110 protein-coding genes, 1 tRNA gene and 2 pseudogenes (2 of these 113 cut by a window edge) are annotated in these 114532 nt (G+C 59.0%); 69 read left to right on the forward strand and 44 right to left on the reverse strand.

Going from position 1 to position 114532, the window contains the following annotated elements; translation table 11 throughout:
- Positions 1-834, forward strand: partial view of a family 16 glycosylhydrolase gene (locus tag EL257_RS15335; protein WP_126363989.1) — the 3' portion only. Its footprint begins 639 nt before the window's first position; only the last 834 of its 1473 coding nucleotides appear in the window; its start codon lies beyond the left edge, outside the window; its stop codon occupies positions 832-834.
- 58 nt (positions 835-892) lie between these two features.
- Here EL257_RS15335 and EL257_RS15340 read toward each other — a convergent pair whose 3' ends face one another.
- From EL257_RS15340 to EL257_RS15350, 3 genes are all read right to left on the reverse strand, one after another.
- The gene (locus EL257_RS15340; protein WP_126363992.1) at positions 893-4186 is read right to left on the reverse strand and encodes a hypothetical protein; all 3294 of its coding nucleotides are present in this window, start codon (positions 4184-4186) and stop codon (positions 893-895) included.
- A gap of 153 nt (positions 4187-4339) precedes the next feature.
- A complete protein-coding gene (locus tag EL257_RS15345) occupies positions 4340-4753 on the reverse strand; it encodes a cupin domain-containing protein (RefSeq protein ID WP_126363995.1) in 414 nt (137 codons plus the stop codon).
- A gap of 137 nt (positions 4754-4890) precedes the next feature.
- Positions 4891-5817 carry a transcriptional regulator GcvA gene (locus EL257_RS15350; protein WP_126363998.1) on the reverse strand — a complete coding sequence of 309 codons (927 nt, stop codon included), beginning with the start codon at positions 5815-5817 and terminating at the stop codon, positions 4891-4893.
- Between the two features lie 142 nt (positions 5818-5959).
- On the opposite strand from EL257_RS15350, the gene EL257_RS15355 reads away from it, so the two are divergent.
- From EL257_RS15355 to EL257_RS15375, 5 genes are all read left to right on the forward strand, one after another.
- Complete coding sequence (locus tag EL257_RS15355) at positions 5960-7249, forward strand: aminotransferase class I/II-fold pyridoxal phosphate-dependent enzyme (protein WP_197722571.1); 1290 nt, start codon at positions 5960-5962, stop codon at positions 7247-7249.
- Positions 7250-7275: 26 nt separating this feature from the next.
- Positions 7276-8148 carry a TauD/TfdA dioxygenase family protein gene (locus EL257_RS15360; protein WP_172604486.1) on the forward strand — a complete coding sequence of 291 codons (873 nt, stop codon included), beginning with the start codon at positions 7276-7278 and terminating at the stop codon, positions 8146-8148.
- A complete protein-coding gene (locus EL257_RS15365; RefSeq protein WP_126364003.1) occupies positions 8145-9179 on the forward strand; it encodes a hydroxyacid dehydrogenase in 1035 nt (344 codons plus the stop codon). The genes EL257_RS15360 and EL257_RS15365 overlap by 4 nt, the downstream gene beginning before the upstream one ends.
- Positions 9180-9193: 14 nt before the next feature.
- Complete coding sequence (locus EL257_RS15370; protein ID WP_126364005.1) at positions 9194-9616, forward strand: DoxX family protein; 423 nt, start codon at positions 9194-9196, stop codon at positions 9614-9616.
- A gap of 63 nt (positions 9617-9679) precedes the next feature.
- A complete protein-coding gene (locus EL257_RS15375) occupies positions 9680-11182 on the forward strand; it encodes a UbiD family decarboxylase (protein ID WP_126364007.1) in 1503 nt (500 codons plus the stop codon).
- Between the two features lie 181 nt (positions 11183-11363).
- Here the strand turns inward: EL257_RS15375 and EL257_RS15380 are convergent, their stop codons facing one another.
- Positions 11364-12737 (reverse strand): MFS transporter, encoded by a 1374-nt coding sequence (locus EL257_RS15380; protein WP_126364009.1) that lies wholly within the window; start codon positions 12735-12737, stop codon positions 11364-11366.
- 100 nt (positions 12738-12837) lie between these two features.
- On the opposite strand from EL257_RS15380, the gene EL257_RS15385 reads away from it, so the two are divergent.
- The 6 genes from EL257_RS15385 to EL257_RS15410 all read left to right on the forward strand — a co-directional run bounded on the left by EL257_RS15385 (position 12838) and on the right by EL257_RS15410 (position 17980).
- Positions 12838-13764: a LysR family transcriptional regulator gene (locus EL257_RS15385; RefSeq protein ID WP_172604487.1), complete on the forward strand. Its 927-nt coding sequence runs from the start codon at positions 12838-12840 to the stop codon at positions 13762-13764.
- A 157-nt stretch (positions 13765-13921) separates the two neighbouring features.
- Complete coding sequence (gene gstA / locus EL257_RS15390) at positions 13922-14533, forward strand: glutathione transferase GstA (protein ID WP_126364011.1); 612 nt, start codon at positions 13922-13924, stop codon at positions 14531-14533.
- A 63-nt stretch (positions 14534-14596) separates the two neighbouring features.
- On the forward strand, positions 14597-14968 hold the full coding sequence (locus tag EL257_RS15395) for a Rid family hydrolase (protein ID WP_126364013.1): 372 nt from the start codon (positions 14597-14599) through the stop codon (positions 14966-14968).
- The gene (locus EL257_RS15400; protein ID WP_126364015.1) at positions 14958-15353 is read left to right on the forward strand and encodes a nuclear transport factor 2 family protein; all 396 of its coding nucleotides are present in this window, start codon (positions 14958-14960) and stop codon (positions 15351-15353) included. Before EL257_RS15395 ends, EL257_RS15400 begins: the two co-directional genes overlap by 11 nt.
- Before the next feature lie 38 nt (positions 15354-15391).
- Positions 15392-15772 (forward strand): RidA family protein, encoded by a 381-nt coding sequence (locus tag EL257_RS15405; protein ID WP_126364017.1) that lies wholly within the window; start codon positions 15392-15394, stop codon positions 15770-15772.
- 219 nt (positions 15773-15991) lie between these two features.
- Positions 15992-17980 carry a peptidase U32 family protein gene (locus tag EL257_RS15410; RefSeq protein ID WP_126364019.1) on the forward strand — a complete coding sequence of 663 codons (1989 nt, stop codon included), beginning with the start codon at positions 15992-15994 and terminating at the stop codon, positions 17978-17980.
- Between the two features lie 113 nt (positions 17981-18093).
- Here EL257_RS15410 and EL257_RS15415 read toward each other — a convergent pair.
- Positions 18094-18168 (reverse strand) — tRNA-Gln (locus EL257_RS15415).
- A gap of 319 nt (positions 18169-18487) precedes the next feature.
- On the opposite strand from EL257_RS15415, the gene EL257_RS15420 reads away from it, so the two are divergent.
- Positions 18488-19516: an alpha/beta fold hydrolase gene (locus EL257_RS15420; protein ID WP_126364021.1), complete on the forward strand. Its 1029-nt coding sequence runs from the start codon at positions 18488-18490 to the stop codon at positions 19514-19516.
- Positions 19517-19552: 36 nt separating this feature from the next.
- Here EL257_RS15420 and EL257_RS15425 read toward each other — a convergent pair whose 3' ends face one another.
- From EL257_RS15425 to EL257_RS15435, 3 genes are all read right to left on the reverse strand, one after another.
- Positions 19553-20578, reverse strand: coding sequence for a GlxA family transcriptional regulator (locus EL257_RS15425; RefSeq protein WP_126364023.1), 1026 nt, complete (start codon positions 20576-20578; stop codon positions 19553-19555).
- A 76-nt stretch (positions 20579-20654) separates the two neighbouring features.
- Positions 20655-21818: a radical SAM protein gene (locus EL257_RS15430; RefSeq protein WP_232013020.1), complete on the reverse strand. Its 1164-nt coding sequence runs from the start codon at positions 21816-21818 to the stop codon at positions 20655-20657.
- A 100-nt stretch (positions 21819-21918) separates the two neighbouring features.
- Positions 21919-22830 (reverse strand): LysR family transcriptional regulator, encoded by a 912-nt coding sequence (locus EL257_RS15435; RefSeq protein ID WP_126364025.1) that lies wholly within the window; start codon positions 22828-22830, stop codon positions 21919-21921.
- A gap of 115 nt (positions 22831-22945) precedes the next feature.
- Between EL257_RS15435 and EL257_RS15440 the strand changes: the two genes are divergently transcribed.
- The 7 genes from EL257_RS15440 (at position 22946) to EL257_RS15470 (ending at position 29149) form a co-directional block, all read left to right on the forward strand.
- Positions 22946-23344, forward strand: coding sequence for a RidA family protein (locus tag EL257_RS15440; RefSeq protein WP_126364027.1), 399 nt, complete (start codon positions 22946-22948; stop codon positions 23342-23344).
- A gap of 279 nt (positions 23345-23623) precedes the next feature.
- Positions 23624-24487 carry a putative selenate ABC transporter substrate-binding protein gene (locus EL257_RS15445; RefSeq protein WP_126364029.1) on the forward strand — a complete coding sequence of 288 codons (864 nt, stop codon included), beginning with the start codon at positions 23624-23626 and terminating at the stop codon, positions 24485-24487.
- Complete coding sequence (locus EL257_RS15450) at positions 24484-25281, forward strand: phosphonate ABC transporter ATP-binding protein (RefSeq protein ID WP_126364031.1); 798 nt, start codon at positions 24484-24486, stop codon at positions 25279-25281. Before EL257_RS15445 ends, EL257_RS15450 begins: the two co-directional genes overlap by 4 nt.
- Positions 25275-26099 carry a PhnE/PtxC family ABC transporter permease gene (locus EL257_RS15455; RefSeq protein WP_126364033.1) on the forward strand — a complete coding sequence of 275 codons (825 nt, stop codon included), beginning with the start codon at positions 25275-25277 and terminating at the stop codon, positions 26097-26099. The genes EL257_RS15450 and EL257_RS15455 overlap by 7 nt, the downstream gene beginning before the upstream one ends.
- Positions 26096-26863, forward strand: coding sequence for a phosphonate ABC transporter, permease protein PhnE (phnE, locus tag EL257_RS15460; RefSeq protein WP_126364035.1), 768 nt, complete (start codon positions 26096-26098; stop codon positions 26861-26863). Before EL257_RS15455 ends, phnE begins: the two co-directional genes overlap by 4 nt.
- Positions 26864-27042: 179 nt before the next feature.
- A complete protein-coding gene (locus tag EL257_RS15465) occupies positions 27043-28722 on the forward strand; it encodes an MFS transporter (protein ID WP_126364037.1) in 1680 nt (559 codons plus the stop codon).
- Positions 28723-28930: 208 nt separating this feature from the next.
- Entirely contained in the window at positions 28931-29149 is a 219-nt protein-coding gene (locus EL257_RS15470) for a hypothetical protein (protein ID WP_126368150.1), read from the forward strand.
- Positions 29150-29223: 74 nt separating this feature from the next.
- Here the strand turns inward: EL257_RS15470 and EL257_RS15475 are convergent, their stop codons facing one another.
- Both EL257_RS15475 and EL257_RS15485 read right to left on the reverse strand, forming a co-directional pair.
- Entirely contained in the window at positions 29224-29955 is a 732-nt protein-coding gene (locus EL257_RS15475; RefSeq protein ID WP_126364040.1) for a DUF72 domain-containing protein, read from the reverse strand.
- Between the two features lie 129 nt (positions 29956-30084).
- Positions 30085-31872 (reverse strand): thiamine pyrophosphate-requiring protein, encoded by a 1788-nt coding sequence (locus EL257_RS15485; protein WP_126364042.1) that lies wholly within the window; start codon positions 31870-31872, stop codon positions 30085-30087.
- A gap of 241 nt (positions 31873-32113) precedes the next feature.
- Here EL257_RS15485 and EL257_RS15490 point away from each other — a divergent pair, with 241 nt between their 5' ends.
- On the forward strand, positions 32114-32617 hold the full coding sequence (locus tag EL257_RS15490) for a cupin (protein WP_172604488.1): 504 nt from the start codon (positions 32114-32116) through the stop codon (positions 32615-32617).
- Between the two features lie 3 nt (positions 32618-32620).
- On the opposite strand, the gene EL257_RS15495 is transcribed toward EL257_RS15490, so the two are convergent.
- A complete protein-coding gene (locus EL257_RS15495) occupies positions 32621-32893 on the reverse strand; it encodes a DUF2798 domain-containing protein (protein ID WP_126364044.1) in 273 nt (90 codons plus the stop codon).
- Between the two features lie 124 nt (positions 32894-33017).
- Between EL257_RS15495 and EL257_RS15500 the strand changes: the two genes are divergently transcribed.
- From EL257_RS15500 to EL257_RS15515, 4 genes are all read left to right on the forward strand, one after another.
- Positions 33018-33995 carry a LysR family transcriptional regulator gene (locus EL257_RS15500; protein ID WP_126364046.1) on the forward strand — a complete coding sequence of 326 codons (978 nt, stop codon included), beginning with the start codon at positions 33018-33020 and terminating at the stop codon, positions 33993-33995.
- Between the two features lie 71 nt (positions 33996-34066).
- The gene (gene yghU, locus EL257_RS15505; protein WP_126364048.1) at positions 34067-34906 is read left to right on the forward strand and encodes a glutathione-dependent disulfide-bond oxidoreductase; all 840 of its coding nucleotides are present in this window, start codon (positions 34067-34069) and stop codon (positions 34904-34906) included.
- A 292-nt stretch (positions 34907-35198) separates the two neighbouring features.
- Positions 35199-37352, forward strand: coding sequence for a TonB-dependent siderophore receptor (locus EL257_RS15510; protein WP_126364050.1), 2154 nt, complete (start codon positions 35199-35201; stop codon positions 37350-37352).
- 145 nt (positions 37353-37497) lie between these two features.
- Positions 37498-38691, forward strand: coding sequence for a GAF domain-containing sensor histidine kinase (locus tag EL257_RS15515; RefSeq protein ID WP_126364052.1), 1194 nt, complete (start codon positions 37498-37500; stop codon positions 38689-38691).
- 225 nt (positions 38692-38916) lie between these two features.
- Here EL257_RS15515 and EL257_RS15520 read toward each other — a convergent pair whose 3' ends face one another.
- Both EL257_RS15520 and EL257_RS15525 read right to left on the reverse strand, forming a co-directional pair.
- Complete coding sequence (locus tag EL257_RS15520; RefSeq protein WP_126364054.1) at positions 38917-39258, reverse strand: hypothetical protein; 342 nt, start codon at positions 39256-39258, stop codon at positions 38917-38919.
- 83 nt (positions 39259-39341) lie between these two features.
- Positions 39342-39986 (reverse strand): ATPase, encoded by a 645-nt coding sequence (locus EL257_RS15525; protein WP_126364056.1) that lies wholly within the window; start codon positions 39984-39986, stop codon positions 39342-39344.
- 167 nt (positions 39987-40153) lie between these two features.
- On the opposite strand from EL257_RS15525, the gene EL257_RS15530 reads away from it, so the two are divergent.
- The 3 genes from EL257_RS15530 (at position 40154) to EL257_RS15540 (ending at position 42198) form a co-directional block, all read left to right on the forward strand.
- Positions 40154-40402, forward strand: coding sequence for a hypothetical protein (locus EL257_RS15530; protein ID WP_126364058.1), 249 nt, complete (start codon positions 40154-40156; stop codon positions 40400-40402).
- A 135-nt stretch (positions 40403-40537) separates the two neighbouring features.
- Positions 40538-41695: a GGDEF domain-containing protein gene (locus EL257_RS15535; protein ID WP_126368152.1), complete on the forward strand. Its 1158-nt coding sequence runs from the start codon at positions 40538-40540 to the stop codon at positions 41693-41695.
- An 8-nt stretch (positions 41696-41703) separates the two neighbouring features.
- On the forward strand, positions 41704-42198 hold the full coding sequence (locus EL257_RS15540) for a PaaI family thioesterase (RefSeq protein WP_126364060.1): 495 nt from the start codon (positions 41704-41706) through the stop codon (positions 42196-42198).
- Between the two features lie 423 nt (positions 42199-42621).
- Here EL257_RS15540 and EL257_RS15545 read toward each other — a convergent pair whose 3' ends face one another.
- Positions 42622-43080, reverse strand: a complete 459-nt coding sequence (locus EL257_RS15545) for an REP-associated tyrosine transposase (RefSeq protein WP_126364062.1) — start codon at positions 43078-43080, stop codon at positions 42622-42624.
- A 305-nt stretch (positions 43081-43385) separates the two neighbouring features.
- Positions 43386-45590 carry an OsmC domain/YcaO domain-containing protein gene (locus EL257_RS15550; RefSeq protein WP_126364064.1) on the reverse strand — a complete coding sequence of 735 codons (2205 nt, stop codon included), beginning with the start codon at positions 45588-45590 and terminating at the stop codon, positions 43386-43388.
- 223 nt (positions 45591-45813) lie between these two features.
- Here EL257_RS15550 and EL257_RS15555 point away from each other — a divergent pair, with 223 nt between their 5' ends.
- Complete coding sequence (locus EL257_RS15555) at positions 45814-48423, forward strand: EAL domain-containing protein (protein ID WP_126364066.1); 2610 nt, start codon at positions 45814-45816, stop codon at positions 48421-48423.
- Positions 48424-48426: 3 nt separating this feature from the next.
- On the opposite strand, the gene cydB is transcribed toward EL257_RS15555, so the two are convergent.
- From cydB to EL257_RS15575, 4 genes are read right to left on the reverse strand one after another with little or no spacing between them, the layout of a single operon-like run.
- Entirely contained in the window at positions 48427-49428 is a 1002-nt protein-coding gene (cydB, locus tag EL257_RS15560) for a cytochrome d ubiquinol oxidase subunit II (protein ID WP_126364068.1), read from the reverse strand.
- 12 nt (positions 49429-49440) lie between these two features.
- Positions 49441-50814 (reverse strand): cytochrome ubiquinol oxidase subunit I, encoded by a 1374-nt coding sequence (locus EL257_RS15565; protein WP_126364070.1) that lies wholly within the window; start codon positions 50812-50814, stop codon positions 49441-49443.
- Between the two features lie 8 nt (positions 50815-50822).
- The gene (locus tag EL257_RS15570) at positions 50823-51212 is read right to left on the reverse strand and encodes a VOC family protein (protein WP_126364072.1); all 390 of its coding nucleotides are present in this window, start codon (positions 51210-51212) and stop codon (positions 50823-50825) included.
- 23 nt (positions 51213-51235) lie between these two features.
- Positions 51236-51451 (reverse strand): hypothetical protein, encoded by a 216-nt coding sequence (locus tag EL257_RS15575; RefSeq protein WP_126364074.1) that lies wholly within the window; start codon positions 51449-51451, stop codon positions 51236-51238.
- A 289-nt stretch (positions 51452-51740) separates the two neighbouring features.
- On the opposite strand from EL257_RS15575, the gene EL257_RS15580 reads away from it, so the two are divergent.
- From EL257_RS15580 to EL257_RS15620, 9 genes are all read left to right on the forward strand, one after another.
- On the forward strand, positions 51741-53867 hold the full coding sequence (locus EL257_RS15580; RefSeq protein WP_126364076.1) for a TonB-dependent receptor family protein: 2127 nt from the start codon (positions 51741-51743) through the stop codon (positions 53865-53867).
- 388 nt (positions 53868-54255) lie between these two features.
- Positions 54256-54477: a hypothetical protein gene (locus tag EL257_RS15585; RefSeq protein WP_126364078.1), complete on the forward strand. Its 222-nt coding sequence runs from the start codon at positions 54256-54258 to the stop codon at positions 54475-54477.
- A gap of 39 nt (positions 54478-54516) precedes the next feature.
- Positions 54517-54990 (forward strand): hypothetical protein, encoded by a 474-nt coding sequence (locus tag EL257_RS15590; protein WP_126364080.1) that lies wholly within the window; start codon positions 54517-54519, stop codon positions 54988-54990.
- Positions 54991-55224: 234 nt separating this feature from the next.
- Positions 55225-56220, forward strand: coding sequence for a TRAP transporter substrate-binding protein (locus EL257_RS15595; protein WP_126364082.1), 996 nt, complete (start codon positions 55225-55227; stop codon positions 56218-56220).
- A gap of 61 nt (positions 56221-56281) precedes the next feature.
- Positions 56282-56914 (forward strand): TRAP transporter small permease, encoded by a 633-nt coding sequence (locus EL257_RS15600; RefSeq protein WP_126364084.1) that lies wholly within the window; start codon positions 56282-56284, stop codon positions 56912-56914.
- Complete coding sequence (gene dctM, locus EL257_RS15605; RefSeq protein WP_126364086.1) at positions 56911-58194, forward strand: C4-dicarboxylate TRAP transporter large permease protein DctM; 1284 nt, start codon at positions 56911-56913, stop codon at positions 58192-58194. The genes EL257_RS15600 and dctM overlap by 4 nt, the downstream gene beginning before the upstream one ends.
- Positions 58195-58275: 81 nt before the next feature.
- Positions 58276-59226: a TAXI family TRAP transporter solute-binding subunit gene (locus EL257_RS15610; protein WP_126364088.1), complete on the forward strand. Its 951-nt coding sequence runs from the start codon at positions 58276-58278 to the stop codon at positions 59224-59226.
- A gap of 72 nt (positions 59227-59298) precedes the next feature.
- Positions 59299-61326 carry a TRAP transporter permease gene (locus EL257_RS15615; RefSeq protein WP_126364090.1) on the forward strand — a complete coding sequence of 676 codons (2028 nt, stop codon included), beginning with the start codon at positions 59299-59301 and terminating at the stop codon, positions 61324-61326.
- Positions 61323-61733 (forward strand): DUF1850 domain-containing protein, encoded by a 411-nt coding sequence (locus EL257_RS15620; RefSeq protein ID WP_126364092.1) that lies wholly within the window; start codon positions 61323-61325, stop codon positions 61731-61733. The genes EL257_RS15615 and EL257_RS15620 overlap by 4 nt, the downstream gene beginning before the upstream one ends.
- Positions 61734-61747: 14 nt before the next feature.
- Here EL257_RS15620 and EL257_RS15625 read toward each other — a convergent pair whose 3' ends face one another.
- A complete protein-coding gene (locus EL257_RS15625; protein ID WP_126364094.1) occupies positions 61748-62965 on the reverse strand; it encodes an MFS transporter in 1218 nt (405 codons plus the stop codon).
- A gap of 131 nt (positions 62966-63096) precedes the next feature.
- On the opposite strand from EL257_RS15625, the gene EL257_RS15630 reads away from it, so the two are divergent.
- Complete coding sequence (locus tag EL257_RS15630; protein ID WP_126364096.1) at positions 63097-63711, forward strand: TetR/AcrR family transcriptional regulator; 615 nt, start codon at positions 63097-63099, stop codon at positions 63709-63711.
- A 270-nt stretch (positions 63712-63981) separates the two neighbouring features.
- Here EL257_RS15630 and EL257_RS15635 read toward each other — a convergent pair whose 3' ends face one another.
- Positions 63982-64365, reverse strand: a complete 384-nt coding sequence (locus EL257_RS15635; RefSeq protein WP_126368154.1) for a DUF6124 family protein — start codon at positions 64363-64365, stop codon at positions 63982-63984.
- A 778-nt stretch (positions 64366-65143) separates the two neighbouring features.
- On the opposite strand from EL257_RS15635, the gene EL257_RS15640 reads away from it, so the two are divergent.
- The gene (locus EL257_RS15640; RefSeq protein ID WP_126364098.1) at positions 65144-68146 is read left to right on the forward strand and encodes a reverse transcriptase domain-containing protein; all 3003 of its coding nucleotides are present in this window, start codon (positions 65144-65146) and stop codon (positions 68144-68146) included.
- A 103-nt stretch (positions 68147-68249) separates the two neighbouring features.
- Here EL257_RS15640 and EL257_RS15645 read toward each other — a convergent pair whose 3' ends face one another.
- On the reverse strand, positions 68250-69047 hold the full coding sequence (locus tag EL257_RS15645) for a 2OG-Fe(II) oxygenase (protein WP_126364101.1): 798 nt from the start codon (positions 69045-69047) through the stop codon (positions 68250-68252).
- 255 nt (positions 69048-69302) lie between these two features.
- Between EL257_RS15645 and EL257_RS15650 the strand changes: the two genes are divergently transcribed.
- Positions 69303-70274, forward strand: a complete 972-nt coding sequence (locus tag EL257_RS15650; RefSeq protein ID WP_126364103.1) for a helix-turn-helix transcriptional regulator — start codon at positions 69303-69305, stop codon at positions 70272-70274.
- 283 nt (positions 70275-70557) lie between these two features.
- Here the strand turns inward: EL257_RS15650 and EL257_RS15655 are convergent, their stop codons facing one another.
- Together EL257_RS15655 and EL257_RS15660 are read right to left on the reverse strand one after the other, a co-directional pair.
- Positions 70558-72477, reverse strand: coding sequence for a tyrosine-protein phosphatase (locus EL257_RS15655; protein WP_126364106.1), 1920 nt, complete (start codon positions 72475-72477; stop codon positions 70558-70560).
- Between the two features lie 328 nt (positions 72478-72805).
- Entirely contained in the window at positions 72806-73042 is a 237-nt protein-coding gene (locus EL257_RS15660) for a hypothetical protein (RefSeq protein WP_126364108.1), read from the reverse strand.
- Positions 73043-73214: 172 nt separating this feature from the next.
- Here EL257_RS15660 and tspO point away from each other — a divergent pair, with 172 nt between their 5' ends.
- Complete coding sequence (tspO, locus tag EL257_RS15665) at positions 73215-73655, forward strand: tryptophan-rich sensory protein TspO (protein ID WP_126364110.1); 441 nt, start codon at positions 73215-73217, stop codon at positions 73653-73655.
- Positions 73655-74635, forward strand: coding sequence for an alpha/beta hydrolase (locus tag EL257_RS15670; RefSeq protein ID WP_126364112.1), 981 nt, complete (start codon positions 73655-73657; stop codon positions 74633-74635). Before tspO ends, EL257_RS15670 begins: the two co-directional genes overlap by 1 nt.
- 43 nt (positions 74636-74678) lie before the next feature.
- Here the strand turns inward: EL257_RS15670 and EL257_RS15675 are convergent, their stop codons facing one another.
- Both EL257_RS15675 and EL257_RS15680 read right to left on the reverse strand, forming a co-directional pair.
- Positions 74679-75911, reverse strand: coding sequence for an NADH:flavin oxidoreductase/NADH oxidase family protein (locus EL257_RS15675; protein WP_126364114.1), 1233 nt, complete (start codon positions 75909-75911; stop codon positions 74679-74681).
- Between the two features lie 76 nt (positions 75912-75987).
- Positions 75988-76410, reverse strand: a complete 423-nt coding sequence (locus EL257_RS15680; RefSeq protein ID WP_126364116.1) for a MerR family transcriptional regulator — start codon at positions 76408-76410, stop codon at positions 75988-75990.
- Between the two features lie 204 nt (positions 76411-76614).
- Here EL257_RS15680 and EL257_RS15685 point away from each other — a divergent pair, with 204 nt between their 5' ends.
- On the forward strand, positions 76615-76830 hold the full coding sequence (locus EL257_RS15685; RefSeq protein ID WP_126364118.1) for a PLD nuclease N-terminal domain-containing protein: 216 nt from the start codon (positions 76615-76617) through the stop codon (positions 76828-76830).
- Positions 76831-76871: 41 nt separating this feature from the next.
- Here the strand turns inward: EL257_RS15685 and EL257_RS27775 are convergent, their stop codons facing one another.
- Positions 76872-77012 carry a hypothetical protein gene (locus tag EL257_RS27775; protein WP_172604489.1) on the reverse strand — a complete coding sequence of 47 codons (141 nt, stop codon included), beginning with the start codon at positions 77010-77012 and terminating at the stop codon, positions 76872-76874.
- A gap of 174 nt (positions 77013-77186) precedes the next feature.
- Between EL257_RS27775 and EL257_RS15690 the strand changes: the two genes are divergently transcribed.
- Positions 77187-78728, forward strand: a complete 1542-nt coding sequence (locus EL257_RS15690; RefSeq protein WP_126364120.1) for a class I SAM-dependent methyltransferase — start codon at positions 77187-77189, stop codon at positions 78726-78728.
- Positions 78729-78809: 81 nt separating this feature from the next.
- Here the strand turns inward: EL257_RS15690 and EL257_RS15695 are convergent, their stop codons facing one another.
- Positions 78810-79274 (reverse strand): anti-virulence regulator CigR family protein, encoded by a 465-nt coding sequence (locus tag EL257_RS15695; RefSeq protein ID WP_126364122.1) that lies wholly within the window; start codon positions 79272-79274, stop codon positions 78810-78812.
- Positions 79275-79499: 225 nt separating this feature from the next.
- On the opposite strand from EL257_RS15695, the gene EL257_RS15700 reads away from it, so the two are divergent.
- Positions 79500-79664 (forward strand): DUF2986 domain-containing protein, encoded by a 165-nt coding sequence (locus EL257_RS15700; RefSeq protein ID WP_126364124.1) that lies wholly within the window; start codon positions 79500-79502, stop codon positions 79662-79664.
- A 24-nt stretch (positions 79665-79688) separates the two neighbouring features.
- Here EL257_RS15700 and EL257_RS28440 read toward each other — a convergent pair.
- Positions 79689-81712 (reverse strand): annotated as a pseudogene (locus tag EL257_RS28440) (alkyl/aryl-sulfatase).
- Positions 81713-81870: 158 nt separating this feature from the next.
- Here EL257_RS28440 and EL257_RS15710 point away from each other — a divergent pair.
- Positions 81871-82845, forward strand: a complete 975-nt coding sequence (locus tag EL257_RS15710; protein ID WP_126364126.1) for a LysR family transcriptional regulator — start codon at positions 81871-81873, stop codon at positions 82843-82845.
- A gap of 135 nt (positions 82846-82980) precedes the next feature.
- Here EL257_RS15710 and msrA read toward each other — a convergent pair whose 3' ends face one another.
- Positions 82981-83487: a peptide-methionine (S)-S-oxide reductase MsrA gene (gene msrA, locus EL257_RS15715; protein ID WP_126364128.1), complete on the reverse strand. Its 507-nt coding sequence runs from the start codon at positions 83485-83487 to the stop codon at positions 82981-82983.
- Positions 83488-83636: 149 nt separating this feature from the next.
- On the opposite strand from msrA, the gene chrA reads away from it, so the two are divergent.
- Positions 83637-84854, forward strand: a complete 1218-nt coding sequence (gene chrA, locus EL257_RS15720) for a chromate efflux transporter (RefSeq protein WP_126364130.1) — start codon at positions 83637-83639, stop codon at positions 84852-84854.
- On the opposite strand, the gene EL257_RS15725 is transcribed toward chrA, so the two are convergent.
- Both EL257_RS15725 and EL257_RS15730 read right to left on the reverse strand, forming a co-directional pair.
- Entirely contained in the window at positions 84849-85358 is a 510-nt protein-coding gene (locus tag EL257_RS15725) for a nucleoside deaminase (protein ID WP_126364132.1), read from the reverse strand. The two genes, chrA and EL257_RS15725, sit on opposite strands and share 6 nt — an antisense overlap.
- A gap of 33 nt (positions 85359-85391) precedes the next feature.
- On the reverse strand, positions 85392-86732 hold the full coding sequence (locus EL257_RS15730) for a nucleobase:cation symporter-2 family protein (protein WP_126364134.1): 1341 nt from the start codon (positions 86730-86732) through the stop codon (positions 85392-85394).
- A 215-nt stretch (positions 86733-86947) separates the two neighbouring features.
- Between EL257_RS15730 and EL257_RS15735 the strand changes: the two genes are divergently transcribed.
- Together EL257_RS15735 and EL257_RS15740 are read left to right on the forward strand one after the other, a co-directional pair.
- Positions 86948-87862, forward strand: coding sequence for a LysR family transcriptional regulator (locus tag EL257_RS15735; RefSeq protein WP_126364136.1), 915 nt, complete (start codon positions 86948-86950; stop codon positions 87860-87862).
- A 106-nt stretch (positions 87863-87968) separates the two neighbouring features.
- Positions 87969-88277: a hypothetical protein gene (locus EL257_RS15740; protein ID WP_172604555.1), complete on the forward strand. Its 309-nt coding sequence runs from the start codon at positions 87969-87971 to the stop codon at positions 88275-88277.
- A 72-nt stretch (positions 88278-88349) separates the two neighbouring features.
- On the opposite strand, the gene EL257_RS15745 is transcribed toward EL257_RS15740, so the two are convergent.
- Positions 88350-89276, reverse strand: a complete 927-nt coding sequence (locus EL257_RS15745) for a LysR family transcriptional regulator (protein WP_126364140.1) — start codon at positions 89274-89276, stop codon at positions 88350-88352.
- Positions 89277-89385: 109 nt separating this feature from the next.
- Here EL257_RS15745 and EL257_RS15750 point away from each other — a divergent pair, with 109 nt between their 5' ends.
- Genes EL257_RS15750 through EL257_RS15760 form a run of 3 tightly spaced genes read left to right on the forward strand, consistent with a single transcriptional unit; the run spans position 89386 to position 91159 of the window.
- A complete protein-coding gene (locus EL257_RS15750; protein ID WP_126364142.1) occupies positions 89386-90138 on the forward strand; it encodes a 3-oxoacyl-ACP reductase family protein in 753 nt (250 codons plus the stop codon).
- A gap of 10 nt (positions 90139-90148) precedes the next feature.
- Positions 90149-90742, forward strand: coding sequence for an NADPH-dependent F420 reductase (locus EL257_RS15755; protein WP_126364144.1), 594 nt, complete (start codon positions 90149-90151; stop codon positions 90740-90742).
- A gap of 27 nt (positions 90743-90769) precedes the next feature.
- On the forward strand, positions 90770-91159 hold the full coding sequence (locus EL257_RS15760) for a nuclear transport factor 2 family protein (RefSeq protein ID WP_126364145.1): 390 nt from the start codon (positions 90770-90772) through the stop codon (positions 91157-91159).
- A gap of 80 nt (positions 91160-91239) precedes the next feature.
- Here the strand turns inward: EL257_RS15760 and EL257_RS15765 are convergent, their stop codons facing one another.
- Positions 91240-91752, reverse strand: coding sequence for a hypothetical protein (locus EL257_RS15765; protein ID WP_126364147.1), 513 nt, complete (start codon positions 91750-91752; stop codon positions 91240-91242).
- A 782-nt stretch (positions 91753-92534) separates the two neighbouring features.
- Here EL257_RS15765 and EL257_RS15770 point away from each other — a divergent pair.
- The 6 genes from EL257_RS15770 to EL257_RS15795 all read left to right on the forward strand — a co-directional run bounded on the left by EL257_RS15770 (position 92535) and on the right by EL257_RS15795 (position 98121).
- Positions 92535-93359: a hypothetical protein gene (locus EL257_RS15770; RefSeq protein ID WP_126364149.1), complete on the forward strand. Its 825-nt coding sequence runs from the start codon at positions 92535-92537 to the stop codon at positions 93357-93359.
- Positions 93360-93428: 69 nt separating this feature from the next.
- A complete protein-coding gene (locus tag EL257_RS15775) occupies positions 93429-93893 on the forward strand; it encodes a metallophosphoesterase family protein (RefSeq protein ID WP_126364151.1) in 465 nt (154 codons plus the stop codon).
- 75 nt (positions 93894-93968) lie between these two features.
- Positions 93969-94271 carry an ArsR/SmtB family transcription factor gene (locus tag EL257_RS15780; protein ID WP_126368156.1) on the forward strand — a complete coding sequence of 101 codons (303 nt, stop codon included), beginning with the start codon at positions 93969-93971 and terminating at the stop codon, positions 94269-94271.
- A gap of 63 nt (positions 94272-94334) precedes the next feature.
- Positions 94335-95309 carry a zinc-dependent alcohol dehydrogenase family protein gene (locus tag EL257_RS15785; protein ID WP_126364153.1) on the forward strand — a complete coding sequence of 325 codons (975 nt, stop codon included), beginning with the start codon at positions 94335-94337 and terminating at the stop codon, positions 95307-95309.
- 37 nt (positions 95310-95346) lie between these two features.
- Positions 95347-95667: an antibiotic biosynthesis monooxygenase family protein gene (locus EL257_RS15790; RefSeq protein WP_126364155.1), complete on the forward strand. Its 321-nt coding sequence runs from the start codon at positions 95347-95349 to the stop codon at positions 95665-95667.
- A gap of 72 nt (positions 95668-95739) precedes the next feature.
- Positions 95740-98121 (forward strand): DUF3772 domain-containing protein, encoded by a 2382-nt coding sequence (locus tag EL257_RS15795; RefSeq protein ID WP_126364157.1) that lies wholly within the window; start codon positions 95740-95742, stop codon positions 98119-98121.
- 102 nt (positions 98122-98223) lie between these two features.
- Here EL257_RS15795 and EL257_RS15800 read toward each other — a convergent pair whose 3' ends face one another.
- Positions 98224-98442, reverse strand: a complete 219-nt coding sequence (locus EL257_RS15800; protein ID WP_126364159.1) for a hypothetical protein — start codon at positions 98440-98442, stop codon at positions 98224-98226.
- A 116-nt stretch (positions 98443-98558) separates the two neighbouring features.
- Positions 98559-98834, reverse strand: coding sequence for a hypothetical protein (locus EL257_RS15805; RefSeq protein ID WP_126364161.1), 276 nt, complete (start codon positions 98832-98834; stop codon positions 98559-98561).
- A 144-nt stretch (positions 98835-98978) separates the two neighbouring features.
- On the opposite strand from EL257_RS15805, the gene EL257_RS15810 reads away from it, so the two are divergent.
- Both EL257_RS15810 and EL257_RS15815 read left to right on the forward strand, forming a co-directional pair.
- Entirely contained in the window at positions 98979-99815 is an 837-nt protein-coding gene (locus tag EL257_RS15810; protein WP_126364163.1) for an AraC family transcriptional regulator, read from the forward strand.
- A 55-nt stretch (positions 99816-99870) separates the two neighbouring features.
- The gene (locus EL257_RS15815) at positions 99871-100467 is read left to right on the forward strand and encodes a LysE family translocator (RefSeq protein WP_126364165.1); all 597 of its coding nucleotides are present in this window, start codon (positions 99871-99873) and stop codon (positions 100465-100467) included.
- A 652-nt stretch (positions 100468-101119) separates the two neighbouring features.
- Here the strand turns inward: EL257_RS15815 and EL257_RS28040 are convergent.
- A pseudogene (locus EL257_RS28040) lies at positions 101120-101206 on the reverse strand (AraC family transcriptional regulator); the annotation flags it as partial.
- 131 nt (positions 101207-101337) lie between these two features.
- Positions 101338-101550, reverse strand: a complete 213-nt coding sequence (locus EL257_RS15825; RefSeq protein ID WP_126364167.1) for a DUF2945 domain-containing protein — start codon at positions 101548-101550, stop codon at positions 101338-101340.
- A 184-nt stretch (positions 101551-101734) separates the two neighbouring features.
- On the opposite strand from EL257_RS15825, the gene EL257_RS15830 reads away from it, so the two are divergent.
- On the forward strand, positions 101735-101974 hold the full coding sequence (locus EL257_RS15830; RefSeq protein ID WP_126364169.1) for a hypothetical protein: 240 nt from the start codon (positions 101735-101737) through the stop codon (positions 101972-101974).
- Between the two features lie 67 nt (positions 101975-102041).
- On the opposite strand, the gene EL257_RS15835 is transcribed toward EL257_RS15830, so the two are convergent.
- Both EL257_RS15835 and EL257_RS15840 read right to left on the reverse strand, forming a co-directional pair.
- Complete coding sequence (locus EL257_RS15835; protein ID WP_126364171.1) at positions 102042-102242, reverse strand: hypothetical protein; 201 nt, start codon at positions 102240-102242, stop codon at positions 102042-102044.
- 107 nt (positions 102243-102349) lie between these two features.
- Positions 102350-103276: a Gfo/Idh/MocA family protein gene (locus EL257_RS15840; RefSeq protein WP_126364172.1), complete on the reverse strand. Its 927-nt coding sequence runs from the start codon at positions 103274-103276 to the stop codon at positions 102350-102352.
- 97 nt (positions 103277-103373) lie between these two features.
- On the opposite strand from EL257_RS15840, the gene EL257_RS28210 reads away from it, so the two are divergent.
- Positions 103374-103496: a hypothetical protein gene (locus tag EL257_RS28210; protein ID WP_269471997.1), complete on the forward strand. Its 123-nt coding sequence runs from the start codon at positions 103374-103376 to the stop codon at positions 103494-103496.
- 140 nt (positions 103497-103636) lie between these two features.
- On the forward strand, positions 103637-104353 hold the full coding sequence (locus EL257_RS15845; RefSeq protein WP_331852496.1) for a tRNA (adenine(22)-N(1))-methyltransferase: 717 nt from the start codon (positions 103637-103639) through the stop codon (positions 104351-104353).
- Between the two features lie 69 nt (positions 104354-104422).
- Here EL257_RS15845 and ycaC read toward each other — a convergent pair whose 3' ends face one another.
- Together ycaC and EL257_RS15855 are read right to left on the reverse strand one after the other, a co-directional pair.
- Complete coding sequence (gene ycaC, locus EL257_RS15850; protein WP_090284017.1) at positions 104423-105055, reverse strand: isochorismate family cysteine hydrolase YcaC; 633 nt, start codon at positions 105053-105055, stop codon at positions 104423-104425.
- 169 nt (positions 105056-105224) lie between these two features.
- Positions 105225-107351, reverse strand: a complete 2127-nt coding sequence (locus EL257_RS15855) for a TonB-dependent siderophore receptor (RefSeq protein WP_126364174.1) — start codon at positions 107349-107351, stop codon at positions 105225-105227.
- Between the two features lie 267 nt (positions 107352-107618).
- On the opposite strand from EL257_RS15855, the gene paoC reads away from it, so the two are divergent.
- Complete coding sequence (paoC, locus tag EL257_RS15860; RefSeq protein WP_126364176.1) at positions 107619-109829, forward strand: aldehyde oxidoreductase molybdenum-binding subunit PaoC; 2211 nt, start codon at positions 107619-107621, stop codon at positions 109827-109829.
- A gap of 12 nt (positions 109830-109841) precedes the next feature.
- Here the strand turns inward: paoC and EL257_RS15865 are convergent, their stop codons facing one another.
- Positions 109842-110552, reverse strand: a complete 711-nt coding sequence (locus EL257_RS15865) for a carboxymuconolactone decarboxylase family protein (RefSeq protein WP_232013023.1) — start codon at positions 110550-110552, stop codon at positions 109842-109844.
- A 402-nt stretch (positions 110553-110954) separates the two neighbouring features.
- Here EL257_RS15865 and EL257_RS15870 point away from each other — a divergent pair, with 402 nt between their 5' ends.
- Positions 110955-111275: a hypothetical protein gene (locus EL257_RS15870; protein WP_126364181.1), complete on the forward strand. Its 321-nt coding sequence runs from the start codon at positions 110955-110957 to the stop codon at positions 111273-111275.
- 25 nt (positions 111276-111300) lie between these two features.
- Here EL257_RS15870 and EL257_RS15875 read toward each other — a convergent pair whose 3' ends face one another.
- Positions 111301-111885, reverse strand: a complete 585-nt coding sequence (locus EL257_RS15875) for a TetR/AcrR family transcriptional regulator (protein WP_126364183.1) — start codon at positions 111883-111885, stop codon at positions 111301-111303.
- Between the two features lie 226 nt (positions 111886-112111).
- Between EL257_RS15875 and EL257_RS15880 the strand changes: the two genes are divergently transcribed.
- The 3 genes from EL257_RS15880 to EL257_RS15890 form a co-directional block, all read left to right on the forward strand.
- Positions 112112-112789, forward strand: coding sequence for a type 1 glutamine amidotransferase domain-containing protein (locus tag EL257_RS15880; RefSeq protein ID WP_126364185.1), 678 nt, complete (start codon positions 112112-112114; stop codon positions 112787-112789).
- Between the two features lie 106 nt (positions 112790-112895).
- Entirely contained in the window at positions 112896-114020 is a 1125-nt protein-coding gene (locus EL257_RS15885) for an alkene reductase (RefSeq protein ID WP_126364187.1), read from the forward strand.
- Positions 114021-114275: 255 nt separating this feature from the next.
- A protein-coding gene (locus EL257_RS15890; RefSeq protein WP_126364189.1) for a PAS domain-containing protein crosses the window boundary here: on the forward strand, positions 114276-114532 show its 5' end (the start). It continues 2206 nt past the right edge of the window; the window shows 257 of its 2463 coding nt (coding positions 1-257); the start codon lies at positions 114276-114278; its stop codon lies off the right edge, out of view.

Consider the following 114532-nt stretch of genomic DNA (forward strand, 5'->3'; position numbering starts at 1 on the left):
AAGAAATGGGCGGTTGCCATCCCGCCACAGGTCGACGCATGGACGCGCATCGGCCCGCTGGGGCCCACGCCGACGCCGGAAAACGCCGACCTGCCGCTTTCAGATCAAGCCAACGTGGGGCGTTGGCAGCGCGATACGCGGTTGTCCGATGAATTCAACGGCACGGCCCTCGACCCGGTGCGTTGGCACGTCAACAACGCGACCGGCACCGATTCGCTGGGCAGAAAACCGGCGCTGTTTCTGCCGGAAAATGCCCGCGTCGGCAATGGCAATCTCAATATCACCTTCCGCAAACAGACCTTGCCGGAAAAATACGTGAGCCTGGGCTACAAGGACTACAGCTCGGCCATGGTGCGCACCGAAGAGCGCGGGCTCTACGGCTATTACGAAGCCCGCGCCAAACCGATGAACTCCGCAGGCTCCAGCGCGTTCTGGCTGGCGTGGACGGGCCTGCCGGACAATGCCACCGAAATCGATATTTTCGAAATTGGCGGCAAGACCAAAAACGAAGCGTTCGACCGTCTCTACAACATGAACGCCCACGTCTGGGCCACACCGCAAAGCACCCAGCACCTGAGCGCTGGCAGTAGCTGGGTGGCCCCGTGGCGCCTGGCGAACACTTTTCACGTCTACGGTTTCGACTGGCAGCCCGACACCCTGCGCTGGTACGTCGACGGCGTGCTGGTCAGGGAGGCGAGGAACACGAACTGGCATTTCCCGATGCAAATCGTCTTCGACAGCGAAGCCATGTGGGACTGGTTCGGCGTTGTCGACGATGCCGACCTGCCGTCCATATTCCGCATCGATTATGTCCGCGTCTGGCAGCGCCCATGAGCGACGCCCTGAGTGGATCAGACGGATACCCAACCTCTGCGTACCCGCCGCAAAGCGGTCAATCCATGTCCAGTTCCGCATACGCCGGCCGCTCGGCGCGGGCTAGAGTCGAATCGCCCTGCCACAGGACGTAGACGTCGTTAACTTCTTCTTGCCCGACTTCGTAGGCATAAAATTTCATCCTGACGTGCAGCGGATTTCTGCGCCGGTGCGCCCTGATTTCAGCGGCGTCAGCGTCAGCAAGATCGCCGATACTGATCTTCGCCTTATTCATGTATCGCGCAACGATATCGTCTTCAATCGACTTCTGATTCGAGAGCAAATGAGTGCCATTGTGGGACGGGAAAGCAACAGCTACGAGCGAGTTCTGTTCAGCGATTTGAATGGCGACCTCAAAAAACGTCTCGACAATGGATGACGCCGTATGCGCCGCGAGCATGTCATCCATTGGATTGATCGCGCGGACAATCAGGCACAGGCCGGTTGGGTGCAATGCCGGGATCGGTTCCAGGCACACCAGCGCCATTCCGGCCAGACGCCGTTGCGTCGGGTCAAACACCACCAAATGAGCCTGCCTGGATTCCTGCCACATTTGCGTATTGTGTTGAGAGCAGAGCACCGCAGCGTGCTTGGCGAAATAAGCAGCGGGATGTTTTGACAGCGTCGCTTCCAGCGCCGTGGACAGGTTTTCAGTCTTCACCTTGACGAACTTGGCTTGCTCCCTGGCGACCCAGCGCAAGCACGTTTCCAGGACATTTTCCCTGACCTGTCTGAACGCTTCGCGCAGTTGCTCGCGGCCGCCGCCAGGCAACGTCTGCGCAGTGACCAAAAGACGGCTGGCAAAAGTCGCCGCGTCTGTTTCACTGAACCCTGCGAGAAAACGCTCGGCATGTTCATTCAGTGCGTCCGGTAGCGTGCTATTGAACAATTTATTCAACTGCTCGAATCGTTCAAAAGCTTGTGCTCCCTCTCCGGCCATCTGCGCGACATCTTGCAGATCTTTCTTGACCCACTGCGCCACTGCCGTGTCCTCGCGAGCTGCCGCGAGCATCACGCCAAGATGTTCGGCCAGGGACCATGGATCTCGTGCAGCATCTTCCAAACGTTTGGCGCGAAGCCCCTTGCACGTCTGGGCAAGGTCCTGATCTCCCCGTTCATGGAAGCGCATGGCATAAGCGGCTGCTCGGCCCAGCCCATTCAAACTCCTGCGCTCAAGCAAACCGTCAAGACGCCGAAAGGCTTTTTCCCACGTCATCGCATAGCGGGGCTCCAGGGTCAGCGCGGCGAGATCAGCCTCTCGCCCGCGCACCTTGGGCCAGGTTTCGAGCACGGTGCCAACCGACGTCCGGTAGATCATGGAAATGGCATCGACCTGCATTTCATTCAACACTGCATCTGTCGGGCCGGATCCGGTCAACAGTTGGTCGATCAGCGGATTGAGCGCCGCCAATTGATCCTCGATCACGTGAGAAGGCTCCCAGGCATTGCGCAGAATGCTTTTCAGCACGACACCCGCGGTGCGGTCGAGAATCTTTGGCAGCACCGTGATCAGGCTGCAAATTTCCTGGGCAAACAGTGTTGCGTAGCGCTCGTCATAGATGGCTCTGGACTCCTCGTCGCGCGCGACGAATCGCTCCCCCAGCACAGCCAGGCAACGCGAGCGGACAACGTCGTGCACCACGCTCTGGTTGCCTGTGACCACGCTGAAATTGTTCCGCGCGTAAGCATCGTCCAGCAGCAGAAGATAAGCGTCATCCATGCGTCCCCACCAACGGAACCCCTGAATGCCTTTGACCTCGTCGTAGTACCAACCGCGTAGCAGGTCAATGCTGCGCAAGCCCTTGCGCTCGACGAGGAATGTCAGCAATCGCCGTCCGAGCCAGGCGATGGACAGTACCTGTTGCAGGTGCACGAAGTGCGGTAGCTCCATCACGCTCAGCAGGTAATCGTAAGCGTCTGTATCAACGCTTTTACTGGCCTGCTGGACCCAGTCGACCACGTCGACCAACACCGCTTTGCGCTCGCCGAGCAGCTTCAGCAGATACTCCAGAAGATGCGTCGAGGTGTTCTTGTAGCACTTTTGAAACTCCAGCACCGCTACGGCAGAGCCGTATCCGTATCGGGCCAGAATCGCCAGATATTCAGGCAGTTTTTCCGGATTCGACAGGTACCCGTCACACTGCGTCAACTGCTGGATCGTCAGTGAATGCGGCGCACCGGCGAGCACATTGATGCCGATTATGGAACTCGTTGGGCTTTCCTTTTGACTGGCCTGCAGGATCAACGACTGGCATTGAGCCAACTCACTGATGCCGGCACCGATCTTTTTCAGCGCCTCGACGTACTCGCTGGACAGCGGATGGTGACTGTCGATCAAGCGGCGAAATGACTTCACATCCTCCACATTGCGTGCGCCAAGGGTGTCGATGACAAACGACCAACCGGCCGTTGGTGTGTCCCAGAGTTTATCGCCGTACACAGTATAGAGCGCGGTCAGGTCTTCAAACCCGGCGCCCTGCACCACCGCCAGATTCGCCGCGCAACGCCGGGCGTTGAAACGCTCGATGTAAAACTCAAAAACGGTTGCGATGCTCTGGCGCTCAATACCGTGATCGCGCAATACGCGAACCAATTGGCGTGATTTCCACAGCAGGCCGTCGCGGCAATGCTCCTGCAAGACTCGCCATTCGTACTTTGACTTGATCCAGGAAAACTCTTCCTTGCGGGTAATCACGCCCTCTTCGATGAGTATCAGAGCCAGTTCGCCGGCCACCTCATAATGGCCATACCGTGCGTATGGTTCGATCTCGGCCAGGGTACGCACACCCACTCGAAAACAGGCGTGCACCCACTCCGGGCTCAGTGAGCGCAATGTCTGCAATTGCGCGAAAGACGGAAGTGGCAGTCGACGCAACGTCAAATCGACACCGCTATCAAACAGCGGAATATCGGCGCCCAGCATGCGTTTGTACCGGCTGTAGAACAGATACTCACGCCCCTCAAAGGTGCCGACCTGATTCATGCGCCGTTGAACCTCGCGCCATGAAATGAACAGCGGTACAAGGATCTGTCCCAGTTTACGGGCGCAGGACCAGCGCTCGACGAGCAAGGGAATGGACGCCGGGATGGCCAGCGCACGCCGGATCATTTGCTCATGATCGGGGTTCTCGAGCATCAAGGCACGGACGCTGTCTCGCACCTTGCCGCGAAACGCGCGAATCATTCTGCGTAACGTGCGAAACCGCGGAACCACTTCAGTGTCGGGGTGAGACCACCGCGTGGCGCTGTCGTCGCGCCAGGACGGGCAGTCTTTCAGGATCCGCTGACGAAAACGGCGGTACTCAGCGCCCATGCAATCACTTGAATCCTTCACGCGTTCTCCTTGACCAGGGTGCAAGCCCACCCTGGGATTGTGCAGTGTCGAAATAGACTGGCGCGAGCGTCACGCGGGCGCAATAAACAAATTCACTGGTGATGACGGCACCTTGACTGCCCTGGCGAACTATTACTGCTGCAACTGCAGCAATGGTCGCTGCTTTTCGACGATATAGGTCGCCAGTTCCGAACCCTTTTCGCTGCCGACATTCCTCGCGACATGAGCCACGCCGGCCGGGATGAACAGCGAATCCCCGGCTTTCAGCGTCACCGGCGCCCGGCCTTCCAGTTGATATTCGAACGTGCCGCTGATGACATAGGCGATCTCTACGCCTGGGTGAGAGTGTTTTGGCGAGGTCACCCCCGGGGCGAAATCGACACGGGCTTGCAGCACTTCGCGGTCAGCCGCGCCGAGATCCTGATGGACCAGATCCGTGCGGCTGAGCCCTTGTTGCCAGTTCATGGACGGCGGTTGCGCGGCGTGAACCAAGCCGACGAGTGTAAGCAGTCCGGTGGCGGTGGCGATTAAAAGAGTACGTTGCATGATGCAGCCCTCAGAACAGTAGTGATGGGAGTCACTACGTTGAGCGCTGCGTGTAAGCGCAATGTGTCGAGATGCCAGGGTTTATCGAGCCACTGTGTCTCGCGGCCTGCCTGATACAGGCCGATACATGGTGCGCGTCATGGCGCGGTCTGCGGCAGGGACGCGATGTCAGCGTTTTGCACCAGGTCGATCAGCCAGCTTCTGAACGCAACAACCTTCTTCGACTCGGCAATTTCCAGTGGCGTCACCAGATAAAAGCCCAGGTCGGATTTCAGCTTGAGCTTGAACGGCGCCACCAGTTTACCGGCCTTCAAATCATCATCGACATAGGTCGAGCGACCGATACAAACGCCCAGACCGTCGATGGCGGCCTGCACGGCCATCATCGCGAGGTCGAAGGTCAGCCGCGTGCCTTCAGCAAGTTTTTTCGGTTGCCCGGCGGCGCTGAGCCACATGTTCCAGTCGTTGCTGGTCATGCCGCTGACCTGCAGCAACGTGTGGTTTGCAAGATCCACCGGCTTCGTCAAGGCTTTGGGGCCGGTGAGCAATTTGGGACTGCACACCGGAAAAATCTCATCGGACATCAGCCAGTCCGCGCGCAGCCCCTTCCAGTCGCCAAACCCGTAGCGAATCGCGGCGTCGATACCGCCCTTGCGAAAGTCCACCAGGTCAGTGGATGCGGTTACGCGCACGTCGATATTGGGAAACGCATCCTGAAACGAGGCCAAACGCGGCAGCAGCCATTTGGAGGCCAATGACACCAGTGTGCTGATGGTCAACACGCTGTTGTTGGTCGACTCGCGGAGCATTTCCGTGGAGTAACGCAGCTCATGGAAGGCCGAGCGGATGCCGGGCAGATAAGCATGCCCCTCTGTGGTCAACGCCAGACCATCCTTGAGGCGCAGAAACAGGCGGATTCCGAGTTCGTCTTCCAGCCGGCGGATCTGATGGCTGATCGCGGTCTGGGTGACGTTCAGCTCTTCAGCTGCTTTGGTAAAACTCATATGGCGAGCAGCCGATTCAAATGCTCTCAATCCATTGAGGGAAGGAATTCTGGCGACCATAAGACAGGCTAATGCTCATGAGATTTTGTCATAAGGTAGCACCCAAGAAGTCCTTTGCAAAATGTTTCACGGGTCGATGATCCTAGCGACGCTTTCGGGCCATATCGGCTACGAAAACGCCCACTCATAGGATGAGATCGCCGTGAATAACGCAGTTGATTTGAACAAAAGCCAGGACGAAAAAGCTCCCCAACTGAAGGCACGCAATGCCTCGCGCATGGCTGAAATCAGCCGCCCGCATTTCGACGCTGCGTACGAAAAGGGTCTGATGGGGGTGTCTTGCCGAGTCCTCGATAACCGTCGCATCGAAATCGCCAACAGCGGCAAGGAAGTGATCGACTACACCCGTTGCGGCTACCTCAACCTCGACAGCCACCCGAAAGTACTCGCCGCCGCCAAAGCCTCGATGGATGAAATCCCGTCGGTGCACTTCTCGGTCGCACGTACGCGTCTCTCGGCTGAGCCGCTGGTGCGCCTGGAACATACGCTGGCCAAGCTGTTCGACGTCAATGGCGTGGTGGTTTTCCCGACGGTCGCCGCCGCCAACATGGGCGCCCTTCCTCTGCTCGCCGCCGGCCTGTTCACCGATGGCGAGAAACCGCTGATCGCGTTCGACCGCTTCGCCCACGTTACTCTGCAGTACCACATCCCGGTATTGCGTGAAGAAACCGAGGTGATCGTGATTGAACACAACGACCTCGAACACCTTGAGCGTCTTTGCCAGAGCGGCCGCAAAGTGGCCTATGTTGGCGACGGTGCCTATTCGATGGGCGGCGCCGCACCAGTGCGTGAATTGCGCGCCCTGCAAGACAGGTACGGCCTGTTCGTCTACCTCGACGACGCCCATGGCATTTCCGTGGTTGGCCAGCATGGTGAAGGCTTCGTACGTTCGCAACTGGACGGTCTGGACGAGAAAACCATCGTCGCCGCTTCGCTGGGCAAGGGTTATGGCGCGGCCGGCGGCCTGCTGATGCTGGGCAGCAAGCACATCGAGAACTCGATCCGTCGCTACGCCCCGACTTACGGTTTCTCCTGCGCGCCAAACATGGCTGCGGTCGGTGCCGCCCTGGCCTCGGCCGAGATCCATGCCACCCCTGAGTTGCACAAGTTGCAGCGTTCGCTGCGCAACAACATCCAGCTGTTCGACAGCCTGATCCCGACCGAAACCAGCGGCAGCGAACTGCCGATCCGCATCGTACGCATCGGCAACGAAGTGGAAGCGATTGCCAAAGGTGAATACCTGTTGCAACAGGGTCATTACACCTCGGTGGTGTTCTTCCCGACCGTACCGCGCGGTCAAGCCGCGCTGCGCATGGCAATTACCTCGGCGCACAACCCGGCGGACATCCTCGACCTGAGTCTGATGCTCAAGAGCAGTGATCACGCAGGCCTCGTGTCGGCGGATCAAGCCGCTGCCGCGTTGGCCATCTGATCGACGTATCCGGGGAGATATTCAGCGTGAAGCGAACGGATCTAGCAGAAAGCTTCGTCACGGCGGTGACGGACTTCGACATCAATACAGCCTCTCTGGGCGACATCCGTGCCCTTCAGGAGCTGGTTTACGAACGTAAAGTAGTGGCGGTGAAAAACCAGACGTTGACCCGCGAGGGCTATCAACAGTTCGCCGCCTGCTTCGGTGAGCTTGAGCAGTTCAAGCTCAAGAGTTATCACGATCCGGCGTACCCGAACATCCTGGTGATCAACAACCGTAACGGCGACGGTGCCGTGGGCGCACGCAAACTCGGCAACATGTGGCACAGCGACTCCAGTTACCTGGCCGAACCGCTGCCATTGACGATGTTGCATGCCCAGCAGATCCCCGAGGCCGGTGGCGATACCTTGTTCGTCGACATGCAATCGGTGTACGACGATCTGCCCAGGGAACTCTACGAGCGGGTGAAAAATCGCCAGGCCGTCCATGACGTGCGCTGGACCTACAAAGTCAAGGCAGACGATGTCGGCGAATCGATCCAGGAGATTTTCAGTCGCCTGGCGCAGACCTTCCCCGCCAGTACCCACCCAACGGTCGCGATCCACCCGCGCACTCAGCGTCAAAGCCTGTACGTCAATCCCGGCTACACCACGCACATCAACGGATATTCGCAAGAACAAAGCCGGGCCCTGCTCGACGAGATTTTTGCCTTTGCCCTGACTTCCGAACGGATCTTCGACTATCAGTGGGAAGCCAACGACTTGTTGATCTGGGACAACCGTTCGGTACTGCACTGCGCCACGGCGCTGCCACGTGATGCGCAACGGGTGATGTTTCGCATCGGCGTCAACGACGGTGCGTTCTTCGCACCCGACGTGGCACAGGAGCATGTCGCATGAGCAAAAAACGCGTATTGATCGCCCATATTCTCGGGGCCGAAGGGAAACGGATGCTGCATGAGCGCGACGACATCGAAGTGGTCGAGTTCCACAACACCTTGGAGCAGAGCCAGTTCCAGGCGTTGCTCGACAGCTACGATGCGGTGCACGGCGTGGTGCTTGGACTGACCCGTTTCGGCGCCACCGAACTGGCCCTGGCGCGCGGACTGCAAGTGGTGTCGCGTATTGGTGTTGGATTTGACGCTGTCGATATTGCGGCGATGTCAGATGCACACATCCCCGTGATGGTCTGTGCCAATGCCAATCACCTTGCCGTCGCCGAACACACTCTGAGTTTCATGCTTGCCTTGGCCAAACGCACCGAAGCGTTGACCGACCTGGTGCGTGGCGGTGACTGGCATCAGCGCTACGACTACCTGCCCAGTGAACTGGAAGGTCGTGAAGTGCTGTTGATCGGCTGCGGGCGGATCGGCAGTCGGGTGGCCACGCTGTGTCTGGCCTTCGGCATGCGCGTCAAGGTCTACGACCCGTATATCGACGAGCAGGACCTGCCGCTCGGCGTGGAACCCGTGGCACAACTCGAGGCTGGCCTGGTGTCGGCGGACTACATCAGCGTGCATTGCCCGAAAACGCCGCAAACCGTCGGCCTGTTGTCGGCGCAGCGGCTGGCCCTGCTTCAACCTCATGCCTACCTGATCAACACCGCGCGCGGCGGCATTGTCAACGAGCAGGCGCTGTATCAGTTGCTGGTCGAGAAACGCATTGCCGGCGCGGCACTGGACGTGTTCCTGCCCGAACCACCGCCGCACGCCAGCGGTCTGCCGAGCCTCGACAACGTGATCTGCTCGCCGCACCTGGCCGGTGTTTCCCGTGAGGCCGTGACGCGCATGGCCGTGCTGGCAGCCGGCAACCTCCTCGATGTGTTCGATGGTCAGCCGAATCCAGACAACGCGGTGAACCCGCAAGTGTTTGAGCTTGCGGCGCGCAAGCCGGTCACGGCCCCGGCCAGCACCATCCCTTTTCCAATCTGATAGTGAGCAATGGAATGTATCTACGTTATCAACTCTTCGACGACCAACGCGATGTGATGATTCTGCTGGCGCGGATCATGATTCTGATCCTCTATGGCTACTTCGGCTTCACCTACGTGACTGACCACGGCAGCTTCGTCACCTACCTGAAATCGGTGGATGCGCCGATTCCTGAGTTCACCGCAATCGTGGCGACCCTTGTCGAATTCTTTGGTGGCCTGGCGCTGCTGTTCGGTTTCTGGACCCGGCCCATCGCGGCGATTTTCGTGGTCTACACGATTGGCACCGGAATCATCGGGCATGCGTTCTGGAACGCATCCAACGCGGCCGACCATCACACGCTGTTCGTGCACTTTTTCAAGAACGTGAGCATTGCCGGCGGTTTCCTTTTCCTCTGCCTCTTGGGCCCCGGGAAGTACTCGTTCGACAAACGTTGATCCTTGCAGCGGCGCGCGGAGTCATCCGCGCGCCGCTTTTTCCGTTTCCAGTGGATACACACAATGAATGAGCAAATTGAACCCGTTGCCGACCTTCGCGACTGGCTGGCCCGCGCCGAAAAAATCGGCGAATTGCAGACCATCACCCAACCCGTCGACCCAGAAGAGGAAATGAGCGCGATCACCTATCTGGTCGCCCGTCAGCCCGCCTCACCCGCCGTGTTGTTTGAGCAGGCCGACTCGCCGTTGGGCTTGCGACATTTATGGAACATCTTCGGGCCGAGTGTCGCGCGCACCGCGATCACCCTTGAGCAGGCAACGGATACGCCAACCATGGAGTTGATCCGGCGTACCAAGGATAAATTGAAAAACAGCATCGCCCCGCTTGAAGTGCGCGCCGACGAGGCACCGATTTACCAGAACACCCTGACCGGCACCGACATTGACCTGACCCGTTTGCCGATTCCCAAGCACTGGCCACGGGACGGCGGCGCTTATGCCGGCACCGCCGATGCCGTGTTCACCCGCGACCTGGAATCCGGCTACCTCAACGTCGGCACCTACCGCATGATGATTCAGGGCCCGCGCGAAGTCGGCCTGTCGCTGGCGCCAGGCAAGGATGCGCTGCGCCACATTCATCAGGCCTGGGCGCGCGGCGAAGCCTTGCCCGTCGCCGCAGCGTGGGGCGTCGACCCCTTGATGATGGTGGTGGGCTCGCAATCGTTGCCTCCGGGTGTATCGGAGTTCGATTTCGCCGGGGGAATCAAAGGCAAGCCGATTGAAGTTGTGCGCGCCAAACATTCGGACCTGTTGATTCCGGCGGCGGCGGAAATTGTCATTGAAGGCGTGATTCGTCCAGGTTCGACTCGCGAAGAAGGGCCGTTTGGCGAGTTCACGGGCTACTACGGCTATAAGGACATCGATTGCCCGCTGATCGAAGTGACCGCCCTGCACTACCGCACCCGGCCCATCCTGACCAATGCCTTGATGGCGGATTTCCCGTCGAACGAGCAGAGCGCGTTTTTCTCGACAATCCGTTCGGCGAAGATCTGGAATGACCTCGACAAGCTCGGTATTCAAGGTATCAAGGGCGTGTATTGCCCGCCGGCGGCTGCCGGTGCATTCGGCATGATCGTGATCAGTCTGGAACAGAAATACGCCGGCCACGCCGCCCAGGCGTTGGCGCTCGCCGGTCAGGTGCCGGGCGGGGCCTACATCACCAAATGGATTGTCGCGGTGGATGAGGACGTCGATCCGACCGACATGAACCAGGTGCTCTGGGCCATGGCGACCCGCGCAACGCCCAGCGATGACATCGATATTCTGCGCAATACCCGAGGCTCACCGCTGGACCCGGCGCAGAACCCTCCGGAAAAGCGTTTCTTCGGCTCCAAAGCGCTGATCAACGCCTGCAAGGATTACCGCAACATCCGTAATTTCCCGACCCGCACATTGCTGCGCGAATCCGTTTACGAACGTGTGCGTGAGCGCTGGAGCAACCTCGGCTTGTCCGGTGAAGCACCTGCCATTACTGCATTCGACAACGCGCTGGATGCTGGTGAATAACCCGCTGATTCGAGCCTGAACAACGTTCCATGAAACACCTTTGGCAGAGGCGCTTTAGCCCCTGCCCAAACCGCTCTTTCACAATCGAACGCTACATCGCAACGATGGGTTGCCTGCTCGCACACTCGCGACCCGGCAACCCATCGTTGACCCATTCGAACGCTCAGCGGACCCGTACCGCTCAGCATTCACTCACCGTATCGACCTCGACGGTGTACAGCCGCAGCACCGTCAACACGCCGGCAGCGAGAAACGCCAAGGCAATGATCGACAACGCGCCACTGGAACGTCCCGTCCCCTCAAGGGTGGCCCCCAGCAAGGCAATGCCGGTCACGCCGCCACATTGCCGGGCGGCGTTGAGTACGCCCGAGCCGACCCCGACCTTGCCGCTCGGCACGCTGGCCAGACATGCGCCGACAATCACCGGCAACGTCGCACCACCGAGGCCGATCAACAGGCCACCGATCAACAGGCTGAGCCGATCCAGGCCATACAACGCCAACAACGCCGCGCCCAGCGCGCCACACACCATGCCAGCGGCACCGACTGTCCGCGCACCGAACAGATTCGACAGACGCCCCGACAGACTGGCCATCACGCCAGTCGCAATGGTCATCGGGATCATCGCCACGCCGACCTCGACCGGGCTGCGACCCTGCCCTTGCAAGGCAAACGGCAACACGAACAGGCTGCCGTAATACGCCAGGGTTTGCAGGAACCCCGCACCGATCGCGGCGGAAAACGTCCTCGACGCAAACAGGTTCAACGGCAACATGGGCTCGCGCTGTTTTTTCTGCGAATAAATGAACGCCGCACCCAACACCAAAGCCATGAGCAACGTCGCCACCACCCAATGATGTTGCCAGCCCCACACAGGGCCCTCGATCAGGGCAAAGATCAACGACACCAACCCCAGCGCCGACAGCGTTTGCCCTGCCCAATCAATGGATCGCGGTTGCACCGGCAAGGCACTTTTGCGCGATAAACAGCAGGCCAGCGCCAACAGACAAAATGGTACGTTCAGATAAAAAATCGAGCGCCAGTTCAACCATTCCACCAGCGCCCCACCGAGCAAAGGCCCGGCCACCAGCGCCAATGCCGAAATGCCGCCCCACAGCGCCACGGCCCGCGCCCGATGCTGTGCATCCGGGAACGCTTCGACCAGCAATGCCATGGAGCCGGGCAGCATCAATGCCGCACCGATGCCTTGCACTGCGCGGGCGCCGATCAGAGCGATCACGCTGGGCGCCAGTCCACAGGCCACCGATGCCAGGGTGAACACCAACAACGCAAACGCGAACACCTTGCGCGCGCCCAAGCGGTCACTCAACGCGCCCGCTGACAACAGCAAGCTGGCGAACACCAATGTGTAGGCACCGGCAATCCATTGCAGGCGGTCCATCCCGGTCAACAAGTCCTGACCGATGCTGGGCAGCGCCACATTCAACGCCGTGACATCCAGCGCCACCATGAACGAACTCACCGCCACGCTGATGAGAACAGGAACCGCCGAGGCCGCTCTGGCCGTCAGCTCCTTTGACTGGACTTCACTCACTTGGCAACACCTCACTGTGTATTCAGGGGCGATCCTGAGGGCGTGCAGGTGCTTCGTAAAATTAAATATCGATTACCCGAGCATAAGAGGAACTACTGAGATGATGAACCTGATGCACTGGCGACTACTGATCGCCGTCGCCGACGCTGAAAACGTATCCCGCGCCGCCGAGCGTTATGGCATTACCCAGTCCGGCGCGAGCCAGGCCCTGACGCAAATGGAGGAAGCGCTGGGCGTGAAGGTCTTCGTGCGCGATCGCCGCCAGACCACCGCGACCGCCATCGGCCAGCAGATCATCGATCGTGCGCGGCGCATGCTCAGCGAATTCGAATCCATCCAGAACCTCGTCGACGCGTCGCGCGGCTGTCATCTGGGGCGAATCAAACTGGCGAGCTTCCCTTCGGTGTTTGCCTCGTTGTTGCCACCGTTGCTGCAAAGCTTCAGCCGCCTGCATCCGGGGATCGAAATCGTCTCGCTCGAGGGCACTGACGAAGAGGTTGAACAGTGGCTGGACAACAGCAGCGTCGACCTTGGCGTGGTGATGAACCCTTGCCCGTCGCGCGGCGCCGTGTTGCTGGGACGTGATTCATGGGTGGCGGCGGTGCCGGCCAGCCACGAGCTGGCACGCAAGTCTTCCGCCAGCACCATCGCCCTCAAAGACCTGGTGGACGAGCCGTTCATTCTCGCCACCGGCGGCTGTCATTTGCACGGCCAGTCGCTGGTCGAGCGTGAAGGCCTGTCCCTCAGTGACATCAAAATCACCGTGCGTGACTGGACCACCGCATTCGCCCTGATCAGTGAAGGCATGGGCATTTCAATCGTGCCGGCCTCGACGCTGCCGGTGGATCGGCGCGGCATGCGCGTGTTCGAGCTGAGCAAACCGATTTACCGCGAGTTCGGTCTGGTCTGCTCTCAGACCGGCGAACGCACGCCATCAGCCCAGGCCTTTTTGAACGAAATCAGGAAGTCGACGCTGACCACCGAAATTCCGATGACCGTGCGCAGCACCGTGGCCAAAGTCGCCTGAGACACCATAAGACGACCTTATGACGGGCGTATGAAATCGTAATTTTACCGAATGGTTACAGCCCACCAGTATGTCTGGACCAAGGTTTACAGCCGTTTCATCGCCAAAGGAACGGCGCCACATCCGGGTAGTCGCTACCCGTATATAAGGAGAGAACATGAAACTGTATTTCGCCCCGATGACCTGCTCGTTGTCCCCGCACATCGTTCTGCGTGAACTGGGCCTGCCCTTCGAACTGATCCGGGTCAACAACAAGACCAAACGCACCGCCGACGGCGTAGATTTCCGCGACATCAACCCCAAGGGTTATGTCGCAGCGCTGGTACTGGACAATGGTGAGGTGCTGACCGAAGGCCCGGCAATCGTCCAGTATCTGGCTGATCTGGTGCCGGGCAACTCCCTCGCACCTGCCAACGGCACCTGGGAACGTTCACGCCTGCAAGAACTGTTGAACTTCATCACCTCCGAAGTCCACGGTGGCAGCGCGCCGTTGTTCAACGCTGACATTCCCGAGCCGACCAAGGAAATCTTCCGCCAGAAGCTGTTCAAGCGTCTGGACTATCTGAACAAGAAACTGGTGAACAAGGATTACCTGCTGATCACCTTCGGCCTGGCCGACGCCTACCTGTTCACCGTGCTCAAGTGGCTGCCATTCTTCAACATCGACGTCAATGACTGGCCGGAACTGGGCTCGTTCATGACTCGTATCGAAGCGCGCCCGAGCGTACAGGCAGCCATTGCCGCCGAAGAGGCCACCCAGCCGGTTTAACTTCGGACCGTCGGAAGCCAGGCCTCCCTGGCTTCTGCCCCACTTCAACTGGATGAAGATCCCATGCAGAAAATAGATCGCGTCCCAAGCGGCCACGCAGGACGGAGCCGTTCCTGCGCATACGCCGACCTTATCTGGACCGTGGCAACCTCCCCCGACACTTCACTGGACATCGCCGGCCAGACCCATCAGGCCCTGAACAGCCTGAGCGCCAGTCTTGCAGGCCTGGGTTCCGACCACAGCCGCATGTTGTCCGCCCTAATTCTACTGGCCGACATGCGTGACAAGCCTCTAGTGGATGAGATCTGGGCGCAATGGATCGGCGACGACCCGCAGCACTGGCCGCAACGCGCCTGTTACGGCGTCGATCTGGGCGGCAAATTACTGATCGAAATCATCGTCACGGCGGTGCTAGGATCGGCAGATGGCGCATAACGATCAGATCGATCTGGTGATCCGTACCTGCGAAGCCCAACGCAGCGCCGCGATGCTCGGTGGTCATCTGGACATTTTCAGCCACCTGTTTCATCCCGACCTGACCTACATTCATTCGAGCGGCGTAATCGACGACCTGAAAAGCTATCTGGAGAAATGTCGCTCCGGCGAGTTCATCTATCACGCCCTGAATCACCAGATCGACAAAATCACCCGGGTGGGCGAGCTGGCTATCGCGTTCGGTGAACTGATCACCACGGTGACCTCCGGCGGGAGCAAAAAACGCCTGCACAACCGAACGCTGACAGCCTGGCAGAAAACCGGTGAGCAGTGGCAGTTGCTGGTGTATCAGGCGACGGCGTTGAAGCCGCCCGTAGTGATGTAAACTGCGGCGCAATTCACTCGCTCACACAAGGGATCGGCATGGCCAACCAAGACATTACCTTCACCCCGGATCCGGACGCGGACTCGATTTCTTCGGACGTCGCGACCTTCAACGGGATCATCGTTTCCACGCAGATTCCAACCCGCGCCGACGGCAGCCTGGAACTGGGCGATATCACCGCGCAGAGCGAATGCACACTGCAAGCGTTGAAAGTCGCGCTGGAACGCGCCGGCAGTTCGATGGACCGGGTCATGCATCTGACGATCTACCTCACCGACATGGCCGACCGCGCCGCGTTCAACGAGGTTTACCAGCGCTTTTTCGCCAAACCATGGCCGGTTCGCGCGGCAGTGGGCGTGGCGTCGCTGGCGGTTGCCGGCATGCGCGTGGAAGTCACCGCCATGGCCGCCAAGGCCTGATCCAGCGTTGAACCCAGCTGCTTGCAGGAGCTGTCGAGTAAAACGAGGCTGCGATCTTCTGATCTTGAAAATCAACTCGGATCAAAAGATCGCAGCGTGCCGCAGCTCATGCAGGCGTGCTCTGGGTGAACAGTCAGCCATCCGGCAGCACGGGCGTGCCGGGCGCGCGTTTCGGGGGTAGAATGCGCGCCTAACCGTGACCGCCTGACTAAAAAAACTATGTCCTTGCCCAAGCATCATCTGGAATTGCTCAGCCCTGCCCGCGATGTAGCCATCGCCCGTGAGGCGATCCTGCACGGCGCTGACGCCGTGTACATCGGCGGCCCGAGCTTCGGCGCACGCCACAATGCCTGCAACGAAGTCGGCGAAATCGCCGAACTGGTGGAGTTCGCGCGCCGTTACCACGCGCGAATTTTCACCACCATCAACACCATCCTGCACGACAACGAACTGGAGCCGGCGCGCAAGCTGATCCATCAGTTGTACGATGCCGGTGTCGACGCGCTGATCGTTCAGGATCTGGGCGTGATGGAGCTGGACATTCCGCCGATCGAGCTGCACGCCTCGACCCAGACCGACATCCGCACTCTCGAGCGTGCGAAATTTCTCGATCAGGCCGGTTTCTCGCAACTGGTCCTCGCTCGCGAGCTGAACCTGCAGGAAATTCGCGCGATTGCCGATGAAACCGAGGCCGCCATCGAGTTTTTCATTCACGGCGCGTTGTGCGTGGCGTTCTCCGGCCAGTGCAACATTTCCCACGCGCAGACCGGGCGCAGTGCCAACCGCGGCGACTGTTCCCAGGCTTGCCGGCTGCCTTACACCCTCAAGGATGAAAAAGGTGGGGTGATCGCCTACGAAAAGCATCTGCTGTCGATGAAGGACAACAACCAGAGCGCCAACATTCGCGCGCTGGTTGAAGCGGGTGTGCGTTCGTTCAAGATCGAAGGTCGCTACAAGGACATGGGTTATGTGAAGAACATCACTGCCTATTACCGCCAGCGTCTCGACGCGGTATTGGAAGACCGTCCGGACCTGGCCCGTGCTTCCAGCGGTCGCACCGCGCATTTCTTCCTGCCCGACCCGGAAAAGACCTTCCATCGTGGCAGCACCGATTACTTCGTCACCGATCGCAAGATCGATATCGGCGCCTTCGACTCGCCAACCTTCACCGGCCTGCCGGTCGGCATCGTCGAAAAAGTCGCCAAGCGTGACATGCAGGTTGTGACCCACGAACCGCTGTCCAACGGCGACGGCCTCAATGTCTTGGTCAAACGCGAAGTGGTCGGTTTCCGCGCCAACATTGCTGAAGCCAAAGGCGAATTCGAAGAAGACGGCGAGAAGCGCTATCGCTACCGCGTCGAACCTAACGAAATGCCCGAAGGCTTGTTCAAACTGCGCCCGAACCACCCGTTGAATCGCAACCTCGATCACAACTGGCAACAGGCGCTGCAAAAAACCTCGTCCGAGCGCCGTGTCGCGCTGAGCTGGCTGGCGCGTTTGCGCGAAGATCAACTACAAGTGACCGCGACCAGCGAAGAAGGCATCAGCGCCAGCGTCAGCCTGAACGGCCCGTTCGGCGTGGCCAACAAGCCGGAGCAAGCGCTGGAACAGCTGCGCGATTTGCTCGGTCAGCTTGGCACCACGCAATATCACGCCACCGACATCAAGCTCGATGCGCCACAGGCGTTCTTCATCCCCAACTCGCAGCTCAAAGCCCTGCGCCGTGAAGTGATCGAAGCCCTGACGGCCGCCCGTGTCGCCGCACATCCGCGGGGCCAGCGCAAAGCCGAAACCAGCCCGCCGCCGGTTTATCCGGACTCGCACCTGACCTTCCTCGCCAACGTCTACAACCAGAAGGCGCGCGACTTCTACCACCGTCACGGTGTGAAGTTGATCGATGCGGCGTACGAAGCTCACGAAGAGCCAGGCGAAGTGCCGGTGATGATCACCAAGCACTGCCTGCGTTTCTCCTTCAACCTGTGCCCGAAACAGGCCAAAGGCGTGACCGGCGTGCGCACCAAAGTCGCGCCGATGCAGTTGATTCACGGCGATGAAGTGCTGACGCTGAAGTTCGATTGCAAGCCGTGCGAGATGCACATCATCGGCAAGATGAAAGGCCACATCCTCAATCTGCCGCAACCGGGCAGCGTGGTCGGCCACATCAGCCCCGAAGACTTGATGAAAACCATCCCGCGCGCTCCGCACTGAGTGGCCGAGGTGCGCGGTGCTTCGGCGCCGCGCGCTTCGACTTCGCCAGGCCTGGGCAAATCGCAGGCATAAAAAAACGCCAACTTCTTGCGAAGTTGGCGTTTTTCGATATATGGCAGGGGCGGCTGGATTCGAACCAACGCATGGCAGGATCAAAACCTGCTGCCTTACCGCTTGGCGACGCCCCTACTGCTCTGTCCAGCGGCTCCGAGAGGATCGCTGTGAGAACGGGGCGCAATTTACCAAGGTTCTTGGCGTTTGTGAAGCGCGGATTGAAATATTTTTTGTTTTAAAACAGAGACTTATTTTTTTCAGCAGAACCGTGTCCAGCGGCCCGGTTTTTTGAGCGTTGTGTATCACAGTGTGTACATGTCCGATACCGATACATCCCCTTGCAACCACAACGATTTTCGACACAGCCCGGATACGTCCCCACGCTCTAATGCACCCATGGTTTCAAGGCTTCTTCCCTTCCCTTGACCAAAGACTTGCACAGGAGACGTCATCATGAAAAAGGCACTGCACTCGCGTAAAACCGCACTCGGTCTGTCGATTGTGGCGTTGTCGCTGTTCGGCGCTGTGACCAGCGTTCAGGCGCAAACCGCTGAACCCGCCGCCATCAGCTATTCCGCGCCCTCACCCTTCGGCCCGTTGAAACACGTGCAGGCCGGCCTGCTCGACGTCGCTTACGCCGAAACCGGCCCTGCCGAGGGCCCGGTGGTCATCCTGCTGCACGGTTGGCCCTACGACATTCACAGCTACGACGAAGTCGCGCCGCTGCTTGCGGCCCAGGGTCACCGCGTGCTGATGCCGTATGCGCGCGGTTATGGCGATACGCAGTTCCTCTCCAAAGACACATTGCGCAACGGTCAACCGGCGGCGCTGGCCAGTGATGTCATCGATTTCATGGACGCGCTGAAGATCAAACAAGCGGTGCTCGGCGGCTATGACTGGGGCGCACGCTCGGCGGACATCGTTTCGGCGTTGTGGCCCGAACGCGTGAAAGCGCTGGTCTCGGTCAGCGGCTATCTGATCGGCAATCAGGCCGCCGGACAAAACCCGCTGCCGCCCAAGGCTGAATTGCAGTGGTGGTATCAGTTCTACTTCGCGACTGACCGTGGCCGCGCCGGTTACGCGAAAAACACTCACGACTTCGCCAAGCTGATCTGGCAACTGGCCTCGCCGCAATGGAAGTTCGATGACGCCACGTTCGAGCGCAGTGCCAAAGCGCTGGACAACCCCGACCACGTCGACATCACCGTGTTCAATTACCGCTGGCGCCTGGGCCTGGTGCAGGGCGAAGCGAAATACGCGGCGCTGGAACAGAAACTCGCAACCGCGCCGTCAATCAGTGTGCCGACCATCACCCTGGAGGGCGACGCCAACGGTGCGCCACACCCGGCGCCAGAGGATTACGCCAAGCGCTTTACCGGCAAATATCAGTTCCGTTTGATCAACGGCGGCGTCGGCCACAACTTGCCGCAGGAAGATCCGCAGGCGTTTGCCAAGGCTGTGATTGATGCGGATCACCTGTAAGAGCCCCTCGCCCTGGCCTCATCCCAGAGGCTGGGGCTATTTGACCAGCCGTTTTTCTTTGGACGGTCTGTAGCCGAAATACGAGCTGTAACATTTGCTGAAATGGCTCGGCGAAACGAATCCGCACGCCACCAGCACTTCCACTTGCGACAACTCGGTGTGCTGCAACAAGCGCCGAGCTTCGGTGATGCGCAGTTCGAGGTAATAGCGCTGCGGCGTGGTGCCGAGTTGTTCTTTGAACAGGCGCTCCAACTGCCGACGCGAGCGACCGGCGTAGACCGCCAATTGCTCCAGTTCCAACGGCTCTTCCAGATTGGCATCCATCAGTTTCACCACCTCACGCAGTGGCGCACTGACGCAGATGTTTTCGTCCGGTTTGATCCGGCGGTAGCGCGACTCCTCAAAGGCCAGAATGTCTTCGATGCCTTCGACCAACGCCTTGCCGTGCAGGCTTTTGATCCAGTCCAGCGCCATGTGAAACGCCCCGGACGGACTCGATGCCGTCAGTCGGTCGCGGTCAATCACGTAAGGTTCGCTGCTGACGTGGGTGGTTTTGGCGATCTCGGTGAGGGCTGGACGGTGTTCCGGATGGATCGCGCAACGATAACCGTCGAGCAGCCCTGCGCGCCCAAGAAACCAAGCGCCGTTCCACAGCCCGGCGAGACTGATGCCCCGCTCCGCCGCCGCCCTGAGCAAGTGGATGAACTCGTCACTGGCGCGCAACTCGGTGCGATAACCGCCGCACATCACCAGCAAATCCAGTTCCTGCAGCGCCGCCAGATCGAGTCGGACATCGGGCCGGATAACCAGCCCCAGATCGCTGACCACCTCGCCCTCCCCCAGCCCGAACGTGCGGGACGCAAAGAGCCCCGGACGCAGCAGGTTCGTGGTGACAACCGTGTCCAGCGCCTGAGTGAAGGCCGGCAGCGAGAAATGTTCCAGCAGCAGAAAACCGGTGCGGGTCAGGCGTGGGTTGTCGGCGCTTTGCTCATTCAGGTAGCGGAGGTTTTTACCCTTCATGCCCCCGCTGAATTGACGTCGTTCGATCAAGTTCTGTTCCATCGGTCTGTTGTTATGCGCCGATAGTTGGCCTGATCCGGCAAAGAGTCAATCACGCCTGCGATCGATCTCTGGGCGATCAGACAATTGTGCTCGATCCAGCACCCAGTCGACCTTCCAGACGACCATGCAGCACGTAGTGTTGATAGCCGCTGGTAAAGCCACCGGCAGCGACGGCAGCGTTGACATCGGCATTCATGCGCAGATATTGCGCCTCGTCGAAATGTTCGGCGCGGACTTCTCCGGCGCGCCCAAGCTTGTCGCTTTCGATGGGCTGTTCGAGAATCGTGCGTCGCTGGAAGTCGATGATGCGGTTGACCGCATGGCTCTCCAGCGGGCCATGATTGGGCGATGCCGAATAAATGTGCAGACCGTTCTTCGCGCAGCGATTGCACAGGTCGACGCAATTGCTCTGCGTGGATTTACGGCTCATCAGTTCCTGGACCGGCATATCCAGGTACTTGCCGACGCTGTATTCACTTTGCTTGAAAATCGTGCAGCACAGCACCGTATTCCCGTTACAGTCGAGCACCAGCCAGTCGTCTTTGAGGGTGCAGGCCTGCTTCGGGTAGTGCTTGACCAGATTTACCAGATCTTCATAAGGCGGCAGCGCCAGCCTTTTCAGGGTGTCCCGATCAGTGTCGGTCACGGAGGCATCGCCTTCGACAATGGCGAAGGTCTTCTCCAGAGGCATCATGACGGAAAAACCGGTGGAGAACTTGAAGCCGAGGCGCTCACTGAATTCGCGCATCAGGCCCTCTTCTTCGAGGTTATCCAGATAACGGTGGTAGTAAACCTCGATGATCGTAGTCAGGCCGTGACGCTGCTTGAGGTCATGCAGCTTGATCATGTTCTGCTTCACCACCTCGATATCACCACCCACATGCCCTTGCGCGTAGGTTTCCTGATAGAAGCCGGACAGCGAGATACGGAAAAACCAAGGGTTGGCCAACATGGCGGTTTCCATGTTCTTGGCCAGGTTGAGGTTGGAACTGATGCCACTCTGCATGCCGGCCGCATTGATGATTTCAACAAACTCACCAATGCGCGGGTGAATCAAAGGCTCGGTCCAGTTGTACAGAAAAATCGACTCGACACCTTCGCGCCGGGCCTTGTCGACAATCTGCTTGAACATGTCGATTTGCATGGCTTTTTTGAAGTTTTCGTTTTCCGAATTCCCCATGGGGCAGGAAGGGCAACTCAGATTGCACGCCCCGACAATGTCGATATACATGTTCAACATCAGTACCGCTCCTTGGGTGAAAGCCACGCCTCTCATCACTGCCGGGGCTTTCGGTCGCCGTTAGTTATTTTTTTGACGCAATTGACATGCCTGCTAGCAATTAATGCACCACATTGGCGGATGCCATCAGCTCAATCACCCAATCGATGAACACGCGTAATTTGCGACTGATATGCCGGTTCGGCGGATACGCGAGGTAGAGCGGCATCGACTGCAGTTGCCAGCCGGGGAACAGCGGCACCAACTCGCCGCGCTCTTCGTGCGCCGCGGACATGTATCTGGGTAGCCACAACACGCCCATCCCGGCAAGGCCTGCCGCCAGATAAGCGTTACCGTCGTCGACCGCCAACACGTGCCGCCCCTTGATTTGCAAAGTCTCGCGGTCGTTGTGCAAGGCATACGGCACGGGCTTGCCCGTGCGCGCCCAGAGAAAACCCACCACGCGATGATGCGAATCCTCCAGTTCGCGCGGGTGTACGGGCGTCCCCTCGCGCGCCAGATACGCCGGTGCGGCAAACACTCCCAACTGAAGATCGGCGAGCTTGCGCGCCATCAACGATTGATCCAGCAACTCGCCGCCGCGCACCACGCAGTCGACGTTCTCATCGATGATATCGACGATGCGGTCGCTGACGCCCATGTCGATCTGGATATCGGGATAGCGGCGATGAAAATCCGGCAGCGCCGGCACCAGAATGTGCCGCGCGAACGGACTTGGTACATCGATCCGCAAGCGCCCCGACGGCACCGTCGCCACTCCGGGCAGACTGCTTTCAGCGTCGTCCATGTCCGCCAGTAGCCTGACCACGCGTGCGTAGTACGCCGCACCGTCAGCTGTGACGTTGACCTTGCGCGTGGTGCGGTTGAGCAACCTGACCCGCAGTCGCGCTTCCAACTGCTGAACCAGCTGGGTCACGGTGGTTTTGCTCATGTGCAGGGTTTCTGCCGCTTTGGTGAAGCTGCCCGCCTCGACCACCCGCGCGAAGGCTTGCATTGCGTCGAACCGGTCCAAGCGACGCCCTCGATTGTTTGGGATTCACAAACAGTGAGCGCCAAGTTTGCGCGTTTATCGCCCGCCTGCAAATACCTACAGTGGAGCCCTCAACTCAAATGAAGGAGACACTTTCATGGCTAAGCGCGACGTCGTATTCCCACCCGCACGCCGTACCCTTTATGAACGCCATCGTTACTCGCCCGCCGTGCGCGCCAACGGTTTTCTGTTTGTCTCGGGACAGGTAGGCAGCACCGAAGACGGCACCCCTGAGCCGGATCTGCAGAATCAGGTGCGCCAGGCATTCAGCAACCTCAACGCAATCCTGCATGAGGCCGGCTGCACGTTTGACGACGTGGTGGATGTCACCGTGTTCATCGTTGATCCACAGGCGAAATTCGAGACGATCTGGAATGTTGTCCTGACGGAGTTCTGGGGCGACGCCCCGCATCCGACCGTGACGGCTGTTGGCGTAACCTGGCTGTACGGTTTCGATTTCGAGATCAAGGTGATCGCGAAGCTGCCTGAATCCTGACAGCTGTCAAAACCGTAGGCGCTGCGGCACGCTGCGATACTCTCATTTCTGATTGTTCCCGCGCTGTGCGGGGGGATGCAGGCCGGGCCCTCCGCGTCCCACAATCAAAAGACCGCAGCGTACCGCGGCTCCTACGCGTACAGGGCGTATAACGTGGCAAAGGTCTAACGCTGGCCTTGGACGCCGCGAATGCGTATAACCTCGCCGTTTCGGCTAACCTGAGCTTGCGCCTCACGTCGCCACTTCAGCTTATTTGATGCTCACGAAACGGAGAATTCCATGCTCAAACGAACCCTGGCACTGACCGCCGGCCTGGCCCTGTCCTTTTCTGCGCTGGTGGCACAAGCCGCCGACGTCCTGCGGGTCAGCGCCATCCCCGACGAGGCGCCGACCGAACTGCTGCGCAAATTCGAACCGTTGGGTGCTTATCTGGAGCAGCAACTGGGCATGAAGGTGCAGTTCGTGCCGGTGGCGGATTATCCGGCGGTGGTTGAAGCGCTGGCCACCGACCGTCTCGATATGGCCTGGCTGGGCGGTTTCACTTTCGTGCAGGCGCGCCTGAAGACCGATGCGACCACACCGGTCATTCCATTGGTACAGCGCGAGCAGGATGCGCAGTTCACCAGCAAATTCATCACGGCTGATCCCAACGTTAAAAGCCTCTCCGACCTGAAGGGCAAGACGTTTGCCTTTGGCTCGGTCTCGTCCACTTCGGGCAGCCTGATGCCGCGTTATTTCATGCTGAAAAACGACGGGATCAAGCCCGAAGCCTATTTCAGCCGCGTCGCCTACTCCGGCGCCCACGACGCCACCGTTGCCTGGGTGCAGGCCGGCAAGGTCGATGCCGGCGTGCTCAACGCCAGCGTCTGGCAAAAACTGGTGGATGCCGGCAAGGTCGACACCAACAAAGTCAAAGTCTTCGCGACCACCCCGACGTACTTCGACTACAACTGGACCGTGCGCGGTACGCTTGATCCGGCCATCGCGGCGAAGATCAAGAAAGCCTTCCTCGACCTCGACCCAGCCAATCCTGAGCAGAAAAAGATCCTCGATTTGCAAGCCGCCAGCCGTTTCATCGACACCAAACCCGAGAACTACAAGGGCATCGAGGAAGCCGCCCGCGCCGCCGAATTGCTGAAATGACCCTACGCCTCAACCAGGCCAGCCTGCGCCACGCCAACGGAGTCGATGCCCTGCGTGGTGTCGATTTGCAAATCGGCGTGGGCGAACAGGTGGCAATCATCGGCCCGTCAGGAGCCGGCAAATCGAGTCTGCTCAATCTGCTGGCCACCGCGTTGCGGCCCAGCAGCGGCGAGAACGAAATTCTCGGCGAACGTGCCTGGCACCTTTCTGCCCGCCAACGCCAACGCCTGCGCGCGCGGATCGGGCTGGTGCACCAAGCCCCGCCGCTGCCGCCGCGGCAACGGGTGGTCACCGCGGTGCTGGCCGGCAAGCTCGGCCAGTGGAGTCTGGGCAAAAGCCTATTGAACCTGCTGCACCCGATCGACGTCGCCGGCGCACGCGCGGCACTGGCGCGGCTGGATCTGGGCGACAAGCTGTTCGCCCATTGCCAGCAACTGTCCGGCGGTCAACTGCAACGGGTCGGTATCGCCCGCGTGCTGTATCAGGCGCCGGAGATTCTCCTGGCGGATGAACCGGTGTCGGCGATGGACCCGGTGATGGCCGCGCATACGTTATCGATCCTGTCGCGCCACGCCTACGAGCACAACGTAACCCTGGTCGCAAGCCTGCATGCGGTGGACCTGGCGTTGTCGCACTTCCCGCGCATCATCGGCCTGCGCGACGGGCAGATTCTCTTCGACAGCCCTTCCGAACACGTCAGCCAAACGATGCTCGACGCGCTGTATGCCAATGAAAAACTGCAATCGCCGACCGTGGCGGTGGCGCCTTTGACTGTGCAGATTCCACGATGCTGAGCGCTGATTCACGGGACCCGGCGGCGTGGCCTCGATTAGTCCTGACGGTGCTGGCGGTTGCCCTGTTGTGGCCGGGCGTTCAGCTCAGTGAGTTGAATCTGGGCGTACTGCTGCCCGGCAGCGATAACGAAATGGGCCGGTTTGTCGCGCAATTCTGGCCGCCGGCCCACGACGCGGCGTTTCTCGGTTTACTGCTGACCGCCACTTTGCAAACGTTGGCGATTGCCACTGCCGGCATGGCCCTGGCGTTATTGCTGGCAGTGCCGGCCAGCCTGATCGCCAGCCGCGCCTTGTCGCTCTCCGCTGCATCACGCAGTGGCGTGCCCAGTCGTGTGGGCCGTCTGTTGCGCTGGCCGGTGCGTGGCCTGCTGATATTTCTGCGCAGCGTGCCAGAAATTGTCTGGGCCCTGCTGTTCGTGCGCGCGGTCGGGCTTGGACCGGCGGCGGGCGTCCTGGCGATCGCGATCACTTACAGCGGCATGCTCGGCAAGGTCTACGCGGAGATTTTCGAGTCCACCGATCAGCGCCCGGCGCACGCCTTGTTGCAGGCTGGCGCTGGCCGACTGGCGGCATTTGCGTACGGCACGCTGCCCAATGTCGCGGCGGAGTTGCTGTCGTACACGGTGTATCGCTGGGAATGCGCCATTCGCGCATCAGTGGTGATGGGATTTGTCGGCGCCGGGGGCTTGGGTCAACAGATCGATTTGTCCATTCGCATGTTCGCAGGCGGTGAAGTCGCGAGCATGTTGCTGACGTTTCTGGTGCTGGTGCTGGCAGCCGATCAACTCAGCCGCTTGCTGCGCTGGAGGCTGACATGAATCGTCTGATCAACCTGCTGCTGCTTGCTGGCATCGGCGTAGCAGTCCTCGCATCGTTCGCCTATCTGGGCCTGGATCTTGGTGAAATGGGCAGCGCTGACAGCCTCAAGCAAATGGGTGCGTACATTCAGCGCTTTCTCAGCCCTGACCTCAGCGCCGGTTACCTGAAAGCCATCGTTCACGGCTCGATGGAAACCCTGGCGATGTCGGCCCTCGGAACGTTGCTCGCCGCGGTGTTCGGCATCCTCATCGCCCTGCCCGCCGCCGGGCGTTTCGGTTGGCCGCTGCAGAGCGCGTCGCGGTTGCTGCTCAACGGTCTGCGGGCAATTCCGGAGCTGGTCTGGGCGGCGCTGATGGTGCTCGCCGCCGGCCTCGGCCCCAACGCCGGCACCCTCGCCCTCGCCCTGCACACCACCGGCGTGCTCGGCCGATTGTTCGCCGAAGCTTTGGAAAACACTCCGCCGCAACCTGCCGAAGCCATTCGCTTGCAGGGCGGCAATCCGATTCTCGCGTTCTGCTACGGCACCTTGCCCAATCTCGCGCCGCAACTGCTTGCCTACATCCTGTATCGCTGGGAAAACAACATCCGCATGGCCAGCGTGCTGGGCTTTGTCGGTGCCGGCGGGCTTGGGCAGATGCTCTATGTCAGCCTCAGCCTGTTTCAGGAGGCGCAGGCCAGTACGGTGATTCTGGCGATGCTGGTTCTGGTGTTCATGGTGGACTGGCTGAGTGCCTGGAGCCGCCAGCGCTGGGTGAAGGCGTAGGCGTCAGTGGATATCTGGCAAAAGCTGATTATGCTCAAGGAAACCTCGCACCTGTGCGAGGCGGTCAGACTGTGCAAGTTTCACGCGAACGCAAGGGCGGCATTTGCCACAAGGCCAGAGTGCGATAAGCAGTAATGGGGGACTCCGGCCTACAACAATAAGCACGACGGAGAACACCCATGGCCACAATCGACACAGCATCCACCGGCAGTCCACCGCGCAGCGGCGGCATCACCAAGGAGGAGCGCAAGGTTATCTTCGCCTCCTCGCTCGGGACGGTTTTCGAGTGGTACGACTTTTATCTTTACGGCTCACTGGCGGCGATCATCGCCAAGCACTTTTTTGCCGGCGTCAACGAGACCACCGCATTCATCTTTGCCTTGCTCGCCTTCGCCGCCGGTTTTGCAGTGCGGCCGTTCGGTGCCATCGTGTTCGGTCGGCTCGGCGATATGATCGGGCGCAAACACACCTTCCTGATCACCATCGTCATCATGGGCGTCTCGACAGCGATCGTCGGTCTGCTGCCCGGCTACGCGACCATTGGTGTCGCCGCGCCGGTTATTCTGATTACCTTGCGTCTGCTGCAAGGCTTGGCGCTGGGCGGTGAGTATGGCGGCGCGGCGACCTATGTTGCCGAACACGCACCGCGCAACAAACGTGGATTTTTCACTTCATGGATTCAAACCACCGCGACCCTCGGTCTGTTCATGTCGCTGCTGGTGATTCTTGCCTGCCGCACCGCGCTGGGCACTGAGGCGTTCGAAGCCTGGGGCTGGCGGATTCCGTTTCTGCTGTCGATCTTGCTGCTGATCGTCTCGGTGTACATCCGTTTGCAACTGAGCGAGTCGCCGGTCTTTCAGAAAATGAAGGATGAGGGCAAGGCGTCGAAAGCGCCGCTGACCGAGTCCTTTGCGCGCTGGGACAACCTCAAAGTGGTGATCATGTCACTGCTCGGCGGGACCGCCGGGCAAGCGGTGGTTTGGTACACCGGGCAGTTTTATGCGCTGTTTTTCCTGCTGCAAACGCTGAAGATCGATCCGCAGACCGCCAATCTGCTGATCGCCGGCTCATTACTGATTGGCACGCCGTTCTTCGTGATTTTCGGCAGTCTGTCCGACCGCATCGGACGCAAGCCGATCATCATGGTCGGATGCATTCTGGCGGCGCTGACGTATTTTCCGATCTTTCATGCGCTGACCCAGTACGGCAATCCCGACGTGTTTATCGCGCAGGAAAAGAACCCGGTGAAGGTCATCGCCAATCCGGACCAGTGTTCCTTCCAGTTCGATCCGGTGGGCAAAGCCAAATTCACCAGTTCCTGCGATCTGGCGAAGACCCTGCTGGCGAAACGGGCGATTCCGTACGAAAACGTCAGTGCCGAGCCCGGCACCGTGGCTCAGGTGCGAATCGGCGACAGAGTCGTCGAGAGCTTCGAGGGCAGCGCTCTGCCGGCCGCCGACTTCAAGACCCGCAACGATGCGTTCACCGCTAATCTCGGCACGGCACTGAAGGAAGCCGGATACCCTGAAAAAGCCGACCCGGCGAAGACCAACTACCCGATGATGCTGCTCCTGCTGACCATTCTGGTGATCTACGTGACCATGGTTTACGGGCCGATCGCCGCGTGGCTGGTCGAACTGTTTCCGACACGCATCCGCTACACCTCGATGTCATTGCCGTACCACATCGGCAACGGCTGGTTCGGCGGGTTTCTGCCGACAGTGGCATTCGCCATGGTTGCGGCGACCGGGGACATCTACTACGGCTTGTGGTACCCGATTGTCATCGCAGTCATGACCGCGATACTCGGCACCTTCTTCCTGCCGGAAACCAAGGATCGCGACATTCTCAAGGATTGAGGTTCGATGTAGGCCGAATCGCTTGCAGAGCAAGCTCCCACAGGAATTGGCGGGAAGGGATGGATTTAATGGCCAACCCAATAACCTGTGGGAGCCAGCCCTGCTGGCGATGGCGGCTGCGCGGTCGGCGGAAATTCACACCTCGCAAAAATATCGAACGCCTGCCAGCGCACCGCCTCCAATGGAGACATCAATGGAGGTTAACGCCATGCATAGCGAAGACAAAACAACCCCGAACGCCCCACCTACCGACACTGCCGGTAAACCGGTGAATGTGGTCGAGCGAGATCTTCAAGATCGCGACGATGACACCAACGGTGTGGATCAAGTCATCACTCCGTCCTCCACCCGCGTCAAAGAACAGGACGCCGAAGAACTGCAACGCAAGGTCGATGAGATCGAGCGCAAAGTTGCGGACGGGAATTGACCGGCAATTGACGAACGCCCTCACCTTTTCTGGCGAGGGCAGCGTCTGATCAACGGCTATTGATGCGCGACGCTTTACCGCACATGCCCCTGAATGAGCGCTTCGCTCGCCAATGCCAACGCGTTACCCAGCGCAGCACCGCTGGCGGTGTTATCGAAAATGCACCAGGTCGCGGCTCCTTGCGCCCCTGACGTCTGCAAAGCCTGCGCGAGCTGATTCAGGTACGCCGCGTCATAGGCGCTGTGGTAAATCCGCGGTGAACCATGCAACCGCCAGTAGCGGATATTCTGCCAGCCCACAGGCGATGAATCGGTGCTGATACGCGAGGGATCGACCACGGCTTGAGCGATGCGAAAAGCCGTCAGCATCGATTCGGCGTCCACCCACGTTTCGTGGCGCGGTTCAAGCACCACGGCGCCGTCGAAGCGCTCGCGCAATGCCACAAAAAACGTGTCCGCACTCGCCGCGTCGAACGCCAGGGACGGTGGCAGTTGCAGCAAGAGGCACCCGAGGCGATCACCCAAGCCGCCGCACTGCCCCAGAAATTCATCCAGCGCTGATTCGCAATCGACCAAGCGCATGTCATGGCTGATCTGCTTGGGCATCTTCACCGAAAAAGCAAAATCCCCGCGCACCGATGCGGCCCACCGCTCATAGGTCAGGCGGCGATGTGGACGGTAAAACGAGCTGTTGATTTCCACACTGTTGAGCCGCCCGGCGTAGCGTTGCAGGTGCGTGCCCTCTGCGGGAAATACCGGCCAGTATTCCCGCCCGAGACTCCAACCGGCACAACCGATGTAGATCACCCGATCTTTCCCCAATCCTCCCGTGTAGGAGCTGCCGCAGGCTGCGATCTTTTGATCTTGATCTTGATACTGATACCGAAAAGATCGCAGCCTTCGGCAGCTCCTACAGGGTTATGCGTTTATAGATGGTTATTTTTTCCCGGGCAGCACCGAGGCGAGGACTTGCTTGGCGGTCTGCACAATGACACCGGACTCATCCGGATCGCCTTTGAGCAACGTCGTCGCGAACTTCTTCGCCTGCTCGAGCTTGATGTGCGGCGGCAACGGCGCCACGTTCGGGTCGGTCTTGAATTCGATCAGCACCGGCACGTCCGACCCCAGCGCCTGCTCCCAGGCCGCGGCCACGTCTTCTTCGCGATCAACGAAAATGCCCTTGAGGCCGATGGAAATCGCGAACAGGTGATACGGCACATCGGGGATGCTCTGCGAGGCTTCGAATTTCGGATCGCCCTCCATCACTCGCTGCTCCCAGGTCACCTGGTTCAAATCCTCGTTGTTGAACACTGCGCAAATCCATTTCGGGCTGGCCCATTGGCGCCAGTATTTGGCGACGGTGATCAACTCAGCCATGTTGTTCATTTGCATCGCGCCGTCACCCACCAGCGCAATCACCGGTCGCTCGGGATAGGCGAATTTGGCGGCAATCGCGTAAGGCACCGCAGCGCCCATCGAGGCCAGACCACCGGACAACGAGCATTGCATGCCGCGGCGAATTTTCAGGTCGCGGGCAAACCAGTTGGCACAGGATCCGGAATCACTGGTGATGATCGCCTGATCCGGCAGGCGCGGTGACAATTCGTACACCACCCGTTGCGGATTGACCGGATCAGCCTTGGCCAACGCGCGCTTTTCCAGGGTTTTTTCCCAGCTACCGCGCCAGCCTTCGATTTTTTTCCGCCACTTGCCGGAAGTTTTTTGCTCCAGCAGTGGCAGCAATGCCTTGAGGGTTTCCGCCGAGTCGCCGACCAGATTGACTTCCATCGGATAACGCAGGCTGAGCATGTCAGGCTGCAAGTCGATCTGCACTCCGCGCGCCTGCCCCTCTTTGGGCAAGAATTCGGCATACGGGAATCCGGAGCCGATCATCAGCAAGGTGTCGCACTCGGTCATCAGTTTGTAACTCGGCTCGGTGCCGAGCAGGCCGATGCTGCCGGTGACCCAGGGCAAATCATCGGGCAGCGCGGCTTTACCCAGCAGCGCTTTGGCGACGCCGGCACCGAGTTTTTCGGCAATGGCGATCACTTCGTCGGTGGCTGCCAACGCACCGGCGCCGACCAGAATCGCGACCTTTTCACCGGCGTTTAGAACATCCGCCGCGCGTTGCAGATCGGCCTCGTACGGCAAAACTTTCGGCTTGGTGTAGCCGACGCCGGAATGCGCAGTGCCGTGGGCTCGAGCGGGCGGTTGATAATCCAGATCCTGCAAATCGTTGGGCAGGATCAACGCTGTCACGCGGCGCTCACCGACCGCCGTACGCACGGCCCGGTCGAGCAGATGGCGCACTTGCGACGGCTCTGTCGCCTGCTGCACGAAAGCGCCGGCGACATCCTTGAACATCGAGACCAGATCGAGTTCCTGTTGATAGTGGCTGCCCAGCGCAGTGCGCGCCTGCTGACCGACGATCGCCAGCACGGGCATGTGATCGAGACGCGCGTCATACAGGCCGGTGATCAAATGCGATGCGCCGGGGCCGGAGGTGGCGATGCACACGCCCAATTCGCCGGTGAACTTGGCATGCGCCGAGGCCATGAACGCGGCCATTTCCTCATGCCGCGCCTGAATGAATTCGATCTTGCCCTTGGCTCGACTCAACGCGCCGAACACGCCATTGATGCCATCGCCCGGATAACCAAAAATTCGCGTGACGCCCCACTCGCCGAGCCGCTCAACCAGAAAATCGCCCACTGTCATCGTCATTGTTTCTCGCCCCTTGTCGCTGAATGGCGTCTGCCCGGCAACTCAGCCACCGGACGGTGTAAGGGTCTGGACAGTCGGCGGGACGGCGAAGTTTCGATTGATTTATCCGCAGGCGGGTAACGAGCGATGCCGCTGTCTCCCGCCCCGCAGCGAACAGCCTTTTATCTGGTACTTGCCGATTTGTCTGAGGCCAACGCCGTGGCGCGCGGTCGATTGATCAACCACTGACGGAGGAAACAAGATGAGCGACGTAGAGACTGTGGCGCTTGAACGCAACGATTGGGTGCCCAACAACCCGCAATTGCCAGTGCTGCTGTATCGCCAGGCGATTGCCATTGAGGGCGACGACCCGGCGGCACTGTTCGAACAAAGGTTCAGCGCCAACGGCTGGCCGCCGCAATGGCGCTACCACGTTTACGATTTTCATCACTATCACACCCAAGGCCACGAAGTGCTGGGGGTGGCGAGCGGACATGCGCGGCTGATGCTCGGCGGGCCCGATGGTCACGTGGTGGATGTCAGCGCTGGCGATGTGTTGCTGCTGCCGGTTGGCACCGGGCATTGCAGCCTGAGTTCCAGCGTCGACTTTCTGGTCGTCGGCGCTTACCCGCCCGGCCAGCAGGGCGACATTTGCACGGAAGCGCCAAGCCCGGCGCAACAGGCGAATCTCGATAAGCTGCCGCTGCCCGAGCAGGATCCCGTGCAGGGTTCGCAAGGTGCGCTGAAGCAGCATTGGCGCCAGTGATCGTCAGCGTGGCGGGTGCACGGTCAGTGCCACCAACCTGATCACAATCGGCCTGACCACAAGGATGCACAGGAATGCGACAGGCATCGCCAGTTTGTAGGCGTGCAAGGCATTATTCAGATAATCGTTATGAATGCCGGCATTGGCGGCGGTGATCACCAGCGACATCAGAAACGCCATGATCGCCGCCATGTAGAACGCGAAAACATAAGGCGTGGCGCGCGGGGACAGCTTGCGCCGGCGGAACAGAGCGGCTTCGGTCGTACGTTGATCCATGGAATATTCCCAACCGTTGACAAGGAGCCAGCACTCTAACAACGCGGTTAGGCTGCCACTAGACGCGCAAACGTTGCGGCTTTATAAAGCAACCCTTACGAATCCACCTTTTTTGGCGGCATGGATGAACCTGTTAGCGGCGATTGCCAGTTTTATCAAAGTGGTCGAATCCGGTTCGATCGTTGCTGCTGCCAAAGCGTTGGGCGTCAGCGCGGCGGCAGTCAGCCAGACGCTCAATCGCCTGGAAACGCACCTCGGCGTGCGCCTGCTGCAACGCACCACGCGCAGCATGGCGCTGACTGAACCCGGCGCGATCTATTACGCAAAGGTCAGGCAAATCGCTGCTGATCTGGAATCGGCGCAAAGCTCGATCACTACGAGGGATGGCGCGTTGCAAGGTCGCTTGAGCATTGCTTCGACCCGCGCATTCGGGCGCCATGTGCTGGCGCCATTGATAGCCGAATTCACGCTGCGGCATCCGTCGCTGCTGATCGAACTGTCGACCACGGACGGCAAGATCAACCATATCCAGGACGGCATCGATCTGAGCCTGCGGATCAAGCCGCAACTGGAAGACGGCATTGTCGCGCGCAAGATCGTTTCGTTGCCGTTCATCCTGTGCGCCTCGCCGGCCTATCTGGAACGCGCCGGCTCGCCGCAATCGCCGGATGAACTGCAACATCACGCCTGCCTCGCCTTCCGCTACCCACTGGACGGGCGTTTTCTGCGCTGTGGTTTCTTGCGCGATGGGCAACGCTACGATGCCAATCTCAACGTCACGGCGATCAGTGATGACGTCGACGCGCTGGCACACATGGCAGTCAATGGCGCGGGAATCACCCGGTTGGCCGAGTTTGTTGCCGCACCGTTTATCGAACGCGGCCAATTGGTGCCGCTGTTCGAGGCCAGTGCTGTCGTTGAGCCCATGGACATTTTCGCCTGCGTGCAAGAGCGCGCAGCGCTAAACGCCAAGGTCAGAGCGTTCCTGGATTGTCTGACGGAACATTTGGCCCAGCGTTGGCCGATGGTGCGCGCAGCGCTGCCCGCTAGTGGCGACGAGCGTGGCGCTGAAGATATTCGCCAGGCCAACCCTGCAAAGTAAGCTGGCATGCGTGAGGATTTTTCCTTACGGTGAGGGTCTGTTCTCAGCCTGCCAACGATGAGGTCCGTTTCATGAGCAAAGCGTCTTACGTTCCGCCCAAGGTCTGGAAAAACAACGCAGCGTCCGGCGGCCAGTTCGCCAGCATCAACCGCCCAACTGCCGGGCCGACCCACGACAAAGACCTGCCGGTTGGCAAGCAGCCCTTGCAGCTGTACTCGCTGGCGACCCCGAACGGGGTCAAAGTAACGATCATGCTGGAAGAGTTGCTCGCGCTTGGCCACACCGATGCCGAATACGATGCCTGGCTGATCCGCATTGGCGAGGGCGATCAGTTCTCCAGTGGCTTTGTCGACATCAATCCCAATTCGAAAATCCCGGCACTGCTCGACCGCAGCGTCGAGCCGCCGATCCGCGTGTTCGAGTCCGGTTCGATTTTGCTGTATCTGGCGGAAAAGTTTTCCGAGCTGCTGCCCAAGGACCCGGCCGGTCGTACCGAAACCCTCAACTGGCTGTTCTGGCAAATGGGCGCGGCGCCTTATCTGGGCGGCGGCTTCGGCCATTTCTATGCCTACGCGCCGGAGAAACTCGAATACCCGATCAACCGCTTCACCATGGAAGCCAAACGTCAGCTGGATGTGCTCAATCGCCGTCTGGCGGAGAGCACCTATCTGGCCGGCGACGATTACACCATCGCCGACATCGCCGTCTGGCCGTGGTACGGGCAACTGGTGGGCAACAACGTGTATTCAGCGGCGGAGTTCCTTGCGGCGCACGAATACACCCATGTGCAGCGCTGGGCCGAAGCTATCGCCCAACGGCCGGCGGTGATGCGCGGGCAGCGCGTCAATCGCACTTGGGGCGAAGAAGCGAGTCAGGTGCCGGAGCGGCATCAGGCTGACGATCTGAACTGAATTAACCTGCCGATACGCCAGCCCACATCGGCAGATAGCATCCACCTGCGTACCGGTCCAAAGCTCATTTGACCGGTACGCGGGGACCTTATTTCTCCCGCACCAGATCCCCTTTCCCCGTCCCCGCCATGCGGTACAGCGCTCATTCCGCGTGCGCGCAAATGTGAAAAAAATGTTAACTAACTGAGTTGTATAGCTTTCTTACCGGTAACTATTCTGACATGCTAATGAGAACACTTCTTACACGCATATGCATCAGATTCGTTTTGGTTACTTTTGGGGAAGCAGATTGATGTCGTTTCAGACCATTCACCGCCGTTCGAACCTTTCACCTAACCTGCTCGCACTGGCCATTTGCCTGGCCAGCGCCGCACCTGCGCTTGCCGAGGACACCGCGCCGGCAACGCTGGAGCTGGACGCCACTCAGATCGGCGCCACACAGATGAGCAGCACCACTGAAGGAACGGATTCCTACACCACCGGCCCGATGCAGACGGCGACGAAATTGCCACTGACCATGCGCGAAACGCCTCAAGCGGTGACGGTGATCACCCGTCAGCGCATGGACGATCAGAACATGACCAGCATCAATGACGTGGTTCGGGCGACGCCGGGGCTGTTCCTCAGCCAGTCAAGCGGCCCAGGCCGGCAGACTTACAGCGCCCGTGGTTTCGACATCGACAACATCATGTACGACGGCTTGCCAAGTTCTTACTCGCCGTTTTCGATGCCGGTGCAGCCAAACCTGGCGATGTTCGACCGCGTTGAAGTGGTCCGCGGCGCGACCGGTCTGGTCACTGGCGCCGGCAACCCTTCGGCCGCGATCAACCTGGTGCGCAAGCGCCCGACGGCAACCCCGCAAGTGACACTCACCGGTGCCGCTGGCAGTTGGGACGATTATCGCGGCGAGATCGATGCCTCCGGCCCGCTCAACGAAAGCGGTACATTGCGCGGCCGGGTGGTAGGTTCTTATCAGGGCGCCGACAGCTTTCGCGACAAAGAAGAAAACGATCACGGCCTGTTCTACGCCATCGGTGAAGCCGATCTGAGCGAGAGCACCACCGCGACTTTGGGCTTCTCCCGTCAAAACGAGCAGACCAACTATTTCTGGGGCGGCTTGCCGATCGGCACCGACGGTCACCACCTCGACCTGCCCCGCTCCACCTACCCCGGCACCGACTGGGAAAACCGCAAGCTGCAGATCGATACCGTGTTCGGTGAAATCGATCATCGCTTCGATAACGACTGGAAACTGCACGTCGCCGGTTCGTCCTCGACACTCAACGGCGAGTTCTCTGGCACTTATCTCTCGCGTTACGCCGGCCCGCTGGAAACCACCGCTTATCAATCCCACAGCACCGACAAGCAAACCGCGTTCGACGCCTTTGCCAGTGGCCCGTTCGAAGCTTTCGGTCGCACCCACGAATTGGTCGTCGGCGCCAGCAACCGCGCTTTCGATTCGACTTCAAAAGAATACGATCCGTACACCACCGCATGGCCGATCGGCGCGCCGAAGCCAGACTTCGTGCGTGACGGCAAGACTCGCAGCGTCACAACTCAGGATGCGTTTTACCTGACGACCCGTTTGAGCCTGGCCGACCCGTTGACCCTGATTCTCGGCAGCCGTCTTGATTGGTACGACTATGATGACCGCAGCGGTGACGGCGACTATAAAGTCACGCGCAACCTGACCCGTTACGCTGGCCTGATCTACAAACTCGACGATCACCACTCGGTTTACGCCAGCTACACCGACATCTTTACTCCGCAAACCCAGAAGGACATCTCCGGCAAGCTGCTGGAGCCGATCGTGGGTGAAAACTACGAGGTCGGCATCAAAGGCGAGTACTTCGATGGCGCTCTGAATGGCAGTGTCGCGGTGTTCCAGATCGACCAGACCAACCGCGCTACCCTCGCCGAAAACCAGTTGGGTTGCCCGGTCATGACCTGCTATCAGGGTTCCGGCAAAGTCCGCAGCCAGGGTCTGGACGTCGAGTTGCAAGGTGCGCTGACCGAAAACTGGCAAGTCGGCGCCGGCTACACCTACACCCGCGCCCACTACATCAAGGACGAAAACCCGGACAACAAGAATCAGCGTTTCGACACCGACCTGCCTGAGCATTTGTTCAAGGTATCGACGATGTACCGTCTGCAAGGTCCGCTGGAGAAATTCCGCGTCGGCGGCAATGTTTACTGGCAGAGCCGCATGTACAACGACATCACCCTCGCCGATGGTGGCAGCTACCGTCTTGAACAGGGCGGCTATGCGGTTACCGACCTGATGGCCGGGTACGAAGTCAATAAACACCTGGATCTGCAAGTCAACGCGAACAACATCTTTGATCGCACTTACTACTCATCGATCGGCTCCGACGTGACCTGGGGTTCCACCGACAACTATGGCAATCCGCGCAGCTACATGCTGACGGCCAAGTACAAGTTCTGAGTCGGTAAACCGTGCGCAGCGCTGATGGCTGCGATCACCAATACAAAGGGCGCCTCGGCGCCCTTTGTCGTTTTTGTCGCGGCGCATTGGTCAGGGCTGGCGATTGTCGATAGTCTCTGCCGATATTTTTACGAAGCGCACGCCCATGACCTCTGCCGATTTTTCCTCCGACATCGAAGCCATTCGCAGCATTGACGCTGTGCCGGTGATTCTGAGCATGGTCAAACACCTGACCGGCATGCGCTTCGCCGCGGTGGCGCGGGTCACCGAGCGAAACTGGGTGGCGTGCGCCGTCGACGACTCCATCGATTTCGGCCTTGTACCCGGCGGTGAACTGGTTCTCGAATCGACTATCTGCCACGAGATCCGCCAGCACCAGCAACCGGTGATCTTCGGTCACGCCAGCGCCCACCCGATCTTTTCCCGGCATCACACGCCGAAAACCTATGGTCTGGAAAGCTACATTTCCATTCCGATCATCAAGGCCAACGGCCAATTCTTCGGCACACTTTGCGCGATCGACTCCGTCCCGGCCAACCTCGACGAACCGGCAATCGCCAAGACGCTGACCCTGTTTGCCCAACTGATCGCCATGAGCCTCGACACGCAAAGCCGCCTCGAAGCCACCACGGCCGAGCTGAACAATGCCAAGGAACTCGGACGGCTGCGCGAGCAGTTCATCGCCGTGCTGGGCCACGACCTGCGCACGCCGTTGAGCGCCGTGCGCATGAGCGCTGATCTACTGGAAACGAAAACCGCAGACAAGCGCTCGCTCAACCTGATCGCGGCGATTCGCAACAGCTCGGTGCGCATGGGCGTGTTGATCGAAAACATCCTCGATTTCGCCCGCGGGCGCCTGGGCGGCGGGATCCCGGTGCAGCGCAAGTTGGTGGATGACTTGCAGCGCACCCTGCAACTGACCCTTGATGAGGTGCAGGCCTCCCACCCGCGCGCGACGTTCATTCAGGAAATGGCCATCCCGCCGGGCGTTTACTGCGATGCCTTGCGCATCAGCCAGTTGCTTTCCAATCTGCTGGGGAATGCGGTCAGCCACGGCTCGACGGACACACCGATCACTCTCAAGGCTTATGCGGAAAACGACGAGATCGTGATCTCGCTGACCAACCTGGGCCCGCCGATTCCCCCGCATCTGATGCCGCTGCTGTTCGAACCGTTCTCACGCGCCGAAGCCGGGCAGCGTTGCGAGGGTTTGGGCCTGGGCCTGTACATCGCCGCGCAAATTGCGGCGGGACACAACGGCACCCTGAGCGTGACTTCGAACGCCGAGTCAGGAACCTGCTTCGTCGCAAGATTCCCGGCGCGGTTCAAATGGGTGTAGTCCAGCGAATAGTCGCCTTGTGTAGGAGCTGCCGCAGGCTGCGATCTTTTGATTCTAAAAAAAAGATCAAAAGATCGCAGCCTGCGGCAGCTCCTACACGGGGTTGAGTGTGCGCCGCTGAGAAAACCGAAAAAAAACCCCGCGATCCAGACAGATCGCGGGGCAAGAAATTGGTTGGTTGCGGCCAACCAAAGGAGCGCTTTCACATACGTGTTCGGTGCAAAATCAGATGCAGTCCTGAGCGGCCCGCTCAAAACTTGACGGCAAATAGTTGGTCGCCAGCAAATGGCGCTCGTAGAGAAACACCTTGCCGCCGCTGCCAGCCTTGTACGCTTCGAGAATGTTGTCCGCCGAAATCTTGCTCGGCACCACGATCCGGTAGCTGCGCTGGTTCTGCGAAACAGTTGGCGCCAGCGCACTGCCCTGTAATTTCGGCACCACGCACTCGGCGTATTGCGCGGGCGTCTTGCTGGTCTGCAAGACCAGCGTCGGGTTATTCGGCGCGGAGGCGCAACCGGTGAGCAGCAACGAGGCAAATGCCATTGCGGGAACAAACAAAGAACGCATAGGGGCAATCCTGAAAATAAAGGTTCGGTCGCCGGCAGCGGTTCAGCCTCACGGAGCCGCCGCTGCCATTTATGTTTTAAGAGTCAGCTCGACGCTACCAACGCCTTGAGCGACACATCGAATTGCTTCAGCGCATCGAGTTGCAGGTCACGCTGCCGGTCGATCTGTGCGGCAATCGCCGGCGCCGACTGGTTATGCACCCACACCGACGGCAACTGTTTTTCCACCGCGCCCTCGGCCTTGCCGATGTATTGCAGGTCGGCGTCGTAGAAGCGCGCGGTAAAGCGCGCCTCCACCAGATTGTTGCGTTGTGTCAGCAAGCGATTGAACGTGTCGAGCTTGACCACGATGTCCGGGTGCGCCTGAACCAGCGCTTCGAGGTTGTCGTAAACCGTCACCGAAGCGAACTGCTGCTGCAGCGAGCTCACCACCCAGTCGATGGCCAGTTCCGGGTCGGAACTGCCAACGAAGGCCTGGCGAATTCGCGAATCCAGCGCGTCTTGCGCACCGTTGACCGCCATGTCGTGGTAACGCTCGAGGTATTGCAGGTTGTCCAGGGTGTTCTCGCTGAGCAACACTGCAACCGTCTGCGAATGTTGCAACGCGGTGCTGCTCGCGGCGATGGCGGGAAGATGACAAGTCCGGGCGTCGCCTGCAAAGGCCGGTGCAGCGGCAACCGATGCGCCTGTCAGCAAGGCAATCAAAGCCAGTCGGGTCAAGATCTTCATCGCGCATATTCCTTGAGCGGCGTATTCGATGGAGGCGATTTTCCGCCGATTGCCGATGAAGCAGAACTTGCATTTGATGATGGTCACTATTACTTCCAGCAATAGTTGCGCGTGGTGCAGACTGATGCACACTCACTACAAATAGAAACATTGAACAAGGAGTCCTCTTGAGAACTTTTGATCTGATCCGCGACGCGGTTTTGCCCGAGTTTCGCGATCGCGTGGCCGAATACCTGCGCCAATATGAAAGCGTGCTGCTGGACAAAACCCCCGCTGATCCGCAGTTGGTTCAGGACACCGCCCATCAGCTGCTCGGCTATTTGCGCGGGCTGAATACCACCCGTGTATTGGGCATGGCCGACTGGGAAGAACTCGATCGTCGGATCGTCAACACGTGGCTCACGCCGGCGCAATGACCGATTGTGTGGCGGCGCCCGCCGTCCGCGTTCCGGCATGCCGATGGTCTGCGCGACAACACGAGCGCTGCGAAAATCTCGCCCGAACGCTTACAATCGCCGGTCTTAATGCCATTCAGACAGGCCAGCCCGGAAATGCCGCTCGACCCGCCAACGATGCTCACTATCACCATCGCCCTCGCAGCCGCCGCTGCGCTGTACCTGGCGATCGAGTGGCGCATTATTCGTGAGCCTTCGCTTCTATTCTGGAGCGCCGGTTTCGCCACCATCACCGTGGGCTCCACCCTCGCTCTGCTGCGCAGCGGCGGTTTCCTGCTGATCGGCATCTGGTTCGCCAACGGCCTGTTGATCACCGCGCACTTCTTTTTCCTCTTGGGCGTGGCGCGTTTCACCCAGATTCGGCTGTCCCCTGCCTGGTACCTGATCTTTGTCACATGGCTGTTGATGCTGTGGCTACCGGACGGCCCGCTGTGGTCGAAAGCCATGCTGGTGGCCAATTCGCTTTTGGTGGCGCTGTCCACGTTGAAGGCCAGTTCGCTGTTGCGCCCGCACGGCAGGTCGTTGAGCGTGGGCGCGGTGCAACTGCGCTACGTGCTGTTGGGACACGGGATTTTCTATGTCGCCAAGGCTTTGACCGTGGTGATCCCCGGCACGCTGATTGATCTGGCGGCGTTTCGTGGCGAGATCATCCAGATTTCACTGGTCGAAGGCGCGATGGCGATCATGCTGATCGCCCTGTCGATGACGGGCACCGAACGCTATCGCCGGGAAAAACAGATCGCCCGCCTCGCCGAACGTGATCCTCTGACCGCGCTCTACAACCGCCGCGCCTTGGAAAAACGCGCACGGCGCCTGTTGGCAGACGTTTCGGCTGCACGCCCCGGCGCCCTGCTGCTGATCGACATCGACAATTTCAAACTGGTCAACGATCACTACGGCCACGCCGCCGGCGATCGCTTGCTGATTGCCTTGAGCGAGATGATCCGCTCAGCGCTGCCACCCAACGCGTTGACGGCGCGACTGGGCGGTGATGAATTCGTGATTCTGCTGAACAGTGCCTCCAGCGAACGCATCGTCGAACTCAGTAATGCTCTGCGCGAGCAATTCCTGGTCTGCGCGTCCCAGACCTTCCCCACCCCCGCCGCCGTGACGCTGAGCATCGGCGCCAGTTTGTTCGACCAACCGCCGGCAAGTCTCACTGCACTGCTCGAGCAAGGCGACGCGGCGCTCTACGAATCCAAGCGCAGCGGTCGCAATCGCCTGCGCCTGACCGGGCTTACTACTTCAGGATGACTCCACGCATGTCCAGTCTCGACACTCCGTTGCAAGACCTCGCCGCCCCCGAAGGCGTTTGCTACGGCTGCGGCGGCCGTAATCCCCAAGGGCTGCACGTCAAGAGCCGCTGGCACGAGGACGGCATCCACGTCATCGCCGAACACCTGCCGCAAGCGCAATACAGCGGCTGGCCGGACCTGGTCTATGGCGGCCTGATCGCCATGCTGGTCGACTGCCATTCCAACTGGACGGCCATGGCCTATCACTACCGCACGCAGCAACGCGAACCCGGCACATTGCCGCGCATCGACTGCGTCACCGGCAACCTCGGAATCAAATTCATCAAGCCGACGCCGATGGGCATCACGTTGACGTTGCGCGCGAGAGTCGAAGGCGATGTCGGCCGAAAGACCCGGGTGATTTGCGAGGTCTACGCGGGGGAAGTGTTGACCGCAGTGGGCGACTCGGTATTTGTCCGTGTCGATACCGGGCAGTTGGCCGACGCGGCGCATGGACGTTAGATCTTCAAGTCGAGTGGTTTTTATCGCTAGCAGGGCTAGCTCCCATAGGAGATCCCTGGTGCTCAAAGATCCCCTGTGGGAGCTAGCCCTGCTAGCGATTGAAGGCCACTCGGTTTTAGCTCAGACCCTCCAGCATCCGCACCACTACAACGTCTTCGTGAATTCCACAGACCCCTGTGGGAGCTAGCCCTGCTAGCGATTGAAGGCCACTCGGTTTCAGGTCAGACCCTCCAGCATCCACACCGCTACAGCGTCTTCGTGAATTCCACAGATCCCTGTGGGAGCTAGCCCTGCTAGCGATTGAAGGCCACTCGGTTTCAGGTCAGACCCTCCAGCATCCACACCACTACAACGTCTTCGTGAATTCCACAGATCCCTGTGGGAGCTAGCCCTGCTAGCGATTGAAGGCCACTCGGTTTCAGGTCAGACCCAGACCGCATCCCACAGCGGGTAGTCGCCAAGCTTTTGTACCAGTCCCGCCCGCAACGGGTTGGCGACGATGTATCGCGCCATTTTCACCAGATCTTCTTCACGCCGCAGCGCTCGGTCATGAAAGCCTTTCTGCCACAGCGGCACCTTACGGCCAGTCAGCCGATTTACCGTTTTGGTAGTCCTGGATTTGGTTTTCTGCATCAGGTCGCTCAATGAGCCTTGCTGTAATTCAATCAGCCAATGGAAGTGGTCGGGCATGACTACCCAGGCCAATGAATCCGCCTCACCTTGATGTTGCGCATTGCGGAACTGATCGACGACCAGCCGACCCAGAGTGAAATTCTCAAACACAGGAGTACGGCGATATGTGTTGGTTGTAAGCAGGTAGATTCGGTTGGTTTCATCGAAGCGGCCATGGCGCAGGCGATGTGAAGCGGGTAAATCAGGCATTCCTTGCCCTCCAATCAATTGGTCATGACAAGGCTAGTTCGGATGCCGCAATTAAGCCGTGCAGACCTTTGGCAAGATGTGTCCGTGAGACAGCAATCGCTAGCAGGGCTAGCTCCCACAAAAGATCCGTGGTGCTTGAAGATCCCTGTGGGAGCTAGCCCTGCTAGCGATTGAAGGCCACTCGGTTTCAGCTCAACCCTTTCGCACATGCGCCATTGCCAAAGGGGATTCGGGAATTCGCACAATCGGTGTCAGAGCAAAACCAGGCATAAAAAAAGCACCCGCAGGTGCTTTTTCATGAGCGGTCAGCGCAATCGACTGGATACATTCACCCGCGCCGCATGCAGCTTTTTATAGCTCTCAATCAACCGCAGGTGCCGGTCCAGGCCTTCCAGCTTCATGCTGGTCGGTGTCAGGCCGTAGAAGCGCACGCTGCCGTTGACCGAGCCAATCGCCGCGTCCATGCGTTCGTTGCCGAACATGCGGCGGAAATTGGCTTCGTAGTCTTCCAGTTCAAGGTCTTCGTCCAGTTCCATCTCCAGCACCACGTTGACGGCTTGATAAAACAAGCCGCGGTCGACAGTGTTGTCGTTGTATTGCAGGAAGGCTTCGACCAGATCCTTAGCCTGCTCATACTTCTGCAAAGCGAGGTAGATCAACAGGCGCAACTCGAGAATGGTCAACTTGCCCCACGGCGTGTTGTCGTCGAATTCGACGCCGATCAGCGTGGTGATCTCGGTGTAATCGTCCTGCTCGCTGTTTTCAAGACCTTGGGCAAGGTTGCGCAGGCCGACTTTGCTCAAGTTGTGCAAATTGAGAATGTCAGCGCGGAATTGCAGGGCTTTGTTGGTGTTGTCCCAGATCAGGTCTTCTACCGGGTAAATCTCCGAATAATCCGGCACGAGGATGCGGCAAGCCTTGGCGCCGATGTGTTCGTACACCGCCATATAGACTTCTTTGCCCAAGTCTTCAAGGATGCCGAACAACGTTGCAGCTTCTTCCACGTTGGAGTTTTCGCCTTGACCGGAGAAGTCCCACTCAACGAATTCAAAGTCCGCCTTGGCGCTGAAGAAGCGCCATGACACCACCCCGCTGGAATCGATGAAGTGCTCGACGAAGTTGTTCGGCTCGGTCACCGCTTGCCCGGAGAACGTCGGTTGCGGCAGATCGTTCAGGCCTTCGAAGCTGCGGCCCTGCAACAGTTCGGTGAGGCTGCGCTCCAACGCCACTTCCAGGCTTGGATGTGCGCCGAACGAGGCAAACACGCCGCCGGTGCGCGGGTTCATCAGGGTCACGCACATCACCGGGAATTCGCCGCCCAGCGAGGCATCCTTGACCAGCACCGGGAAGCCCTGCTCTTCCAGGCCCTTGATGCCGGCGAGGATGCTCGGGTATTTCTCCAGCACTTGCTGCGGCACGTCCGGCAGCGCCAGTTCACCTTCGAGGATTTCGCGCTTGACCGCGCGCTCGAAGATTTCCGACAGGCACTGCACCTGCGCTTCGGCCAAGGTATTGCCGGCGCTCATGCCGTTGCTCAGATACAGGTTTTCGATCAGGTTGGACGGGAAGTACACCACCTCACCGTCCGACTGGCGCACGAACGGCAGCGAGCAAATGCCGCGCTGGGTGTTGCCGGAATTGGTGTCGAACAGATGCGAGCCACGCAATTCGCCGTCGCGGTCGTAGATCTTGCGGGTGTATTCGTCGAGGATTTCACTCGGCAATTCGTCCTTCGGCCCCGGCTTGAACCATTTCTCGTCCGGATAATGCACGAATTCGGCGTTGGCGATCTCTTCGCCCCAGAACTGATCGTTATAGAAGAAGTTGCAGTTCAAACGCTCGATGAATTCGCCGAGGGCCGAAGCCAACGCGCCTTCTTTGGTCGCACCTTTGCCGTTGGTGAAGCACATCGGTGAATGCGCATCGCGGATGTGCAGCGACCAGACGTTGGGCACGATGTTGCGCCACGAGGCGATTTCGATCTTCATCCCGAGGTCAGCGAGAATCCCCGACATGTTGGCGATGGTCTGCTCCAGTGGCAGATCCTTGCCGGCGATGAAAGTGCCGGCGTCGGAACCGGCAACCGGCATCAACAGGGCCTGCGCATCGGCGTCGAGATTATCGACTTCTTCGATGATGAACTCAGGGCCGGTTTGCACCACTTTCTTCACGGTGCAGCGGTCGATCGAACGCAGGATGCCCTGGCGATCCTTGTCGGAAATGTCCGCAGGCAGTTCGACCTGAATCTTGAAGATCTGGTTGTAGCGGTTTTCCGGGTCAACAATGTTGTTCTGCGACAGGCGAATGTTCTCTGTCGGAATGTTGCGCGTGTCGCAATACAGCTTGACGAAGTAAGCCGCGCACAAGGCCGACGACGCCAGGAAGTAGTCGAACGGTCCCGGCGCCGAGCCATCGCCCTTGTAGCGGATGGGCTGATCGGCGATCACCGTGAAGTCGTCGAACTTGGCTTCAAGTCGAAGGTTGTCGAGAAAGTTGACCTTGATTTCCATGCGGGATTACCAGAATACGGCTAAACGAATGGCGGCCATTATCCGGTTTTTGCGCCGGAAGTCTCGCCCTTTCGGGATTGGCCGCTGGCCGGCCTCGCTGGCAATTGCGCGATATTCGCTACACTTTGCACAACTCCAGACGATGCCATCCAGCACATCTATCTGAACATTGTCCCCGTGCCATTGTTCTAGATTCAGAAGACACCGGATCAAGGACGAGCACATGGCCGTTACTCTCGCTGCGCAGCCAATCCCTACCCCGCAACGCGCGGTGACCCGACGTTTAGCCATCGCAATTGGCGCGCTGTTTGTCGCTGGCGTCATTGCGGCGCTGAGTACGTTGCTGGGCATCGCCAATCGCCTCGACACCCAGGATCTTGAGCAGACCCACTTCTACTCGGCGCGCGCGGTGGAAAACCGCATCACCGCCTCGAAAAACTACATCACCAGTTACGCCTACTGGACCCGCGCTTACGACGCTTTGAGCGGGCCGATCGACGTCGACTGGGCCTATACCGAACAGAACATGGGCAAGACCCTGTTCACCAGCGATGGCTACGACGGCGTGTTCGTGCTCGATCGCAACCGCACCAAATACGCGGTGATTCGCGGGCAAATGGTCGAGACCGATATATCCAAAGTGTTGCAGGCGTCCGCCTCGGCGCTGGTCGAGCAAGTGCTGAGCCAGCCCGACCTGACCAAACCGATCAGCAGCTATTCGCTGTTCGAAGGCTGGCCGGCGTTGATCACCGCTGCGGCAATCATTCTCAACGACGAACGGCCGCTGGACGAGCTGAAAAATACTTCGGTACTGGTGTTCGTCGACATGCTGACGCCGACCAAGCTGCGCAAGATCGGCGCCGGTTATGGTCTGAAAAATCTGACCCTGACCCCGGACGAGACCATCGAAAAGGGCCAGCCGAGCGTGCCGCTCGACAGCACCGGTTACAGTCTGGTCGCCGACCTGCAGCAGCCCGGTCAGCAAATGTTGTGGTCGCTGATCCCACCGCTCGGTGCGACGTTTGTCGTACTGATGCTGCTCACCGCTTATTTCTTCCGCCACGCTTTGCGCTCCTCGCAATACGTCGACAACAGCATCCTTGCGATGCAGTCGTCCAACCTGGCCCTCGAAGCGGCCAACCACGCCCTCGAAGCCAGTGAAGAACGCTTTCGCGCGGTGGCTGAAGCTGCGTCGGACTGGATCTGGGAGGTCGATGGCGAATTGTCGCTGACGTATCTGTCGGCACGTTTCAGCGAGGTCACCGGTTATCCGCAAGCGTTGTGGCTTGGACAGAACATCGGTGAACTGCTGTCGTGCGATACCACCCCGCTGGACCTGTGGCTGCGCAAACTGAGCGAAGAAAACAGTGCCGGCGACTTGCGCTGCACCTACCGCGATCACTCCGGTCAGCCACGCCACTGCCGGCTCTCCGCACGACCGATTTTCGACAAGGACACGGTTGTCGGCTATCGCGGCACGGCCAGCGACATCACCGACGAAGTCGCCGCCCATGCGCAGATCCAGCACCTGTCGATGCATGACGCCCTGACCGGTTTGCCCAATCGCAACAAACTGGCGCGCTATCTGGATGAAGTCCTGCTGCTGAAAGAACATTCGCCGCCGCTGTCATTGCTGATGATCGACCTGGACAACTTCAAACCCATCAACGACTCCCTCGGCCACCCGGCCGGTGATGCGGTGCTGCAGGAAGTCGCCGTGCGTCTGCGCGATTGCACCCGTGAACACGACATCGTTGCCCGTCTCGGTGGCGACGAATTCGTTGTGGTCCTCAATGGCATGGACAGTCATCACGAAATCGACAAGTTCTGCACGCGCCTGATCGGCAGCCTGCATCAGCCCATCCTTTATGAGCAGCATCCTTTGCACATTGGCGCGAGTGTCGGCATTGCCCTCAGCCGTCGTCACGGCTTCGTGGCCAGCGATCTGATCCGCTATGCGGACATTGCGCTGTACCAGGCCAAGTCCGACGGAAAAAACACCTGGTGTTATTTCGAAGCGCACATGAGCGATCAGATCCAGACCCGCCGGCAAATGGAAGACGACATGCGCCGCGCCCTCAAGCACAACGAATTCGTCCTGCACTATCAGCCGCGCTACAAGGTCGATGGCAAGCAGATCGTCTCGGTTGAAGCGCTGGTGCGCTGGCAGCATCCGACCCAGGGTTTGCTGGGTCCGGACGTGTTCATTCCGCTGGCCGAGCAGACCGACCTGATTGTGCCGCTGGGCCGCTGGGTATTGCGCGAAGCCTGCGAAACCGCGCTGGAGTGGCCGGCAGACGTCATGCTCTCGGTCAACCTCTCCCCTGCGCAGTTTGCCCTGAGCGATGTGGTCGAAGATGTGCGCGAGGTATTGGTCGAAACGCGTTTCCCGGCCAGTCGCCTGGAGCTGGAAATCACCGAAAACGTGATGCTCAACGACACCGACGGTGCGCTGACCACCATGAATTCCCTGAAAGAACTCGGCGTGCGCCTGAACATGGATGACTTCGGCACGGGTTACTCGTCCCTTGGTTACCTGCGCGCGTACCCTTTCGACGGGATCAAGATCGACAAGCGCTTCATCGCCTCGATCAGCAGCGGCAGCAACGACCGCGCGGTGGTCCAGGCAATCATCGGGCTGGGCAAAGCCATGGGCCTGACCGTGACCGCCGAGGGTGTGGAAACCGAGGAACAGTTGAACATCCTCGGCAAGGATCAATGCAACGAAGTACAGGGTTACTTCATGAGCCGGCCAATCGACAAGGCAGCGTTTGCCGATTTGTTGCGTGCTTCACGAATGGCGCCGGTCAGTCAAAAGGGTCGAGTGAGCTGAATGTCAGTCCTGTCTGGCAACGCGGACTTTGCCGCTGAACACGCGAAAACCGAAGGTGTTGTAAGCCAGCGTGACTGGAATCAGCACCGCGAAACCCACCAGCATGAACATCTGGCTGTTCGGGCCGGAGGCGGCTTTCTGCAAGGTGAGATCCGGTGGAATGATGAAGGGATACAGCGCAACCAGCATCACCGCGAACGCCAACACAAATACGCCGAGGGCAGCGAACAGCGGCACGCAGTCAAAGCGACTGCGAAAGCCTTTGCAGAACACCAGCCCTGACCCGCCGAGGATCAAACCTGCGGGCAACCACAAGCGCACGTCGACCAGCCGCCGGGCATATTGCGGCTGCAGCGTAGCCGTCCACACAATCAAAACCAGCAGCGACACCACGACAACGAGCGCTAGAACGCGGGCCTGGCGGGCCGAGTGTCGCTGCAGTTCATCCAGCGTGCGCCAATACAACCAGCACGTGCCCAGCCAGACGTAGCCGAGCACCAGCACCAAACCGCAGAACAGCGCGAACGGACTCAACCAGTCCAGACCATCGCCGGTGTACTGACCGCCCTCATGGCTAACCCCCTGAACCAGCGTGCCGAGCACCATGCCCTGAACGAATCCGGTGATCAGCGAGGCAACCGACAATACGCCGTCGATCACACGTTTGCGCCGTTCGTTCGGAGCGTAGTCGCGAAATTCCAAAGCCATTGCACGGGTGATCAGTGCCAGAAACATCACGATGAATGGCACGTATAACGCCGGCAGCAATATGGCGTACGCCAGCGGAAACAACGCCAGCAGCCCTCCGCCGCCGAGAACCAGCCAGGTTTCATTGGCGTCCCACACCGGCAGAATCGTCACTGCCATGGTTCGGCGCTGCTGACCGCTGGAGGTCAGCCCCATGAGCATGCCAACGCCGAGATCGGTGCCGTCGAGCAGCACGTAGTTCATCACGGAAAAGGCCAGCGCAGCGGCGCACCACAGGGTCAGCCAATCGGTATCCATGCCAGCCACTCCTTAATGCCCGGTTTCGTCGGCAAGCGTGGGCTGCGGCCCCGGTTGATCCTGCTTTGGCGGCTCCCGCAACAGGCGCAGCAGCACCCACAAACCGATGCCGAAAATCAACAGATAGAACAGCAGAATCAACCAGGTCGAGCCAATGACTTGCGCCTTGGAAACTGACGACAGGCTGTCCGCCGTGCGCATCAGGCCGTAGACGGTAAACGGCTGCCGGCCAACCTCCGTGACCACCCAGCCGCTGAGCATCGCGACAAATCCAGCGGGGGCCAGCAGCACGCAACTGTTCAGCCACGGGCGCGCCGTGTACAGGCGCTCACCTCGACGCAGGATCAGGCTGACCACACCCTGCCCGAGCATCAGCAGCCCCAGCCCGACCATCAGCCGAAACGCGAAAAACACCGGCGCAACTGGCGGGATGTCCTGCGCGGGGAATTCATCAAGCGCGGCGATGCTGCTGGTCAGGTCATGCTGCAAGTACAGCGAGCCGATACGGGGAATGGCGACCTCCCAATGGTTGCGGCGCTCCCGCATATCCGGCCAAGCGAACAGGCGCAGCGGCTCACCGGCACCTTCAACGGGGCGCGTCCACGAGCCTTCGATGGCCGCCACTTTTTGCGGCTGGGCATGCAAAGTGTGCCGGCCATGCAGGTCGCCCACCACAATCTGAATCGGCATCAACACGGCAATCACCCACAGCGCCATGGAAAATTGCAGGCGCGCGCGCGGGTTGTGCGTTGCCTTGCGCAATTGCCAGGCGCTGATGCCTGCAATCAAGGTTGCGCTGCCGATGAACACGGCGAGCAGCATGTGCGCCAAGCGATAGGGAAACGAGGGATTGAAGATGATTGCCCACCAGTCCTCGGCGAGGAAACGGCCGTCTGCGCCAATCGCGTAGCCGGCGGGGGTTTGCATCCACGAATTGGCGGACAGAATCCAGAACGCGCTGATCAGCGAGCCGAGCGCCACCGCGCAGGTAGCAAAAAAATGCAGACGCGGGCCAACCTTTTTCAGCCCGAACAGCATGATGCCGAGAAAACCCGCTTCGATAAAAAAAGCCGCCAGCACCTCATAAAACATCAACGGCCCGAGGACATCGCCCGCCTGCACCGACAGTCGCGACCAATTCAGGCCGAACTGATACTCCAGAATCAGCCCCGACGCCGTGCCCACCGCCACATTGAGGGCAAAAACCTTGAGCCAGTAACGGTAGACGTCGAGGTAAACCTGCCGCCCGGTTTTCAGCCACAACGCTTCCAGCACCATGAGGAAATTCGCCAGGCCGATGCTGAACGCCGCCAAGACGATGTGGAAGCTGATTGTGATCGCGAACTGGGCGCGTGCCGCCATCAGGGCTGAGTCAATGGGCTCCATTCAGTCATTCAGCCGCTGAAAAATACCGCGAGCTTGTTGCCCTCGGGATCGCGCAGATAAGCCACATAAAAGTCCGGCGTGTAGGCCTCGCGAGTGCCCGGCGGGCCTTCGTCGCTGCCGCCACTATCCAGCCCGGCCTTGTGCACTTGATCAACCTTGTGCCGTGAGTCCGCGCGAAACGCCGGCATCATGCCGTTGCCCGGCGTCGCCGGTTCACCATTGAACGGTTGCGAAATATGCACGCTGCCAGGACCGTTGGACTTGTCAGCGCAATCGGGCAGGTAAAAACAGTAATGTTCTTCGCGATCATGACGGTAGCCGAGCGGCGTCAGAATCGCCTTGTAGAAGGCTGCTGATCGCTCGACATCGTTGGCGCCGATAAACAGATAACTGAGCATGGGAAGTCCTCCGCTGGCCCTTTTCAGTGATGCGCCTGCTCATCGTTGAGGGTAAAGACGTTGCCAGCGTCGCGCACCAGTTGGCGCCATTCGGCGCTAGTGATCAGGCCTTGCTCCTCCATCTGATCCGCAGCCTTGAGCAGTTCATCGTATTGCTCTTCCGGATCCAGATCAGCCTCGGTCTGCTCCGCCAATTTGCGCCATGCCGCCAGTGATGCCTTTTTTTGCAGATCGTACATATGGGTATCTCCTGAGGGACTTACCCGGTAGAAAAATCAGCGCGACGGAGGTTCAGAGCAGACGACGGATGGACGCCAGGTTCTTTACTGAACCACTGCCATAGCCGGCAAGCGCTCAACAGCCCTCTGAATTTGTTTATTGACCAGCAAGGCCTGATCCGTGAGGTTAGGCCACGTCCGTTGGTTTGCCGTCAGCGGGCAAAAAACCCGAAACGCCATGTGTTCCCTTGGTTTCTTCTGACGTCGCACTGTTCATTGCCCGATTACCTGTTTGCTGGAGTTCTTTTCAATGCCATCGCCCAAATCCCTGCCCGCCGCCCTCCTCGGCCTTGCCCTCGCCTGCCCGGCGATGGCCGAGACTCAAGGTCTGGAACTGGGGCAAGTGCTGATTTCGGCAGATGAAAGCGGCGGCGCGGATGCTTCCGTTGAAGAGGCCAAGGCGCGCCTCGATCAGGTGCCCGGCGCGACCAACGTCGTCGACATGCGCCAACCGTTGCAGGGCCGCGTGGCGAGTAATCAGGACGTGCTGGCTTATCAGCCGGGGGTTTATGCGCAATCGGCGGGTAACGAAGGGGTGAAGATTTCCGTGCGTGGCTCGGGCATCAACCGTGCGCCGGGCGCTCACGCGTCAGGCCTGTACACGATGCTCGACGGTCTGCCACTGACCGGTCCCGGCGGCACGCCGTACGAATTGCTCGAGCCGCTATGGATCGATCACGTTGAAGTGCTGCGCGGCGCCAACGGTTTTGATCGCGGCTCGCTGGCGCTGGGCGGTGCCATCGATTACATCAGCCACACCGGTTACAACGCGCCGAAATTGCAAGTGCGCTACGCCACCGGCAGCCATGGTTATCAGCAGCGCCAGGTCAGCTCCGGGCAAGTGCTGGGCGACTTCGATTACTACGTGTCGCTGACCGATGCCAACGCCGACGGCTATCAGGATCACACCGCCAGCGAAAGCAAAGGCCTGATCGCCAACTTCGGCTACCGCTTCAATCCAAACCTGGAAACCCGCTTCTATATCCGCTACCGCGAGACTGACAACGACCTCGCCGGGCGCGTGACCAAGCATTCCATCGAACACTCGTCTCGCGCGGCCAATCCGTCCTACGTTGCGCGCGATGACAGCCGAAAACAGCCGGGCAGCACCTTCGTCGGCAACAAAACCACTTATTACATCGACGACGATTCGAGCATCGAGACGGGGCTGGTTTATCACGATTACCCGATGGATCTGCGCGAAGGCCCGAACCGCTTGAAAGTCGCCTACACCGATGTCAGCGGCACGTTCGACTACAAACGCCGCGACACTATTTTCGGCATGGAAAGCCGCAGCAACGTCGGTTTGCGCGTGACCAAACATCTGCCCAACGACGGCGCCAGCGAGTTCGTGCGCATCCCCACCGCCAACACCGCCGGTTACGCGCCCGGCACGCGCATGCGCAACTTCACGTATCAGGGTTCGGACACTGTTCTGCACTTTGGCAACGACCTGGAAATCGCCGACGACCTATGGTTGACCACCGGCCTCGCCGCCATTTACACCCGCCGTGAAAGCGACGTCACTTACCCGCAAAGCGGCGGCAAAACCAGCATGAACGACTGGGATTACGCACCGCGTCTGGGCCTGCGCTACCAGATCACGCCGGACCTGCAAGTGTTTGGCAACCTCAGCCGCTCGGTCGAAGCGCCGCATCCGTGGTCGCTGATCTACAGCTCCAACGTGCGCTTCCCGGCGGGTAACGGCGCCGCGACCGGCACGCAAAAAGATCCGATCGAACTGCAAAACCAGACTGCGACGACACTTGAGTTGGGTGGTCGTGGCGACAGCGCCGTCGGCGAATGGAGTCTGGCGTGGTACTACGCGCAGGTTCGGCATGAACTGCTTTCGGTGTTGCCGGATGCTACCGCCGTTACGCCCTACGAACTCAACGCGAGCCCGACCGTGCACCAAGGCGTCGAAGCCAGCCTCAACAGCAAACTCTGGTCGGCTGCCGATGGCCGTCAGCTGAGCTTGCGTCAGGCCTATACGTTCAGCGATTTCCACTACCGCGATGACGATCGGTTTGGCGACAACCGCTTGCCGGGGTTGCCGATGCATTACTACCAAGGCGAGTTGCGTTATGACTGGCCGCAGGGATTTTTCGCCGCGGTGAACACGCAACTGGTGTCCAAAGCAGCCGTGGATTACGCGAACAGCTACTACGCCGATCCATACGCACTGTTCGGCGCCACCCTCGGCTATAACGCACCGAAGGGCGATTGGCAGGGCTGGGTGGACATGCGCAATTTGAGCAACAAGCACTATGCCGCGACGGTCACGCCGGGGTACGACGACAAGGGCCTGGACGCCGCGCGGTCTACACCGGGTGAAGGGATGGGCGTTTATGTCGGGGTTTCGTGGAGTTTGCTGTGAAACCAGCCAGTGTTGACAATGGCTGACTGCCGAATGTGTTGACTGATCCATCGCCATCGCTTGCAGGGCAAGCCCCACACTGATTTGCGACAGGCACAGATTCAATGGGCCAACCCAAAAACCTGTGGGAGCCAGCCCTGCTGGCGATAGCGGACTGCCTGTGCCGAAAGTCTTGGCTGACACACCGCCATCGCTTGCAGGGCAAGCTCCCACAGGGGATTGGCGCTGTACCTTGGCTTTGTGATCTGCAAAAAACCTTCTGTGAAATCCGCATTGCGCTCAAGTTGTGAGTCGATAGCGATCACGCAATGCCATTGATGTGCCATCACTGAAATAGTATGTTACGCAAAATCCATCCCCCGTTTAACCGCCGCACAAGGAAGACTTCATGTCGCTCAAAGGAAAGATAATCTCCGGTTATCTCATCATCGGTTTGATCTACGCGCTCTACTCCTGGATGTTCAGCAGCTACTACTCCCATGCCAGTTTCGCCTACAACCTCGGCCGCGGGCTGGTGTGGCCGGCGTCGATGTTTCCTGCGCTCGGCGCATTCATCGGCGGCGTCGTGCTGGTCATCATCGCCGGCGCCTATGCGCTGAGTCGCCGCTAAGCGTTCTGCTGTTCACATTTCATTCAAGGACAAATGCTCATGAGCATGAAAAAGGTAACGCTGGCCGCAATGCTGGCAATGGCGCTGACGGGTTGCGGCGGTAGCAAGGACAAGGCCGAAGAGCTGGTCGAGGCCAGTGGCATGACCAAGCAATACGGCAGCATGGTCGAGATGGCCTCCGCCGGCTACGCCTCACGCTACCCGATGCTCGAGCGCGAGCAGATCCGCAACTTCGTGCGGGAAAACATCGATCCCGATGACTTGAAGAACATGGTCGTGGAAATCTATGCCGACCATTTCGACAACGATGAACTGGACCTGATGATCCGCGCCAACCAGCATCCCGAGCAGGCGATGGCGATTATCCTCACCTCGAAACAGGGCCGCGATCTGGCTGAAAAAGTCATGTCCATCCAGACCACCATCGCGCAAGACATGCGCGATGCGATGACCGACAGCGATGAGGCGATCGTCGATGCTCTGGATGATTTGAAGGACGAAGCGCAGGGCTGAAACTGCGTAATGACAGCAAGCGATCTCCGCCGGCCATGACCGGTGGAGATGCAGCTGCGGGCTCGTCAGCGTGAACGTCAGCCCTTCCAGCACGGATATAACTGATCCAATTTCCCGCACTCCCGCTTTTAACTCTCCAACTCCCGGTTTTCTGCCTAGACTTGCGTTTGTCCTGACTGACGAAAATGCTCAGTTATCGAGCCCTTCGAAAACAACAACAAGAGGAACCGTCCGATGCTCAGATCTCTTTACACAGCCCTCGCCTGTGCGTTTGCCTTAACTACCCTGAACGTGGCCATGGCGGCCGATCCGGTGATCATCAAGTTTTCGCATGTGGTTGCTGACCAGACCCCCAAAGGCCAAGGCGCCTTGATGTTCAAAAAACTCGTGGAGGAACGTCTGCCAGGCAAGGTCAAGGTTGAGGTCTACCCCAACTCCTCGCTGTTTGGTGACGGTAAAGAGATGGAAGCGCTGTTGCTCGGCGATGTGCAAATGATTGCGCCGTCGCTGGCCAAGTTCGAACAGTACACAAAGAGCCTGCAACTATTCGATCTGCCGTTCCTGTTCAATGACATCAAAGCCGTCGACCGCTTTCAACTGAGCCCTGAAGGTCAGGGGCTGCTCAAGTCCATGGAAAGCAAAAATATCACCGGCCTGGCGTATTGGCACAACGGGATGAAGCAACTGTCGGCCAACAAGGCGCTGCGTGTTCCTGCCGATGCCCGTGGGCTGAAGTTCCGGGTGCAGGCGTCTGCCGTGCTTGAAGAACAGTTCAAAGCGGTGCGTGCCAATCCGCGCAAGATGAGTTTCGCCGAGGTTTATCAAGGCCTGCAGACCGGTGTGGTCAACGGTGCGGAAAACCCTTACTCGAATATCTACAGCCAGAAAATGCACGAAGTGCAGAAGTTCATCACCGAATCCAATCACGGTGTGCTGGATTACATGTTGATCACCAACACCAAGTTCTGGAACGGTCTGCCACCCGATGTGCGCACTGAACTGGACAAGATCGTTGTGGAAGTCACCGCGCATGTGAACAAGGAAGCCGAGCAACTCAACGAGGGTGACAAGCAACGCATCCTGGCGGCGAAAACCACCGAGATCATTACCCTGACGCCGCAAGAACGCGAGCAATGGCGAGACGCGATGAAACCGGTGTGGAAGAAGTTCGAAGGCGATATCGGCCCTGAGCTGATCTCCGCAGCCGAAGCCTCCAACAAGGCGCAATAATCGCAAGGCAGGCGCTGCCGGCGCGGCGCCTGCCAGTCTTCACTCGACGTGAGATGCCACCATGAAAGCGCTTCGGCGAATCTGGGAACACTTCGAGGAGGGCTTTATCGTCTTCCTTCTGGCCGCCATGACCCTGGTCACGTTCATTTACGTGATCCTCAACAATTTTTACAGCCTCTTCTATTGGCTGGCCGACCATTGGCCAGCGGCGAGCACCCCGATGTTCGCCATTGGCGACCACATCATGGGCATGGCTCAGGCAATGACCTGGAGCACCGCCCTGACGAAAGCCCTGTTCGGCTGGCTGATCTTTTTCGGCCTGGCCTACGGTGTGCGCACTGCCGGGCATATCGGCGTCGATGCGTTGGTCCGAATGACCAGCCGCTCGGTGCAAAAGTACATCGGCATCGTCGCCTGTCTGTGCTGCCTGGCTTACGCAGGATTGCTCGGCGTCGCCAGCTTCGAGTGGATCCAGACATTGATGAACGCCGGCATCGGTGCCGAAGATCTGGGCCACTTCGGCATCATGCAGTGGCACATCGGGTTGATCGTGCCGTTGGGGTTTACGTTGGTCTTCATCCGTTTCGCGGAAATCCTGCTGCGCATCCTGCAAAACCGCCAGACCGGCCTGGGCCTGGCTGACGAAGCCGCCGATGCGTTGAAACTCGCCGAACACGTGGATGACAAATCATGACCATCGCCTTCCTGTTCGTGGCCCTGTTCGTCCTGATGTTCATCGGCGTACCCATCGCCATTTCCCTCGGTCTCGCCGGGTCCCTGACCATCATTTTCTTTAGCCCCGATTCAGTGCGTTCCCTGGCGATCAAACTGTTCGAGACCTCGGAGCATTACACCCTACTGGCCATTCCATTTTTCCTGCTTGCCGGCGCGTTCATGACCACCGGCGGTGTAGCCCGTCGCTTGATCGACTTCGCTAACGCGTGTGTCGGGCATATTCGCGGCGGCCTGGCGATCGCGGCGGTGCTGGCTTGCATGCTGTTTGCCGCCCTCTCCGGCTCGAGTCCTGCGACCGTGGCAGCGGTCGGTTCGATTGCCATTGCCGGCATGGTGCGTTCCGGTTATCCGCAAGCGTTTGGCGCCGGCATCATTTGCAACGCCGGGACGCTGGGCATCCTGATCCCGCCTTCGATCGTGATGGTGGTCTATGCCGCTGCTACCGAAACCTCGGTCGGCAAGCTGTTCATGGCCGGCGTGATCCCCGGCCTGTTGCTGGGAACGGCGCTGATGGTGGCGATCTATATCGTCGCGGTGAAGAAAAACCTGCCGGCCTTGCCGCGGGCGACACTTCGGGAGTTTTTGAGCGCAGCACGCAAGGCCGTATGGGGTTTGCTGTTGATGGTGATCATTCTCGGCGGCATCTATTCGGGGATGTTCACCCCCACCGAGGCGGCGGCAGTGGCGGCTGTCTACTCGGCGTTCATCGCCTTGTTCGTCTACAAGGATCTGACGTTCCGCGAAACGCCCAAGGTCCTGCTCGACTCCGCAAAACTGAGCATCATGTTGATGTTCATCATCGCCAACGCCATGTTGTTCGCCCACGTCCTGACCACCGAACAACTGCCGCAACAGATCACCGCCTGGGTGATCGAAGCAGGTCTGACACCCGTGACGTTCCTGCTGGTGGTCAACATTGTCCTGTTGATCGCCGGTGCGTTCATGGAGCCGTCGGCCATCATCCTGATCCTCGCGCCGATCCTCTTCCCTATCGCCATGAAACTGGGGATCGACCCGATTCACCTGGGCATCATCATGGTGGTCAACCTCGAAATCGGGCTGATTACGCCGCCCGTTGGGCTGAACCTGTTCGTGACCTCGGCGGTGACCGGCATGTCGTTGCCCGCCACCATCAGAGCGGCGATGCCATGGCTGACGATTCTGCTGTTGTTCCTCGTGCTGATTACCTATGTGCCGTGGATTTCGCTGGTCCTGCCAGCCTGGTTGGGGATGAGTTGATGCCCTGACCCAGCACCTGCGGTGCAATCGACTACAGTGCAATCACTCTGCTTAAAACCATAACAAGACGGAGAGTTCCCCATGCGAGTCAAGTCCCGCTTCGCCGTGCTGGCCGCCGCCACGTTGGCCATCAGCGCCACTGCTCAGGCCGCCCCCGTGTTCATCAACATCCTCACCGGCGGCACCAGCGGGGTTTATTACCCGATCGGTGTCGGCATCTCGCAGATCAATAGCGACGGCATTCCCGGCTCGAAGACTTCGGTCCAGGCCACCAAGGCCTCGGTGGAAAACCTCAACCTTCTGCAAGCAGGTCGAGGCGAATTGGCGTTTGCACTCGGCGACTCGGTGGCCGACGCCAAAAACGGCGTGGAGGATGCGGGCTTCAAGGCGCCGCTGACCAAATTGCGCGCCCTCGGCGGCGCTTACCCCAATTACATTCAGATCGTTGCCAGCAAGGAATCGGGAATCAAGACGCTCGCCGACCTCAAGGGCAAGACCATCTCCGTCGGCGCGCCAAAATCCGGCACCGAACTCAACGCGCGGGCGATTTTCAAAGCCGCTGGCCTGACCTATGAGGACATGGGCAAAGTGCAATATCTGCCTTTCGCCGAATCGGTCGAACTGATCAAGAACCGGCAACTGGATGCGACCCTGCAATCGTCCGGGTTGGGCATGGCCGCCATTCGCGACCTGTCCTCGGTGATGCCGCTGAACTACGTTGCGGTCCCGCCTGAGGTGGTCACGAAAATCGGCAACCCGGCCTATCAGAGCGCAATGATTCCGGCCAACACCTATGACGGCCAGGCCGAAGCGGTACCGACCGTGGCGATCACCAACATTCTGGTGACCCGCGCCGACATGCCCGATGAGGTCGTGTACGAGATGACCAAACTGCTGTTCGACAACCTTACGCGCCTGGGCAACTCCCATTCGGCCGCCAAGGACATCAAGCTGGAAGCCGCCGCGAAAAACCTGCCGATTGCCCTGCACCCGGGCGCCGAACGGTACTACAAGGAAAAAGGCGCGTTGTAATCGCCCACGGCGCAGCGGCTACGATGCCGCTGCGTTTTTCAGTGTTTCCAGTCGTCATAAGGCAGGCCGCTAATGAGTGACGAGCATCACGGCATTTCCGCGAACCCGCGGGACTGGCCCAAAACGTTGTTCTACGTCGCGCTGCTGTTTTCGGTTTTTCAGATCATCACCGCAGCCTTTTCCCCGATCTCCAGCCAGGTCCTGCGTGCGGTCCACGTCGGTTTTCTGCTGTGGGTGGTGTTCCTCAGTTACCCCGCTTACGGCAGCACCCGCCCGTGGCAACCGCTGGCCTGGCTGCTGAGCCTGGCGGGCATCGCCACCGCTCTCTATCAATGGGTGTTCGAGGCCGATCTGATCCAGCGCTCCGGCGACCTGACGCCAACCGACATGGCCGTGGGCATTGTGCTGATCGCGTTAGTCTTCGAAGCCGCACGACGGGTGATGGGCATTGCTTTGCCGATGATCTGCGGGCTGTTCCTCGCCTACGGTTTGCTCGGTGAATACCTGCCCGGCGAACTGGCCCATCGCGGGTACGGCTTCGACCAGATCGTCAATCAACTGTCTTTCGGCACCGAAGGGCTGTACGGGACACCGACTTACGTGTCGGCAACCTATATTTTCCTGTTCATCCTGTTTGGCGCGTTCCTCGAACAGGCCGGCATGATCAAGTTGTTTACCGATTTCGCCATGGGTTTGTTCGGCCACAAACTGGGCGGCCCGGCCAAGGTTGCCGTCGTCTCGTCGGCGCTGATGGGGACGATTACCGGTTCGGGCATCGCCAACGTCGTGACCACCGGGCAATTCACGATTCCACTGATGAAACGCTTTGGCTACCGCGCCGCATTCGCCGGCGGCGTCGAAGCCACGTCCAGCATGGGCAGCCAGATCATGCCGCCGGTGATGGGCGCCGTCGCTTTCATCATGGCGGAAACCATCAACGTGCCGTTCGTGGAAATTGCCAAGGCAGCCTTGATACCCGCCATTCTGTATTTCGGTTCGGTGTTCTGGATGGTGCATCTGGAAGCCAAGCGCTCCAACCTCAAAGGCTTGCCCAAAGACCAATGCCCCAGCGCCTTCGGTGCGGTAAAGGAAAGCTGGTATCTGCTGATTCCGCTGCTGGTGCTGGTTTATCTGCTGTTTTCCGGACGTACACCGCTGTTCTCCGGAATGGTCGGGCTGGCCTTGACCGCTATCGTGATACTCGGCTCGGCGATCATCTTCCGGGCGCGCAGCTTCGGTCTGCGCTGTGCATTCTGGGTGGCGCTGGGCGTGCTCTGCACAGGCTTTTTCCAACTCGGCATCGCGGTGATTTTTGCGGTCATTGCCGCGCTGGTTCTGGTGTGCGTGTTCATCAAGGGCGGCCGCGAAACCCTGACCGTCTGCCTGCACGCCTTGGTTGAAGGCGCGCGTCACGCGGTGCCCGTGGGCATCGCCTGCGCGCTGGTGGGCGTGATCATCGGGATTGTTTCGCTCACCGGCGTCGCCTCGACCTTTGCCGGCTACATCCTCGCCATCGGTCGCGACAACCTGCTGCTCTCGCTGATTCTGACGATGATCACCTGCCTGGTGCTGGGCATGGGCATCCCGACCATTCCCAACTACATCATCACCAGCTCCATTGCCGCACCGGCGCTGCTGGAACTGGGCGTACCGCTGATTGTGTCGCACATGTTCGTGTTCTACTTCGGCATTCTCGCCGACCTGACCCCACCGGTCGCCCTCGCCTGCTTCGCCGCCGCCCCGATCGCCAAGGAAAGCGGCTTCAAGATCAGCTTGTGGGCGGTGCGCATCGCGCTGGCCGGTTTTGTCGTTCCGTTCATGGCGGTCTACAATCCGGCGCTGATGCTGCAAGGCGACAACCTCTGGATGACCGCCTACATGCTGATCAAAAGCGTCCTCGCGGTCGGCCTCTGGGGCATCGCCTCCACCGGTTTTCTGCAACAGAAAATGGCCGTCTGGGAACGCCTCTTGAGCCTTGGCGCGGGGGCACTGCTGATCGTGGCGCTGCCGCTGACCGACGAAATCGGCTTCGCATTGGGCATTCTGGTAATTGCACAACACCTCTGGCGCGCCCGTCGCGCCGGTTTGGCCAATGCATGATCGGCCTGTGCCTGGGCCTGGCCGGCAGCGTCTGGGCGCAACTGCCGATGACGCATTTCACCCTGGCGTGGAACCACACCATCGAAAAGATTCGCTGGGAGGAAGATTATCGCGTCACTCCGCGAGGCCTGTTGCTCGGGGAAGCCAGAGTTCAAGGCAACGGCGCCGGCATGGAAATCCCTGACGACGCCCGACTGGTCAACGGCGGCTGGCATTTCCAGCGCCACCTGCCGGCCCTGCAACCCCTGAAACTGGGCCGAACCCCCGAAGCCGGCGACTACCAACTCTGCGTGGACGGCGCATGCCAATCGATCAGCCGCTGGGTTGGCCCACCCACCAGCAGCCAGCCGTTGATAGAGCTGTGGCGTTGCGAGGTCGGCGCAGAAACGCCCGTCGGTGATCGGTGATCAACGAACCGGCTTCAGTGCCCAGCCACCGCCGCCGCTCCCGCGCCACGCGGCCCCACCTTGAAGCCATGCGCCCGAGCATTCCAGGCGATCACAAACCCGAGCGCCACTAACGCCACCATCGCCCAGGGAAACGAGGCAACGCCCCAGCGGTCAAGCAACACGCCGCCGACAACGCCACTACCGGCAATGGCCGCGTTCCAGGCCACGACATTCAACGACAACGCCACGTCGGCGCCATCACCCGCCGCATCCGCCAATGCGGTCTGCAACAGAGTTGCCGCGCCGCCAAAACTCAATCCCCAGACGAACACGCCCAGATAAATCACCTCCGGAACGCGCCCCAAAAAGCCAAATATCGCGCAAACCAGGGCGAACATCGCCAGGCTCATCAACACGGTCTTGCGCAGCAGCGGCTCAACCAATTTCGCGGTCAGCCAAATACCCATCAACGCTGCGATACCAAACACCAGCAACACCAGATCGACACGATCCGCCAAACCCGCCGGTGCCACAAACGGGGCGATGTAGGTGTAGAGAATGTTGTGCGCCAGCATCCAACTGATCACCACTGCCAACACCGGCCGAACGCCCGGCGTGGTCAACACGCGGCGCAGCGACAGACGCTGATGCGCAGGCTGCGGCGGATAATCCGGCACCTTAACCAGCACCCAGACAATCAACATCAGCGTCAGGGCCGACATCAATCCAAACGTCGTGCGCCACCCGACAAGGCCACCCAGCCAGGTGCCCAACGGCACGCCCAGTGACAGAGCAATCGGTGTGCCGACCATCGCCAGTGCCAACGCCTTGCCCTGCTGATCCGGCGCGACCATGCGCCGCGCATAACCGGCCAACAAACTCCACGCCAAGCCTGCCGACACACCGGCGAAGAAGCGCGCCACCAGCGTCACGCCATAGTGCGAAGACAGCGCCGTGATCGAGTTGAACAGCAGAAAACCAACGATGGTCAGCAGCAACACATTGCGCCGACGCCAGCCGCGCGTGGCGATGGTCATCGGGATCACCGCCAGCACCGAGCCCAGCGCATAAGCGGTGACCATCTGCCCGGCCATCGAAGGGGAAATCGCCAGCCCTTCGCTGATCAGCGGCAACAACCCGGCGGGCAGGGTTTCAGTGACGATGCAAATAAAACCGGTCATGGCCAGCGCCAGCAGCGCGCCAATAGGCAGGCGTTTGGGCGCGGCGGATAACGTTATTGAAGGTGTCACGGAAAACTCCTTGAGCGCAAAATGGCAGACTTAAATACCGATCGATACAAAATACTGGCGGCATCCGCCGTACGTTGTCAACGACTTATGTATCGACTAGTATCCAAATCACTTTTTGAGGAGTTTTCGCTATGGCCAGAACCGGCCGCCCCCGCGCATTCGATCGCGACGACGCCGTCGACCAGGCCATGCAATTGTTCTGGCAACACGGCTACGACTCGACCTCGCTCGCCCTGTTGAAAGCTGAACTGGGCGGCGGCATCTCCGCGCCGAGCTTCTACGCCGCGTTCGGCTCCAAAGAAGCCCTGTTCGACGAATGCGTGCAGCGCTACCTGGCGACCTACGCCCAAGTCACCGAGTGCCTGTGGGACGAAACCCTGCCGCCACGCCAAGCCATCGAAACCGCCCTGCGCCAATCGGCACGCATGCAATGCGAAGACGGCCACCCCAAGGGCTGCATGGTGACCCTTGGCGTCATGAGCGCGCCGAGCCCGGACAACGCCGGCGTCGTCGCGGCCCTAACCCAATCCCGCGCCCGAACCCGCGCCGGGATTGTTGCGTGTGTCGAGCGTGGTGTGAGTGCAGGACTATTGGCGGATGGCACAAACGTAGCTGCCATGGCGACGGTGTTCGACAGTTTCCTGCAGGGGATTTCCATCCTCGCTCGGGACGACACGCCGATTGAGCGCATTGAAGCGGCGATTACGCAGGTGATGGGGACTTGGGATGTGATGGCGAGCAATTGACGTCTACGTTCAGATCGCGCTCCCGCACCGCCCCGGCGTGAAGCTTTTCCGAGTCAACTGATTCACACGACGATGCCGGATCTCCCACCGCCGAAACGTTTGTGGTTTCGCACAAACTAAGGCACTCCAAAAAACGACGCCCCCCCTGTAGGAGCTGCCGCAGGCTGCGATCTTTTGATCTCTCCTTAACAAAATCAAAGCCAAGCCAAAGATCACAGCCTACGGCAGCCCTACGCAGAGTCCGCGACGCAACCATGCACGAAGCCGCAACTAACTCGGCAAGCGACGCCCATCCAGAACTCGATTGACCATCAACTCACTCAGCATGATCACCTGATGCAGCATCAGCATGGCCCGACGCTGAGAATGGTCGATGCCATCGCCAATATCACGCGCCATGTCACTGGCAGCGGCTAATGACTCGCAGGCTTCGACGAGCAAGGTTTCATCGTCCACGGCGGGGTCGACGAGGAAGATCTTGTTGGATTTGCGGGAAGGGATTGGGAGTTTTAGTGGGCCGGGTTGGAGATAGAAATTGATGGCGCGATCTGTAGCGTCTTTTATGTTCTGGGGTTCGAGCGCTGGGTCGTAGGGGATCGGATCGGCGTCCGGTGGGTATGGGGTTACTTTGAACGTAGATGAAGCTCCTAACACATTTAGAGGAGGCTTCACCCTTTCGCTACCAAACGAAGGGTGGCGGCCATGCAGAGGTTGGTAGACCGGGTGTTAGGATCCGGCGCGCCCTAGGACGCCCTATACATGGCCACCATAATCGAGAAAGAAATATCGACGACAGTGGGCTGTACAACTAACACCGGGCTACCAAACCCGATCACCGTTCTTCAGTGACGGGGAAACGATATAGCCCGCTGCATAGTCGCGTATGCCGGCGGATTCTGGAGTACGCGTAGGCATCGGCGCAAGGCGCTGTAGCCTTTGTGGCGTAACGGGTTGTGTAATTTAAACGTGCCTGCTGCGTTGTGTTGAAACACGGAAAGCGCCCACTTCCTCCAGGGTATTTTCTTTAGGTATTTGTTGGCTTCCAGGTTTCCCATTCAAAACTTCGCCCCCAAAGGCTGTGCGCAAATGTCACATCTAGTCACATCCAACTCCTTAACAATAGGAATGATCCCTTTTTCTGGTTGAAAACATACTGGTACTCCAACGACAGCCCGATCTGAGATAGGCAGTTCAGTGTGAAGGTGGGGTTGCGGTGGTATTCGTTCTTAGCCGCCAATTTGAAAACTGCTACGTCGATGGTGTCGCCATAACCGCTTTAAAAAATTTCCTTGAGAGCCATATGGTGGCAGTTTGCCTAAAGCATTATGATTGAAAGAATGCAGCCTTTTCGAACAGCCTATGAACCAGAGATTTAAAAATCTAACTCACTGATTTCCATAATAATTCAAGTAAATATCACGAAGGAACGCTGATGACTGTCTTGCTCACCAAATTGGGATTAGCCTACCGAAAAGCAAAGGTTGACCTTTATTACTCGACTAATCCTTCGCTTCTGGATTTGTCAAATTACGAAGACAGGCTCGCGACGAACCTTACCAAGCTAAAGGCTCATCTTGACTCAACAGATGAAGCGTGGTTTCAGGAGCCTGAATTCCTCGGAACGTGGTGCCTCGTTCCTAAACAAATAATCACTCCGATCAAAAATTCTTCGGAAGTGCAAGGGTTAATATTTGCCTCGTCAGAGGCTGAATGGGACACGATTGTCGATGCGGGTACAAAACCAACCGCCGAATTTAGATTAATGGCGAAATGCAGCATAGATTTCCATGTTTTATCAGCTTTATGGATGATAGAAGTAGGGTCAATATTTGACAAAAAACTGAGTAAAAATGTTTATGGCAGCCGGCTTCGACGCAACCGGCACGAAAAGATCAATACGTGGGCCCTTGGGTCTTTCAAACCTTATCTTCGCCCCTTTCGCGAGTGGAGAGACGGTGGAATCCATGCAATGAGCTCTGCTCTTGAAAATAAAAAAAAGGTTCTCGCACTCACAGCAGACATTAGTAGTTTCTATCATGAACTAACGCCCAATTTCATGCTTGACACAAACTTCCATACTATTGCCGGGATAACCTTAAATGAGGCACAGACAAAGCTAAACCGCATATTTATTAATTCCCTGTTAGCTTGGGCTAAAAACACCCCATTGGAAAAAGGACTACCTGTAGGGCTGCCGGCATCTGCAGTAGTCGCCAACGCGGCCCTAATTAGACTAGATCAGTTCATCGAACAGCAAGTGGTGCCATTGTATTATGGGCGCTATGTCGATGACATAATGTTAGTAATGGAAAACACCAACGAAGTAAAGACCACCGAACAATTCTGGGAATGGGTTTTCAATAGAGATGGAGGCAAAGAACTACTAAAGCAAAAAGATCGCAGCATTCTTTTTGAACCTGAATACCTTAAAGGCTGCCGTATCGCCTTCGACAATTCCAAGAATAAATTATTCGTTCTGAGTGGAACAACGGGTCTAGCCATGGCGAACGCCATATCAGAACAGATAAATAAACGCGCAAGTGAATGGCGTTCACTTCCCGACTTACCGGACTCTCCAGAGAGTGTCGCAACTGATCTACTCAAAGCAACAAGTCTAACCGGCGAACAAGCTGACACACTCCGTAAAACTGACGCTTTGACTCTACACCGAGCCGGATTTGCTCTGAACTTACGAGACTATGAGGCATTCGAACGCGACTTACCGCCTGAAGAATGGCAAGCACACAGGCATGCTTTTTTCGCGGCAGCAATTGAGCACATTTTAACTCCTATAAAATTTTTTGAACTCTCGCAATACCTTCCACGCATAGTGAGAATGGCAGTGGCCTGCGAAGACTTTGAACATCTGGGAAGAATAATAAAAGCTATTAACAATCTAGCTGTAAAAATCTCAACCAGTTGCGAATTCACGATAAAAGGACTTGATAGGGAAAAAGAAATATCGCTCGGGGATATCTCACGATGCTGGTCATCTCTTCTAGAGGCGCTCACTGACAATATCGCATCCGCATTTCCTGCGAAGCTTTCAAGCACCGGGAAAATAGCCTGGGGCACTTTTGATTACGAACTAAAAAAAGGCCATTACGGCAGTCATCAGTTGACACTTGCATTGAACCGATGGATTAGCACATCGACAAATATTCAAAAAATTCAGGCCATATTATTTAGCCGAGATCTCGCGCACATTCCTCTCCGATTTATGGGTTTGCCTACCGAAATGGTTAGCCAGCGCGGTATACCTGCTAGAAAAAGTCTTTTGAAATTTCAGCTTGATGGTTTACTACCTGACGAAATGCTGGATGGTCATGATATGTTAGCTGGGTGGATGAAACTTCAGCAAAATTTCCCACCCGGTTTAGCATTTGCGACTCGCCCATTCAATCTCAACGAACTATATTTAGTAGCACCCCAACCATTTTTAGCCAGCAATCTAAAAGCTTTTGCGGCGGTGATCAAAGCGTTGCGAGGATTCGACTTCACTGATCACAAAATGCCATACCAGGATAAAAAGTCGGTTCTGCACATTCCAAATGGCGAACCTAAATACAAACAAACCATCGCCGTTACAAGCTGGGAAATCAAAGATTTAAGCTTTAATGCTGCAATCATTCGCCTACCGGATCCAGAAGGGCGCTTACGTTATCAGCGAATAAACCGTTTGATCAATGAAGTAATTTCCAGACCCGACGGGGCCAGCTACCTAATTCTTCCAGAATTAGCATTACCTCCACAATGGTTTATGAGAATCGCTGACAAACTTAAGAGGAGAGGAATATCTCTAATTACGGGCGTAGAATATTTACATGCACCCAAAAAAATAGTTAGACACCAAGTTTGGGCATCTTTGATACACGACGGGCTTGGCTTCCCTTCGCTGATGCTTTATCGCCAAGATAAACAGAAACCTGCATTTCATGAAGAGCAGGAACTTTACCGCCTTGCAGGTCTAAACATGCGCCCTGCCCAAGAGCAACAATGGTGTACACCACCAATAATTTCGCATGGAGATTTTCGCTTCGCTGTAATGATCTGTAGCGAGCTGACAAACATTCGCTATAGAGCAGATTTGCGAGGCAAAGTAGATGCGCTCTTTGTTCCCGAGTGGAATCCCGACACTGATACGTTTAATTCACTAGTCGAATCAGCCGCACTAGATATTCACGCCTACATTATCCAATGTAACAACCGAAGATTTGGTGACAGCCGTATTCGAGCGCCTTACAAAGAACGTTGGAAACGTGACATTCTCCGTGTGAAGGGAGGGAACCATGATTACTGCATTACTGGGGAGATTGATGTGTTAGCTCTTCGTCAATTTCAATCGAGCTATCGCTCACCAAACAGTGAGTTTAAACCTGTACCCGACGGTTTTAATGAGGAGATGTCATTCGAAAGACGAGTGCAACCTAAATAGCCGCCAGCATCCGAAAAAGCTACCAGCAGATTAACTTCCTGCTGGTTAGCACTGCTCGGAGAATTACAATATATCCGCTAAATCGCGGAACCGAGTAAAATGTTCAAACCTTCCTCTTAAAAAACTTATCCCAGTAATACTTCAAACTCCACCGATCCTTCGGCCTAGGCTTATAGTGCGTTTTATTCCTCTGCCCCGGCTCCCCGCCCGCCCCACTCGCCGTGTAGTAATAAAGCGCTATCGAACGCCGCGTCACCCCCTTAGGCGTGGTCAACGGCTCCGGATGCCCGTGGTTACTATCTTTATCCGTATTAAAAATCACACACCGGTTATAAATCGGCAGCACCTTCTTCATGCATTTCTTCATTCCCACATCCCAAAGCTCCAGATTGCCGCCGTACGCTTCCTGCCAATCCTCGGTCAGGTAAATAATCACGTTCAGCCGTCGCTCGACGTTGAGCTTTTTGTTTAGCCGGAAATCCGAGTGCACGCCGAGGAAGCCGCCGGTTTTGGTTTCGTGCAGGCCGCCGCCGGCGAAATAGGGGTCGGGGATCAGGCCTTGGATGCCGGTGAGTTTTTCGAGGAATTCCAGCATCGGCGCGGAGTTGAACGTGTTGAACACATTCTTCAGGTAGGGACTGCAGGCGTTGGGGCTGATCTGGCGTTTGAGTTGGCCTTTGTAGCCGCGCTCGTAGATTTGTTCGTTGTTGGTCGGTTCGACCGGGAAGTGTTCGCGGATGTTGGCGATGACGTCGGCTTGCAGGAAGTTGTCGATGACGATGTGCGGGAACGGCGTGGCTTGGGTGTATTCGCTGGTCAGCGATTCGCCGAAGGCGCTGGCGGCGGCTTGGTCGAAGTCGAGTTCCGGGGTTAGCGTGATGGGAAGTCTGTTGGGTTGCATTGCGGCTCCATGAGTTCTTTCAGGTGACGTTAACAGGGTCAGGTGCTGGGCGCCTCGCCGCTGTTTGCGCAAAAATTCAGTGGCGAGCAGGTTGCCATGTTGTGGTGGGCCTGCCGAGTGTGCGGCGGTGAAACCTGGCCTGTCGCTGTAACGACATGTTTCTGAGTGTCACAAACCCGTCATATTTCCTCTGCTAACCTCGTCGGCGCTTAACCTGCCTCCATCCAAGAGCCCCAGAACAAAGGTGCCGCCAAGGTGTTTTCGACTCCCGTTCGCCAGCAAATCATTCTGCGTTCCGACAATCTGCGCTCGGACGATTTCGGTGCCCTCTTCGCCCGACTGTTTGGCAATCGTTATGCCGACACCCCGCCACTGCCGTCGAACATCATGATTGGCGGTGTTTATGGGCGGCATGAGGGTGTGAGTTTTCGGCGGATGCATTATCACGGTGACTTTAGCGTTTGTTTCCCCGATCCGCAGGACGAGATCACGTTCGTCATTCCCACGGCGGGGAAGATTGTGTTTAACCACGCGACGGAGTCGGTGGGTCTGACGCATGTAGGATTGGCGATCGACAAGGCTGATATCCGCTCGATGCGTTTTCTGGATGATCACGCGCACCACGGGATGTCGGTGAGTCGGCAGCAGTTGACCGAGCGATTGTCGGCGCTGTTGGACAGGCCGATTGTGCAGAAGATTGTGTTTGAGCCGAGCGTGAATCTGGATTCGGCGGCGTTTCAGGGTATCAAGGCTTTGATTGATCTGGCGACGGGCACTGAGTTTGATCTGTTGATCAATAGCGGGACGCTGATGCCGTCGCGGTTGCGAGAGATGTTGATTGATGCGGTGTTGGAGGCGTGGCCGCATAACTTTTCCGAGGCGTTGCGGCGACCGGCAGCGATGGTTGCGCCACGGCATGTGAAGTTGGCGGTGGAGTTTATTCAGGCGCATCCGGAGCAGTTGGTGAGCGGTGTGGATCTGGCGCGGTTGAGCCATGTGAGTCAGCGGGCGCTGCAGGAGGGGTTTCGGCGGTTTGTCGGGATGTCGATTGTGGCGTATCAGCGCCAGGTGCGGCTGGAGCGGGCTTATGAGGTGTTGAAACGAGGGTGTGCCGGATCGGTGACGGAGGTGGCGCTGCGGTTTGGGTTTAGTAATGTTGGGCGGTTTTGTCGGTATTTTCAGGGGGCTTATGGGGTGAGTCCGGCGGAATTGCGCGGGCGGGATTGAGGGATGAGTCTGTTGTGGTGATGGTGGCTCGAAAAGCGCCATCGCCAGCGGCGAGCTCCCACAGGGAGCTGCGGTGTGATTGAGATTTTTGGCATTCCACAAAAACTGTGGGAGCTGGGCTTGCCAGCGATGGCGGTGGATCAGGCATGGCGATGTTGGCTGTGTTGCCCAAATCGCTGGCAAGCCAGCTCCCACAGGGATTTTTGGCGTGATTGAGACTGATAGCGACCCACAGAACTTATGGTGTTGGTTGGATTGGGGTCTTCCTTGACCCCTCTTCTGTTTAGAACGCGTAGCTGGCCTTGAGGCCGCCGTTGAAGCCGTGGCTGTCGCCGCCGCCGTTGGCGCCCATTTCTGCGCCGAGGCTAAGGGCGCCGAGGCTGGCCATGAGGTTGACGCCGCCGCTGAATTGGTCGCGGTTGTCGAAGGCGGCGCGTTGTTCGATGTCGAGGCCCAGCAGGTGGCTTTGGCTGTCGACTTGATTGTCGCCCAGTGTGCGCTCGTAACCCACTTGTACGCCGGGCATCAGTTGCCATGCGCCCATCGCGACGGGGGCGAAGGCGACGTTGAGGTTGGCGACGGCGCTGCGGCGGGTGACGGTGTTGTCGTCGACGTCGAGTGACAGTTCGCTGCCCTTCTCTGTAAAGCCGTTGAGGTCGAGATGGCTGATGCGCAAGCCGAGGCTTGGTTCGAAGGTCATGCCGTTGACCGGGGCGCGGTAGCCGAGGGCAATGGTTGCGCCGCTGAGGCTGCCGTGGGTGTCGCCCTTCGCGGTGCCGAGGCCGCCGCCGAGGTCGCGTTTGCTGTCGTAGTCGATGTAGCCGGCGCTGGCGTTGGCATCGACGAACAGACCGCGTTCCAGGCTGGTGAAACCGTAGCGGGCGCCGACGTTGAGGAAGGTGAAGTCCGTATCGGCTTCACCGCTCGCACCGCCGACCGTGCCTTTGCTATAGCCGAAGCCGCCGCGTGCGCTGAATTGTTCGCTGAAGCGTTGAGTGATGCCGACCATCAGGCCTTGGCTGTGTTCGTTGCTGCTCTTGGCGTGGGCCGAGCCGTCGGTGCCGAGGTAGCCGCCGAGCGCGGTGGTCCACAAACGGTATTGGCCGATTTTGAGATCGCTGCCGCTGGCGAACGGCGCGGCGGCTTGTTCGATCATTGCGTTTTGGCGCAGCAGGTAGCTGGCGGCGTCGGCGTGCACTTGGCCACCAACCTGGGATTCGACTCCCCCGAGGGTGCCGGCGTCGATCGCCGATTGCAGGTAATAGTTGTAGGCGCTGTAGGTGCCGGACAGGTTGGTGTTTTGCAATTGGCGCAGTAATTCGGCGCCGGCTGCGGCGTTGCCGATCAGCCCGGCCTGACCCGGCAGGCTGTTGTATTCGACGAGTTTGCCGCGCAGAACATAGATGGTTTCCTGCGACAGGCCGAGGCCTTGTTTGAGGTAGTTGTCCATGCTGCCGTATTGCGCGGTGACTTCGTCGAGGCCGGCCTGAAGGTAGCTGGCCTGAACGCCGAGCAGTGGCTCATACACGGCGGCCATACTGGCGGGCATCGCTTTCAACGTGGCGGCGACGCGAGCGGCTGTGTAGTCGTTAGTCGCGAGGTAGTTGGCCATGATGGTCGCGTTGTCGACACCGGCGATGCTCTGCAACACGGCGGCGGTCCAGCCGGTGCGGTCTTTGCCGGCGGTGCAGTGGAACAGTTGCGCGCCGTCGGTGGTGGCGAGTTCGTTGAACAGTTTGTTGAATTGGCCGCGCATGCCGGCGTCGCTGACGAAGGCGCGGTTGGTCTGTTCCATCATGGCGATGGCGTCGGCGGCACTTTTGAAGGAAATGCTGGTGATGTTTGCGCCGGAGGTGGTGCTGCCGATGATGTCGATGTTCTGGTAAGCGGCGCCGCTGATCAGGGTGTCGGGAGTGGCGGCGATTTCGCTAGGGGTGCGCAGGTCGTAGACCGCTTTGATGCCGAGGCCGTTGAGGATCGCCAGGTCTGATGCGGTCGGCGTCACCGCGTTGGCGCGGTAGAACACCCCGGCGCGCATCGTGCCGTCGTGGGCGGTGGAATACGCGGTGGTAGTGCCGGCGACATCACGGAAATTGTCCATGCCTTTGAGGCGCGGGGTGTCGAGCAGCACGGGCTCGGCAGCGTTGGCAGCGGCGATGGATAGGCTCAGTACGGACAGCGAACACAGCAGACGTTGGAACACAGTGCAGCCTCATTTCGATTAGCGTTGGGCTGCCTACTATCTGCACTGAATGAAGAGCGAATATGACAAATTCGCGCAGCCCGAAAATGCCTGCGCGAATGGGCCGTGGGGTGCGTGAATTGTCCATCGGGCGATGGCGGTGTGTCAGGCAGTGAGGATGCTGGCTGTGCTGGCCTGATCGCTAGCAGGGCTAGCTCCCACAGGGATTTTTGGTGTGTTGGAGATTGTTGGCATCCACAAAACATGTAGGAGCGAGCCTGCTCGCGAATGCGCTGGGTCATTCACCCTGCCGCTAAAGTCCATCGATTACTCGAAAAGGAAATCTGGCTCAGTTGCTCCGACTGACCACCCGAATATCTGTCAGCCCTACCCGCTCGGCGTGTTCGAGAATCTGTTCCGGGGTGGAATCGGCGGTGGGCATGACCAGGCTGTTTTCGGCGTCGCCCAGGTGCAACTCCAGCAGGTGCATTGCGGCTTCGTGTTCGGCCAGTTGCGGCGCTTTGAGTTCGAGCAGGTAGGTGCGGGGCTCTTTGTTGAATCGGTATTCGATGTGATAGGTGTACATGAGGTCATCCGCGTCAGTGGAAAAGGACTGAACATCCTGACGCTCCGGTCAGGAAATTAGTTCCCACTCGATGCAAGCCCCGGGCGATTTGAATTTCCGGGCAAACTTTTCGCGCGCCGGGGCGTCCTTTGCTTATCACTCTCAACCGGCTGAACACAGCCAAGGATAGGCAATGACTTTTTTCATTTTTCTTCTGGCCTGCGCCGCAGCGGCGACCACTGGCGTGATGTTCAAACCGGGGCCGTGGTACGAAGGGCTGAACAAACCGGGCTTCACTCCGCCCAATTGGGCCTTTCCGGTGGCCTGGACGATTATTTACCTGTTGCTGGCATGGGCCGGTTATCGCCTGAGTCTGCTGCCGGGGAGTCAGACCGTGCTGGCCTTGTGGGCGGCGCAGATTGCCTTGAACACGCTGTGGACGCCGGTGTTCTTCGGCGCGCATCAGGTGCTGGCGGCGATGGTGATTCTGGCGTTGCTGTGGCTGGTGGTCGCGGCCATGGTGGTGCTCGCATTGCAACTGGATCTGGTCACCGGTTTGATCCTGTTCCCGTATCTGGCGTGGCTGTGCGTCGCGGCGGCGTTGAATTTTTCGATCCTGGTGAAGAACCGCTGATGACCATTGCCCACTCGGGAATCGAAACACCTTGGCCGCAAGGCGAGCGCGAATTGGCGCAGGTGCGTGCGTTCAATCGCAAACTCGCCTGGCTGCCGCGTTTCAAGATTCGCAATCGCCTCACGCCCCGCTTGATCCAGACGCTGTTGCGCGCGAGCCAGATCGGCGCGGACGGCAAATTGCGCAAACACGAGCTGACCGCTGAACGCACGACCATCGGCACAGTGCCGGTGCGGATCATTCGCCCGCACGGCCAATCGAAAGGCGTGGTGCTGGACTTTCACGGTGGCGGCTGGGTGATCGGCAATGCGCAAATGAACGATCCGTTCAATGCCGCCATCGTCAATACCTGCGACGTTACAGTGGTCTCGGTGGATTACCGCTTGGCCATCTCGACGCCTATTGAAGGCCTGCTGGCGGACTGCTTGAGCGCGGCGCGCGGCGTGTTGGCCGCTGCCGAGTTTGCCGGTTTGCCCGTCGTGGTGGTCGGCGAATCGGCGGGCGGTCACCTCGCCGCCGCGACGATGTTGGCGCTCAAACAATGGCCGGATTTGCTGCAACGTATCTGCGGCGCGCTGCTGTATTACGGTGTCTACGATTTGAGCGGAACCCCGAGCGTGCGCAACGCGCCGCCGGAGACATTGGTGCTCGACGGCCCCGGCATGGTCGAGGCGCTGCGCCAGCTCACGCCGGGCCTTAGCGATGAACAGCGTCGACAACCACCGTTGTCACCGCTGTATGGCGACTTCAATGGTTTCCCGCCAGCGCTGCTGTTTGCCGGCGAACTGGATCCGTTGCTCGACGATACGCTGAGCATGGCTGCGCGCTGGCGAGCCTCGGCACCGGTCGAGGTGTACACGCTACCGTACTCGCCCCACGGTTTCATCCACTTCCCCACGGCGCTCGCGAACAGCGTGCTCGCCTACAGCCGCGAGTGGATAAGCGCTCGCGTCGACGCGCAATCGGCGGTTACTCGTTGAGATCCTAGTTGTCGTAAGCTCCACTATGGAATTAGCGGCGCGATCACGCTGATTGTCCCGCGACCCATTTGCGGTACTGACGCGTGCGTAACGCATTGCCGATCTGCTGCAGGACCAGCGCGCGCAACGGCGAGACCTTCGGGTTGGGCTGTCTGGCCTGGCTGAGCTTGCGCAACTGAAACTTGACCACCGCCATGCTGGCCAGCGACGCCATGGCTTTGTTCTTCCAGGTGATCGGCGGTAACTCTGGGGCGGTGTTGCGGCCCTGCAGCCAGTCATGCGGCAGGTTGGGATCGATGGCTAACGCGGTGCCGATGCCAACCATATCGACGCCGCTTTGCACCACCTGCTCCGCGATCGGGCGCCGGCGCACGCCGCCCGTGACCATCACCGGCATCCTCGCGACTTTGCGAATATCGCGGGCAAATTCGACGAAATACGCCTCGCGCGCCAGCGTGCGGCCGTCGCGCGCCTCCCCCTGCATCGCCGGCGCTTCGTAGCTGCCACCGGACAATTCGACCAGATCGACGTCCAGCTCATTGAGCAACTCGACTACCTGCCGGGCGTCTTCGGCAGAAAAACCACCGCGCTGGAAGTCAGCCGAGTTGAGCTTCACCGCCACCGCAAATTGCGCAGACACCACAGCGCGCACAGCCTTGACGACCTCCAGCAACAACCGCGCACGGTTCTCCAGCGAACCGCCCCACTCGTCCGTGCGTTGATTGGTCAGCGGTGACAGAAACTGGCTGAGCAGGTAACCGTGCGCGGCGTGAATTTCCACTCCGGTGAAGCCGGCCTGCTCGCCGAGTTGCGCGGTACGGGCAAAGCGCCCGATCACGTCGGCGATCACCTCAGCGGTCATCGCGTATGGCGTGGTGAAATGTTTGGAAAGGCTGCCCATGCTCAGCGGCACCGCCGACGGCGCCCAGGTTTTCTGTCCTAGGTTGGCTTGCATTTGCCGGCCGGGATGATTGATCTGCAACCAGAACTGCGCACCGCCGGAACGGCCGACCTGCGCCCAGCGCTTGAACTTGGCCAGTTGCCGATCATTCTGCAACACCACGCCACCGGGCCCGGTCATCGCGCGGCCATCGACCATGACATTGCCGGTGATGAGCAGACCGGCGCCGCCATCAGCCCAGGCCTGATACAAGCGCATCAATTCAGCGGAAGGCGCTTGATCGGCGTCGGCCATATTTTCTTCCATAGCGGCTTTGGCGATACGGTTTTTGATGCTCGAACCGTTGGGGAGCATCAGGTTGTCGAACACGTTCATGAGGAGTCCTCGATTGGGCGTGAGACAACCATAAGATTGAAGTCAACTTTAAGGTCAAGCGACTTTTAAGACTTTTCTATTTCCCCGCAGCGATTTTCTCTTCGCGCATCTGATTGATCAGCAACTGCGCGTTATCCGCACACGCGACACCGGCAGGTTTGCTCTGGATGCCATCAATGACCCGCAGCAACTGCGCCTTGTTTTGCGCCAGGCGTTGCTGGAGGATTTCGATTTCCTCGACCTTGCGCTTGAGCCCCACCAGCATCTCGTCGGGCTGCCAGTCCTGCGCTTTCAGCGGCAGCAATTGGCGGATTTCGTCCAGCGAGAATCCCGCCGACTGCGCGCCGGTAATGATCTGCAGAATCCACTCGGTCTCCGGGGCGTAATCCCGATAGCCGTTGGCCTTGCGCCCGACCGAATTGATCAGCCCGCTGGCTTCGTAGAAGCGAATCCGCGACGGCGCCAGACCACTGAGTTGTGCCAGTTCACCGATTTTCATGTTTCACCCGAGCTGTGAATGACCCTGAAGTGAAATTTAAACCCTGAGGCGCGCGCGGCCAATGCAGGTAAATGGTTTTTGCGACCGCGACGATTGCGCATCCGCAATGCCACTGCCCTGCCCGCCTACGCGCGGCCCCGACAAAAAGAAATGAACCCGCCGCACTCAACGCCACCTAACGCATAGACCATCAGGAGGTAGCCAATGCAAATCGAAACCGTGTGGATCGTTCTGGCGGTAGTTCTTGTGCTTATCGAGCTTTGGGCTATCAATCGAGTGCGCAGGAGTGAGGGGAAGTCGAGCAATAAAGGCGTATGGATCGTGTTGATCGTGTTCGTGCCGTTGTTTGGCTTGATTGCGTGGGCGTTGGCGGGGCCCAAGCATATCGGGCATGGCCGTCCGTCGGATGCGGCCCGCTGATTGAACCGTGACGAGGGCGCCCGCCCTCGTCACGCAAGACTTTATTGGGACTTGTCCTGCTGCAGTTGGACGGACGACTTGCTGGTGTCCTTTTCTTTGTTCGAGGCATCGTCGGAATCCTGAAAACACCCTTGCAGCATCAACACACTGCAGATTCCCAGACATGCGCAAATTTTCTTCATGATCGCCTCCTTATCAATTGACACGGCCAACGCTGTCGACCTGTAGCGATGAACATCGCCTCTAAGGTGGACGCTGTGATGCTGAATGAGTTCGAACTGTTTTTCCTGCTTGTGGTGCGCACGCCGAACCCTTTATAAGAGCGGCTTTCATTTGCGATTCAAGGGGCTGCACCCATGAGCAATGCCTGGAACGAAGGTTATTTCACCGACGAAGGCTACACCTACAGCTATAGCCGGGAGATCAATCCGGTATTCCAGCGCTATTGCCTGTTGCTGCGCGGCTTCGCCAGCCTGGACAACGACGACGGTTATCACTGCGAGCTTGGCTTCGGTCAGGGCGTCTCGATCAATATCCACGCCACCGCGAATCCCGCCGGTTTCGTCGGCACCGATTTCCACCCCGGCCAGGCAGCCCACGCCATCGAACTGGCGAACCTCAGCAATAATGGCGCGAAGCTGTATGACGACAGTTTCGAACAGCTGCTCGCACGCACGGATCTGCCGCAATTCGACAGCATCAGCCTGCACGGCATCTGGAGTTGGGTCAGCCGTGACAACCATAAGCTGATCATCGAATTCGTCCGCCGCCAGCTCAAACCCGGCGGCCATCTGTATGTGAGCTACAACGCTTTGCCGGGTTGGTCGCCGTCAGCGCCGTTGCGTCAACTGTTCAGCCTGCACGACCGTTTTGCCAATGGCTCGACGCGGTCGGATCAGCGCATCGACGCGGCATTGCAGTTTTCCGAGGCGCTGCTGGCGGCCAACCCCAAATACGCCCTGGCCGCGCCGAGCCTGGGGGCCAGGCTGCAGACCATCAAGGGCCAGGATCGCCATTACGTCGCCCACGAGTATTTCAATCGCGACTGGCATTGCCTGTATTTCGCCGACATGGTCGATGCCTTGAGCGCCGCCAAGCTTGATTACGCGACGACAGCCGTGCCGCTGGATTCGGTTGATGCGCTCAACCTGAGTGCCGAGGGCGTCAGCTTTCTCGCGGGGATCGAGCATCCGGTGATGCGTGAGCAGGCGCGCGATTATTTCGTCAATCAGGCGTTCCGCCGCGACCTCTATGTGCGCGGTGCCAACCGCCTCAGCGCCGCCGAGCGCCGTTCGCGCATGCTCGATACGCGGTTCATCCTGCTCCAGGCGGCTGAAAGCGTAGCGTCCACGGTCAGCGGGCCTGCGGGAGAAGCCTCGCTGCAGCCGGAAATCTACGGCCCGGTACTCAATGCGCTGGCCGCACAAAACTACGAAGCGAAATCGCTGCGCCAGTTATTCGCAGCGCTATCACCGATGGCTTATGACGATCTTGAGCAAGCCATCGCGATATTGGTCGGCATGGGCGCTGTGGCCCCCTGCCAGAGTGAAGCCGCCGAGGCGCAAGTGTACGAACGCTGCGCCGCGTTCAATCTGCAGTTGTGCGAGCGCGCGCTGTTCAGCGCCAACATTCAGGTGTTGAGCAGCCCGGTCACGGGCGGTGGGGTTACGGTCAGCCGCTTCCAACAATTGTTCCTGTTGTCGATCCGACAGGGCAAACAGCATCCGTCGGAATGGGCGCAACTGGCTTGGAGCGTCATGGCCGAACAAAACGAGGTGCTGATCAAGGACGGCAAAACGCTGACCACGGCCGAAGAAAACATCGCCGAACTGATCGAGCGCGCTCAGGTGTTCGCCGAGCAATCGCTGATCGTGCTCAGTGCCCTGAAAATCGTCTGAGTTAGCCCAGGCACGCGGCGCGACGACCGGGGAAACCTGCAGTCGCGCCGCGCAGTAATGGCCGGTGATTCGACGGATCTGTCAGTCAAACGCGCCGTTGAGCACTTCGTAAATCAGGCCGGTGGTCAGCGCGACAAGGATCAGATCCGTGCCCACCTGCTGCCACTCGTATCCATCGTAATGCGGCAAGTGCCCGAGCAGGCGGCCATCAAGCTTTTTGGCGATGCCGGGTGGAAGCGGTTTGCCGCGCGCAAGATTTTTTTGAATGCCCGGTGGTAATGCTGGGCCGGGGCTCCAGTAATCGCGGTGTCCACCGACGATCCCCAACACGTTGCCGCGATCGATATCGGGCCGGTAACCCTGATTGCCGCCGGACTTCTTGCCTGAGTTGCCCTGACCTTTCTGGCCGCCGTGATCCTGGACGTTTTGCCCATTGCCCTTGCCGTTGCCCTGGCCTTTTCCATTGCCGGGGTCGGCCAACGTCAGCGCACTGCCTACCAGCGCAAGCGACGCGATCGCCGCCACCATTGCACGTGATTTGATCATGCAAGGTTTCCTCTTAAGTGATCTGGTGCCTTCTGGACGTTGTCGTTGAGCTTAGTTTATTGCAGCAGTTCGGCGATCGATTTCAGCGAACCACGTCGGCGCTAGTCATCCCGTTGACCCATACTCGAGAAAGCAGCAGTCGACTTTATCGCCGCGCAAGCAATTGACGTTGCCTGATCCCGAGCCATGCGTCAGGATTCGCCCCTTTGACCGGAACCAACACCCATGAATCGCCAGAAAAAACTCAAGCAACTGTTCAAGGAAAAGGCCAAAAAGGCCAGCGCCAAACTGGCGCCGAAAAAGCCCAAGTACATCAGCAAGGCTGAGCGGGCGAAGCTGGATGCCGAGGGGCAAGCGGCAAGTGAATCGAGCGATCAGAGCCAAAGCTGATGCCGCTGCCCTCCGGCTGAAGGATTACTCTTTTGTGCCTGGCACCAGTTCAAAGGTAGGCGTGAACGGCGTCATGGCCGCCATCAACAACTCGAACGGTTGGCGATTGCCTTCAAAAATGGCCTTGCCCTGCGCGACGAGCTGATCGAAGCTGATTTTCCTCGCCATCACGTTTTCCAGCGCGGTGCGGTCAAGGGTAATGGTCAGGTCGGCCTTTTCGGCGGTCTGCCCCTTGATACTGGTCAACGTCGAATTGCTCAGTTCAACCGCAAACTGCTCGCCATTGTCGGGCGTTTTAAGGTTGAAGACGAAATGCTGATCCGCAACCTTGGAGCCATCGAGGCTGATACCCAAGTATTCAAGCCATAGCTCAGTGCTCATCGCGCGAAGAATATCGGGGCCGGTTGATTTTGGCGTCAGGCCTTTGGGCATGCCGTGGCGTAATTCATGGGCAGCTGCCAGGAAACTGTTGCGCACGCCGGCGCTCTCCTTCTGATAACCGACCTGCTCGTAGACATCGGCCAGCAAATCCTTGGCCTGGCTGTTCTGCGGCTCGGCGTACACCAGTTTGTTCAGAAGTTCATAAGCCTCGCGGTACTTGCCCTGATCGAACAATGTTTTGCCCTTGGCGATGATTTTCTCGGCGCCGCCCATCATTTCAACGTACAGCGGTGCCGAATCCTTGGGTGACAAGGGCATCAACGTCGCAGGGTTAGCGTCCCAGTAACCCAGGTAGCGGTTGATCACGGCGCGGCTATTGTGCTCTTCCGAACCGTGATAGCTATGAGTGGCCCAGTTGTTTTTCAGGCTGGCAGGCACTTGTAGACATTGTGTATTTCGTTGATGGTCACGCCTTGGTTGGCCGCGTGCAGCACGGCGTTGTTCAAGTTGGCATAAGCATCGCGCTGCGCGCGCATGACCTCTTGGATCCGGGCGTTGCCCCAACGCGGCCAATTGTGGGATGCGAGCATGACGTCGGCCGTTTGCCCGTAGCGATACAAGGCGTTATTGATGTTTTTCGACCATACGAGCGGATCACGAACCAAGGCGCCGCGCAGGGTGTAGATGTTGTGGATGGTGCCGGTGATATTTTCGGCGGCCCAAAATGCCTTGAATTGCGGAAACCATGTGTTCATCTCCGACGGCGCTTCGGTTCCGGGGGTGTTCTGGAACTCCATCTCCACGCCGTCCAGAGTCACGGTTTCGAAGTCTTTCTCAATGTAACGATTGGGCTCGATCAGCCCGATATTGCCAATGGCGACGTTTTTCCCGATCGCCATATCGACGTGGCCGTATGGGCTGTGCGGCAGCAAAACGCCATACTGGAAAAAGGTGCGCCGGTTCATGGCATTGCCGGCATACACGTTTTCCGCTACCGCGTGTTCCATGAAACCTGCCGGGGCAATCAGTGCGACCTTGCCGCTGCGCACGTCCGCTTCATCAACAATGCCGCGAATGCCACCGAAGTGGTCGGCGTGCGAATGCGAAATCACCACCGCGACAACCGGACGTTTGCCCAGTTTTTCATTGATGAATGCCAGCGCGGATTTCGCGGTTTCCTTGCTGGTCAAGGTATCGAACACGATCCAGCCGGTATCGCCTTTGATGAAAGTGATGTTGGCCATATCAAAGCCGCGGATTTGATAAATCTTGTCCGGCACCACTTCGTACAGACCGTAAGCCATATTCAGCACCGCCTGCCGCTGCAGAGACGGGTTGATACTGTCGAAGTCCCTACCCTCCAGCAGGAAATCGTAACTGCCCATGTTCCACGCGACGTTTCCAGCATCGCCCATGATTTTCTGGAAGGTCGGCGCGGCGATGAAGCCTTTTTTGGCTTCGGCGAAGTCGCGCTCATCTGCAAACGGAAGACTGGTGCGCAGGGCTTTCTGCAATTCGATGGTGTGCAGCGAGGGCGCTTTGCCCTTGTCGTCGAAATGGCCGCCTTTACCGGAAGCAGCCGAACTGACACTGGCATCGCCGCCGAAGGCGACCGGGCTGGTGCCCAACGAGAAGACCAAAGCCAGGTGGAGGATTTTATTATTCATTTTTTAGTGCCTACGCTCGGAATACAAAAGGCTGTTGATGACCGGTGTCCGCGCCAGGAATTGGGGGTGCATGGCTTGACCCGGAAAGCAGAAATAGCATACTCAGCCGATCACGAAAAATTCCGTTTCGTATCGCTTCGATAACATTAAGGTTATGTATGACCCCGCGCCGTTTACGCCAGTTTCTGAGTCTTGTCGAACATGCGCATTTTGGTCGGGCGGCCAAAGCCCTCGGCGTCTCGCAGCCGGCACTCAGCAAAAGCATTCAACTGCTGGAACATGAACTCGGCGTCACGCTGTTCGATCGCCGCACGGAAGGCGTGGTGGTGACGGCATTCGGCCAGTTGCTCAAGGAAAAGAGCCAGAGCCTGCTGATGGCGGAGGCAGACCTGCGACGGGACATCGGCTTATTGGCCAGCGGTGAAGTCGGCGCGCTCAGAGTGGCCTTGGGTCCATACCCGAGTATCACCTGCGGTTACGCCAGTATCGCCAGGCTGCATGCCCGCCATCCGCAAATCAACGTCACCGCTCATGTCGTCGGCTGGCGTGACGTTGCCCATCGGGTGGCAACGGGCGTGGTGGATCTGGGGATTGCAGAAATCAGCACCTTACGAGGCCGCGAGGAATTCACCTGTGAATTATTGGGTGAACATCAGGGGCGACTGTTCTGTCGTCCGGGCCATCCGCTGGTATCGCAAGGTTCGGTTACCCTGGCGCAAACGCTGGATTATCCGTGGGTGGCGTCACGCATTCCGATGCGACTGGCCAAGCATCTGATGCCGAAGTCGCTCGGATGTGCCGGCACTTACGATATCCACACGGGAGATTTTGTTCCGGCGATTGAAATCGACGTACCCATGCAAATAGTGCCATTCCTCGAGAACAGTAACGCGTTGGCTGTGGGAATCCTGGACACTTTTGAGCGGGAATTGAAGGCTGGAGAAATGGTGGCCTTGCCAATCGATAGCCAAGCGCTGCGCACGCACTATGGCTTTATATCGTTGAAAGCGCGGTCACTTTCTCCTGCGGCTCAGATGTACATGCAAGAAGTGCGGGAGAGAGAGCAGGAAATTGTCGAGCGAGAAAAGCAGCTCGGAATCAGCGACTTGGTAGCGCGAAAGAACCGACACTGAACAAGTCGCTTACAAGATCCATCGATCCACTCTATTCAGGAAACCGCGCAATAACCCGCCTGCGAAGGTGCCTTTGGCTTCTAGCAAGGTCCGGATAAATCGGGCTTCCCTGCCCCTGCCGTGGGTTCGGGCTGGTCAACCGCGCTTCGGCAGTTTCCAGTTCGGGCGGATAAAGTGGCAGGTGTAGCCATTGGGGATGCGCTCCAGATAATCCTGGTGCTCCGGTTCCGCTTCCCAGAATGGCCCGGCCGATTCGATCTCGGTAACTACGCGACCCGGCCACAGGCCTGACGCGTCGACGTCAGCCGCAGTGTCTTCGGCGATGTCTCTCTGCGCTTCGCTGAGGTAATAAATGGCCGAACGGTAGCTGGGGCCACGATCATTGCCTTGGCGATTGGGTGTGCTGGGATCATGGATCTGAAAGAAGAACTCGAGAATCTGACGGTAGCTGATCACCGCCGGGTCGAAAACGATCTCAATGGCTTCGGCGTGGTTGCCATGGTTGCGGTAATTGGCATTCGGCACGTCGCCGCCGGTGTAGCCGACACGCGTCTGCAACACACCGGGATAGCGCCGCAGCAAATCCTGCATGCCCCAGAAGCAGCCGCCGGCAAGAATGGCAGTTTCGGTTGTTGTGCTCATGGTCTGTGCGTCCTCTCGGGGTGCAATGGGTACAGCTTGTGTTATGAGGGCGAATGGGCAATTTCCAAGGCCGCACCGTCGTCCCCACAGATGAAGATTCACGCAAATAAGCTATCGTAGCCCGATTATTCAAGCAGGAATGCCCATCCATGACCGAGCGCCCTACCGTTGAGCACTACAGTGCGTGGTCGGTATTTTTGATTTTTCTGCGGCTGGGCCTGACCTCTTTCGGTGGCCCGATTGCGCACTTGGGCTACTTTCACAATGAATTTGTCACGCGACGGCGCTGGCTGACCGAGCGCAGCTATGCGGATCTGGTCGCGCTTTGTCAGTTTCTGCCGGGCCCGGCCAGCAGTCAGGTCGGCATGACGCTGGGTTTGCTCCGCGCGGGTTACCGAGGCGCGCTCGCGGCCTGGGCGGGGTTCACGCTGCCGTCGGCTATTGTGCTGATCCTGTTCGCCTTGGGCATTTCCCGTTACGGCTCCGCGCTCGCGCCCGGCGCCCTGCACGGCCTTAAAGTCGTCGCCGTTGCGGTGGTGGCGCAAGCCGTTTGGGGCATGGCGCGCAATCTGTGTACCGACCTGCCGCGGATAACGCTGATGGCAATGGCGGCGTGTGTGACTGTGCTTGCACCGTCCGCATGGGGACAGATCGGCGTGATTGCTCTGGCGGGACTTGCCGGCTTGTTGCTGTTCAAATCGCCAACCACTGTCGAGCACGACGCCTTGCCCATCGCGATCAGCCGTCGTACCGGAGCGATCTGGCTGGGTCTGTTTGTTGCGCTGCTGCTGGGCCTGCCACTGTTGAGCGGATTTTTCGCCGATCAATGGCTGGCGCTGGTCGACGCTTTCTATCGCGCCGGCTCACTGGTATTCGGCGGCGGGCACGTGGTTTTACCGCTGTTGCAGAACGAAGTGGTGGCGAACGGCTGGGTCGATAATCAAACCTTTCTTGCCGGCTACGGCGCGGCACAGGCAATGCCGGGGCCACTGTTTACCTTCGCCGCGTTTCTCGGCGCCTCGATGAACGTTGCGCCTTCCGGCTGGGCCGGCGGAATCATCTGTTTGCTGGCGATCTTTGCGCCGTCGTTTCTGCTGGTGATGGGCGCCCTGCCTTTCTGGGAGCAACTCCGGCGCAACGCGCGCACTCAGGCCGCATTGGCAGGTGTCAATGCGGCCGTCGTCGGTCTGCTGCTGGCGGCGCTCTATAACCCCGTGTGGACGAGCGCGATCCTCAGTCCGCAGGACTTTGCCCTGGCGCTCGTCGCTTTGGTGGCATTGATGTTCTGGAAGTTGCCGCCATGGCTGGTGGTCATTGCCGCTGGCATAGCCGGCTGGCTGTTGAACGCGGCGTTCGCCGTTTCATGACCAGAAGCCGTTGTGCGGCTCAGCCGCTTCAGCCTCGAGCATCGGCCCGAACACACTGACCTTGCGTTGACCCTTGGCGAACACTTCGCGGCATGGCAACGAGAACGTCGGGTTCTCGGGATGATCACCGGTCAGCCCCAGCAAGGCGTGCTCGGACAACGCATAAACCACCCGCCCGATTCCCGTCCAATACACCGCGCCGGCACACATGCAGCAAGGCTCGGCGCTGGTGTACAACGTGCAGGATTCCAACTCTTGCGGGGTCAGCAGCCGCGCTGCGGCCGCCGCTGCCACCAGCTCAGCGTGCTGGGTGGGATCGCCTTCCGGCGGCATCGAATTGTTCCCCGCTTCGACAATCACCTTGCCGTTGCGGTCCGCCACCAGCGCCGCAAACGGATGGCGGCCACGCTGTTTCGACGCTTGTGACAGCGCTATGGTCTGGCGCAGCAACGCCAGATCGAGATCGCTGACGCCAGCCGGAACGAGTTGAGTGAATTGGTTCATGGGTAACTCCTTGGCAGTGAAATAAAAAGCAGATCAGTCGGCCAGTTCGGCCGTTGGTGCGCCGACGGGGTCGGTCGATTTTTTCGAGGGGTTGAGCAAAATGTTGAGCACGATGGCAGTGATTGCACCGAGAAAAATCCCGCTGTCGAGGACCAGTTTCAGTGTCGGCCCGACATGTTCGAACAGCGCCGGAAACGACATCGGCAGCACGCCGACGCTCACCGAAACTGCGACGATGATGCCGTTGCGCGTGCCTTCGAATTGCACCCGCGATAACTCTTGTATGCCGGCCACCGTAGTCATGCCGAACATGACGATGGCGCAGCCGCCGAGCACCGGTGTCGGCACCGCGGCAATCAACGCACCGAGCTTGGGGAACAAGCCCATCAGCACCATGATTGCCCCGGCAGCCGCGACGACAAAGCGGCTCTTGATGTTCGAAAGCGCAATCAGACCGGTGTTCTGGGTGAAGGCGTTGTAGGGAAAGCTGTTGAACAGGCCACCGAGCATCGTCGACAGGCCATCAGCGCGAAACGCGTTGCCGAGGGTTTGCTGGGTGGTCGGCTTGCCGGTCAATTTGCCGATCGCCAGGCAGTTGCCGGTGGTCTCGGCCATGATCACCAGCATTGCCAGGGTCATGATCAGTATCGGCACCGGGGCAAATTCCGGCGCGCCGAACGCCATCGGCGCACTCAGCTCGAACCATGCCGCTTCACTCACTCGGCTGAACTGGGTCATGCCACACGCCGCCGCGATCAGGCTGCCGACGAACAGACCGATCAAGACACTGAGGTTGCCGATGAAACCCTTGAATTTGGCGTAGATCACCAGCGTCACACTGACCGTTGCCAGGCCCAGCAACAGGTTGGCGGGACGACCGAAATCCGCCGCATCGGGATTGCCGCCACCCAACCAGATCGCGGCCGCGGGCATCAACGAGATGCCGATGATGGTGATCAGGCTGCCGATCACCACCGGCGGGAAGAACCGCAGCAAGCGGCTGAACACTGGTGCCAGGGCAATAGTGATGAAACCTGCGGCAATCACCGCCCCGAAGATCTGGCTGAGTCCGAACTCCTTGCCGATCATGATCATCGGCGCCAGCGCAATGAACGAGCAACCCTGGATCAGCGGCAGGCGCGCGCCGAACTTCCAGAAACCTAGCGTCTGAATCAGCGTCGCCACGCCTGACGTGAGCAGGTTGGCGTTGATCAGCAAAACGATCTGCGCCGAGGTCAGCCCCATCGCGCTGCCGAGGATCAGCGGCACCGCCACCGCCCCCGCATACATCACCAAAACATGCTGCAAGCCGAAGGTGAGCAACTGTCGCAGCGGCAAAATCTCGTCCACCGGATGAATGCTGTGTGTGGTCATTTCACGCGCTCCTGAAGGTGCGGCATTGTTGTGATCGCAGACGTCTCCAAGCCCGACGAAGGGCCCGGAGAGTGTTAGACGCCGGGCCATCTTTGAGCGTTTTTAGCGATGAAACAAATTAGCAACCATCGCTTTTTTCGATGGCATAAGCGCAACGCAATCTGCTATTTGTGCAACGGTTCACCCCAACATACTCGCCCTCGGAGTCTGCCCTTTTGCGCTTCTCACTCGATCAATTGATGATGTTTGCCCAAGTGGTCAAAAGCGGATCGTTCTCCGCCGCCGGGCGCAAATTGGGCAAGACCCAATCGACCATCAGCGCAGCGATTGCCAACCTCGAAACCGACCTTGGCGTCGACCTGTTCGACCGCACCAACCGCAGCCCTGCCCTCACGCCCAGCGGTCAAAAACTGCTGATTCAGGCCGAAGCGGTACTCGAGCGCTGCATGACCTTCGAAGCGCACGCCGATAGCCTCTCGGAAAACGTCGAACCCAGCCTGACGCTGGCGATTGAAACGCCGTATGGGCCGATCATGCCGGTGCTCAAGGCGTTCGAGCAGGCGTTCCCTTTCGTCGACCTGATCATCCGCCACCCGGTGCACGGCGACGTCAGCGAACTGGTCAGCAGTGGCGAGGCGGTGTTGGGTGTGGCCTTCTCCCAGCCGGGCTATCCCAAAGAACTGGCGTTCCAGCAGTTGGGCAAACTGATCATGCTGCACGTCTGTCACCCCGAGCACGCGCTGGCACAACAGGACAACATCAGCTTTGAAACGCTGCACGTGCATCGGCGTCTCGCCTTCAGCGCCCACGCCAGCAAGTTGCCCAGCAGTGAATACCTGCGCTCGACCCAGCTGTGGCAAGCGGAAAGTTATCTGGCGTTGGTTGAAATGGTCCGCGCCGGCCTCGGCTGGGCGACTTTGCCACGGCAGCTGATTCAGCGCGAATTGGCCAAGGGTGAATTGGTGGAACTGCAGCTTTCGGCTTACCCGCACACGGACTGGCAGATCGGCGTGGATCTGCTGTGGGCGCGGCAACGTCCGCTCGGCAAAGCCGAGCGCTGGCTGAAGGAAAAATTGCAGGGCAACAAGGTGTATGAACTGGATCGCAATGGGCAGATCACCACCCTTTGACGGGGTCGTCGGAATATAAGTTGAACCGCTTGAGAGCGCGCTCGCCTAATGATCAGCCTGTGAATATTTCCACAGGCAATCTGCCAATATCGGCATGCTTCCAGAGGTGGTCAACGTGGCTAAAGACGAGAAGAAAAGTAAAAAAGACGACGCTTCGAAAGCCAGCAAGGATCTGAAAGACAAAAAATCATCACCCGCGAAGAAATCCACGGCAGCCTCGGCGCTTTCAAAATCTTCCGACAAGAAAGACAAGATGAAAGACGCCGAACCGAAAAAATCCGCGAAGAAAGCTGACAGCAAGCCAGAAAAGGCCAAGAAAGCTGATAGCAAGTCCGAGAAGCCGAAGAAAGCTGAGAGCAAGTCTGAAAAGTCCAAGAAATCAGACAAGGCAGAAAAACCCGCCAAGAAGAAGTGATATCGGGTATCGGCCAGGGCTCCACGCCCTGGCCTCCTGAGTTTTATGCTTAATGAGCCGGCTCAGCGCGGTTCACAGACGGGCAGAGAACCGCTCTGTCCATTTGTGTTCTCTGGAGTGGGAGACCAGGAAATCAACGAACACCCGAGTTTTAGCCGGTAGCAGTTTCTGACTGGAAAAGTAGAGTGCGATTTGGCCCGCATCAACATACCAATCAGGCAGTACCCGTTGCAGCCTGCCATCTTCCAGATAAGGCAACACATCCGGAATCGCCAAGAGTCCCACACCCAAACCCAGCAACGCACTCTGACAGAGCGCCTGCGGATCGTTGACCAACAAGCGAGGCGCCAGATCAAGAGGGCTTTTTTGCCCTTTGGGGCCCTGCAGCATCCAGGTTCTGACTTTGCCGGTTTGCACTGAGCGCATGGCCAGATGATCAAGCTTTTGCAGATCATCCGGGCGCTGTATGCGACCCCGTCCAGCCACATGCGCCGGCGCTGCGACCAAAACCAAATGAGCTGGGGCAATATCCCGAGCCACCAGTCCGGGCGCCAGCTCGATGCCGCCACCAATCGCCGCGTCAAACCCTTCAGCCACGAGATCAACCTGGCGGTTTTCCAGATGCCACTCAGGAACAATCCGCGGATAACGCTGCAAAAAAGCCGGCATCAATGGCAACAAAATGTCCCGTGCAAATCCCGGCGCCGCAGCGATACGCAATATCCCCGTAGGCTCGCCGGCGTTGCTGGTGACGTCGGCAATAGCGGCCTGGACGCTGTTCAATCCCCCCTCCACATTGCCGAGAAAGCGTTCGCCCGCTTCGGTCAGTGTGACGCGCCGCGTGCTGCGCTGGAACAGCCGCACGCCAAGGTTAGCTTCCAGCTGCGCCACGTTTCGGCTGACCGCTGCCGGGGTCAAGCCCAGGCGCCGCGCCGCTGCGGAAAAGCTGCCGGTTTCGGCGCTGCGCACAAAGGACAGCAAATTTCCGAACGTTTCCATAGAGGCGATCTTCAAGTTTTAGTTGAAAGTAATACTAGTCACTACCCACTACTGAAGAAAGAGTTAAAAGCGTCTCATAGCCTCACCAAACACACACGAGGCTTACTCCATGACCGCCAACAACCGTTCTCTCACCGGCAAAATCGCAATCGTCACCGGCGGTTCACGCAGCATCGGCGCGGCCATCGCCAAACGCCTGGCCGCGGACGGCGCCACCGTCGCGATTACCTACAACGCATCCGCTGATCGCGCTGAAACCGTGGTCGATGAAATCATCGCGGCTGGTGGCCAAGCGTTGGCCCTACGCGCTGATGCCGGTGATGCCGATGCCGTGCGCGCTGTTGTCAATGAGGTCGCCCAGCGTTTTGGCCGCATCGATATTCTGGTTAACAATGCCGGCATCAGTGTATTGGGCGCGCCGGAAGACATCGCTTTCGAGGACTTCCAACGCATTCTTGCGGTGAACGTGACTGGCGTATTTGTCGCCACCCAGCAGGCGCTCAAGCACATGGGTCAAGGCGGTCGCATCATCCATATCGGCAGTTCGATGGTGCAGTACGCAGCCTTTGCTACAGCGTCTGCTTACACCTTGACCAAAGGCGCAGTGGCCGGTTTCAGCCGTGGCCTGGTGCGCGATCTCGGCCCGCGCGGCATCACCGTTAACACGGTGCACCCCGGTCCTACCGACAGCGACATGAACCCGGCCGATGGCCCGGTTGCCGACTTCGTACGCCCCAACATCGCAGTGGGTCGCTATGGCGAAGGCCGGGATATCGCTGGCGCAGTGGCTTACCTGGCCAGTGCCGAGGCCGGCTTTGTCAGCGGTGCTGAATTAATGGTCGATGGCGGCTTCACCGCCTAAGGAGGTCGTCATGAACATCAGCATTATTGGCGCGGGAGCCATTGGAACCGCCATCGCCCGGTTACTTACCCGTGCCGGTTTGCAGGTCAGCATCAGCAACAGTCGTGGGCCAGAAAGTCTGGAGCCGTTGATTGCCGAACTGGGTCCGCTCGCGCATGCAGTCACGGTGCAGCAAGCCAGTCAGGCGGACATCGTGTTTCTCGCCGTGAACTGGTCGAAAATCGCCGCCGCCGTTGGGCCTCTCGGGCCTTGGGAAGGGCGTGTAGTCGTGGACACCAACAATCCCATCGAAGCGCCGCTGTTCAAGCCTTTCGATTTGAATGGTGAGTCTTCCTCGAGCGTTGTCTCGCGGATGCTGCCTGGCGCGCAGTTGGTGAAAGCGTTCAATCATCTGGCGCCGGCATTGCTGGAAAACCCCGCAGCAGAAGGCGGCAAGCGTGTGCTGTTCTATTCCGGCGAGCACCTTGAGGCGAAGCAGAAAGTCGCTGATCTGATTACTCGACTGGGCTACTTCGGGATCGATTTGGGCGGCCTGCAACAAGGCGCTCTGGCCCAGTTTCCAGGCGGGCCGCTACCGGGCCTCAACCTCGTTAAACACGGCTGAATATTCTCTCTTGTCTACAGGTGCCCTATGACCGACTCCACCTCAAATACCTTCGAACCTGATTTCGATACAGTGCTTCGCGCCAACCTCGACCGAGTCTTCAACCAACGTAATGCAGCCAAACGGATTGAAGCGGTGAGCCAACTGTTTTCAACCTCAGCGATAATGTACGAACCCTCTGGGACTGTCCGCGGGCAAGCGTCTATCGCCGATGTCGCGGGCGCCCTGCTGGAGCAATTTGGTGAAGATTTTTCATTCGTGCCGCTGGGCGCCGCTATCGGCCATCACGGGCTCGGCTACCTGCGTTGGCAAGCGGGACCTGTAGATGGACCTGTCATGGTGACTGGCGTCGATGTAGCGACAGTCATCGATGGAAAAATTACTCAACTTTGGGTGCTGCTTGATCCGCCTGCGTAGGATGTCGTCAGCAGATTTTTTCCCATGTGTACGTATGCTTCTGGCCGATAGTGGCGGCTCATGGATGTTCGTTCGACACTCTAGCGTTGTATAGGGGGAAGCGGCCCGACGAACATCACCTTTAGCCGATCCTTTCCGATTACACGGGCCAACTCGGCGATAACGCAGTACATGAATATCAGCGTGATGAGCAATATCTGCACCGCCCAAAAACGAGGCCAGTTCATCGAAGCCCATAGCAGAGAGTTCGCGTCCATGAAGCTGGGCGCTTCTTTCCAGTAATCGTAGAGTCGCTCCAGATAGTGGACGATCAGCGCCACCAACGCATACATGAGCGTCTTCCAGATGACGTTCCAGATCAGCGGCTTATCGGGAAAACGGTTGATGAACGGCAGCATATCCGCGACCAGCACAGACTTTCCGAGGATGAGGGACGCAATCAGCACCGAGGCTGAGACCGGCAGATCAACCCCCGACCCTTTGATCATGAGCGCACGAATCAATGCGACTATGTGCAAAATTACGAAAAAGAAAATGGTGGGTGGAAGCACCTTCATGAATTCATGTTTGACCTTGTTCATCACCGTGCTCATTTCGGCGTCCTTTTTAAAAGTTGAGAAATCCGCTTTGGCAGCAGGACAAGAGTATTCAGCACTCAAGGCACAGTGTTTTTAATCGTGCCCTCAGAACCGCTACGTCGCATCACCCGATGGCAGGATCCCAAATGACATTGCCCGAACCGCCTTTTATGACTGTCGATGGCAACGGCGCAATAAAGCCTTCGTGAGCCAGTTCAAACGAGGTTTTGTCGTAGAACGGCAGCGCCCATTTGAAGGTAGTAGGAATTCGCAATTGGCTAGAAAAAAACGGCCTTCATCAAAATTAAAGTGACAGATATTTGATCGTCAGCAATGACAAATTCAGGGCTTTGACAGATGAGAAAGTTTCGAATGGCGGTCTGAAAAAAGGCGTGAAATGCCAGAAAGATCAGTTATTTGTGAAATAGCTTTACAGCAAATGGCAATTTTTTTCGCATGCAGATCCATCGCTAAATGGATGGCCGAACACCGACCTTTACGCGCTTTCATGAGGCGACGAGCGGTCATTCCGCTGCCGAATGTAATCACTGCCGGACGGCCGCAAATGGCCGTTCAACCGACATTTTCCACATCCAAACGGTCAGTCAAAAGCGCCCGCTATTGCCCGGCTGCAAACTCCGTGAAAGGCCATTTCCAACGACGTCCCACCCCCCACGGCTCAATAAAACCCGCTCCCGGCCGATCCAACTATTCATCGACGGTCATCGCGCCGCCACGCGCGGCAAACTGACTCTCACAGCAAGATGGTTTTTCGTGTCATTTCAAGGAAAGAATAGGTGTCGCCCATCAATCTGAAATCAATGACCGGCCTTCGGCTGAAAATCCCTCTGCTGGTCACTGCCTTGTTCGCCCTCACTGGCTGTCAGAAGCTGACGTTCGATCAGAGATTGGAGGCCTACATGGACAGTGGCGGCAAGTCGGCGCCGATGTACCTCATGTCTGCAGAAATAAAGCGTATGGAACTGCGCAGCTATGTTCGGATGCTACGCAGCAGCCTGGCACGTAGTATTTTCAAGGCAAACAGCAAGGGCTTGGCAGGCAGCGCAAAGCTGCGAATGAAGCTCGATCGGCAGGGCAATGTCTTGCTCTGCGAAGCGCAGGCCGACGCGCCAGGCCAATCCGACTTATCGAAGCTTTTAACGGATGTGTGCTGGAGCAGTGTCTGGAGCGCGCTGCCCGAGAACATGCAGAATCCGCTCGACGGCACGGTCGAAATCGTAGCGCCCTTCGTAGTCTCCGGTGGCACGCCAACCGAAGCTGATGGCCTGAAAGACCAGACGAGAGAAAGCCAGAGTCGTTTCTTTTGGGACAACGTGTTGGCTGGGAAATCGACCCATGGGTTCGGCAGAGTTCGCTTCAAACTCACTGCCACCGCAAATGGCCAGGTCGACAGTTGCGATGTAACGCTTGAACAGAAAGCTGCCCGTCCTGACGAATTCCACCCGGATCCGGCACTGCAAAAAACGTTCACGCAACAATGTTTGCAACTGGACCTGCGAAAAATGCCCGGGTTTGGCGTGGACGAAAACGGGATAGCCCGGCGTACGGTCTATGTCGATTACTTGCCGTGGAAATACCACGTCGGGAAATACTCGGACTAAGGTTTGAACCAGAAGGCAGCATGACCGGGTGGCCGCACAGCGCATGGTTCACCTGCTAATCTCTGCCCCATGAAAATCGCCATTATCTCCGACACTCACGGCCTGCTGCGCCCCGAAGCCCTGAGCGCTATTCAGGGCGTCGACCTCATTCTTCACGCCGGCGACATCGGTGCCGCCGACATTCTTCAGCAACTGGCGGATGTAGCGCCGTTGCACGCCGTGCGTGGCAATAATGACCTCGACCTTGCTTGGGCCACAAACCTTCCCGACCATCTCACCCTCGATCTTGATGGATGGCCGGCGCTGCTTACCCACGACATCGCCGATGTTCCCGCCCTCCTCGACCGCCGGCCGAAGATCATCATCACCGGCCACTCCCACAAACCCCTGATCGAATGGCGCGACGATCGTCTTTACTTGAATCCGGGCAGTGCCGGCCGCCGGCGATTCAAGCTTCCTGTCACATTGGCTCTGCTCGAAATAAAAGCGGACACCTTGGTACCCGAACTCATTTATCTTTTGCCGCAGACTTGATTGCCGTGGGCAGGCTGAAAAACATTCATGAAATCCCGCATTGACATATCGCTAAATCTCGATATCCTCAAGCCCATGGACCTACTCGAAATCTTCAAAGCCCTCTCGAACCCGACACGCCTTCAGATCCTGAAGGGGTTGAAGGATCCCGCCAACAACTTTCCTGCGCAGGATGAGGGAGACGTGCACACGGTGGGAGTTTGCGTCAGCAGTATTCAAGAAGGTATCGGGTTGTCTCAGTCCACGGTGTCTGGATACCTGGCGACCCTGCAACGGGTGGGCCTGGTTGAGGTCCGGCGCATCGGTCAGTGGACTTACTACAAACGCAATGAAGCCAACATCCGTGTTCTGGCCGAGATCATAGGAAAAGAGCTGTAGATTTTTTTACTGCATGATATCGAGATATCTCGATATCCCTTTTTGTCGATACGAGGAGACATCATGAAAGCGTTGATGCTGAAAGCCTTTGGCGGCCCTGATTCGTTCGAGCTTCGCGACGTGCCCAAACCCGTGCCCCAGGCAGGCCAAGTGCTGGTCCGGGTCCATGCCACTTCGATCAACCCTCTGGATTATCAGGTGCGACGCGGCGATTACCCCGACCTGGTGCCACTGCCGAGCATTACCGGCCACGACATATCGGGCGTTGTCGAAGCCGTCGGGCCGGGGGTCACTGCGTTCGCCGCAGGCGACGAGGTCTGGTACACCCCACAAATATTCGACGGCCCCGGCAGTTACGCCGAGTATCACGTCGCCGCCGAAAACATCATCGGCAAGAAGCCCTCTTCACTCAGCCATCTTGAAGCGGCAAGCCTGACGCTGGTGGGTGGGACAGCTTGGGAGGCTCTGGTCACACGTGCGGCATTGAGGGTCGGCGAAAGCATTCTCGTGCACGGCGGTGCGGGTGGCGTGGGTCATGTGGCAATTCAGATGGCGAAAGCGATGGGCGCTCGCGTGTTCACCACGGTGCGCGAAGTCAACTTCGAGTTCGCACGCGCCCAGGGTGCCGATGTGGTCATCGATTATGAAAAAGAAGACTACGTCGAGGTCATTCTGCGCGAAACCGCTGGCCGAGGCGTCGACGTGGTATTCGACACCATCGGCGGCAGCACGCTGGCACGGAGTTCGGATGCGCTCTCCCAACTGGGTCGCATCGTGACGATCGTCGACACCGCCCAGCCGCAGAGCCTGATTCAAGCCTGGGGCAAGAACGCCAGTATTCATTTCGTGTTCACCCGACAGAACCGCGGCAAGCTCGATGAATTGAGCGCACTGGTCGAGCGCGGCCAAATGCGCCCGCATGTCGGCGCTGTCTACTCACTCGCTGACATACCGCTTGCCCATGCCCGGCTGGAGACAGCCAACAATGGGCTGCAGGGAAAAATCGCCATCGCCGTCGTCCCGTCGACCACTGCCTGACTGCCATTTCCAACCGTATGAATCGCTGGAGAAGACCATGACGATTTATGAAATCGCGATACTGCCCATTCACCGGAACAGCATCGAGCCATTCCGACAAGCCTTTGCCGAAGTCGAGTCTTTGCTGACCCGTGCCGAAGGCTACAAGGGCCATGTGCTCGCACAAGGGATCGAAACGCCGGACGTCTTCAACCTGATCGTCAAATGGCGATCACTAGAGGACCACACCCCAGGCTTCGAAGCGAGCGAAGACCATCGCGTGTTCATGTTGGCGCTGGAGCGTTATTTTTCCGCCGAACCGACCGTCTACCACATCGAAGGAGGCGCGTTTCCCGACCCGGACACCACCTGCCTTTGAAACTTTTCCGTCCTGTCCGGCCTGATCACCTAACCTCTTAGGTTGTGTAATCAGGCCGAGTTTGTCCCGCCCATGCGTACAATATTGAAGTCGTTGTTTTTCGTCGCATTCCTGCTGAGCGCGGGCGGCAGTTCGACACTGTGGGCGGCCGACCCGCTGGCACCCGCCACCACTGCCGCCGCCCCGCTGCCAGTGATTTCACAGGGCGAACTCCAAGTTCTGCAACAACGCCTCGACGGCCTGAAACAACAGATCTCTGCCGCGAACAATTACAACCAGCTCGAAGGGCCGCAGGATCGGGTGCAGGCGTTTATTCTCGACGTCGATAAGTTATCGGCGTCGTTGCTGCCACAGCAGGCGCAATTGACGGTGCAGTTGGGGGTTCTGGGGGCGGCGCCGGGGACGGAGGTGGCGGCGGAGCAAGCTGATATCGTCGCGCAACGGGCATCGTTGGCCGAGCAGAAAAACAAGGTCGACACGGCGCTGAAAAACCTCGCTGCGCTCAAACAGAGTGCGGCGGACCTGATCAAGCAGATCGCGGGTATCCGCCGCACATTGCTCGAGAGCGAATTGACGCTCGGCACGCACAGTGTATTGAGTCCCGGTTTCTGGGCGCCATTGCTCAATCCGTCGCGCGACGATCGTCAACGTTTCAGCTTTTTTGTCGAGCAAGTGGCGGATGCCTGGGACAGGGTTTGGGCGCCAGGCCGGCATTTTCATACGCTGGCATTACTGGCATTGGCGCTGCTGATCTGGACATCGGGACGGCGCTTGGCCGACCGAGGGTTGACGTGGCTATGCATTTACCGTGTGCCAGAGGGGCGTTTGCGCCGCAGTGCGTTGGCATTCGCTTCAGCGCTGGCGACCATTGCTACCACGGCCCTGGCCCTGCATCTGTTGTTTTACGCCCTCACCCGCCACGCGCCGCTGACGCCGGTGCTGTCGACGTTTTCCGAGGAGTTCGAGAAGACCGTTTACGCCTGCGTATTGATCACCGGGCTGAGCCGCGCATTGTTGTCGATTGATCATCCGTCGTGGCGGCTGCCTGGCATTCACGATCAGGTGGCGCACGCGTTGAAGCGCTTTCCGCGCGTGCTGTCCGCAACCTTGCTGGTGTTGGTGACGCTGGTGCAAGTGTGCAATGCCACTGGCATGAGCAGTCAGATCGTCCTTGCCGGCCGGGGCGTCACCTCGATGGCGGTGATGGTGATCATCGTGACCTTGCTGTTGCGCGTCGGCAGAGTGCGCAAGGGATTAGTCGCCGCCAACGACCCGCAAGCCAACAGTACATTTGTCGGCGTGATGTACACCATCGCCGCGCTTTCGATGTTTGTATCGGCCATCGCACTGCTCACCGGTTACGTATCGCTGGCACGTTTCATCACCTATGAAGTGGTCTGGGCGTTCATTGTGCTGTCGGGGTTTTACCTGCTGATTCAGGTGATCAAGGACGGCTGCGAGCACGCCTTTTCGCCGAAACATGCAAGTGGCAAGGCGCTCAAGCAGTTGCTGGGAGTCGGCGATCGCCGGCTCGATCAGATCTCGATCCTGCTTTCGGGTTTCAGTCGCGCAGCGCTGTTGTTGCTGGCGGTGATTGCGCTGTTCGTCGGCGGCATCGGCACGACGCTCGGGCAGTTGGCGACCAACATCATGGCCATCCTCGGCGGTGCCGGGCTGCGCAAGTTCAACATCGTTCCGGCGCATCTGCTCAACGCCGTACTGGCGCTGATGATCGGCATCTGGTTGATCCGTGCGCTGCGGCGCTGGCTGGACAACGAGTTTCTGCCCAAGACCGACATGGACCCCGGCATGTGCGCGTCCCTGAGCACGCTGTTTTCCAATATCGGTTATGCGTTCGTGATTCTGCTCACGCTGTCATCGCTGGGCGTGCAATGGACGAATCTGGCGTGGATCGTCAGTGCGCTGTCGGTGGGCATCGGTTTCGGTCTGCAGGAGATCGTCAAGAACTTCGTCTCCGGCCTGATTCTGCTGACCGAGCGGCCGGTCAAGGTGGGTGATCTGATCAGTATCAGCGGTGTCGAGGGCGATATCCGGCGAATCAACGTGCGCGCCACGGAAATCCAGCTCAGCGATCGCTCGATTGTGATTGTGCCGAACTCGCAATTGATCTCGCAGAATCTGCGTAACGTTACGCTCGGCGGCAGTGCCCAGGGCGTCGCATCGCTGGAGTTGATGTTCCCGCTGGATATCGATCCCGAGGAGGTCAAGGACTTGCTGCTCAACGCCTATCACGAAAACGAAACCATCCTCGACAAGCCCGCATCGTTCGTGCGCTTCAGCAAGTTGTCGCCGGACGGGATTACATTGACCGTGACCGGATATGTGGGCAGCCCGCGGATCGTCGGGGTGACCAAGAGTGATCTGCTGTTCGAGATTCTCAAGCGTCTGGGCGCGGCCGGGATTGCACTGGCCAAACCACCGGCGAGTGCCTAGCGCAGGCGTGGACCTTCAGACCTACTGCGCCTGCCTCAGGCATAAAAAAGCTCGGCTGTCTGGGCCGGGCTCTCCATCGAGAATTGCGGTGAGTGAATGCATTCAGACGGCACGACGCTCGATCAAGCGATCCGCCCCACCTTCAGCAACCCGATTGCCCTGCAGATGATCAGAACCGTCGGCGGCCACCGCGTCACTGAACAGTGGATCGGTTTCAGTCGCAGCCACCGCGTCGCTGAACAGTGGATCGGTTTCAGTCGCCGCAAAGGCGTTGAGTGCGAAAACCGATAATGCAACGGCGAGGAGAGTTTGGCGTTTCATGATGATGTGCTCCGGTTTCAGTGGTTGGGAATGGAGCCGATCTTACGCCGACGGATTGATATGAGAACTTCATTGAGTCAATGGTTGTTATTGATGCAGTTAATAATTGACACAAGCTATTTACACTTGGCCAACACCACCTGACAGGTCGCCGGCGTGCCACCGGAGCGTCCGGCATAGCGGATGCAGTTGTTCATTGATTTCTGCCGCGCCATGTTCAGGCTCGAGCCCCACGCCAGGCCTCCTTCGCCAACCGTCGGCAATGCCTTGGCGTAACAACTGTCGCCAACGCCTGAGGGTGGGTAATGTTTGCGGTTCGAACAGCCTGCGGTCAGCGCCAGACTGACGGCAAGCAGCGTGTGCAAGATCCATCGCGTGCGTTGATCGGTCATGGACTGCACCTGTCGCTGAGGTTTGTAGAGTGTCGAGTCTAGCCTTATGGGCTCGCCATTCTGCACAAATCTTCTAAACGCCCTGCCCCATTGCGCGGTATTTTATGGGGCCGAACATTTCGCAGCCGAGCCCTGGAGCCTCCCGTGGATAAACGCAACTGGATCGAGCTGTCCCAGGATGTCGATACCGGGATCGAATCGATTCGTGCTCATTTTCAAGGGCATGCCTACGACCCGCATTGGCATGACAGCTTTTTGGTTGGCGTGACCGAACAAGGCGTGCAGCAGTTCAATTGCCGCCGCGTGCGTCATCGCAGTACGCCGGGCAATGTGTTTTTGCTCGAGCCTGGGGAAATTCACGATGGCCATGCGCCGACCGGGGACGGCTTCACGTACTCGATGCTTTACCTCGACCCGCAGTGGCTGGAGCGCGAACTGCATGCGCTGTTCGAGCAGGCGCCCGCCAACAGTCAGCCTGGTTTTGCCGACACCCTGAGTCAGGATCCGCGCCTGGCGACTGCCATCAGTCAGGCCTTCCATGCCCTGCATGAGGGCGACTTGCGCATCGTTCGCCAGACTGCCATCGATGGTCTGCTGGGTTCGCTGACGCGCCATCTCGATTGGCGCAAGCGGCGGGGGTTCGATCCGCGCCTGCCGCTGGTGGCGCAACGGGCGCGCGATTATCTGCACGCGCACACCTATGAAGATATCGGCCTGGATGATCTGGCCAAAGTATGTGGCGTGGATCGCTTTCGGCTGACCCGCGCGTTCAAGACTGCCTTCGGTCTGGCCCCCCACGCCTACCTGATCCAGCTGCGTCTGGCCAAGGCGCGACAATTGCTCGCGCGTGGTGAAACCCCAGCACAAGTCGCCAGCGTGCTGGGCTTCGCCGACCAAAGTCACCTCGGGCGCTGGTTCCGGCGCGCCTATCAACTGACGCCGGCGGACTACCGCAAGCGCTGCTCAAACCTTCCAGACTGATGCCTGCCGGTTAGCGATCATGGCGCCCTGTTTTGATTTTCAGGGAATCCGGATCATGGCTTCATTGTTACCCTTCCTGCTGTTTGCATTCGTGGCGTCGATTACTCCTGGCCCGACCAATATTCTGGTGCTGAGCCACAGCTCGCGGCAGGGTTTGATCGCCACGCTGCCGATCATTCTGGCCGCCTGCACCGCAGCCGCGCTGATTGTTTTGGTGGTGGGGCTCGGCGCCGGTGAAACACTGCTGCGCTTTCCCCGTGTGCAGCAAGCCATGGCTTGGGCCGGTGTGCTCTGGTTGAGTTGGCTGGCGTGGCAGATCTGGCGCAGCGCCCCGCCGTCGCTGAACCCGGCAGATACCCAGGACGATGGCTTCAGCGCCATCGGCGCGGCCACGTTGCAACTGATCAATCCGAAGGTGTGGATGATGGCGTTGGCGGTGGTCAGCGTGTTCGTTGGCGGCAGCGATGAGACGTTGCGGCTGCTGGTGTATTCGCTGGCGTTTCTGTTGGTGTCATTGCCATGCATGATGTTTTGGGCGCTGCTGGGCGTGGGCAGCGCGCGGCTGATCAAATCAGCCCAAGCGTTCAAACGCATGAACGCAGGGTTGGCGCTGTTACTGCTGCTGTCGGCATGGCTGACTGTCTTGGCATGACACGCTTTGTGTAGGAGCTGCCGAAGGCTGCGATCTTTTGATTCTGATCGAAAACAAGATCAACAGATCGCAGCCTTCGGCAGCTCCTACATGTCTTCTTCCAGCAGGCTGACGTTGCCTGACGATACTCACGGGTGAACCCGGTGCTTTGAACCGGCGGGTGTAGGCGCTGTGATCGGTGTAGGAACCGCCGAAGGCTGCGATCTTTTGATTTTGATGGAAAGCAAGATCAACAGATCGCAGCCTTCGGCAGCTCCTACATGGCTTCTTCCAGCAGGCTGACGTTGCCTGACGATACTCACGCGGAGTGAACCCGGTGCTTTGAACCGGCGGGTGTAGGCGTTGTGATCGGTGTAGGAGCTGCCGAAGGCTGCGATCTTTTGATTTTGATGGAAAGCAAGATCAACAGATCGCAGCCTTCGGCAGCTCCTACATGGTGCATCGTGATCGTTGCATGCCTTCCATCAGGCTGACGTTGCCTGACGATACTCACGGGTGAACCCGGTGCTTTGAACCGGCGGGTGTAGGCGCTGTGATCGGTGTAGGAGCTGCCGAAGGCTGCGATCTTTTGATTCTGATCGAAAACAAGATCAACAGATCGCAGCCTTCGGCAGCTCCTACATGGCTTATCGTGATCGTTGCATGCCTTCCATCAGGCTGACGTTGCCTGGCAATACTCACGCGGGGTGAACCCAGTCGAGGCTTTGAACTGGCGGGTGTAGGCGCTGTGACCGGTGTAGGAGCTGCCGAAGGCTGCGATCTTTTGATTTTGATCGAAAGCAAGATCAACAGATCGCAGCCTTCGGCAGCTCCTACCTGGCTTATCGTGGTCGTTGCATGCCTTCATTCGGGCGTTTCTGACAACGCCCGCTATCCAATACGATGAAGCGCATCCCCGTGGTGCATCGCCAGATGGCCGGTCTTGTCGCTCTTGACCTCGTACTGCGGCGCATCTTTGGAGGCCGGCCGGTGCCGCCCCATGAACTCGACATCTTTGATATGCACCTTGGTCACCTTGCCGTGTATCTCGCCGGCCTCGGAATTCCAGCGCACGCTGTCACCCACCTTGAATGAACCGCTCATGGTTTTTCCCTCTCGTCTGGCTGTCGTACTGTTGAGCGAGTGCCGCGCAGGAAATTCAGAAAAAGTCATTCGCGCCTCGCTTACCTCATCAGCCGACCACCGGCATGTCGAAAAATCGAACGGCTCAAATCCGCGTCGCCTCCAACCTGTACAGCCCCAAACAGCGGGCATCGCGAGGTGTGAGATGAATAACGAAACCAAGATGCAAGGCGGCACTGGCCAGGATGACCCCATGCCCACATCACCCGACCCGTTGAGCCCGGGCCGCACGGAAGTGGACCCAAGCAAAGATGCTGGCGTTGATGAGCTGCCGGACAATGAAGGAGAAATTCCGCTGGACGATGACAGCACCGGCCTGGACCCGGAGCGGGTGCGCCAGGAAACCGATAACGCTGTCACGGATAAACAACAAGATCCGCGATGAACGAAATGTGGCAGCGCTGTTCGGCGCTGCCACGGTTTCTTCTTCGCAAAATATACCGCTCAGCCAGTCACTGATCCTTGGGATGTTCGGTGGTTACCGAGTTTGCCGCGTCAACATCACTCATCTCCTCCTCCACCGGAGCTTCATCGTCCGCCGGCAGCGGCACCTCGGGATTTTTGCGTTGATGATCGTGACCGGTCTCGTTGTCCGTGGGGCGGGTCACTGGCTTTTGCGACTGGTTGCCCGGCGCTTTTTCGTCAATATCCATTCAGGTTCTCCGCTCGTCGCACGGTGTATCCGTGCCTGAACATGAGAAATGCACGCGCCGTGCAAGTGCCCGGCGCGGGACGAACGGTTGCGAACGCTGCGTCATCCCTAATCGAAAAAAGCCTCGACCGAAACCCGGCTGCCAACAAAGAAACTGTCCGCCACCAAGCGCAACGGCTGCAGATCCAGATCACTGGCTTTGTCAGAGATCAGTTGCTGGAAATGCCGATACACCGCCGCGTATTCGCCCTCCTCCGAGACTGGCTGGCGGACACCGTCGATGCTCAACAACGCGCCACCGTTATCCAGGCGCAAGACCCCTTCGGCGCAACGAACTTCGATACTCCACAGTTCATCATGGCCATGGTCGAAATCGAATTCTGCGCGGACATCGAGGTGACGCGCGTCGGACATTTTGATCGACGCAGCAATGGGCGACTGGCAGTTGCTCGGCACTCGCAATTCAGCCGATTCGACAAACAGCGGCAACGCGAGCAAATGGGTGACGATCGACAAGGCATTGATGCCCGGATCGAACACGCCCAGACCGCCCGGCTGCCAGATCCACGCCTGACCGGGGTGCCATTTGCGCACGTCCTCTTTCCACTCGATCTGCACGCTTTGCAGGGTGCGCGAGGCGAGCCAGTCGCGGGCGGCTTCGATGCCCGGCGCGTAGCGTGAGTGCCAGGCGAACAGCGCACTGACGCCCCGTGCCGCCGCCTGATCGACCAGCGCCATTGCCTCGCCCAACGTCGCGCAGGGCGGCTTTTCGACCAGCACATGTTTGCCCGCAGCGAGCGCTTGCTGGACCAGGGTGAAGCGGCCTTGCGGCGGGGTGCAGAAGGCAATCGCATCGACCGGCGGGCCGTTCTCCAGCAACTCGCTCAACGACTGAAAGTTTTCCACGCCCGCGCAGGGTTTGCCTTGAGTGGCCACAGCCACCAACTGGAAACCGGGATTGGCGCTGATCGCCGGGACGTGTTGATCCTGGGCAATCTTGCCGTACCCCACCAGACCGAGACGGATTGGTTGCATCAATGACTCCTGCTTTTTGTTGTAGTAAGAGAAGCGGCAGATTACCTGCTATCGATGCGAGCGTCTGTCGGCACAACGTAACAGCGATCACGGCATCATGAGTTTCGACCTGATCCTCAACACGGTCGCCGCCCCGCACGATCTCGACGCGTTCCTCGTCCTGCTCAAGCGCGATGTGAAATATCGCTTCGTGATCGACAACGCCACGCTCGCAGGCTAGGTGGCCGCGCCCGTTGGCAATTCATCGCGCCAACGGGCGCTGTTTGGTCGACAGGATTTGACAGGCCACGCGTCGCTCGCCAGAGTCGCACCCCTTTGCCTGCTCGCACACTGCGGCAGGCCAGTGAACAGGGGTTGTCGTTGAACGAAAACACGTTGTCCATTCGCCTTGAGCGCGTCGCTGCCCACGTGCCGGCCGGTGCGCGGCTGGCGGATATCGGCTCGGATCACGGTTATTTGCCGGTGGCGTTGATGCGCCGCGGGCTGATCAGCGCGGCGGTGGCTGGCGAAGTGGCGTCGACGCCGTTCCACGCGGCCACACGCACCGTGCGCGACAATGATCTGCTGCAACGCATCAGCGTGCGCCTGGCCGATGGTCTGGCGGCTATCAGGCCGGAAGATCACATCACCGCAATCAGCCTGTGCGGCATGGGTGGCGAGACCATTCGCGACATCCTCGACAATGGCAAAGCACACCTGAGCGGTGCAGAACGGCTGATCCTGCAACCCAACGGCGGCGAGCAACCACTGCGCCTGTGGCTGATGCAAAACGGCTACCGCATCCTCAACGAAGAAGTCCTGCAGGAAGGCCGTTTCCATTACGAAATCATCGTCGCCGAACGCGCCGAGTCGGTGACCTACAGCGAGCTGGAGTTGTACTTCGGCCCCTTGCAGATGCGCACCCGCAGCCCGGCGTTTCTGGCCAAGTGGCAGCACAAACTGCGGCACAAGCGAAAGACTCTGGCGCAACTCGCCCACGCGCAACAGGCCTTACCGGATGCGAAGGTGCAGGAGCTGACGCAACAGGCGCGCTGGATCAGCGAGTTGCTGGCCTTTGACATCCTGCACGCTGTCTAGATAGGGAGCGCTCGGCAAATGACAAAAGCCTGCTTTTCAGGGCAGGCTTTGGTTGTTGCTCGCGTCGGCTTACTTCTGCTGAGCAGTCAGCGCCGAGTAGCTGTTCATCAGGTTGCGGTAGTTTGGGATCCGCTGCGACAGCAGATTACCCAGGCCTTCAATGTCGTTGCGCCAGTCGCGATGCAGCTCACAGGCTACCGAGAACCAGTTCATCATCTGTGCGCCGGCCTGCGTCATGCGGCTCCACGCGGCTTGTTGTACGGTGGTGTTGAAGGTGCCGGAGGCGTCGGTGACCACGAACACATCGAAGCCTTCGGCCAGCGCCGACAGGGTCGGGAACGCTACGCAGACATCCGTCACCACACCGGCAATGATGATCTGCTTGCGCCCGGTGGCTTTGATCGCTTTGACGAAGTCTTCATTGTCCCAAGCATTGATCTGGCCAGGGCGAGCGATGTACGGGGCGTCCGGGAACATCTCTTTCAGTTCCGGCACCAGCGGGCCGTTCGGGCCTTGTTCGAAGCTGGTGGTAAGGATCGTCGGCAGGTCGAAGAACTTGGCCAGATCCGCCAGCGCCAGCACGTTGTTCTTGAACTCGTTCGGCGAGAAGTCCTGCACCAGCGAAATCAGCCCGGTCTGGTGGTCGACCAGCAGCACGATAGCGTCGTCTTTGTTCAGGCGGTTGTAGGTTGGCGTGGTCATAGTGTTCATCCCTTTTGAGTTTTTCAAGTTTGTTGTTGCGTTCAAGTTGGGTACAGATTACGGACGCAACGCTGAGGGATAAATCGGCTGAAACGCGTTTCACCGTCAACTTAAAAGGGACAATATCTCCAGACTCAGGCTCAGGTGTTCAACGGCGATTGCGGCGTATCTACAACGTATAGGAAATTCCCACCTGCACTGTTCTCGGTGCCCCAGGATAGGCGTAGACGTTGCCGAACGCGCCCTCGTCGTAGTCGCGGTCGAACAGGTTCTTCAGATCCAGGTTAAGCCGCACTTTCTCGTTGACCTTGTAAAAGCCAAGCAAGTCGACGACGGTGTAGCTGCCCATCGAGAACGCGGTATTGGCGGTTTGCCCGGCGCGTTCATCGACATATTTCAGCCCGGTGCCGAGGCCGAGGCCTCTGAATGCGCCGTCCTGGAACTCATAAACGTTGAGCAGGCTGAAACTGTTTTTCGGAATATTCATCAGTCGGGTGCCGGAGCGGATCACGTTGTCCTCGGTCACTTCGGCATCGACGTAGGCGTAGCCGCCGATCACCCGCCATTCGGGAGTCAGATTGCCGGCGACGTTGACGTCGAAACCACGGCTGCGCACTTCCCCGGCAGCGACGCTGAAGGTCGAATCCACGGGGTCGGTGGTCAGCACGTTACGCTTTTCGATCCGGTAGATCGCGGCGTCAACGCTCAACTGCTGATCGAGTGCCTCCCACTTGATGCCCATCTCGTAGGACTTGCCTTTCTCCGGCGCGAAGCCTCCGCCAACGCGGCTCGCGCCGGTATTGGGTTTGAACGAGCGCGCCGTGTCCGCATACACCGCCAGGGTGTCGGTCAGGTCGTAAGTCACGCCAAGACGCGGGGTCACCGCGTTGTCGCTGGCCTGCCAGCTTTTGCCGCCCGGCACGTAGGTTTCATAGTCATGTTCAAAGCGCTCGAATCGCGCCCCGGCCAGCACTTTCAGGCGTTCGGTCAAGGCCACCTGGTCTTGCACGAACGCCGCGTAAGTCTTGAGATTTTCCTTGTCGTGGGTCGGCGTGCGGGTCAACGCCGGGCGCGGTTGGCCGTAGACCGGATTGAAAATGTCGATCGGGTAGGCGCCAACCGCACCACTCGAGCGCTGGATGATTGACTGGTAATCGTAGTCTTCGTATTCGATGCCGGTGAGCAACGTGTGCTGCAAACTGCCGGTGCTGAAATGGCCGGTCAGGTTGAGCTGGGTATCTTTATCGGTCCACTCCAGCTTGCGATAGTTGAAGTTGCGCCCCAGCGTTCGGCCGTCGGCGGCAATGCCGTTGGCCTCGATCGCATTGCCCGAAAGCGAGCCGTCGAGCCACTGGAAACCGCCGCCCAGGGTCCAGTCATCGTTGAGCAAATGTTCGAAGCGCAGTTGCGCCATGTTGTTGTCGTTATGCAATTTGCCGGCGTCTTTCTCGCCGAAGAAGGTGTCGCGCGAAGCCGTGCCGATCTGTCGCGGATAGCGCGTCACGCCACGATCGAGCGGCGCGTTGTTGCGCATGAAGTCGCCTTCGAAAATCAGCTTGGTGGCGTCGGTCGCCTGCCAGCTCAAGACCGGGGTGATACCGTAGCGCTCGGTCTCGACGTGATCGCGGAAAGTATCGCCGCCCTCGCCCACCACGTTCAGTCGATAGGCCAGACGCCCTTCTTCGTCCAGCGGGCCGGACGCGTCGAGCGTGCCGCGCTGCATGCCCTGATCGTTCAACTGACTGCCCAGCGTGACGGTGCGCTCGGCCAGCGGTTGCTTGGACACGACATTGAATGTGCCACCGGGATCGCCCCGGCCATACAGCATCGTCGCCGGCCCGCGCAGCACTTCCAGGCGCTCGATGGTGTTGGCATCGGGCATGTTCGGGTAGCCGCGGTTGATCGGGAACCCGTTGCGATAAAACTCACCGGTGGTGAAGCCGCGCACGGTGAAGGTGGTCAATCCCTGCCCGCCGAAATTATTCGCCCGGCCGACGCCGCCGGCGTAATCCAGCGCGTCCTGCAAACGCGTGGCGCCGATATCTTCGACCGCATCCCGGGTGACGACGCTGATCGATTGTGGGGTTTCATGAATCGAACTGTCGGTGCGCGTGGCGCTGGCTGAACGCGTCGCTCGATAACCCTGTACCGGGCCGTCCGCGCGTTCGTAATCCGCCACGCCGACGATGTCGGTGGCCTCGAGTTCCAGCGCTGAAGAAGTCGCAGCGGCCTGTTCGGCCCACGAATAAGGAGACAACGCCTGCAGCACACAAATGGAAAGCAGAGTTCGACGCATGAAGTGGAAACCTTTACGAATAGGCCATAACGAAGGGCAAAGCCGCCAGCGAGGCGGCGCGCATGGTATACCGGCCTAGATGTAATTGACACTTATTCTTATTTGTCATGTTGATCAGGATTACTGAGCAGTGCTCATGATTCCATCCTGATACGGTGCATTATCAGCGGCGCTCGCATGGCCTAGTCTCTTGCAGATATGGCGTTCGGGCGCAGGCGCGGGGGCGCTGGACGTTCGCCATCAGCCCGCCAGACAAGGGAATCCCAGATGAAATTCGACACGCCGGCCGGCACTAACCCGATTGATCAGCTGAAAGTCATCGGCCAACCCACAGACCGCATCGATGGCAAGCTGAAAACCACTGGCACCGCCACGTACGCCTATGAACAACACGCGGCGGTGCCCGACCCTGCCTATGGCTATATCGTTGGTGCCGGAATCGGCAAGGGGCGGATTGCTGCGATCGATTCGACACACGCAAGCCAAGCCAGCGGGGTGATCGCCATCGTCACCTACGAAAATGCCGGGCCTTTAGCCAAAGGCGAGTTTTACGTGGCGCTCGCATTGGCCGGGCCCCAGGTCGATCACTACCATCAGGCTGTCGCGATTGTCGTTGCGCAGACATTTGAACAAGCCAGGGCGGCCGCCAATCTGCTTGAAATCACCTATGCCGCCGAACCCGGCGCGTTCGACCTTGCCGCCGCCAAGGGCTCGGCAAAACCGCCACCGCCCGCCGGATTCGGGCCGCCGCCGCAAACGCAGATTGGTGACTTCGAAGGCGCTTTCATTGCCGCGCCGATGCAAATCGATCAGCACTACAGCACGCCGGATCAGTCCCACGCCATGATGGAGCCGCACGCCACCATCGCCCAGTGGAACGGCAGTTCGCTGACGCTGTGGACGTCGATTCAGCAGATCAATTGGGGCGTGCGCGACCTGGCGAAAACCCTTGGCATTCGCAAGGAAGATATCCGTCTGATATCGCCTTACATCGGCGGCGGTTTTGGCGGCAAGGGTACGATTCTGTGTGACGCGGTGCTGGCGTCATTGGCCGCGCGCCACGCCGGCCGAGCGGTGAAAGTCGCCCTGCCGCGCCCGTTGATGTTCAACAACCTGACCCATCGCCCCGCCACCCTCCAGCGCATTCGTCTCGGTGCGAACCGCGACGGTCTGATCACAGCCATCGGCCATGAGAGTTGGTCGGGCAACCTGCCTGGCGGTCGCGCCGAGGCCGCGACGGCCTCGACTCGCTTGCTCTATGCCGGTGCCCACCGCATGACCCGTCTGAATCTGGCTGTGCTGGATCTGGCCGAAGGCTCGGCGATGCGCGCGCCAGGGGAAGCGCCGGGCATGATGGCGCTGGAAATCGCCATGGATGAACTGGCGGAAAAACTCCAGATCGACCCGCTGCAGTTGCGCCTGCTCAACGACACTCAGGTCGATCCGGAACAACCCTCGCGGCCGTTCTCCAAACGGCAACTCACCGAGTGTCTGCAAACCGGTGCCGAACACTTCGGCTGGCACCAGCGCAACGCCGTTGCCGGCCAGCGTCTGGAGCATGGCTGGTTGATCGGCCTCGGTCTGGCGTCGGCAATCCGGGGCGCGCCGACCACTGCATCGGCGGCGCGCGTGCGCCTTGATCGGCACGGCACAATCACCGTCGAAACCGACATGACCGACATCGGCACCGGCAGTTATACGATCATCGCGCAGACCGCCGCGGAGATGATGGGGGTGCATCTGGATCAAGTCGAGGTACGCCTCGGTGACTCGCGTTTTCCCGAGTCGTCGGGATCCGGCGGGCAATGGGGCGCGGCATCCTCCACTGCCGGGGTCTACGCCGCTTGCGTCAAACTGCGCGAAGCCGTCGCTCGCGCCGTCGGATTCGATCCAAACACGGCTGAATTCGTCGACGGTGAAGTGCACGATGGCACTCGCCAGGTTCCTTTGGCTCAGGCGGCTGCCGCAGGCGACCTGCTGGGCGAGGACCGCATGGAATACGGCGATCTGGCGCAACGTTTCGCACAACAGACTTTCGGCGCACATTTTGCCGAGGTCGCTGTTAACGCAGCGACCGGCGAGATTCGCCTGCGCCGCCAATTGGCCGTCTGCGCTGCGGGCAGAATCCTCAATCCGAAGACAGCGCGCAGTCAGATCATCGGCGGCATGACCATGGGTGCGGGTGCCGCCCTGATGGAGGAGATGCAGGTGGACAAGCGCCTGGGCTTTTTCGTCAATCATGACCTGGCGGGTTACGAAGTGCCGGTACATGCCGACATCCCCCATCAGCAGGTGATCTTTCTTGATGAAGTCGATCCCTACGCTACGCCGCTCAAAGCCAAAGGGGTTGGGGAGTTGGGCATCAGTGGCGCGGCGGCGGCGATTGCCAACGCGATTTACAACGCCACCGGCGTACGGGTGCGCGACTATCCGATCACGCTGGACAAGCTGATCGCGCACTTGCCGCCACCGGCCTGACGCCCCATTCAGTCAGCCTTGCGTGCGCTGACTGAACACTTCCTTGAACACCGGCACGGCCGAAAATGCATTCGGCCAGCCGGCATAGAAAGCCAGTTGGGTGATCATTTCCGCGGCTTCGGGCTGGCTCAAGCCGTTGTCCATCGCGCGATTGAGGTGGTAACCGACCTGCGCCACCTGCCCGTTCGCCACCAGCGAACTGACCGTGATCAGGCTGCGATCGCGCGGCGCCAGACCGGGCCTCAACCAAAGATCACGGAACAACGCCTTGGTGGTGAACTCGACCAGGCCCGGCGCCACAGAACCCACTGCCGAATTCACGCGCTGCACGCGATCCGCTTCACTGGCCTCGTCCAGTGGCAGTAACGACGGGGCAACCGGCGCCAGTTGCTCGACGCGAATGTCGCGCGCGGCGAACACCTCTGCGGCAATCGGCAGCGCCGCCGCGGCATTGCCCCAGCCGGAATAGAACGCCAGATGATTGAGTGTTTCGGACAACTCCAGCGGCGTGACGCCGTTGTCCAGCGCCAGGCTGAAATGCGCGGCCATCTCGGCGGTTTGCCCGCGCGCGATCAATACCGCGACCGTCACCAGACTGCGGTCGCGAGGCGACAGCCCCGGGCGTTTCCACACTTCGCCAAACAACAGCGCATCGGTGTTATGGGCCAATGCCGGCGAGACGGCAGCGGCGCCCTCGGAAATCGTTGCAGAAGAAACTTTCATCGAAGTCGAACCTTTTTCTGAAGAAGCACAGGCTGTCAGCAGCAGTGCCATGGCCGTCAGCAAGAGACGGCGGATAGCAATCGCATTACGAAGCGGGTGCGAACTCGTGGGAGCTATCCCTGCCAGCGATGGGGGTGCATCAGCCATTACGGATGTCGCCTGCATCGCATCGCTTGCAGGGCAAGCTCCCACAAGGGCGTTGTGGTGAGCCGCGATATTGCAAAGCCAGACTGTCATCGCCAAGCTCCTGCTGACGGGTGAGTGATCGGCTACGTTAAACCCGCGCAGGCGCTGCGACTATCGACCTCGTGTCTCATGGAGTCATGAATCAGGTTCATCAATCCCATGGCTGGGCGAACGGTGTTAAAAAGGCTTACCGAGGCCAACGAGGGATGTTCAACCATGTACCCCACCACGCCCGACGGGCGTTATTTTGTGGTCAGGCAACAACTTTGGCGTTGCAGCAATCCAGTGCTGGCGCCTGCGGAGCGTCAGCGTCTGGTGACTGAATTGATGGCGGCGCGGCGCGCGGTCAAGGAGGCGAAGCACGACGACGATGCCGCCGCGCTGAAATCAGCGCGGGCCGACGTGCAGAAGGCCAAAGTGGCCTTGGGCGAAAGGGGGCCGGTGTGGTGGGATGACGGCAGTCCGGATTTCAACCGCTACAAAGTGACCAACACGCCCTACGCTGAGTGGTACGAGGGCCTGAGCGCGGCTCAATGATGCCAGCGCACGACTGCGCCGACGCTCACACGGCCAACAGTTGCCGGGTCATCGCCATCGAGGTTTGCAGCGACTGCCCGGTGCGCTGCAATTTGTTCAGCAGACTTGCGCCCAGCCAGAGTTGATACAAGGTTTCCGCCAGATGCCGGGCATCGCGTGTGGGCAAACTGTTGTCCGCCTGGCCTTGTTCGATGCACAGCGTGATGCGCGCCACCACTTGCTCGGCGCCATCACGCAAGGTCAGGCGCATCGCTTCCGACAAGTCGGCAACTTCGGCGCTAAGCTTCACCACCAGACATTCATCACCGTGCCCTTCGAGGGTGCAACGGTTCTGCCAGCCCTGCCAGTAATCCATCAGACGCTCGTAAGCGCTGAGCCCCGGCAGCGTCAGGCGCCGCTCCATATCGGCGAGGTAGCAAACAAAGTAGTCGGCCAGCAAAGCCTGGCCGTACAACTCCTTGGATTTGAAGTAGTGGTAGAACGACCCCTTGGGCACACCGGCGGTTTGCAGGATCTCGTTGAGGCCGACACTGGTGAAGCCCTTCTCGGCCATCATCCGGTGGCCGGTATCGAGCAAGTGTTGGCGGGTGTCATCGTAGGTTGGTTTCATGAGGCGCAGGATTACCAGGCAATAGACCAGTCGTTTATAGGAAGGAACCGAAGTTTGCCACACCTGCCGATTAAAAACCTCCCGCGAAAAAATTTACTAGACGACTGGTCTAATTGCGATCTATCCTGCGCCCCGACACAACGTTTTCTGACCGCTGTCGACGATGCGCAATTGCTCGCCAGTCGAAACACCTGACCCACACATCTGACCCACGAAAAGGTGCTCCATGAAAATCCTGATGGTTTTGACGTCTCACGATGAACTCGGCAACACCGGCAAGAAAACCGGATTCTGGCTGGAAGAATTTGCCGCCCCCTACTACGCCTTCACAGATGCCGGCGCACAAGTGACCCTGGTTTCACCGGCCGGTGGCCAGCCGCCGCTGGACCCGAAAAGCGACGAGCCTGGTGCGCAGACCGCCGAAACCGATCGCTTCCGCAAAGACCCGGCCGCGCAACAAGCCTTGGCCAACACCGGCCTCCTGGCCGAGGTCAGCGCCGACGACTTCGACGCCGTGTTCTATCCGGGTGGTCATGGCCCGCTGTGGGATCTGGCCGAAGACAAACACTCGATCGCGTTGATCGAAGCGTTTGACCGCAGCAACAAGCCCCACGGTTTTGTCTGCCATGCGCCGGGCGTGTTGCGCCATGTCCTCACCGCAGATGGCAAACCGCTGGTGCAGCACCGCGAAGTCACCGGTTTCACCAACGCCGAAGAAGCGGCGGTCGGCCTCACGGACGTGGTGCCGTTTCTGATCGAAGACGAGTTCCAGCGTCTGGGCGGGTATTACTCGAAAGTCGCTGACTGGCAGGTACACGTAGTCGCCGATGGGCAACTGGTGACTGGCCAGAATCCTGCGAGCTCCGCCGCTGTCGCGAAAAAACTGCTGGAGATGCTCGGCTGATCTTTTCACTTTCCAACTCATCCCAACGCCGAGCGCGCGTCGCCCGGCGTTTTTTTACGATCGATTAATAGTCGACTGGTCTAATAAACAGTTTGCAAGGTAAGCCATGAATAACAGCAGTTTCTTCTCGCCCACAACGCTGGGCCATCACACCCTGAAAAACCGCATCGTCCTGCCGCCGCTGACCCGTCAGCGCAGTACGCAACCGGGCAACGTCGCCAATGAATTGATGGCCGAGTATTACCAACAGCGCGCTGGCGCCGGATTGCTCGTTACCGAAGGCACGCAGATCGAACCCCGTGGCCAGGGTTACGCTTGGACGCCGGGCATCCACAGCGCCGAGCAAATCGCCGGATGGCGCAAAGTCACCGACGCCGTGCATGCCGTCGACGGGCTGATTTTCGCCCAGTTGTGGCACGTCGGCCGAGTCTCCCACACCGCGTTGCAACCCGGCGCAGCGGCTCCGGTGTCGGCCTCGGCGGTGGCCACGGATCGCGTCAGTGTATTCATCGAAACCTCCCCCGGCGCAGGCGAACTGGTTGCGCCATCGGCGCCGCGCGCGTTGAGCACCGACGAAGTTCAGGAGATGGTGCAGCTCTATATTCAAGCGGCGCGCAATGCCATGGACGCCGGGTTCGACGGCATCGAATTGCACTGCGCCAATGGCTATCTGGTGAACCAGTTCATTTCGGCGCACAGCAACTTGCGCGACGATCAATACGGCGGCTCGCTGCACAATCGCCTGCGCTTTCTGCGCGAAGTGGTGTCGGGCGTGGCCGAGTGCATCGGCAAGGAAAAAGTCGGCGTGCGGTTCGCCCCGCTGTTCACCACCACCGACGAAGCGCGGACTTACCTGGGCCTGGTCGAGGAGGATCCGCACCACACGTATATCGAAGCGATCAAAGTGCTGGAAGACGTCGGCATCGCGTATCTGTCGATTGCGGAAGCGGATTGGGACAACGCACCGGCGATGCCGCTGACATTTCGTCAGGCCGTGCGCGATACGTTCAGCGGCGCGATCATTTATGCCGGCCGCTACAACGCCGAGTCCGGCGCGCAATTGCTTGATTCCGGGCTGGCAGACTGTGTCGCGTTCGGCCGACCGTTCATGGCCAACCCGGATCTGCCAGCGCGAATCGCCAACGGCTGGCCACTGAATGCGCTGAACCCGGCGACCGTTTATGGCGGTGGCGCTGAAGGTTACGTGGACTATCCAACGTTCGGCGGTTGATTCTGAATCGGCAACAGCGCTCCTTGAAAACGAAATCGGGTGCCCGATCCGCTTAAATCCTGCGCAAAATACCTATACAGAATCTTGTCTGAGCGTCTGGACAACGGCGAGACGATATAAAAACCGCGCACACGGGGCCGGCGTGCAACTTAAAGTGGACGCCCCGTGTCCATGGGTCAGTCAGCGTGTGCAGCAGAAGGTGTTCGTGACAGGCGCAGATCCAATGCACAGCAAATCATCAATACGCCATGAGGAGTGGAGATCCTGAAACAGCTTACTCGCGCGGAGCTTGAGTCCGAGGTCACACGCCTGCGCCTGGCGGTCGAGGCGACGTGCGACGCCGTCTGGGACTGGGATCTGAAAACCGACCAGGTCATCTGGAACGACTCCCTGCAACAGGCGTACGGCTTTGCGCCCACGGCCATCGAGCCAACCTGCGACTGGCGATTTGCGCAGATTCACACGCAGGATCGCGCGCGCGTGACGAGTTCGATTCGCTCGGCGATCGACGG

This window comes from Pseudomonas fluorescens, assembly GCF_900636825.1.
GTDB lineage: Bacteria > Pseudomonadota > Gammaproteobacteria > Pseudomonadales > Pseudomonadaceae > Aquipseudomonas > Aquipseudomonas fluorescens_BG.

Bases quoted from the DNA above. Each gene is read 5' to 3' on its own strand.
- EL257_RS15830 (WP_126364169.1), top strand. From the start codon at position 101,735: ATGAATAACGAAACCAAGATGCAAGGCGGCACTGGCCAGGATGACCCC.
- EL257_RS15440 (WP_126364027.1), top strand. From the start codon at position 22,946: ATGGCTAAGCGCGACGTCGTATTCCCACCCGCACGCCGTACCCTTTAT.
- EL257_RS15765 (WP_126364147.1), bottom strand. From the start codon at position 91,752: ATGAGCACGGTGATGAACAAGGTCAAACATGAATTCATGAAGGTGCTT.
- msrA (WP_126364128.1), bottom strand. From the start codon at position 83,487: ATGAGCACAACAACCGAAACTGCCATTCTTGCCGGCGGCTGCTTCTGG.
- EL257_RS15525 (WP_126364056.1), bottom strand. From the start codon at position 39,986: ATGAAGATCTTGACCCGACTGGCTTTGATTGCCTTGCTGACAGGCGCA.
- EL257_RS15880 (WP_126364185.1), top strand. From the start codon at position 112,112: ATGAAAATCCTGATGGTTTTGACGTCTCACGATGAACTCGGCAACACC.
- EL257_RS15680 (WP_126364116.1), bottom strand. From the start codon at position 76,410: ATGAAAATCGGTGAACTGGCACAACTCAGTGGTCTGGCGCCGTCGCGG.
- EL257_RS15340 (WP_126363992.1), bottom strand. From the start codon at position 4,186: ATGGGCGCTGAGTACCGCCGTTTTCGTCAGCGGATCCTGAAAGACTGC.
- tspO (WP_126364110.1), top strand. From the start codon at position 73,215: ATGACTTTTTTCATTTTTCTTCTGGCCTGCGCCGCAGCGGCGACCACT.
- EL257_RS15410 (WP_126364019.1), top strand. From the start codon at position 15,992: ATGTCCTTGCCCAAGCATCATCTGGAATTGCTCAGCCCTGCCCGCGAT.
- EL257_RS15805 (WP_126364161.1), bottom strand. From the start codon at position 98,834: ATGACCGATCAACGCACGCGATGGATCTTGCACACGCTGCTTGCCGTC.
- EL257_RS15700 (WP_126364124.1), top strand. From the start codon at position 79,500: ATGAATCGCCAGAAAAAACTCAAGCAACTGTTCAAGGAAAAGGCCAAA.
- EL257_RS15785 (WP_126364153.1), top strand. From the start codon at position 94,335: ATGAAAGCGTTGATGCTGAAAGCCTTTGGCGGCCCTGATTCGTTCGAG.
- EL257_RS15660 (WP_126364108.1), bottom strand. From the start codon at position 73,042: ATGTACACCTATCACATCGAATACCGATTCAACAAAGAGCCCCGCACC.
- EL257_RS15750 (WP_126364142.1), top strand. From the start codon at position 89,386: ATGACCGCCAACAACCGTTCTCTCACCGGCAAAATCGCAATCGTCACC.
- EL257_RS15345 (WP_126363995.1), bottom strand. From the start codon at position 4,753: ATGCAACGTACTCTTTTAATCGCCACCGCCACCGGACTGCTTACACTC.
- cydB (WP_126364068.1), bottom strand. From the start codon at position 49,428: ATGGATACCGATTGGCTGACCCTGTGGTGCGCCGCTGCGCTGGCCTTT.
- EL257_RS15835 (WP_126364171.1), bottom strand. From the start codon at position 102,242: ATGGATATTGACGAAAAAGCGCCGGGCAACCAGTCGCAAAAGCCAGTG.
- EL257_RS15675 (WP_126364114.1), bottom strand. From the start codon at position 75,911: ATGAACGTGTTCGACAACCTGATGCTCCCCAACGGTTCGAGCATCAAA.
- EL257_RS15400 (WP_126364015.1), top strand. From the start codon at position 14,958: ATGGCGCATAACGATCAGATCGATCTGGTGATCCGTACCTGCGAAGCC.
- EL257_RS15470 (WP_126368150.1), top strand. From the start codon at position 28,931: ATGCATAGCGAAGACAAAACAACCCCGAACGCCCCACCTACCGACACT.
- EL257_RS27775 (WP_172604489.1), bottom strand. From the start codon at position 77,012: ATGAAGAAAATTTGCGCATGTCTGGGAATCTGCAGTGTGTTGATGCTG.
- EL257_RS15840 (WP_126364172.1), bottom strand. From the start codon at position 103,276: ATGCAACCAATCCGTCTCGGTCTGGTGGGGTACGGCAAGATTGCCCAG.
- EL257_RS15610 (WP_126364088.1), top strand. From the start codon at position 58,276: ATGCGAGTCAAGTCCCGCTTCGCCGTGCTGGCCGCCGCCACGTTGGCC.
- EL257_RS15365 (WP_126364003.1), top strand. From the start codon at position 8,145: ATGAGCAAAAAACGCGTATTGATCGCCCATATTCTCGGGGCCGAAGGG.
- EL257_RS15500 (WP_126364046.1), top strand. From the start codon at position 33,018: ATGAACCTGTTAGCGGCGATTGCCAGTTTTATCAAAGTGGTCGAATCC.
- EL257_RS15465 (WP_126364037.1), top strand. From the start codon at position 27,043: ATGGCCACAATCGACACAGCATCCACCGGCAGTCCACCGCGCAGCGGC.
- EL257_RS15640 (WP_126364098.1), top strand. From the start codon at position 65,144: ATGACTGTCTTGCTCACCAAATTGGGATTAGCCTACCGAAAAGCAAAG.
- EL257_RS15395 (WP_126364013.1), top strand. From the start codon at position 14,597: ATGCAGAAAATAGATCGCGTCCCAAGCGGCCACGCAGGACGGAGCCGT.
- EL257_RS15575 (WP_126364074.1), bottom strand. From the start codon at position 51,451: ATGTACGATCTGCAAAAAAAGGCATCACTGGCGGCATGGCGCAAATTG.
- chrA (WP_126364130.1), top strand. From the start codon at position 83,637: ATGACCGAGCGCCCTACCGTTGAGCACTACAGTGCGTGGTCGGTATTT.
- EL257_RS15595 (WP_126364082.1), top strand. From the start codon at position 55,225: ATGCTCAGATCTCTTTACACAGCCCTCGCCTGTGCGTTTGCCTTAACT.
- EL257_RS15730 (WP_126364134.1), bottom strand. From the start codon at position 86,732: ATGACCACACACAGCATTCATCCGGTGGACGAGATTTTGCCGCTGCGA.
- EL257_RS15870 (WP_126364181.1), top strand. From the start codon at position 110,955: ATGTACCCCACCACGCCCGACGGGCGTTATTTTGTGGTCAGGCAACAA.
- EL257_RS15445 (WP_126364029.1), top strand. From the start codon at position 23,624: ATGCTCAAACGAACCCTGGCACTGACCGCCGGCCTGGCCCTGTCCTTT.
- EL257_RS15620 (WP_126364092.1), top strand. From the start codon at position 61,323: ATGATCGGCCTGTGCCTGGGCCTGGCCGGCAGCGTCTGGGCGCAACTG.
- EL257_RS15490 (WP_172604488.1), top strand. From the start codon at position 32,114: ATGAGCGACGTAGAGACTGTGGCGCTTGAACGCAACGATTGGGTGCCC.
- dctM (WP_126364086.1), top strand. From the start codon at position 56,911: ATGACCATCGCCTTCCTGTTCGTGGCCCTGTTCGTCCTGATGTTCATC.
- EL257_RS15540 (WP_126364060.1), top strand. From the start codon at position 41,704: ATGTCCAGTCTCGACACTCCGTTGCAAGACCTCGCCGCCCCCGAAGGC.
- EL257_RS28210 (WP_269471997.1), top strand. From the start codon at position 103,374: ATGAGTTTCGACCTGATCCTCAACACGGTCGCCGCCCCGCACGATCTC.
- EL257_RS15745 (WP_126364140.1), bottom strand. From the start codon at position 89,276: ATGGAAACGTTCGGAAATTTGCTGTCCTTTGTGCGCAGCGCCGAAACC.
- EL257_RS15555 (WP_126364066.1), top strand. From the start codon at position 45,814: ATGGCCGTTACTCTCGCTGCGCAGCCAATCCCTACCCCGCAACGCGCG.
- EL257_RS15430 (WP_232013020.1), bottom strand. From the start codon at position 21,818: ATGTTGAACATGTATATCGACATTGTCGGGGCGTGCAATCTGAGTTGC.
- ycaC (WP_090284017.1), bottom strand. From the start codon at position 105,055: ATGACCACGCCAACCTACAACCGCCTGAACAAAGACGACGCTATCGTG.
- EL257_RS15865 (WP_232013023.1), bottom strand. From the start codon at position 110,552: ATGAAAGTTTCTTCTGCAACGATTTCCGAGGGCGCCGCTGCCGTCTCG.
- EL257_RS15520 (WP_126364054.1), bottom strand. From the start codon at position 39,258: ATGCGTTCTTTGTTTGTTCCCGCAATGGCATTTGCCTCGTTGCTGCTC.
- EL257_RS15760 (WP_126364145.1), top strand. From the start codon at position 90,770: ATGACCGACTCCACCTCAAATACCTTCGAACCTGATTTCGATACAGTG.
- EL257_RS15455 (WP_126364033.1), top strand. From the start codon at position 25,275: ATGCTGAGCGCTGATTCACGGGACCCGGCGGCGTGGCCTCGATTAGTC.
- EL257_RS15710 (WP_126364126.1), top strand. From the start codon at position 81,871: ATGACCCCGCGCCGTTTACGCCAGTTTCTGAGTCTTGTCGAACATGCG.
- EL257_RS15795 (WP_126364157.1), top strand. From the start codon at position 95,740: ATGCGTACAATATTGAAGTCGTTGTTTTTCGTCGCATTCCTGCTGAGC.
- EL257_RS15885 (WP_126364187.1), top strand. From the start codon at position 112,896: ATGAATAACAGCAGTTTCTTCTCGCCCACAACGCTGGGCCATCACACC.
- EL257_RS15515 (WP_126364052.1), top strand. From the start codon at position 37,498: ATGACCTCTGCCGATTTTTCCTCCGACATCGAAGCCATTCGCAGCATT.
- EL257_RS15545 (WP_126364062.1), bottom strand. From the start codon at position 43,080: ATGCCTGATTTACCCGCTTCACATCGCCTGCGCCATGGCCGCTTCGAT.
- EL257_RS15385 (WP_172604487.1), top strand. From the start codon at position 12,838: ATGATGAACCTGATGCACTGGCGACTACTGATCGCCGTCGCCGACGCT.
- EL257_RS15375 (WP_126364007.1), top strand. From the start codon at position 9,680: ATGAATGAGCAAATTGAACCCGTTGCCGACCTTCGCGACTGGCTGGCC.
- gstA (WP_126364011.1), top strand. From the start codon at position 13,922: ATGAAACTGTATTTCGCCCCGATGACCTGCTCGTTGTCCCCGCACATC.
- EL257_RS15425 (WP_126364023.1), bottom strand. From the start codon at position 20,578: ATGGAACAGAACTTGATCGAACGACGTCAATTCAGCGGGGGCATGAAG.
- EL257_RS15875 (WP_126364183.1), bottom strand. From the start codon at position 111,885: ATGAAACCAACCTACGATGACACCCGCCAACACTTGCTCGATACCGGC.
- EL257_RS15420 (WP_126364021.1), top strand. From the start codon at position 18,488: ATGAAAAAGGCACTGCACTCGCGTAAAACCGCACTCGGTCTGTCGATT.
- EL257_RS15725 (WP_126364132.1), bottom strand. From the start codon at position 85,358: ATGAACCAATTCACTCAACTCGTTCCGGCTGGCGTCAGCGATCTCGAT.
- EL257_RS15405 (WP_126364017.1), top strand. From the start codon at position 15,392: ATGGCCAACCAAGACATTACCTTCACCCCGGATCCGGACGCGGACTCG.
- EL257_RS15550 (WP_126364064.1), bottom strand. From the start codon at position 45,590: ATGGAAATCAAGGTCAACTTTCTCGACAACCTTCGACTTGAAGCCAAG.
- EL257_RS15370 (WP_126364005.1), top strand. From the start codon at position 9,194: ATGTATCTACGTTATCAACTCTTCGACGACCAACGCGATGTGATGATT.
- EL257_RS15590 (WP_126364080.1), top strand. From the start codon at position 54,517: ATGAGCATGAAAAAGGTAACGCTGGCCGCAATGCTGGCAATGGCGCTG.
- EL257_RS15855 (WP_126364174.1), bottom strand. From the start codon at position 107,351: ATGCGTCGAACTCTGCTTTCCATTTGTGTGCTGCAGGCGTTGTCTCCT.
- EL257_RS15615 (WP_126364090.1), top strand. From the start codon at position 59,299: ATGAGTGACGAGCATCACGGCATTTCCGCGAACCCGCGGGACTGGCCC.
- EL257_RS15485 (WP_126364042.1), bottom strand. From the start codon at position 31,872: ATGACGATGACAGTGGGCGATTTTCTGGTTGAGCGGCTCGGCGAGTGG.
- EL257_RS15585 (WP_126364078.1), top strand. From the start codon at position 54,256: ATGTCGCTCAAAGGAAAGATAATCTCCGGTTATCTCATCATCGGTTTG.
- yghU (WP_126364048.1), top strand. From the start codon at position 34,067: ATGAGCAAAGCGTCTTACGTTCCGCCCAAGGTCTGGAAAAACAACGCA.
- EL257_RS15775 (WP_126364151.1), top strand. From the start codon at position 93,429: ATGAAAATCGCCATTATCTCCGACACTCACGGCCTGCTGCGCCCCGAA.
- EL257_RS15695 (WP_126364122.1), bottom strand. From the start codon at position 79,274: ATGATCAAATCACGTGCAATGGTGGCGGCGATCGCGTCGCTTGCGCTG.
- EL257_RS15690 (WP_126364120.1), top strand. From the start codon at position 77,187: ATGAGCAATGCCTGGAACGAAGGTTATTTCACCGACGAAGGCTACACC.
- EL257_RS15495 (WP_126364044.1), bottom strand. From the start codon at position 32,893: ATGGATCAACGTACGACCGAAGCCGCTCTGTTCCGCCGGCGCAAGCTG.
- EL257_RS15565 (WP_126364070.1), bottom strand. From the start codon at position 50,814: ATGGAGCCCATTGACTCAGCCCTGATGGCGGCACGCGCCCAGTTCGCG.
- phnE (WP_126364035.1), top strand. From the start codon at position 26,096: ATGAATCGTCTGATCAACCTGCTGCTGCTTGCTGGCATCGGCGTAGCA.
- EL257_RS15600 (WP_126364084.1), top strand. From the start codon at position 56,282: ATGAAAGCGCTTCGGCGAATCTGGGAACACTTCGAGGAGGGCTTTATC.
- EL257_RS15645 (WP_126364101.1), bottom strand. From the start codon at position 69,047: ATGCAACCCAACAGACTTCCCATCACGCTAACCCCGGAACTCGACTTC.
- EL257_RS15510 (WP_126364050.1), top strand. From the start codon at position 35,199: ATGTCGTTTCAGACCATTCACCGCCGTTCGAACCTTTCACCTAACCTG.
- EL257_RS15755 (WP_126364144.1), top strand. From the start codon at position 90,149: ATGAACATCAGCATTATTGGCGCGGGAGCCATTGGAACCGCCATCGCC.
- EL257_RS15780 (WP_126368156.1), top strand. From the start codon at position 93,969: ATGGACCTACTCGAAATCTTCAAAGCCCTCTCGAACCCGACACGCCTT.
- paoC (WP_126364176.1), top strand. From the start codon at position 107,619: ATGAAATTCGACACGCCGGCCGGCACTAACCCGATTGATCAGCTGAAA.
- EL257_RS15800 (WP_126364159.1), bottom strand. From the start codon at position 98,442: ATGAAACGCCAAACTCTCCTCGCCGTTGCATTATCGGTTTTCGCACTC.
- EL257_RS15535 (WP_126368152.1), top strand. From the start codon at position 40,538: ATGCCGCTCGACCCGCCAACGATGCTCACTATCACCATCGCCCTCGCA.
- EL257_RS15630 (WP_126364096.1), top strand. From the start codon at position 63,097: ATGGCCAGAACCGGCCGCCCCCGCGCATTCGATCGCGACGACGCCGTC.
- EL257_RS15685 (WP_126364118.1), top strand. From the start codon at position 76,615: ATGCAAATCGAAACCGTGTGGATCGTTCTGGCGGTAGTTCTTGTGCTT.
- EL257_RS15580 (WP_126364076.1), top strand. From the start codon at position 51,741: ATGCCATCGCCCAAATCCCTGCCCGCCGCCCTCCTCGGCCTTGCCCTC.
- EL257_RS15825 (WP_126364167.1), bottom strand. From the start codon at position 101,550: ATGAGCGGTTCATTCAAGGTGGGTGACAGCGTGCGCTGGAATTCCGAG.
- EL257_RS15790 (WP_126364155.1), top strand. From the start codon at position 95,347: ATGACGATTTATGAAATCGCGATACTGCCCATTCACCGGAACAGCATC.
- EL257_RS15815 (WP_126364165.1), top strand. From the start codon at position 99,871: ATGGCTTCATTGTTACCCTTCCTGCTGTTTGCATTCGTGGCGTCGATT.
- EL257_RS15570 (WP_126364072.1), bottom strand. From the start codon at position 51,212: ATGCTCAGTTATCTGTTTATCGGCGCCAACGATGTCGAGCGATCAGCA.
- EL257_RS15670 (WP_126364112.1), top strand. From the start codon at position 73,655: ATGACCATTGCCCACTCGGGAATCGAAACACCTTGGCCGCAAGGCGAG.
- EL257_RS15350 (WP_126363998.1), bottom strand. From the start codon at position 5,817: ATGGTCGCCAGAATTCCTTCCCTCAATGGATTGAGAGCATTTGAATCG.
- EL257_RS15450 (WP_126364031.1), top strand. From the start codon at position 24,484: ATGACCCTACGCCTCAACCAGGCCAGCCTGCGCCACGCCAACGGAGTC.